The following is a 115,343-nucleotide window of genomic DNA, read 5'->3' as shown; positions in this document are numbered from 1 at the left end:
TCCATACGATCAGCATCGATTTGACTCGATATTAAACTGACGACCTGCTTATTCGGATATGTTTTTTCAATTACCTGTGATACTTTCTCAGGGAAATCAGTCGATACTTTTTTTAATACTGCATTCACTTCTGTATCACCGAGCAGAATTTGTCTTGTATAAAATTCATGATCAAGTTCAAAGACATTTTCAAAAGCATGCGAAAATGGCCCGTGCCCTAAATCGTGTAGTAGGGCTGCACAAAGCACAAGTAGTCGTTCATCTTCATCCCATTCAGGACGCCCAGCAAAAATATCATCTACTATGCGACGTACAATTTCGTAAACGCCAAGTGAGTGACTAAAGCGGCTATGCTCGGCTCCATGGAATACTAAAAACGTTGTACCTAGCTGGCGAATTCGACGTAATCGCTGGAATTCTTTCGTCCCAACTAAATCCCAAATCACTTGATCCCGTACATGCACATAGCGATGCACCGGGTCCTTGAATACTTTTTCCTCTTGCAATTTAGCTTTTGCATAATGTGTCAATTGTACAGCACCCCCGTTTCCTATTTGTTCTATTATATGCGATAAATGCAGGACTAGCATACATATTTCCCTTTAATTATAGAGACTATCAACCTAACTCACTGTATTCTCGTCTTAATTTAGGATTCTATTGACCTAATTCCCTTGCGACGGATGGCTTTCCGTCACCTTGATGGCTTTCCGTCGCTTTGTTGGTTCTATCCGTCGCTTTGACTCTTCTTTCCGTCACCTCGATGGCTTTCCGTCGCTCTGACTCTTCTTTCCGTCACTTCGATGGTTCTATCCGTCGCTTTGGCTCTTCTTTCCGTCCACCTCGATGGCTTTCCGTCGCTTTGACTCTTCTTTCCGTCACTTCGATGGTTCTATCCGTCGCTTTGGCTCTTCTTTCCGTCACCTCGATGGCTTTCCGTCGCTTTGACTCTTCTTTCCGTCACTTCGATGGTTCTATCCGTCGCTTTGGCTCTTCTTTCCGTCACCTCGATGGCTTTCCGTCGCTCTGACTTTTCTTTCCGTCACTCCGATGGTTCTATCCGTCGCTTTGGCCCTTTCTTCCGTCACTTCGATGGCTATCCGTCGCTCTGACTCTTCTTTCCATCACTCCGAGGATTCTATCCGTCGCTCTGACTCTTCTTTCCGTCACTCCGCCGATTCTATCCGTCTCTTTGACTACTCTATCCTTCACTTCGAAAGGTTCTATCCGTCGCTCTGACTCTTCTTTCCATCTCTTTACCTCTTCTATCTTTAATATTAAATACGCACAGAAAACAAAAACTATCTTCAACTAGTGAAGATAGCGTTTTGTTTTACTTATTTCTTTAACTTTGCTAAAACCTTTTCCATTAGTTCTTCTTCCGTTAATGCAGCAACAGGGCGACTATTTACGAAGGTAAATGTTTTTTTACGTCCTGGACCACAATAAGAATGACAGCCAATTTCGATGGTTGCATCAGGATCGATTTCCTTTAATTTTGGAATTAACGTTTTTAAGTTAACGGCCTGACATTCATCGCAAACTTTAAATTCGTTTGCCATTTTGTCAACAACCCTTTCTATATAGTATTTTTTCAATCAAAAAACCGCTCTATTGAACGTATGACCTTCACATATTTAAGTATGTAGCATACGCACAAACCTACATCGGGTATTGTATCGCATTTTTCACCTTGTATTCAAGCATAATTCCTTCCACATAGATGAATAAAAGGTTAAAAGATTGGTCATGCTAGTTATAAATAAATAAGTTCCAAATAAAGGTGGGAGGATTTTACTATGAGTAAAGTAAGACAAGATGCTTGGTTAGAAGAAAATGATGAATTATTAGCAGAGGCGGTTATTCGCCATGTAACGGAAGGAAGTACGCAGTTAAACGCCTTCGAAGAAGCTGGCGATGCTTTGAACCGTACTGCCGCAGCCTGTGGTTTTCGTTGGAATGCTGTTGTTCGCAAAGAGTATGAGGAGCAATTAGCAGATGCGAAAAAAGAAAGAAAAGAGAGAATGCGAGTGTTGGGCGCTCCAGCAAGACGACGTACTACTAGTATGTTTACAGTAAATAATAGTGGCGCAGAGGGTAAATCAATTCCTCTTTCTGCATTATCTCTTGATATTGTCATAGCCTATTTACTACGTTTGCAACACTCTGGTGAGATAGGTAATGAGTCTACAAAATGGAGACAGCTTGTACACGTAACCTCTGAGAAAAATAAAAAACTAGAGAAGACCATTACGCAGCTAGAAGAGGAAAATAGATCTATTCGAAAAGATTACGAGCAATTTGTACAAATTATGAACCGTGCTAGACGACTAGTAACACTAGATGAAGAGGAAGAACGAATTGCACCTGTCTTCAAAATGGAGAAAAACGGAAATCTTGTTGTAAGTAGTTCTGCTTATCAACAAGAAAATGGCGATGCGCTTAGTTAGCAGCATCGCTTTTTTCTTTGGTCGTTGTAATCTATTTTTTCGGTTCGAGCATTCTCGTATTGCGTTCTAAAACACGTTGTAAATAGAATGCGTATGACGTCAGTTCTTCGTCACCAAAAGACTCAAAACGAATTTCTTCAGCCATATTGTGAAGAAGCTGCTGTAAACGAATCACAACATCTTCCACTGTTAATGATACATCAATAAGTTCGGATAGCGACGCCATCACATCAGGGACAATGTTAGGGTACGTAAATTTGGTTTCCTCTCCCTTTAGACTTTCCTCATAAAAGTCACGAATGAGTGCAGCTCGATCTGAACCGCTACCTTCAATACATAAATAAATTTGCACGGCTACTCCTTGGCGTAAACGTCTCTGAGAAATACCAGCAAATTTCTTTCCTTCAATACTTAAATCATAGGAGCCCGGGCAATAGGAACCTACAATCTCATAGGCTTCAATTTGATCCGCTACTTCAGGGAATAATCCCTTTACTAAATCCACCATTACATCATAGCCATCATCAATGCTTAGCGTTTCCGTTTGTTCAGATAAAACAACAGAAATATTCAGTACACCTTCATCAAGGACAACTGCTAATCCGCCTGAATTGCGCACTATAGGATGATAACCACGTGTTTTAAGCAAGTCCATCCCCTCCTGCACATATGGTAAACGGTGATCCTGAATACCAAGCACAACAGATGCATCATGCACCCAAGTACGAATAGTTGGCGGAGAGGCTAATTGTCCAACTAGCTGACATAATGTATCATCTGTTGCAAAGGATTCAAGTGGCGATCTTTGCTTTGCGCTAATGGATTGATCGTAAAAACGCCAAATCGGCTGTTGTAAAATACTTTTCATTATTGGTGCTCCTCTATTTACATCTCTTCTCTTTAGCATACATTATCTATGGAAGGTGTCAAATTCGTGAAATGCAATCATGAACTTAGGGATTTTGTACAAACTATGATAAACTAAAATTCAAATGGTATTCACTTATGAAGGAGTGTTTTAAATAATGAATGAAGCAGCAATTACTTTAGATGGTTGGTACGCTTTACATGATTTCCGCTCAATCGACTGGGCTTCATGGAAACTAGTTTCTGCTGAAGAACGTCAAGCAGCAGTAGAAGAATTCATTGCTTATTTAGAAAAATTAAACGAGGCTGATATCGCTAAAACTGGTGCTCATGCTTTTTACGCAATCGTTGGTCAAAAAGCTGACTTTATGATTATGACATTACGTGAAACAATGGATGAGCTACAAGAGCTTGAAGCTGAATTTAATAAATTAGCAATTGCTGATTTTACTATCCCTACATATTCATATGTATCTGTTGTAGAGCTTTCCAACTATTTAGCTGGCGACTCAGACGAAGACCCATACCAAAATCCACATGTGCGTGCTCGTCTATATCCTGAACTTCCACGTGCTAAGCATGTATGCTTCTATCCAATGGATAAGCGTCGTCAAGGCAATGATAACTGGTATATGCTTTCAATGGACGACCGCAAATCTCTAATGCGTTCTCACGGTATGATTGGTCGTGGCTATGCTGGTAAAGTTAAACAAATTATTACTGGTTCTGTTGGCTTTGACGATCACGAATGGGGCGTAACATTATTTGCCGATGACGTATTACAATTCAAAAAATTAGTATATGAAATGCGTTTCGATGAAGTTTCAGCTCGCTACGGTGAGTTTGGTGCATTCTTCGTTGGTAACCTTCTTGATAACGAAAAACTAGCGAAATTCTTAACTGTTTAATCGAAAACGGTTTTAAATATAAAAAATGCGAGTCCTGACTAACGGGCTCGCATTTTTTATAATTCGTTTTCTTCGCTGTTCTCTGATTCCAATATTAAAATAATTGTATGAATAAAAAAACCAGTTAGAATCATAAGGAAAACTAAATACCAATTATATGGTTGATGATAGTATTCTGCTATACCAACGGCCATAAATGCACTTATGATAATTGCTACAAACATACCAAAAATACGCATTGTAACACTCCTTTTTAAAAGCAAAAAGTAATTTTCTACTTTAGTATGTCACAATTTATTTTCAATATACTTGCAAAACAAAATACTTCAGCTATATAATCATAAAAATTTAACAAAAAGAACGTTAGAAGGCCACCTCTTTCGCCCGAGGTCTAACGCTTTCGTCTAGACGATGATTATGCGCTAGGTTATCCACCGGCAAAAAACCCCATAGTTTCCTTAACAATAAAAAAGCGTCACCCATTACGATGAACTTTCTTATTTTCATATGATTGTCTTGTACTTTAAGACTTTTCATCCTTAACTTTCAAAATTAATATAACGGTATTGATGAAAAAACCCACTACGATTATTAATATAAAGAGATACCAATGGAGTGGCTGTCCGTAAAAATCCCCTACCAAAAATGCCAACACAGCGCTCAACAAAATACCTACCCACACACCAATCTCCATAATTTTTCACCTCACATGTAAAACCTGTCCCTCTTTACAGACTACTCATTATGGCTAATATATGCTTAGCAATTTTAAGATGTGAATTTCTTTCAATCAATTATGCCTCGGCATAATTGCGTCCTGAATCAGCTTTGTGCTCGCACAAAGAACTCCTTTCCGATTCCGTGACATCCGTCGGAGACTTTAGGCCAACACGATGTTGGTCACTCAGTCGTGTGTTGCTGTCGCTTCGCTTTCGCACAGATAAATTGCCACAGGACGTGGCGTTCTTAGACTGAGTTCCACTAGGTGTTTGGACACCCAGTGAAAAGGTAACTTAAACCCGCATTCATCTTACCACCTATAGAAGTGGAAGACTTCTGTACCTGTTGCTACGCTTTCGGTACAAAAGACATCTGTAGCTGACGCTTTGCTTTCGCTACAAAAGACATCTGTAGCTGACGCTTTGCTTTCGCTACCAAAACATGTGCTGAAAAAAGTTAAAATTGAACATGTCTACAATACCATCGTGCATATACTGTCTGCGAGGAGGAATAAAAATCGCCGTTATAAAGAGAAGGATACACAAACAGCCCTGCTCGTGAGGCTTATACGCGCTGAGGCAGAAGGCGACGGAGAATAGGTATGCTGATGGTCGGCACTGTTAGCGTCAATCGTGTACGAGCAGATTGTTTAGATTTTGGTGATATTCGGACGGTTTCGGCATCAAAGGGGGCTGTGAAGAGACAACAAAAGGCTATGGATCAGCGAGCACGTGATTAAGTCATTAGATTAGCAAATAGAGTTATCAAAGGAGAAGAGTTCCATCCAGCAACTCGTTCGCTATGGTTTTTCAGACCTGAAGAAGATTTTCCTGCATAATGGTACGGTCAGTGGAACATGGGAAGATATAAAGTGCATTGCTTTTTCTCGCCTACCGAAGAGGATTGTCCTCAAATCTAAAAGAAAGAAGGTTGATAACTTATGATGCCTTATTATTGGACACCAACAACGCAACAACCAATGACTCCTCCTCCAGCAACACTTCAAAACGGACGACCACCTGGACGTGAGGAATCCTATATTGAAAATATTTTGCGTTTGAATCGCGGAAAACCTGGTACGTTCCATTTTTCTTTCGAGCATGCCATTGAACAAGGTAAAAACACAAAAGTTGTGCGAGGTGTTGTAGAGGCTGCTGGTCGAGATCATGTTATTCTTCGTGAGCTCAAATCAAATCACCGTTTCCTATTCCCGATGATTTACTTTGATTTTGCTGAATATGATGAGGAAATGGTTTATTTTAATCAAAATCCGTAATATATTTCACACCGCTTCCCACGGGTAAGGGAAAAATTGGCATGTTAGGATACGTCCTAGCATGCCAATTTTTATTGTAAGTTCAAGCCATATAGAACGTTCATGGGAGCTTACTATTGATTTTCTTGTAAATACTGCAATGTTGCTTTTCCTAATGTTTTGGCTGCAATCAACATTGCACGTTCATCAAAGTCAAAGCGTGCATGATGATGAGGATATGCCACTTCCCACTCAGGCTTTTTGGCACCTGTGAAGAAAAATGTACCAGGTACATTCTCTAAATAATACGCAAAATCCTCACCGATCATAAATGGTGGACACGTTATTATATTTTCCACTCCTGGTACATCTGCTGCAAGCCGAGCAATAAATTCTGTTTCTTTCATATGATTGTAAACAGGGGGATAGCCTCTTGTATAACGATATTCATAACTTGCGCCAAAAGCTAGACAAGTGGCATTTAGTACAGCCTCAATCTCTTTCTCCATCTGTCTACGTACTTGCTCTTCAAAAGTACGCACTGTTCCCGCTAGCACAACTCGTTCAGCAATAACATTGAAAGGGTTAATCGCCTCAAAATGACCAATTGTTAAAACCGCTGATTTTAATGGATCAATGCGTCTAGATATAAGCTGCTGAGCATTGACAATAAACTGTGAAGCAAGAGCAACAGCATCAATAGAATGATGCGGCTCCGCACCATGGCCACCTTTACCTTGAATCATGATTTCCACTTTATCCGCAGCAGCCATAATTGCCCCATCTCTAACCAAAATATCGCCCAATGGTGTTGGTGCCCATAAATGTGTACCGAAAATAACGTCTACCCCGTCTAGACAGCCATCTTCAATCATCAGCTTTGCTCCGCCTGGTGCAATTTCTTCCGCATGCTGATGGATAAATACTACATTACCTACAAGATCATCCTTCATTGCATTGAGTGCCTTAGCCAGCCCAAGTAAAGTCGCAGTATGACCATCGTGTCCACATGCATGCATTTTACCATCCATTTTTGACTTATAAGGAACATCATTTTCTTCCTGTATCGCTAACGCATCAAAATCAGCTCGCAATGCTACTGTTTTTCCTGGTTTCCCACCATGTAATGTTGCAACCACCCCACGCTTTCCTACATGCTCACGAACTTCATGTCCTAAAGCACGATGAAAAGCAGCTACATAAGCTGGTGTTTCTACTTCCTCAAAGGATAATTCAGGATATTCATGTAGATGACGACGAATCGCAACCATTTCATCATAGTTATTATCTAGTAATGTATATAGCTTCTCCATATCACTAAACCTCTCTTTCTATTTGTCGAACTCTTCTGGTAATAACAGTGTACTATAAATTCTTACAATAACAATAGGAATTAAAACTATTATTCTCTAGAAATTATATTGTGGAGAAGCTGTATAAATTCTTTTTATGTCCGAGCTTTTTTCATATTGGAGCATTGTCCTAGCTGCTGCAATTACCAACAAAAAACTCCCTCACACATTACGGCGAAGGAGTACGTTCAACTAAATTTTATTAGCGAGTATGTTTAATGGCAGACACGATGATTAAAATCCATCCAACTAAAAATAGTACTCCACCAATTGGTGTGACTGCCCCTAAGATTTTAATGCCGCTGATTGCCAGTACATATAAGCTTCCTGAAAAGAAGACAATACCGAGGTTGAAAAAGATTCCAGCTAAATTTAACTTCTTTACCTCTCCAAGTAATTTAGGGCTCATCAATAAGCCAATGACTAGTAAAGCCGTGGCATGAAACATTTGGTACTGAACAGCTGTTTCCCAAACCCCACGCCCATAATCGTCTAGAACTTCTTTTAAAGCATGTGCACCGAATGCACCGAATGCCACTGCCAAAAAGCCGTGGAGTGCACCTGTCACAATAAATTTTTTCATGTCATTTCTCCTACCTTTAATCAATTTCGCCTTGGTGTAATTGCGTCCGGAGGCTTTGGGCCAACGTGATGTTGGTCACTTATTCGTGTGTTGTTGTTGTTGTTGCTGTCGCTTCGCTTTCGCACAGATAAAACCTTGTTGCTGTCGCTTCGCTTTCGCACAGATAAAACCTTGTTGCTGTCGCTTCGCTTTCGCACAGATAAAACCTTGTTGCTGTCGCTTCGCTTTCGCAGATAATACCTTGTTGCTGTCGCTTCGCTTTCGCACAGATAAAACCTTGTTGCTGTCGCTTCGCTTTCGCACAGATAAATTGCAACAAGACGTGGCGTTCTTAGACTGAGTTCCCCTATTTCAGTAGGCGTTGGGCACCTACTGAAAAGGAACCACATCCTCATTCATCTAGCCACCTTCAGAGGTGAAAGTCTTCGCTGAATGAAGATAATTAAAAGTCAAAAATTGAATCGCCATTTGCCCCGTCTTCTTCTTCAATTTTTGCTGTGTATAAACTTGATTGCTTCGGCTCTGATACTAGCATTTGTGGCAAATGTTTTGACTGCGCTTTTGAAATGCCGTCAGGTGAGTCTAATACCACATCACATAATGCTCGGATTGCTGTTAAAGCTTCGCGAATTTGCTGTTCGTTCCCAATATTTTTCACACCCGATAATTGTTTTTCAAGTTGTTGAATAACGGCTTGATAAGGAATCATTGCATTCTCCCACTTTCTGCTTTTGGCACAAATTTTAGACAGTCCGTGCCCGAGGATTGTTTAACAACAACGGATGGTATTTGCTTTGTTTTAAAGCCATATGCTACACAGGCCCGCGGCGTTTGTGGGTCCCATGTTACTTTAAAATATTGACATTTGAAACAATTTACCTTCATTGTTGCCCCTCACTTTCTTCTATTATTAACTGTAACATGAATCTATAAGTGTATAAAGTAAACGATTTGTGCCAATCTATGCTAGAGACCAATCAATTGGCTGCTCTCCCCATTGTACTAGCTGTGCATTTATTTTCGAATACGGTTTACTGCCAAAAAATCCTCGATAGGCACTAAGAGGACTTGGATGAGGTGCTTCTAAAATGACATGAGGTGTTGAATAATTACGGATTATTGATTTTTTCCGCTGTGCTGGTTTGCCCCAAAGTACAAAAATAATCGGTTTTTCTCTTGAGGCTAATTTATCAATAACAGCATCCGTAAATTGCTCCCATCCTTGTTCTTTATGAGAATGAGCCTGACCTGCTCGAACTGTTAATACTGTATTCAATAACATTACACCTTGCTGTGACCATTTTGTTAATGTACCGTTTTGAGGGATTGAACAACCAAGATCCTCCTGTAACTCTTGTAGCATATTTCGCAAGCTTGGTGGATGTTTGATTCCTGGCATGACCGAAAAACTTAATCCATGTGCTTGATTTGGTCCATGATATGGGTCTTGGCCTAAAATTACGACCTTTACATCATGATAAGCTGTTGTATTAAATGCATTCATGATGTCATTCATTGGTGGATAAATAGTTTGTGTTGAATATTCATGTGCTACAAATTGACGCAGCTCTTTATAGTAAGTTTTGTCTAATTCATCTGCAAGTATTGCTTGCCAATCATTCGAGAATACTTGATTCATCGTAATATTAACCCCTTTCTCTTCTTACAACGGTACAAAAAAATAATGTCGAATACAAGCATCAGATCAATTACGCCTCAGCATAATTGCGTTCTGAGGCTTTAGGCCAACACGGTGTTTTTTGTGCGAAAGCGCAGTGCTAACGTAGCGACAGCAAAAGGGTTTTGTCTGTGCGAAAGCGAAGCGTCAGCAGCAACACGTTGTTTTTTGTGCGAAAGCGAAGCGTCAGAGAATGGTTGGACACCTATCGAAGTTAAAACTGACCTTGTAAAAATATCTTATTCTGACTATTTTTACAGAATCAGAATAAGACTATACTAGATGGTAATTTTAAAACTTTTATCTATAAAGGAGATCTATCATCATGGCTCTTAAAAAAACTTTAACAATTGCTGGTTCCGATACATCAGGCGGCGCAGGTATGCAAGCTGATCTTAAAACATTCCAAGAGCACGGCACTTATGGCATGGTGGCGTTAACGGTTGTTGTAACAATGGAGCCAAATGGTTGGGCACATAATGTCACACCATTGCCAACAGAGCTTTTACAAAAGCAAATCAATACTGCTCTTTCAACAGGCATTGACGCAATAAAGACTGGTATGCTGTCAACGGAAGAAATCATTCGTATTGCTGGTGATGCCATCTCAAAATCCGGTACGCCAAATGTTGTCATTGACCCTGTAATGGTATGTAAAGGAGAAGATGAAGTATTGAACCCTGGTAACACAGATGCGATGATTCAACATCTTTTACCATTGGCTGCAGTGACAACACCAAACCTGTTTGAGGCTGGACAATTGGCTGGAACTGGAACTCCAAACACAATTGAAGAGATGAAAACGGCAGCTCGTAAAATTCACGAACTAGGTGCTAAAGCTATTGTGATTAAAGGCGGAAAAGCGTTAGCTACTGAAAAAGCAACCGACTTATTCTTCGACGGTGAAAAATTCTACTTATTAGAGTCTGATAAAGTCGCTTCTACTTATAACCATGGGGCTGGCTGTACATTTGCTGCTTCAGTGACAGCAAACCTTGCTAACGGACTTTCAGTGAAAGAAGCTGTTATCGAAGCGAAAGAATTCGTTTCAGCTGCAATCGCTCACGGTTGGGCATTAAATGACTATGTAGGACCAGTTATGCACGGTGCAAAATCTCGATTTGGCGCACCACAAGTAACAGTGACTGAAATCTAAACATAACAGGCATCTGATTAGCAAAACGATACTAATCAGATGCCTCTATTACATATAAGCGTTCTCCATCATTTCGATGAATAATCCCATGGATCATTCATCGAAATGAATTGAGCCAATGCCTTACTTTCCTTTTTACGCTCTGCACGGACCTTTGCTCGTTCAGATGCAGTTTCATGTAACTTTGTCTCCTCTACTGTTTCAGGAATGACGCGTGGAACTGGGGCTGGTTTATTATTATCATCTAATGCGACAAAGGTTAACAATGCTGTCGCTGCTACCTTGCGTTCCCCCGTTTTCAAATTTTCAGCAATGACCTTTACGAAAACCTCCATTGAAGACGTCCCTGTCCATGTTACATAAGATTCGAAGTATACAGAATCAGTCGGGCGAATTGGATGTAGGAAGTCGACCGAATCCGTTGAAGCTGTCACACAATCTCTACGACTATGCTTAGCAGCTGAGATTGAGGCTACCTGATCGATATCACCCATTAAGCGACCACCAAATAGTGTATTATGGTTATTAACATCATTCGGAAACACTCGACTTGTCCGCATAACCCTCGATTCTTTACAGTATTTAAAGTCCTTTTTCACATCAATTCCCCCTCGTAAAAACAACTGTTTTATTTCTACTATAATGCTCCATCTCCCCACGAAAATCAATTTAATTATTAGAAAATTACAAATAATTAACATAATTTTTCTCCCATTGCTAAAAGTATTGGACAAGATTCGCTACTACTTCATAAACCATATATTAGATTTATATGGGAGGGAGCAAAATGAAAAAGCAAAAACCTGAAGAATTAAAAGAAGAACGAGGATTACTTTCTGGAGAACTAACCGCTTCAAAAGTAGAAGTAATTTCATCAATTGTTTTAACGCTCGGTTATTCATTATCAACCCTCGCCACGATATTAGCATTCCAGGAGGAAGAGGAATTAGCACAAAAAAAATCTTCACAAGCACAGGATCAAAATCTACAATTTAAACAAATGTATAAACAACTACAGAATGTTAACAATCGCTTAGAATCCATAGAACGAAAGCTCAATCGATATTAAAAGCCGCGATTCTCCGTCATAAAAGAGAATCGCGGCTTTTTTACTATACTATGATAATGATCTTTCCGTCTTCTTCCCTTGTCACAGCTACACATCTCAATGTTAAAGGAACGTCATCTATTGTACCAAGATAGAATTCGTTATTACGTAGTTTAAAATTCCCTTTAACATTACATGCTGCCTAACTGTCAGTTTAGGAAGAAATCATGGTCGCAGTATCTTTTCATTTGTGAAACCGTATACAATACAAAATAACACGTTTTGTACAAGTTTGTTTTCACACTCATTATATTGATACATTACAATAATTTTTTCAAGAATATTGCTCGAAAAGTAGTCATTGGTTAAAATTAGGAACCGATTTATGAAAAATTTTAAATGAACAAGCCTTCGAAATTTATTTAGGAAATCTTAGTGATTATGTTGTGCTAAAGAGGCATTCAATTTCCCTTTGTGAATTTTTTTTACTATACTTAAAGGAGAAATAATCGAGAGGAGTGTTAAGGTGCAAGAAGTACAAGTAAAAACGTTGCAGGAATTATTAAATTCTTTCGCCAACAAAGACGTTTATATTCATCTTGAGACGACGAACGGTTCTTATGCAGCACATTTTGATGAGAAATTTTTTAATGCAGGTGCTTTTATTCGCAATGCCAAAATCAACTATGAGCTTGCTAAAGTGGTAGATGATTCACCCCATCGTGTCGGATTAAAAATGGCGCATGGCTGGGTTTATGCTCAAGGCATCACACATTTTGAATTAGATGATTTAGGCCGTTTATTAATGGCTGGACTAGACTACTCTGGTAAATTGGCGATAGCACTAGAAATTAGTGAAACGCCATTTACGTATTAAGGAGGACGACTATTTGAATTTAGAGCCACAACGTCATATTTTGATTGTTTACCCTCACCCAGATGATGAGGCTTTTTCAGTTGCTGGAACGATTGCCTACTATACAAAGAAAATGAATACTCCTGTTACATATGCCTGTTTAACTTTAGGGGAAATGGGCCGTAATTTAGGAAATCCGCCTTTTGCTACGCGTGAATCCTTACCAGAAATTCGACGCAAGGAGCTAATTGCAGCTGCAGAGGCTATGGGAATACAAGATTTACGTATGCTTGGTTTCCGTGATAAAACGATTGAATTTGAAGACGATGAAAAAATGGTAAAGCTTGTTGAAGGTTTAATAGAAGAGTTATCACCTTCTCTTATCATTACATTCTTACCTGGCTTTGCGGTCCATCCAGACCATGAAGCAACAGCACGTGCCGTAGTTGAGGCTGTCCGCCGTATGCCAAAAACTGCACGTCCTCAAGTATATGGATGTGCCTTCGCCAATGATACCATCGAAAAAAATGGAGAGCCCCATATTGTCGTCGATATTCGTGAAATGAAGACGGATAAAATTAAAGCATTACAAGCACATGCATCCCAAACAGCTTGGATGATGCAAGAAACAGAAAAACGCATCGATAACGGTGAACCAATGAGCGAAAGCTGGTTAAATGTTGAAAAGTTTTATATCGTCAACCCTGACCAATATGTAAAATAAGAACAAAAGCGCTGGAGAGATCGAAGCGCTTTAGCCTAGACGACTATGCTTTAGGTTCCTCTGGCAAAAAAACTTATATTTTCCTTAATAAAAATAAAACAGTTCTGTCCTCTTTTTTAGCGAGAACAGAACCGTTTTTATATTAAGCGACTTTTAATTTCTTTAAAATATGAACAAAGAAAGTTATAGAAAATACAATAATTAGCACGACAAAGAACATATAGTGTGGAACGTGAACACCAATGATACTAACTAGCATTTTCAGCGCAATAATGCCGATAATAATAAATGCCGCCGCCTCTAGTTCTGGTATTTTTTCAATTATGATTAAAAATAGGCCGGCAATGGTTCTCATCATTAAAATCCCTAGCATCCCCCCTATTAGTAAGATCCAAATTTGATTAGAAATTGCAAATGCGGCAAAAATCGCGTCAATTGAAAAGGCAATATCCATTAGCTCTACTGAAATGACAGTCGCCCAAAATGTCCCAAAAATTCGAACCATTAACCCTGATTTTTTAACTTCCTTAACACTATCCTCTGCCCCAATTCGCAAGAAATGAGCGATACAAAGCCAACCTAAATACAAAGCTCCTAATAATTTAATAAACCAAAAATCTACTAAATAAACACCTATTCCGATAAACAAAAATCGGAAAAAGTAAGCACCCAACATTCCATACATTAACGCACGTTTACGTTGCTTGTCTGGTAAATGTTTAACCAGTACTGCCAAGACGAGTGCATTATCTGCTGACAGTAAACCTTCAATAATGATGAGTGTTGATATTAACCCCCAAGATACGGGGTCTGTTAAAACTTCTTTCCACATTTCCCAATCGAAAAATTGAATGTATGTAGATAGAATTCCTTGAATGATTTCCAATTACATACCCTCCTACTTGTCCTAAAGTATTCTAGTATATGCTTGGTCATTTTCGTTATGAAGAAATGGGCGTTCCTTTATTTCTATAAAAACCCTTGAATGTTTAGACACCCACTGAAAGAAGTTAAAATAGACACCGAAAATTTAGAATTTACTAAAAATTAATGACAAAAACCTTATAAAATGTGCTATCATAGATAAATGTTTTAACGTAACGGAGGATGTATACTATGGAAGCTGCTGACACTAGAACTGTGCAAGTAGAAAATATCTTAATTGCACATCATTTTTTAAAAGACGTAGTGGTGCACACGCCGCTACAAAAAAATGATTATTTATCTGAGAAATACGGAGCTAGCATTTATTTTAAGCGCGAAGATTTACAGCATGTACGCTCATTTAAACTTCGTGGCGCCTATTATAAGATTAAAAAAATTGAAGAAGAGGCTCGCCAAGCTGGTGTTGTTTGTGCAAGTGCCGGCAACCATGCTCAAGGTGTTGCTTACGCCTGTGCTCAACTGAAAATTCAAGCAAGTATTTTTATGCCCCAAACAACACCTAAGCAAAAAATTGATCAAGTGCGTATGTTTGGTCGCGATTATGTGGAAATTATTTTAGCGGGCGATACGTTTGATGATTCTGCAGAAAGTGCATTCGTTTACTGCGAAGAACACAATAAAATCTTTATCCATCCATTTGACGATTTTGATGTCATTGCTGGCCAAGGAACGGTCGCAGTTGAAATTATGAATGACATGGAGGAACCGATCGACTACCTATTTGGTAGTATCGGTGGCGGTGGCTTAATGTCAGGTGTTTCTGCCTACGTGAAAAACCTTTCCCCTACTAGCAAAATTATCGGTGTAGAGCCTGCTGGGGCGGGTAGTATGAAGGCTGCATTTACAGAAGGTGGTGCAGTGGCACTTAATTGGATTGACAAGTTCGTAGATGGCGCCGCGGTAAAATGCGTCGGCCATCACACATATGATGTTTGTCGTCGCTATTTAGACGACATCGTACTAGTACCAGAAGGAAAAGTATGTACAACGATTTTAGATCTTTATAATAAACATGCCATTATCGCAGAGCCTGCTGGGGCATTATCAGTTGCGGCGCTCGACTATTATAAGGAAGAAATTAAAGGTAAATCAGTCGTTATCATCATTAGCGGTGGTAATAATGACATCGGGCGTATGCAGGAGATTAAAGAAAAATCTTTAATTCATGAAGGCTTACTCTATTACTTCATCGTAAGCTTCCCACAGCGTGCAGGCGCACTTCGCCAATTCCTAACAAGTGTTGTCGGACCAAATGATGACATTACAACTTTCGAATATACAAAGAAAAACAATAAAGAAAGTGGTCCTGCCTTAGTCGGCATTGAACTTGGTAATCGTGACGACTACGAAGGTTTACTAGCACGTATGAATGAATTTGGCTTCAAATACAAAGAAGTAAACAACGACATTCAACTTTTCGGCTTACTAGTCTAAAATAAAGAGTCACACTTCTATGTGAGTGTGGCTTTTTTGCGGGGATGAGAGGTTTATCGGAATAAAATTATGTTTTATCGGAACTATTTTGAGATTTATCGGAACAATTTCAGATTTTATCGGAATGTTTGTTATATTTATCGGAACAATTTAGAAAAATACAGTCTATCTGACCGCAATGATAGACTGTACTATTTTAAAATATACTGTCGATTCTTATTGGCACCAATTTCTTGAAGCTGTAATGACTTCAATATTTTATATACTGTTTTAGTGCAAGAGATACCGAAGAAATCTTGAAATGAACTGTTGGATATAAATCCCCCATACATATAACGGTAATCTTTCAGTGCGTTGTTGAAAGCTAGATTATCGACCTCACCACAATTCTCACAACACCACTTCCCTTGACGATAATGCATAACAAATTGATATTCGCACTTAGAGCATAGTGCACCCTTCTTCAATTCATCCACTTTAATATCTAGCGTCCATTGGGTTGGTGTGTGCATCTTTAGAATATGCGTTGATAGTTCTCTCAAATCATTTTCACTTAGATAGACTTGTTGATGCTGCTTGAACAGTTGCTCTACCCTTTCAGCCAAGCCACTTACATGAATAATTGGCTGCGACAAGAAAGTGGGTGACATAATCATACTCGGATTTGCAGAAACGACTATAGTTTCAATAGGTAGATAATGCCCACTCATTTGAAATAATCGATGCAAAAACCTAGCATGTCGCTTCACCTGATCGAATGGATTACGAAAACCATCTACTCTTCCATCAGAGGTAACTCTAATAAATTGATGGTTATCTTCCATATAATCAACACGCCCAGCAATATTTTTAATTTCTACTATTAAAACAAAATTTTGCGACATGAATAATGTATCCATTTGATGCATTGATCCACCTTCGACTTTAAGCTGAACATCATGCAATAAATAATGCGCATGCTGCAAATAGATCTCTTGCCATTCTTTATCTACTCTTCGCTCACCTGCATACCCTGCCCTTGTTCTCCTTAGCATTTCTTGAAAATAATCATACTTTGCGTGAGATTTCGGTAACCGCCTCTCAATCATTTCTAACACCCGTTTCTTCGATGAGACTTCCCGCTTTTTCAGTAGCATATTTTCACCTCCTTTAGCTAGATTATAATGCACTTTATCGATTTACCACCCAACTTTCAGCAGAAAAAAACGCCCATACCTATGTATGAGCGTTAATCATCATGATCCTAATAACGCACGGTCTGAGTTCATTTTCTCACCGCGGATACGTTCGAACTCTGCCATTAAATCAGGAATAGTCAATTCATGCTTGCGATCCTCGCCAACTTCTAAAATGATTTGACCTTTATCCATCATAATCAATCGGTTACCTAAATCTAATGCCTGTTGCATATTGTGCGTGACCATTAATGTTGTTAAGCTATCTTTCTCAACTAAATATTTCGTAATGCGTGTGATTAACTCTGCACGCGATGGGTCAAGTGCAGCCGTATGCTCATCTAGTAATAAAATCGATGGCTTCGTGAACGTTGCCATTAATAAAGACAGCGCCTGACGTTCCCCACCAGAAAGTAAGCCGACCTTTGCAGATAGGCGATTTTCTAGATTTAGACCCAACATCTCCAACGATTCCTTGAAAAATTCTCGACGCTTTTTATCAACACCAATACGCAAGCCTCTACTCTTATTACGTGAGTAAGCTAACGCTAAGTTTTCCTCAATCGTCATTGTTGGCGCTGTACCAGCCATTGGGTCCTGAAACACACGACCGATATAGTGGGAACGCTTGTATTCTGGTAAAGCCGTTACCTCATTCCCATCAATTAAAACTGAGCCAAAATCTGGCGTTAAGGCACCTGAAATCATATTCATCATGGTCGACTTACCGGCACCATTACTACCAATGATTGTTACAAAATCTCCTGGCTTTAAATGCAAATTAATTTCAGCAAGTGCGACTTTTTCGTCAGGCGTACCTTCATTAAAAACTTTATTAATGCCGTGTAATTTAAGCAAGGCCGTTCCCTCCTTGCTCTACCGCATTTACTTGTGCACGCTCTGCTGCACGCTTCACTTTTCGTTTGCGTTCCTTACTTTTACTAACAAATTGAGGTAAAACCAACGCTAAAATAACAATGATAGCTGTTATTAATTTCATATCTCCCGAATCAAGGAATTCAACACGTAATGCTAATGCTAAAATGATACGGTAAATAATAGCCCCCGCAATGACAGCAAAAGTTGTGCGCATAATCGTTTTTGTACCAAAGATTGCTTCACCAATAATAACAGAAGCAAGACCGATAACGATCATCCCAATCCCCATACTTACATCTGAGAACTTCGAATACTGTGCGATTAAAGCTCCAGAAAATGCGACAAGTGCGTTAGAAAGTCCTAGCCCTAGAATAATAAGTGTATCTGTATTTGCTGAAAAGCTACGAATCATACGCTTATTATCACCAGTTGCTCGAATAGCCAGTCCGACCTCAGTTTTTAAGAACCAGTCTGCTATTACCTTAATTAAAATCGTGATGATTAATACTACAATCAACGTACTCCATGTAGACGGTACTTGCTGAATGCCGATGCTTTTTAATAGGTTATTGATCGCAGCATCGATACCTAAATTACTCCAAAATACTTGAAACTTTGAAAATATAGTCTCTGAGTTCAATAGTGGAATATTCGGACGACCTATCGTATTTTCTGCAGTTAACCCCATGATTCGTAGGTTAATAGAATACAAAGCAATCATCATTAAAATCCCCGATAATAGTGGGTTAATTTTACCTTTTGTGTGAAGAATCCCTGTCATACATCCAGCAATAAATCCAGCAACAATTGCCACTAAAGTCGCTAACATCGGGTGGTAGCCAAGCAGAACCATCGTCGCCGCTGTAGCCGCCCCTGTTACAAAGCTTCCATCAACCGTTAAATCCGGAAAATCTAACACGCGGAATGTTAAATACACACCAAGTGCCATAATTGCATAGATGATTCCTTGCTCCACTGCGCCAAACATTGCTAAAAACATAGTTGAATCATCTCCTAATCATTCTTAAACTAATTTTTATTACCTATGCTCCATTCCTAAATAATGGAGCTCAACATTTAAATTGGGCATCATCATAAAGTAAGGTTGATTTCCGTTCCAACTAGGCGCTTTCCTGGGGGCGTCCGATGAGCCGCTTCACTCGCGTTGCTCGCTCCAGGGTCTCATCTGCGACGCTAATCCCCAAGGAGTGCCCAGTCTCCACTCCAATCAACTAATATACTGGAATACGTTTTAATAAATATTATCCCAACTTTCGATGATGAGCTCATGGATATAGATCAAAGGGTTATCACAGAACGTCGTGCTAAATCCTTAGGTATTTCTATGAATCATACATACTCTTTAAACTTTTCACTCTAAAAAGAAGATAAAGCGGGGGCAGTTTAGTTCTCCCCCGCTTTGCTTGATCAGATGACCATATCCGTCCATTACTTTTCTAAAAGCTCTGCACCCCAAGAATCTTTAACTTCGATTCCTAAATCATCCGCTACTTTTTTATTGATTACTAGTTTTAAGTTTTGTGGGTATTGTGCTGGCATATCAGCAGGTGTTGCTTCTCCTTTTAGAATCTTCACAGCCATTTGACCTGCCTCGTAACCGATGTCAAAATATTCAAAACCATATGCAGCTAAGCCACCACGTTCAACAGAGTCAAGCTCCCCTACAATAAGTGGCAATTTATTAGCATTCGCTACATCAATAACAGATTCTAAAGCAGAAACTACTGTATTATCAGTAATAATATAGAATGCATCTACTTTACCGATTAATGATTCCGTAGCCAGTTTTACTTCCGCAGAAGTTGACGCAGATGCCTCAACAACTGTTAGGCCTTGCTCGCCCATAACTTTTTTCACTTCTTTTACTTGTGCTACTGAGTTTTGCTCACCAGCGTTGTAGACCATACCAACATTTTTGGCACCAAGTTCCTTTAAGAAAGCCACTGTTTTTGAAATAGTATCAGGATGTAAATCGATCGTACCTGTTACATTTTTTCCTGGCTTCTCCATAGATTCAATGAGTTGTGCACCAACAGCATCTGTTACAGAAGTAAAGATAATTGGAATATCGCTAGTTGCTGTCGCTGCCGCTTGCGCAGACGGTGTAGAGTTAGCAAATATTAAATCTACGTTTGCACTTACTAGATTGTTTGCAATCGTTGTGTTAAGACTGTTATCCCCTTGAGCTATCTGTGCCTCGTACTCAACTTTTAAGCCTGATTCTTCAATTGCTTTTTTGAAGCCTTCAGTGGCAGCATTTAAAGATGGATGCTCAACAATTTGAGTAATCCCGATTTTATATGTTTTGTCATCTGCATTACCGCTCTCACTTGCATTATTCGTTTCTTTTCCTTTTGAATCAGATGAACTAGAGCCACCACTACCACAAGCAGCAAGCATTAAGACTAACCCAAATAACAGGAACGAAAGCTTTTTTAAATTGCATTTCACAAATAATCCCCCCGATTATTATCTCTGATATTCATCACACTTCATCCAAACGAAGTGTGAACGTATCGCTATATTATCGTTATTATCGAGGTTCGTCAACAACATTATGAATGTTCTGACTTTTAAAATTGACATAATATTTTAGTTTTTCTTTCAATTCGTCGCTTTAAACCGCTAAACTACGCTGTTTTTACAAATTGATTGCTTTTTCTAACATAATAAAAAATTTTTTGACAATTTTGCGAAGTATTAAGGAGTGAAGGTAAAAATACTCCTAGATGCGGGAAACTTCTGTACCTACCGCTACGCTTTCGGTACAAAAAACCTTTTGTAACTGCCGTTGCACTTACGTTACCAAAAAATTTGCTAAAAAAAGTTAAAATTTTTTCTAATTTTAGCTAACTTTTTATCATTCGAAAGCCGTCTAATCATTAGAAAATTAAATCACTTAAATTAAAGGAGAAATAATTATGAAAAAAACAATAAAAAAATCTTGGATGATTGTATCAGCACTAACAATAGGAATGGCTGTCTTCACGCCACATCAAGCTGAGGCAACAACAGCAAAAACAACAAGCGAAATAACTGTTCAAGCTGAGCAACAAATTAAAGGAACGATTAAAAGTGTTTACGGAGATAGCATCTCAATCAAAGGAAAAGACGGTAAAAATTATTATATCGGAATTCAAAATTTTTCAGATGAGCAATTAGAAAAAATGAAGTTAGTAGAAGGTCAAGAAATCTCTGTAGAAGGTAGCTTAGTACAAGATTATTCAGATTTCTACACGTTTAACGTATATAAAAAAGACTTACCTAAAGAAATCACAAAAGCAGATCTAGCTAAATTAGAAAAATTGTTTAATCAAATGAAAAAGTTAGAAAAAGAAGAGAAATATGAAGAAGTAGAAAAAATTAATCTTGAAATGGATAAAATCACAAAGCCGTATATTTTAGCTAGCTGGGTACCAGTATCCTTCGAAGAATTCATGGAACAGTATGGATTTGGTGAAAAAAATATAGTTATTAAAGAAAAAGATAAAAAGCAGCTAAAAGATATTTATCAACAGTGGATTAAACTAGAGAAATCTGGTAAAGAAGAAGCAGCACAAACAAAATTTGAAGAATTCCAAAAGGTTCTTCAACCTTACCTAGATGCGCTATATCCACCAGTACCATTTGAAGAATACATTTCAGATATAGATGTAGATATTCCTGCTGAAGCTTTACCAAAACTAAAAACTTTATACAAGGATGCTCAAAAAGCAGATCAAGATAAAAATGATCAACTATCTGAAAAGCTATGGGGTGAATTCGATGAAATGATTCATCCTTACATGAAGCCACTTAGCTTTGAAGATTACATGTCTAACTTTGATTTTGAAATCAAAGCAAAAGATAAAGCGCAATTAAAAAAGCTTTATGAAGAAGCAACAGCTCTTGATAAAAAAGGTGACTATGAAAAATCTAGTGAAAAATGGGTTGCTATCGACAACATTTTAAATCCATATTATGAAGCAAATAAAGAAATTCTAATCTCAGCTTCTAAAGTAACAATAAACGGCAAAGTTTACCTTACACAGCATAAATAAGTAAAGGCTTTCGGGCTAATCCTAAACGTCATTAAAAAATGATTTATGGGATTAGCCCCTTTCTTTTACTACGCGGATCCTTAGATTTTTTATTAACACAACTGCTACAGACTTAAGTATTTCAATATAATATATTTCAGAAGTCTTGGTTATGCAGATGTTAGTACAATAATAACAATTTTTGTTTTACACATGACTCTTTACAAACTAGCATAAACATTGATATGATTGCATTTGCTTCACGTGGTTCGTAACCATCCCACGCAAAAAAACTAAGGAGAAATTAATATATGAAAATAAAATTTTTAGCAACGAGTGGCATTATTGCAGCGCTCTACATTGCTGTTACATTGCTGGTCACGCCATTTGGCTTTACTGAGGTGCAGTTCCGCATATCGGAAATGTTCAATCATCTAGTTGCCTTTAATCCCCGCTTTGCCGTCGGGATTATTATTGGTGTATTTATCTCTAATATATTTTCACCTCTGGGCATCTACGATTTAGTTTTCGGTGTAGGGCATTCGATGATTACACTTGGACTGTTCATTCTTATTTGTAAATTTGTCAAAAATATTTGGGCACGTTTAATCATTAATACATTGTTATTTACATGCACAATGTTCATCATTGCTTTTGAATTGAACTTAGCTTTAGAGCTACCATTCTTCTGGACATGGTTAACTGTTGCTGCAGGTGAATTTGTGGTCTTAGCGATCGGTGCACCTATTATGTATCTATTGAATAAACGCTTAAACTTCAAAAATTTGATTTAAAAGACGGATCTTTTTAGATTCGTCTTTTTTAATTCTTGACAATATTCTGAAAATATTTTACAATTCTTTTCAATAAAACATGCGATGAAAAAGAATAGTAGCAAGTAGTAGTACTTGTAGAGAGCTGATGGTTGGTGTAAATCAGTAGTACCTACTTGTGAATGGACTTTGGAGCAGCCTTATCAAATGTGAGGACGAATTTACTCCCCGTTACCGGAGTACGAAAGCGCGCATTTTTTTTGCGAATGAAGGTGGCACCACGGTTACTCGTCCTTTTTACAGAAGGATTGAAGTGGCTTTTTTTTATGGAAAAATTAGAAAAGAGGAGTCGAGAAAAGATGAGTACAGTAGCAGAGAAAAAAGGATATTTTGGTGATTTTGGCGGTAGCTTTGTTCCTGAGGAGCTTCAAAATGTATTAAATATTTTAGATGAAAATTTCCAAAAATTTAAAGACGATGAAGATTTTAATAAAGAGCTAGATTATTATTTCCATGAATATGTTGGGCGAAAATCCCCACTTTATTTTGCTGAAAATTTAACAAAACAATTAGGTGGCGCGAAAATTTATTTAAAACGTGAAGATCTCAACCACACAGGTTCACATAAAATTAATAATGTCCTTGGACAGATCTTATTGGCAAAGCGCATGGGTGCTAATCGTGTTATTGCCGAAACAGGTGCAGGTCAGCATGGTGTAGCCACTGCAACTGCTTGTGCAATGTTCGGGATGGATTGCACAATTTATATGGGCTTAGAAGATACAAAGCGTCAAGCATTGAATGTGTTCCGTATGGAGCTTCTTGGCGCAAAGGTAGTAGCTGTTGATAAAGGGCAAGGACGACTAAAGGATGCTGTAGATGAAGCATTTGCTGATTTAGTAGAAAACTATAAAACGACTTTCTATTTACTAGGTTCTGCTGTTGGACCTCACCCATTCCCTTCAATGGTGAAACATTTTCAATCAGTCATTAGCCGTGAAAGTCGCGAACAAATTTTAGAAAAGGAAGGAAAGCTACCAACAGCAGTACTCGCTTGTGTCGGTGGCGGTAGTAATGCGATCGGTGCGTTTGCAGAATATATTGCAGATGAAAACGTTCGCCTCATCGGGATTGAACCAGATAAGGCTGCATCATTAAATGAAGGAACGCCAGGTGAATTACACGGTTTCAAATGTTTAGTACTACAAGATTCGGAAGGCAATCCCCTACCAACTTATTCGATTGCCGCTGGACTAGATTATCCAGGAGCTGGTCCGGAACATAGCTATTTAAAAACAATTGGTCGTGGAGAATATGTAACGGTGACAAATGAAGAGGTGCTTGAAGCATTCCAAGTGCTTTCAAAAGTCGAGGGAATTATCCCTGCACTTGAAAGCTCTCACGCAGTTGCGCATGCACTAAAGCTTGCTCCAACATTATCTCCTGATGAGAGTATTATTATCAACATCTCGGGCCGCGGAGACAAGGACGTAGAACAAGTATTCCACATGTTAAAGAAATAATGAAATGAAAGAGCGACTTCCGTTTGTGGAAATCGCTCTTTTGACTATACCAATGAACTTAATTTCGGATAAATTTCTGCCACATTATCTCGAAGCTTAGCTTTTAGGAATTTCCCAACCGATGTTTTTGGAATTTCCTCTAAAAATACAACATCATCTGGCACCCACCATTTTGCAAATTGACTTTCTAAAAATGCAAGAAGCTCCTCGTCGGTTGCTGTCTTTCCTTCCTTCAATACAACGCAAGCTAGCGGACGTTCTTGCCATTTAACATGCGGAATTGCAATAACTGCTGCTTCCAAAACAGCATCATGGGTCATTAACGCATTTTCTAAATCAACTGAGGATATCCACTCCCCTCCTGATTTAATTAAATCCTTTGTACGATCTGATATTTTAATAAAGCCATCCTCTGATCGCACCGCAATGTCCCCTGTATATAACCAGCCATCTCGATAGGCATCAGCCGTTCGTTCATCACGATAGTACTCGTGTGAAATCCATGGACCTCGTAAACGTAATTCACCCATTGTCTCTCCATCCCATGGTACTTCTCCATTGTCATTAATAATACTCGATTCAATACCAGCCATCGTCATTCCTTGCATAGCTCGCGATTCAATTTTCTTTTCAATTGGCCAGTCTTCCATCCAAGACATATAATTTGATAATGCTACAATCGGTGTTGTTTCAGTCATACCATATACAACAATATATGGGATGCCATATTGCTCTTCAAATGTACGAATAAGACGGGTTGGTGAAGCAGAGCCACCACAACAAATGGCACGTAGCGAACTTATATCTCGTTCACGCTTCTCTTGTTCTTGCAACGCCCCAATCCAAATTGTCGGCACTCCAGCTGTTAATGTAATCTTCTCCTGCTCCACTAAATCCAAAATTATTGCCGATGTAAATTGTGGACCCGGAAGCACCTGTGTCGCACCTACATTGACACTTGCAAACGGTAGACCCCATGCATTTGCATGAAACATCGGTACAATTGGCATCACAACATCACGCTCGGAAATGCCCATTGAATCAGACATACTCAGCATCATACTGTGTAACACTAGGCCTCGATGTGAATAAACAACCCCCTTTGGATTTCCTGTTGTAGCACTTGTATAGCACATTCCAGCGGGCTCATCTTCCCCTAAATCCTCTAGGAATTGATAGTTTTCATCTGCTGCTGCCAATAAATCCTCATATGATAACGCATTCGGTAATGTCGTTACTGGTAAAGTATCCTCATCCGTCATAATAATATAATGTTTCACTGTTTTAAGCTCAGGCGCAATGTTTTCTATGATTGGTAACAAATCAACATCAATTATTAAAATCTCATCTTCTGCATGATTAATAATATAAGTTAAATGCTCTTCTGATAAACGAATATTCACCATATGCAAAATAGCACCAGAACACGGTACCGCAAAATAGGCCTCTAAGTGGCGATGCTGATTCCAGGCAAAGGAGCCAATCTTTGTTCCCCTTTTCATCCCCAGCTTTGTTAGCGCATCTGCTAAACGACGTGTCCTTTTCGCCCACTCTCCATATGTTAAGCGGTGAATCTTCTGTGGGCTCGTTCGTGAAACAATAGTCTTTCTAGCAAAATAACTTTCTGCTCGGTTAAAAAAGCTTGTTAATACTAACGGCGTCTGCATCATAAAAACCATCCATCCCTTCGTCTTGTGAACTGCCTCTCCATTACCTTTGTGAAATACTAATAAAAATATAATTGAATACTATTAATATTCTGAATATGATTATATTTGAAAATTATAAATTAAGCTATATATTCCAATATTTTTCTTTTTATTGTTAACTTTTTCTAAAAATACTTATTAGCATAACGTGTGATTGATTTCCGTTCCGACTGGGCGCTTTGAGCTGTCGCTTTGCTTTCGCTACAGATAAAACATTTGCCGCTGACGCTTCGCTTTCGCGCAGATAAAACATTTGTTGTTGCTGTCGTTGCACTTTCGCACAGATAAAACATTGTTGCTGTCGTTGCACTTTCGCACAGATAAAACATTTGCCGCTGACGCTTCGCTTTCGCGCAGATAAACATAGTTGTTGCTGTCGTTGCACTTTCGCACAGATAAAACATTGCTGCCGCTACGTTAGCACTACGCTTTCGCACAGAGCAAAGCTTCCTGGGGGCGTCCGATGAGCCGCTTTTGTTGTTGCTGACGCTTCGCTTTCGCACAGATAAAACATTTGCCGCTGACGCTTCGCTTTCGCGCAGATAAACATTGTTGCTGCCGCTACGTTAACACTACGCTTTCGCACAGAAAACATCCGCTTCGCTGCAGGGTCTCGGGCCAAAAGGATGTTGGTCACGAAGGCGTTATCACAGGACGTGATGCTTTTAGCCTTCGTTCCTCTATCGCTAATCCCCAAGGAGTCGCCCAGCCTCCACTCCAATCAATTTATATACACGGTATACATTTAAAAATGTCATCCCAACTTTTAGTATTGCCCGTAAAAATAAAAAAGACGAAGAAAACTAAATTGTTTTCTTCGTCCATTTTTTCAGGAATATTTATGAAATGGCCTTTTTGTGTAGTTTGATTTTTAATTTTTCTAGCATATCAACTGTCATTTTTGCTAAATCATACTGAGCTTTAAAGCCCCATTCTTTCTGTGCCGCTTCTATATTTATAGAATTTGGCCAACTATCTGCTATCGCCTGACGTACTGGATCTACATTATAATCCATACGGAAATGTGGTAAATGCTTTTTAATCTCTGCCGCAATTTCAGATGGCTCAAAGCTCATTGCAGTTATATTAAAGGCATTGCGATGTATTAGTTTGCTACTATCCGCTTCCATTAAATCTACAATAGCCTGCAATGCATCTGGCATGTACATCATGTCCATGTATGTGCCTTCTTGAATATAAGATGTATACTTACCTTGCTCAATCGCCTCATAGAAAATCTCAACTGCATAGTCTGTCGTACCACCTCCAGGAGGCGTTACATATGATATTAACCCTGGGAAACGTACACCACGAGTATCTACACCAAAACGATTGAAATAATAATCACATAATAGCTCTCCAGCTACTTTATTTACCCCATACATTGTTGTTGGGCGTTGTAATGTATCCTGAGGCGTATTATCCTTCGGTGTCGTAGGACCGAACGCGCCTATTGAGCTCGGTGTAAAAAATTGCAAGTTTAACTCACGCGAAACCTCTAGCGCATTCATTAAACCGCCCATATTTAAATTCCATGCTAGCAATGGATTTTTTTCTGCTGTTGCTGATAGTAACGCCGCTAAATGCATCATTGTATCAGCACCAAAATCCTTCGCTAACTCATGCATTCTTTGTCCATCCGTCACGTCCAATACTTCAAATGGACCCTTAATATTTTCAAGCTTCCGAACATCTGTCGCTAACACATTGTCCTCTCCATAAATACCCCGAAGCTTTTCTACAAGCTCAGAACCTATTTGACCAAGTGCTCCTGTAACCATTATCTTTTTCATTTCTCCAAACCTCCACCTGTGAACAATTGTACTTCTGTAAAGTACATTAATATATAAACAAACATTGATTTAATAACACTTTTGATGATTTTTATTATAAAGTGTTCACATTAAAAACACAACCATTATCTTTTTCATTTCGACAATCCGAACACAAAATCCCTTACTATCAGTATATGAGCCCTATATAATATTGTGCTGATAAAACAAACAAAATACATTTGTATACCTGAAATGTACAAATGTCCGTTTTTCGCATAGCAACACTATTAATTTGTTGGTGACATCTGTTAAAACATATGCTCCGCCATGTAGATTAGTTGATTGGAGTGGAAGCTTGGCGACTCCTTGGGGATCAGCGATAGAGGGACGCAAGTGAAGCGGCTCATCGGACGCCCCTAAGGGAAAATCAACCATACGTTATGGTGAGGAGCCAAAAAAAGAACCTTTTTTGTATACATTTACAAAGAAAGGTCCAATTATTCTTATTAAATTGAGAAACGCTTTACCGCTATTTGTAAAACTTTTGATACCCTACGTAACTCTTGAATATAATCATGGAATTGCTGTTGTGCGGTTAATTGAGCAGCTGTTAAAGTAGCTACATGTTTAGTTGATGATGCATTTGTATCTGAAAATGACGTTAACATGACCGCATCCTCATTAACCTTTTTCGTATGATTGGCAATCTCTTGCACGGTTGCAGATACTTCCATTATATACGGCTTAATTGTATGTACTTTTTCTAAAATTTGATCAAAGCTTGTTGCCGTATCCCCAGTTACATGTACACCCTTTTCAGTTGCGGCTAACACGCCCTCCATCATTTGCACAGCATAGTTTGAATCTAAATGAATGTTTTGTACTATCGACGTAATCGTTTGTGTTGACTGAACTGTCTGCTCCGCAAGCTTACGTACTTCATCGGCCACCACCGCAAATCCCTTACCATGCTCCCCTGCTCTAGCAGCCTCAATGGATGCATTTAAAGCTAGGAGGTTTGTTTGTGCAGTAATTTTTTCAATCACCTCGACCATTTGATCGATCGTAGATGCCCTTTCTACAAGATTAAAAATAGCTGTATTCGATTTTTCAACTGCACGCTTAATCGCCTGTATTTGTGTTAAATTTGCTTGTACAATTTCCGTACCACTTTCTGCATCACGTGCCGTTTTATGAGCAAAATTTTCAACAACCTGTACTTTTTCTAAAATTACTTGGACACCATTCAGCACCTCCTCTAGAGAAGCTGTATTGGAAGCTAATTTTGTTGTAGAAGCAGCTGTTGAATCTGAAATGGACTGCACATCCTTTGCAATTTTGACTGTTGTATTAGACGACTGCTCTGAGGATTCCTGCAGCTTTCCAGACATTTCTTCTACCTCATATGCACTATTTGTTACTGTATGAAGTAGTCTTTTCACCTCTGTTGCCATTTGATTGTATGACAATATTACCTCGCCAAGCTCATCCTGTGCCACATAGCTGGCATTCGCTGTGAAATCCCCCTGCTCTGCACGCTTTAATAGTGACTTCAATTGACGTGTTGGTATATTGACAGCTTTCGTTGCTATTAACCCTATAAAAATCACTAACAGAACAACAAATAAACACACTCCACCCAATAGCCAATAACCGAATTCCACATCGTCCTGATATGCCTGTTGCTGTTCCTTAGACCTTTGGACCAAATAGCTTTGAGTTTCTTCTAATAATGTATGACTTTGCTGGCTTACGGATAAATATGACTGAACATAAAACTGTTGTTGTTCATTTTGATCTAATTGTTTATAGCTATCAACCAGTTCTATCTGCTGTGCTAGTAAGGACTTGTATTTCTTCACCTGGTGATCCATCTTTTTATCAACTTCTAGATTTTCTAAATAACCTAAAGGCTGCTCAACCTCTTTAAAAATGGCTGTCATTTCTTGATAAGTCCCAGCTGAATCTACTAAATAATCTAATTGTCGTTGTGATTCCTCTAGTTCATTTAACCATCCAATCGGTACAAGCCCTTCTGAATAGCTTTCACTTGCATGCCATGACATTTTCCGTAAATAATCAACACTAAAAACACCTAGCAATACATTCGATAGTACACAAACAATCATTAGTACTAGTAGCTTGTCTTTCACCATTATGTATCGAAAAAAACGCATGATCCTTGGCTCCTTCTCCAACTCTTACCAATAATCATAGTATGAAGATGTAAAGCTAGTGTTATGTTTTTGTAAAGATTGCACGAAGAGTTTCTAAATTATCTCAACAGAAAATTATTATATTTAACAACACATCCCGTTTCAGGTGTTCATGATTAATCGTTTTTTTCTTTAACACACTTGTATCTCCAAGCACCCCCATTTGACGAGCCCAGAAAAAAACGAAACTTTATGCTGGTAATCCACAAAACTACTCAAATAGAATCAAATATAAAATTAAATAATTAGTAAAATCAGTTTAAGATTTTTATTTTTTGTAATAATCATTTAACTCGCAACCTTCTGTATATTTCTATCGTTTTCTATTAATAGTTTGGTTTTAAAGGGAGGTGTTAGAATTAAATAAATTAGATAAAAGTTTAGTCGTTAGCTTAATGTTACTTTGCATCATTAGTTGTCTCTTTGTTCATTCCAGTAGTACGGTGTTTGAGCAGTATACAAGCTCGTTTATTATAAAGCAGTTTTTTTATTATCTAATCGGGTTTTTAATTATGTATGGAGTAGCGACGCTTGATATTGAGCAACTAAAAAAGATTGGCTGGCCATTTTATTGGGCGATGGTCGTTTTAACATTTGGCTTATTTATTGCACCCGAGAGTATAGCTAGAACTGTAAATGAGGCGAAGCGTTGGTACCAAGTTCCAGTGTTAGGATCATTCCAACCGTCAGAGTTTTTAAAGTTCGCGCTTTTAATCGTTGTGAGTAAGGTCATTGTTGCACATCGAGAGAAATATGTGCGCCCTACCTTTTTAACAGATATGCGGCTTCTCTTCATAATTGCTGTTATCACCCTTCAACCTACGCTTGCTGTTTATAAGCAGCCTGATACGGGCATGGCAATGATTTATATGTCGATGATTATACCGATGATTTTCTTTTCAGGTATACAAAGAAAATTGCTTATAATCTTTACTGCCATTCCAGTTTCAATTCTCAGCGTTGTGGTTATTCTTTATGTAAAATTTAATGAATTTTTTACAGATAAAATATTAAATAAATTATCAGGGCATCAAATTTCTCGCATTTATGGCTGGTTGCAGCCTTATGAGCATCTGGATTCATCTTATCAAACTAGGCAGGGATTTTTAGCAATAGGTTCAGGAGGGTTTACTGGTAAGGGATACATGAACAATAATGTCTATGTCGTAGAAAAGCATACAGATTTCATTTTCGCAAACATCGCTGAAGAGCTCGGGTTCATTGGAGGGGCATTTGTCATTGCTCTTTTATTTTTTGTCATTTACCGTATTGTTCTCATTACAGTAGAAGCAAAAGACCCATTTATGACGTTGATGGGAGCAGGTATCTCTAGTTTATTAGCCTTCCAAATTACACAAAATATCGGTATGACAATTGGACTTTTACCTGTAACAGGTATGACATTACCATTTTTAAGCTATGGCGGAAGTTCACTCATATCAAATTTCATGTTAATGGGCATTGTTATGATTATCTACAATTCTTATAGTGGCTACTTATTTAAAACAACAAAAGAGTAAGTGAAGTTGTGTATGAATGACACTTTTCTAACAGGAGGAGCGTTGTTCAAACTCATACTGCCTCGCCTTTCTTGTGCTATAAGACAATCAAAAAACTGTCTCAAAAGTTTCTACTTGAACTTAAGAGACAGTTTTACTTTTTTTACAGGCAGTAATTTATCTACAAAACACCACTAATTAAGCTTCACTTTATGAATACTATCAATGACAGCTTTTATGATTGTATCAAGATCCTCTTGTACAATATTAAGAGGTGGAGATAATGTTAATACGTTATTGAAGCCTGCAACAGTTGCACCATTTTTACCTAAAATAACACCCTGCTCCTTACATGCAGCAATAACAGCATTTACTTTATCTACTGGTAAAGGCTCCTTCGACGCTTTATCAACAACTAATTCTATGCCAATTAATAAACCTTTTCCCCGAACATTCCCAACGTTCGGGTGATTTCCCAACGCTTCCTGAAGCGCTTGCAGAGTAGCAGCTCCAACCTCGCTAGATCTTTCAAATAATGCTTCTCGCTGAAGAATCTCAATATTTTTTAATGCGACCGCACAAGATACTGGTGATCCACCAAATGTATTGACATGTCGGAAATAACCGTATGCATCAGAGCCAGTGAATGCTTCATAAATTTCACGTTTCACTGCTGTTGCTGATAATGGTAAATAAGCACTTGTAATTCCTTTTGCCATTGTAATAATATCTGGTTTAACACCGTAGTTCATAAATCCAAATGGCTTACCTGTTCGACCAAAGCCACATATTACTTCATCTACAATCATTAAAGCCCCATGTTTTTTACACACTTCCTCAATACCCTTTAAATAATTTTCCGGAGGCATGATGACGCCCCCACCTGTAATAATTGGCTCTAAAATCATAGCGGCTATTGTTTCACTTAGCTCCCATGTCATCGTCTTGTCTACAGCTTTTACGCTTGCTAAATCCATTGGAGCAAGTGTGTCACTTTCATATTCTCGATATTGATCAGGTGGCGCTACATGGATAAAGCCAGGAGATAATGGCTCATACTTATACTTTCGTTCCGCTTGCCCTGTAGCAGCTAAAGCACCAAAAGAATTGCCATGATATGCACGGTAGCGGGAAACAATTTTATAACGCGAGCTCTGTCCTTTTTGTTGATGATATTGGCGCGCAATTTTAAACGCGGTTTCATTAGCCTCTGACCCACTATTAGAGAAGAAAATAACATAATCTCCCCCAAGCATTTCATTAATCTTTTCAGCCAGTTCAACTGCTGGTAAATGTCCTTGCGATAATGGTGCATATGCATTTTTCAGCATCTGCTCATGTGCAACATCTGCTAATTCCTTGCGTCCGTAGCCTACGTTTACACACCATAATCCTGCCATTGCATCGATGTATTCAACTCCCTCTGTATCAACAATTCTCGCGCCATTTGATTTTTCTACTACATATGTTGCTTGTGGATTGTAAGGTTTCATTGAATGCCATACATATTGTTCATCTTTCTTTAAAACATCACTTTTAAGATTTACTTGAACCATATCGATACACCCCCTTATGTTATGTTCACTTATTCACATCGTTATTACTCGGGAACGCGAATGAACTTGTCGTACCCTCTGTTTCGTCTGGCCATCTTTCAGAAATCGTTTTCGCTTTCGTAAAGAACCGAGCTTGGTCAGGTCCGAACATATGCCCTTCACCAAACTTCGATCGCTTCCAACCACCAAAGTTGTGATAGCCAACTGGAATTGGAATCGGAACATTCACGCCTACCATACCTACTTCAATTTCTTCTTGGAATTTACGGGCCGCCGAACCACTACTCGTAAACATCGTGACACCATTCCCAAGTTCGTGATCATTAATTAAATCAATAGCTTCTTGTAAAGTTTCAACGCCCACAATAATACGCGCAGGACCAAAAACCTCTTCTTTAAAAATAGTCATTTTTGGTGTTACATTGTTTAACAATGTTGGTCCAAGATAAAAGCCTTTAGATGTTTCACATATTTTCGGTTTCCGCCCGTCCGTGACAAGATTTGCACCTTCTGTAATAGCTTCGTCTATATATCGAACAATGGTATCTTTTGATTGTTGCGTAATAACTGGACCAAAATCAACTTCGTCATCTGTATATGAACCAACCTTTAATTTCAAAATCTTCTCCTTTAATATCTCTGTAAAGCGTTTTTCAATATCTCCCCCAACAACGATCGCCCCCGAAATGGCCATACAACGCTGGGACGCGGCTCCAAATGCTGCACCTAAAAAGGCATTAGCTGTTTGCTCCAGGTTTGCATCCGGCATAACAATCATAAAGTTTTTCCCACCACCAAATGCAGCGACACGTTTATTATGCTTCGTTCCTGTTTGGTAAATATACTCTGCAACCGGTGTTGATCCAACAAATGAAATTGCTTGTATCTCTTTATTTTCTAGCAGTTCATTTACCGCATCTTTATCGCCATTCATGACTGTCCAAATTCCATCTGGCAGCCCTGCCTCTTTCCATAATCTACTTAAATATAATGCCGAAATTGGCACGCGCTCAGACGGCTTTAAAATGACGGCATTGCCAACCGCTACAGCCATACTTGTAATTGCAAGTGGGACCATGACAGGGAAATTAAACGGCGCAATTGTCGCAACAACCCCAAGTGGTGATTTTGCAGAGAAGGCATTAATATTGCCGCCTACATTAACGGAATATTCCCCCTTCAGCATTTGCGGGGCACTTATTGCCATATCTACAGATTCAATGCCACGAACAATTTCCCCTTTAGCATCTTCCTTTGTTTTCCCACTTTCCTCACAAATCACTTCAATTAGCTCATCCTGTCTTTCTATTAATAACTGACGGAAACGATGTAAAACCTCAACTCGTTTGCCAATCGATGTCCTTTTCCATGCAGGGAAGGCTGACTTTGCTAGTTGGATCGCCTGCTTCACCTCATCTCTTGTTGCTAACGGAACTTGTGCGATGATCTCTCCTGTTGTTGGATTATAAACTTCCGAATAACGACCACTTGTACCAGCTGTTTCAATACCATTGATAAAATGTGATAGCGTTTTTATTTTTTGTTGAACTGTCATAATTTCCCCACTCCTCATTTATTGTTGTTTAAAATCTAATTCTTCCTTTTGGAAAATAGAGCTGCTTCATCTATCGGGTCAGGCGACTTTCTCTTTTGGGTCATCGATTCCACGGCTCTGTTACGTCTTTTATTAAAATTATTGCTTACAAAAATTTTACAAGTTCCATAGAGTCGAAGTAATAGACAAACTGTAAAATTCTATACTTTTGTTTTAAACATAATGTAAAATAGATTTAATATTCACAAAACATATTATTTTTGTCTATTCAAGCTGAAATCGCGCATTAATTAGAAAACTAAGCAAGGATTTGTGTTAAAAGGAAGGAGGATAAAAATGTTTAAGCTTCAAGTGAAAGATGTATTAGAAAATACATATTTTCAAAGTGCGGAGGTCGTAGCTGGTGAGGATGGATTGTTACGGATTGTAAAATGGGCCCATGTCATCGAAATTATCCAAGTAGATAATTTTCTAGCTGGTGAGGAATTGGTCTTAACAACAGGGATAAGTCTTCAGCATCGCCTAGAGGATTTTATCTTTTTTGTAGAGTCCTTAATCAAAAAAAATTGCGCTGCATTGTGCATTGAATATGGAACTTCCATACAAACCATCCCGGAAGTGATCGTAGCTATCGCCAACCGTCACAACTTCCCTATCATCGTTTTTCATGATACGGTTCCTTTTGTCCGCATTACACAGGATTTACATAGCCAAATAATGAATCAACAATATTTAATGATTTCCACTTTAGAATCCTATTCTCAAACGTTAAATAAAAATGCTCTATTAGGGCAAACCGCGGAAGATATTTTACAAAATATATATAATGAATTAAAGACACAAATCATCTTTTCTATTAAAGGTCGAGAGCCTATCTTCTTTCCAAATAAGTCGCACAATAAACGCCAACAACTATTAACGATAAAAAAAACAGCATCAGTATTTAAAAATGAACCAATCTTTATTTTTGATCAGCATTATGCAGATTTATCTCTCTATAGGGAAGATGGTCGATTCTCAGAATTTGAATTACTTATTTTAGACCGAACAGCTACTGCGTTAGCACAGCTATTAATGCGGGAATTTTATATTGAGGAGAAAAGGGACATTGAGGATGCCTCTATTTTAGCGGATTGGATCGATCAAAAACTATCGAAAGAGGAAATTTATAAATTTATCGTAGCACATCATTCTAACTATCATTTTTCTAGCGGAGCTGTCTTTATTTTAGCATCTCCTAATGCCGTCTCTAAGGTACAAGAGGATATTGTCTATAGTAAGCTCTACTATCGAAACCTTTTTGAGCAAAATGGATTTATACCATTTTTATTTGAGAGAAAAAGCTATGTCATTTTTATTTTACTCCATGCGAAGGATAGTAAAGCGAGTCGCGAATTATTAAATACGTTAGTATCTTCTCTCCAACAAACCGACTTTTATAAAAAACAAATGGTTCAGGGTTATCAAGTAGCTATCGGCAAAGTCATTGCAGACGTAAAAGAAATTCCGAAGAGCTATCAAACTGCGCTCGAAACATTGTATATTTGCAGTAAAGTACAAACAACTTCTTATTTTTACGATGATTTACATTTGTATCACTTAATCTATAAATTACAGATGCAAGTAAATTTACAGGAAGTCATACAAGATTATTTGCAACCTGTTATTGAATACGATAAAAAATATAACAGTAAGCTGTTAGAAACACTGCAGGTATACTTACAAACGAATGGCTCCAAACAGCAAACAGCCAATCAATTGTTCATCGTACGCCAAACGCTCTATCATCGTTTAAACAAACTTGAGAGTCTCTTAGGTGAAAATTTCATGAAGGGGCATAATCGGATTACACTTGAATTTATGTTGCTCGCTAACTCTTTAATCGAGGAAAAATCTTAGTTCTCGGGTTTAGCGGCGATGTTCTCGGGTTTAGCGGCGATGTTCTCGGGTTTAGCGGCGATGTTCTCGGGTTTAGCGGCGATGTTCTCGGGTTTAGCGGCGATGGCACGCTCAAGATCACTTTGCTCCTTGAGCGTGCCCATCATGCTAATTTCCAGCAACTACCCCACTATATAATCCAGGTCTGCGGTCGTCGTAAACAGGAATTCTACCTCGTACTTCATCAACAATCGAAAAGTCCACATCAATGACAGCGACCTCTTCATCCTCCGCGCCAACCCAAAGTACTTCGCCCCACGGCTGAATAATCATAGATTGACCATTGAAGTTTTCTACCTTTTTCGAAATACGATTAACCGCGATCACGAAGCATTGATTTTCAATAGCACGTGCTTGTAGCAATGTTTTCCAATGATCAATACGTGGTGTTGGCCATTGTGCTGGGACGAACAATACCTTTGCACCCTCTAAAGCGTGAGCGCGTAGCCATTCAGGGAAGCGAATATCATAGCAAATCACACCCGCAGCCTCGATGTCTCCCAGTGCAAAGCGATTCATTTCATCCCCGGCTTCTAAATATAAATGCTCGTCCATTAAACGGAAAAGATGCGCCTTGCTATATTCACCTACTAGTTCACCATATTTATCAAACGTATACATCGTATTGTAAAATTTATCGCCCTTCTTCGTCGAAACAGAGCCACCAACAATATGTACACCCAGTTCTTTGGCTAGATCTGATAAAAATGCTTTCGAACGCTCTCCATCAACATCTGCAAGCTCCGGTAAACGTTCAAGTGCATAACCTGTATTCCACATTTCTGGTAGTACAATAATTTCTGCACCTTGTTTTGCCGCTTCACGAATCTTGTCCTCAGCGCGAGCAAAATTTTCTTCTACTTTACCGAAGCCTACATTTAATTGGATACACCCTATTTTCATTGTTAGTCCTCCTCTAGACTGTACTTTTCTGTATTTTATACTACAATAAAACAAACTTACTGCCATAGTTTTAGCTCTATGTTTAGATTAATATTTCACCACTTAATACTCGAACTGCCGAGCCCGCAATTGCCACATCTTTTATTTTTGGCGTAACGTATAATAATCCACCACGTTTTGAAAGCTGTTTGCTAACGATGCTTTCTTTTGATAATTTTTCACACCAGTAAGGTCCTAATGCACCATGAGTGGAACCATTTACATGATCTTCATCAATGCCTTGTGCTGGAGAAAAAAATCTTGAAACAATATCAATCCCTTCATCCTTAGAAATACTCGTAATACAAACACCACGTACAGGGAACTGTTTCATCGCATGAAAATTAGCTTTGAAATCTGCAATATATTCTTCGTGACTTAGCTCCACTATATAATCCAATTCTGTTTTCCCTACATATGTTGGCTTCATACCAAGCCATTCTTCAAGCTCCAAAGGACATTCAATCTCTTCTAACCGATACTTTTGAATTGTTATTTCAACTAACTCATTAAACCAAATCGCTTGCAAAGGGCCACTAAAAGTTTGGAATGTAATAGAAGAATTGACGGGTACAATCCCTTTTTTCCAAAGTAAAAAAGCACTAGCAATTGTCCCATGTCCACAAATCGGTATTTCCTTTGCTGGCGTAAACCATCTAAGAAAAAAATCATTATCCTTCTTTTGGACAAAAGCTGTTGTTGGTACGGGGATCTCCTGAGCAATTTTCTGCATGGTCGACTCAGGTATTGCTGTATCAAGTAAACATACTGCAGCGGGGTTTCCCTTGTAAAGCTCTGTAGTAAAAGCATTGACGATAAAATATGAGACTTTGTTCAATTTTCTCACCTCATATACGTATTATTAGGTCACTTTTAATCACCAGTAGTTTTTAATTAACTGAAAAAGCTCTAAACAACTAGTAAAAAAAGTAATAGTATTCTTTAATAATTATTATATTCTGAAAAAGGTGAACATGCATGGAATTCTCAAAAAAACTACAGCAATTCCCAACTCAATTTTTTGCAGCACTTGTGCAAAAAGTAAACGCTGCTCTAGCAGAAGGGCGCGATGTTATCAATCTTGGTCAAGGCAATCCAGATCAGCCTACTCCTCCCCATATTATTCAAGCACTACAGGAGGCAGCTGACAATCCTCAAAATCATAAATACTCTCCATTTCGTGGTATCGCAGAATTACGTCAAGCAGCAGCTGACTTCTACAAACGTGAATACAATGTGGATATTGATCCTGAGACAGAAGTATACATTGGGACAAGATGATGAAGAGATTTTAAAATCATTACATGTGACTGATGAGCGCAACAAACAGCTAAAAGAAGCGAAAGCCATTCACTCGAAATAAAGCTATCAATCCTTTTGGGACGACTTTTTTGTTGCTTTGACGGTGGCTTCCGTCGTTTTGGCGGTGGCTTCCGTCATTTTGGCTTTTCTTTCCGTCACTCTGGCGGGGCTATCCACGATTTTGGCTGTTCTATCCACGACTTTGACGGTTCTATCCACGACTTTGGCTGCTCTATCCACGACTTTGGCTGCTCTATCCACGACTTTGACTATTCTATCCGTCTCTCTGCTTTCTATCCGTCTCTTCGACTCTTCCTTCCGTCGCTCTGACCTTTCTTTCCGTCTCTTCGGCTCTTCTTTCCGTCGCTCTACTTTCTTTCCGTCACTCTGCTTTCTTTCCGTCACTTCGGCCCTTCTTTCCGTCGCTCTGGCGATTCTTTCCTTCACTTCGGCTCTTCTTTCCATCACTCTACTTTCTTTCCGTCTCTTCGACTCTTCCTTCCGTCGCTCTGACCTTTCTTTCCTTCACTTCGGCTCTTCTTTCCGTCGCTCTGGCTCTTCTTTCCGTCTCTTCGACCTTTCTATCCGTCACTCTGGCGGGGCTATCCACGATTTTGGTTGTTCTATCCACAACTTTGACGGTTCTACCCACGACTTTGGCTGCTCTATCCACGACTTTGACTATTCTATCCGTCACTTCGACTCTTCCTTCCGTCACTTTGACCTTTCTATCCGTCGCTTTAGCTCTTCTTTCCGTCGCTCTGCTTTCTTTCCGTCTCTTCGACCTTTCTATCCGTCGCTCTGGTTCTTCTTTCCGTCGCTTCTACTTTCCTATCCGTCTCTCTGCTTTCCTTCGATCGCTTCGACCTTTCTATCCGTCGCTCTGGCTCTTCCTTCCGTCGCTTTGGCTCTTCTTTCCGTCGCTTCTACTTTTCTATCCGTCGCTCTGCTTTCTTTCCGTCACTTCGGCTCTTCTTTCCGTCGCTCTGGCGATTTTTTCCGTCTCTTCGGCTCTTCTTTCCGTCGCTCTGCTTTCTTTCCGTCACTTCGACCCTTCTTTCCGTCGCTCTGGCTCTTCCTTCCGTCGCTTTGACTCTTCTTTCCGTCGCTCTGCTTTCTTTCCGTCTCTTCGACCTTTCTATCCGTCGCTCTAGCTCTTCCTTCCGTCGCTTCAGCTCTTCCTTCCGTCGCTTCAGCTTTTCTTTCCGTCGCTTTAGCTTTTCTTTCCGTCGCTTTAGCCACTCAATTCATCTCAACCTCAAAAAAGGGCTACCTCTATTGAGGCAGCCCTTTTTTATTATTGAATTACGCCTAGCTCACGACCAACCTTTTCATAGATGGCTAGCGCATCATCAAGCATTTCTTTTGTATGCGCCGCTGTAGGCATATTACGAACACGACCTGTGCCTTTTGGAACCGTTGGGAAAACGATTGATTTCGCATAGACACCCTCTTCAAATAAACGACGTGAAAATTCCTGCGTAAGCTTTTCATCGCCAATAATACATGGTGTAATCGGCGTTTCAGATTCACCAATATTAAAGCCTAACTTAGCAAGACCTGCTTTTAAATAGTTGCCATTTTTCCAAAGCTTATCATGTAGCTCTGTCGAGTCAAGCAGCATTTGGACTGCCGCAGTAATCGCTGCTACATCGCCTGGTGGTAATGCTGTTGAGAATAAAAATGGACGTGAACGCACTCGCAACCAGTCAATTAAATTCTTCTTACCAGCTACATATCCACCCACAACGCCAATTGCTTTAGACAGTGTACCAATTTGGAAGTCGATTTCTTTTTCTAAACCGAAATGCTTCACTGTCCCCTTCCCTTTACCAGTTACACCTGAGCCATGTGCATCATCGACATACGTAATTAAATCAAACTCTTTCGCAATCTCAACGATTTCTGGTAATTTTGCAATATCACCATCCATTGAGAATACGCCATCCGTAATGACCATGACTTTATTGTATAAGCCCGATTCTTTTGCTTCCTTTGCCTTTGCACGTAAATCGTCCATATCCGAGTGATTATAGGCGATAATTTTCGCACGTGATAAACGACAGCCATCAATAATAGATGCATGGTTTAATTGGTCTGAAAGAATCGCATCATTTTTATCCATAACAGCTGAAATAGCTGCCATATTACAGTTAAAACCTGATTGGTAAGAGATCGCTGCTTCTGTTCCTTTAAATTCAGCAAGCTTTTCCTCCAATTTCACGTGTAAATCGAGTGTACCGTTAATCGTGCGAACTGCTCCCGCTCCCACACCGTATGTCTCAATTGTTTCTTTGGCAATACGCTTTAATTCTTCATTCGTTGCTAAGCCCAGGTAATTATTTGAAGATAGATTGATTAGATTTTGGCCACGTACCTGAATGATCGGTCCGTTCGCTCCTTCTACTGGGTCAATTTCATTGTATAAGCCTTGATTGTGTAAGGCTTGTAGGTTTTCATCTAAAAATGCATTCAATACTTTTGACAAGCGTATCATCCTTTCCTAGGAAAACTGTTCTAGCTCCTAGTGTAGCACAAGCACACTATTCGAAACATTACTTTGTTAATCTTTCGAATAGTGGGGCAGTTCTTTCTTTCCAAAGAGATGACGATACACAATTATCTAATAATCGACGAACTGTATACTCTGCTTCCGCATAACGCTTCGAATAACCCATTGCATCCTGAATGGCTTCTTTATACTTTGCCTGAATATCTACGATTTTAGCTTCCGCTTCCTGTGAAAGTGCACAATGTTTCCCGATATCAAAAATTTCATCCCCTAATCTTCCGTCCTGTGGGTCAAAGACATGTGGCTCTGTACTATCAAAGATACACAAATTTAATTCCGGGATAATGACCATGTCAACAGAGCCAGCATCTAAGCCACACCAAACAATTTGTGCATCTAGCCCTCTCTCATTTGCTTCATCTGCTATTCCCTTCATTAAAGAAGATTTACCTGTCCCTGGCTTACCTTTAATCATTAATCTTCGAGCTAAATTTTTTGTTATGCTTTCCACTGTATTTTCTGCGCCCCTTGGTGTTAATGTTCCAAGTAAGCGATGAGTGCGCATTCCTGTTTTATTTAATTCGATTGATTGAAAAACATCGGTCTTTAACATTTCAACTTGGTCATTTAATGCCTGCCAGTTCATACAGCTCTGTGTAACGATCTCCCAATCATCATGAATCTTTATAGCTTTATTAAGCATTGAAATACACTTTTCATGCCATAATTCTCGTTCGTTCATTGCATCAGCAAGCTGTTCGCCAATCCTTTCAAGCTGGATTTCTTCTAAACAATCATAAAATGACATCACGCGATGCTTCGTTCCAAGAAAAATTGGCTCAATACCCCATTCCGATGACCATACAAATAGTCGGTTACACCCTTGAACATACACCGCCTCAACAATATTCTCTAGTAAAGCATGTTTAAACCATTCTACTGCGAAGCCCTGCTTGACATAAAAATAACCAAGCTCTTTCAGAAGCTCTGATCCTTTAAACGTCGGCGCCCCCTGCAAAATATAAACTAATTCCGCCTCATCCATCATTTCTTTATATAAATGTTTAATTCCTTGCCCCGTCAGTGCGTGTCCAAAATAATAGGTCACATTTCCGTTCAATATCGCTCCCCCTTTACCTTATGCCTTGCATTATATGAAGCAGCTTTTAAAAAAATGAAAAGCTACTTCTATCTTTCACAGATAAAAGTAGCTTCCTATTTAATAGAACGGCTTCATCTCCTCGACATTGCCAATACACTTCATTAATACCTTCCGACAATAAGGTAAAGAATATTGCACAATATAGCCTGATGTTAAAGCAATGATTACCGTACCGAGGCCAACAGGACCACCAAGTAACCAGCCAAAAATAGTGACAAGCACCTCAATACCCATTCGCGCAGTTTTAATCGTCCCGCCAAACTTTTCAACAAGAATCATCATTAATGTATCCCGTGGTCCTGCTCCCATATTCGGTGCAATATACATACCACAGCCAAAGCTTAAAACAAATAAACCAACTACAAAATACGCTACCTGTAAGCCATAATTATTTGTAGACGGTATTAACCAATTAAAGACATCTATAAATGACCCGATTAGTAGCATATTAAGCCATGTCCCTACCTTTGGCCATTCTCGCAAAACAATTGAGGTAGATACTACAATAAAAAGCCCAGTTAAAATAGACCAAGTACCGATTGATAAACCAAAGTTCTGAAATAAACCTACATGCAACACATCCCAAGGACTTGTTCCTACGATTTTCCCTTTAATGGACATCGTAATACCAAGTGACATAACCATTAATCCACCAATAAAAAACGTCCAACGCCACCCCATAATCTTCCGCACGGCATATCCCTCACTTATGTACACTATTGCTCTAACTGTACCATATTTTCTACAAAAATCGATATATGCGTCTCAGCGCCCCCACTAGAAACATCCAAGAAAATGCGTTTACCAGTGGATAAGTTATACCTTCTCTTGGCGGATTATAAATAGCAGAGCAGTTCCCCTTTAGCCGAGTGGATTGTCGTTTTCCCTCTTAGCCAAACGGATTGTCCCTATTCAATCCAAATAAAAAAACTACCACAAATCATTCCTGGGTAGTTGAAATTGGTGCAAGCTTTGCTTTCGTCACAGCGACTAAATCATCTAATTGTAGATGGACTTGCATGCCGATTTTTCCTGCACTAACAATAATACTTCCTTGTTCTTGAGCCGATGCATCAATAACTGTCGGGTAAAGCTTCTTCATCCCGACTGGAGAGCATCCGCCTCGTACATAGCCTGTATAACCAAGTAATTCTTTAACAGCAAGCATTTCGATTTTTTTCTCACCAACGACTTTGGCCGCTGCTTTTAAATCAAGCTCTTCAGCCACAGGAATAACAAAGACAAAAAGCTTTTGTGCACTTGCCTTTGCTACTAGTGTTTTAAAAACACGAGAAACCGGATGTCCAATTTTTTCCGCAACTGAAATTCCATCAACCTGACCGTCGCTAGTCTCGTATTCAATTACTTCAAATTGTATTTTTTGCTGCTCCAACAATCTGATAGCATTTGTCTTCGCATGCTTTGCCTTCGCCATGTTAACAATCTCCCATCTCTAACACTAGGCTATCATAGAGAACATAGAATCTGTTCCTGGATGATACCCATTTTTCGCCATTTGAATATGAGCGGCATATTTTTCAGAAGCGTTTTTAAAAGTTCGCGCCTTAAATGCCTCCCCATCACTCATACCGAAAATTGTATCTGCAAATGGATCTAATTTCAATTCCTTCGAAAAACGTTCTGGTACCTTGACGTCCATTACTTCCCCCACAAAAGCAGGCTCATGATGACCTAGTTCACTTTCATCTACCTTATGACCATGTAACTGTGCCTGCATACGCTGTATGTGAGCATTTGCATTTATCGCTACTTGTATAGCCTGTGGTGATGGCTGTGCTGGTGCTAACGCTGCATTACGCACTTTCTCTAGAATTAGTAACATGTCACTAGCATTCGTTTCAACTACTGGAGCTCCTTCTTCATCTACATGTTTTAGCTGTAAATTAGAAGATGATTCAAGGGCATCACTATTCACAGCCTTATGCGCTTGTTCATGAGCAAGCACATCCTTTTTCGTTTGCTGCAAATCTTGAATGATTGCTTGCTGTTGAGGGGTAACTTCTTTTGCTTCCTCTTTTTGTTGTTCGTAGAGATCTTGATCTGTGTGCCCTAGCAGTAAATTTTCTAGCTCAAGCAATAACGGATTTTTCTTTGGCTGAAAATACAGTGCGTTTTTCCGATATGCATCACTTGCTTCTTTTCTCTGTAACATCTTTTTACGATTATAGGGTAATGGAATTCTTTCTTGTTCTATTAAACTTGATAGTTTCATATAATTCACCTCGGCTTTTCTAATTTAATATGCAAGATAAATAAAAAATATGATCATATCCTCTATTTACTATACATAGATCATCTAAACAGTTTCTGTACACTCATTATCGGAATTTTCCCAATTAAATTCAAGAGCAAATTGCTACTAACCTCCTAAAGAAATAATTAACTTTCAAACTGGTGAGTATAAAGACCTTAATAATAACCTGTTTTTATCCATTAATTACTTAAATGTGGCTCATCACCATAAATTGAGGCGGCATTTGATTAATGTTTAATTTCAATAAAAGTTATTACTATTATCACTCCCTAAAAAAGTGTTACTGTAGCACACAAAAAAACAGCCCTTGGACAAAGGCTGTTTCTATCTATTATTTTTAGGTTTAATAAGGATACTTTTATAGGCTAAATAGCCAAGCCATGCTCCAAGCGTATTTAAAATCAAATCATCAATATCTGCTGACCCAACTCTAAAAATAAATTGTACGGTTTCTACCGCTAGGCTGGAGAAAAACCCTACACATATAATTGACCAAGCTTTACGGTACTTTTTCGATAATAATGGTAGTAAAAAGCCCATCGGAGTAAATATTAATAAATTGCCGAGTAAATTGATAATAATGATGTCCAGATTAAAATATTGGGAGTAATTTATATAACGAAGAATTGTTTCAAAGGGAACAAAATTTGTTGTTAATCGCCAATCACTATAATCAAAAAGCCCTAATTCTACAAAAGTATATTCGCCCTTGACTAATATAATGAAAACATTCACTAGACGATCAATGACCAATTTATAAAAAGCTATAGTTGAATAGATACTAAAAAATATCCAACCTGCTATCTTTAATGGTAGATAATATGTATCTATCAATGCACGATAAGGTAATGGTAGCTTGGCATCACCTTGCGCATTTGATATGTTATTTTTTTGCATGCCTATACCACCTACTTCCCTTTATCCTCCTCATATTTTAATATGCACTACCTCCCCATGCAATAGCTAACAATATATTTATATTCCGACACGTCCATTTGCATTCTCTATACAGTAAAAAGCTGCCTCACCGAGACAGCTTTTTTATAAATGGCTTTATACTGGATTTACTCCATGCTTGCGCTCTGAGAATAATAGGTACTTCGACATATAAAGCTCTAAACGTGATTCAAGTGCTTTTCTTAAATCATTTGGCTCAATAACATCATCAATGATAAGCTCTGAAGCTAGACGATAGACATCGATTTCCTCTTGATATTCCTTGCGTTTCTCTGCAATAAAGCTTGCCTGCTCCTCTTTTGGAAGTTCAGCAATTTTATTTGCGTAAACTGCATTGACTGCAGCTTCAGGACCCATTACGGCAATTTGTGCGTTGGATAGCGCAATACAGCAGTCTGGCTCAAAAGCAGGACCTGCCATTGCATACAGCCCTGCACCATATGCTTTACGAACAATAACCGTTAGTTTAGGAACAGTCGCCTCGCTCATCGCAAAAATCATTTTCGCACCATGGCGTATAATCCCTGCTTTTTCAACTTGCGTACCGATCATAAAACCTGGTACATCTGCAAGGAAAAGAAGTGGTATATTAAACGCGTCACAAAGTGAAATAAACTTTGCCGCTTTATCGGCTGAATCGTGGAACAAGACGCCTCCCTTTACACGAGGTTGGTTGGCGATAATACCAACAGGTTGCCCGTTAATACGTCCAAGCCCTGTAATTAATTCTGGAGCAAATAATTTTTTTACTTCACAAAACGAATCTTCATCAATAATACGGTCAATTAACTTATACATATCAAATGGAACGTTTTGATTTTTTGGTATTAGTTCTTCAATGGACTTATCAAATGAAGCTGGTGGCTTTGGTGCCTCAACCTTACTGCACTCTGAATAGTTACTCGGAAAATAACCTAAATATTTACGAGCATAAGTAATAGCTTCCTGCTCCGTTTTCGCTAGTACATCTCCGCAGCCAGAAACGGAACAATGCATTTTCGCTCCACCCATTGTTTCCAAATCTACCTTCTCACCGATCACCATCTCCGCCATACGTGGAGATCCTAAATACATGGATGCGTTACCCTCTACCATTACTACGATATCGCAGAATGCAGGGATATATGCACCACCTGCAGCTGATGGTCCAAACAATAAGCATATTTGAGGGATTTTACCTGAAAGCTTTACCTGATTATAGAAAATACGCCCTGCTCCTCTTCGACCAGGGAACATTTCTAATTGATCTGTAATACGTGCACCTGCTGAATCGACTAGATACAATAACGGGCAATTTAGCTTTTCTGCTGTTTCTTGAATACGAATCATTTTTTCTACTGTACGTTTACCCCAAGAGCCAGCTTTAATCGTCGAATCGTTTGCTAAAACACAAACAGTACGACCATGGATTTTACCGATTCCTGTTACTACGCCATCTGCCGGTAAATCGCCAGCTAAGCAGTTTGCATACAGACCATCCTCTGATTGAAGTCCATCATCTAATAATAATTCGAGTCGTTCACGCACAAATAGCTTCCCTTGTTGTGCATTTTTATCGTGATATTTTGGCAGACCACCTGCTAAAATTTGTTCCTTCATTGCTTTAGTCGTATTTTCTGTCGATACATTGCTCATAGTTAATTCCTCCTTTTTGCCCAATCGGTTACGCCTTTGCATAAATAATTAATAATATCGTTTCTTATTTCCCTAAATATTGTGGTGCTCGCTTTTCTTGGAAGGCAAGCAAACCCTCTAAACGATCTTCCGTAGGGATCAGAGCACTATATGCGAGAGATTCGATTTTTAAACCAGTAGCTAAATCTACCTCGCCCCCTTGATTAATAGCAATTTTCGCCTGTACTAAAGATAGTGGTGCATTTTTTGCCATTTCAAGTGCTAGCTGTTGAGCCTTTTCAAATACTTCATGTCCTTCAAAAACATACTCTACAATACCGTAGTCTTTTGCTTCCTGTGCATTTAATCGACGGGCCGTATAAATTAGTTCTTTTGCTTTTCCAATACCAATGAGCCGAGGAAGTCGCTGTGTACCTCCTGCTCCAGGAATAATCCCGAGAGATGTTTCCGTGAGGCCTATCTTTGCACGGGAAGCTGCAATACGTAAATCACAGGCTAACGCTAGTTCGAGTCCACCACCAAAAGCAACGCCATTTAATACGGCAATAACGGGCTGAGCGAGTGCTTCTACTTTTGCCACTGTTGCACCGATTAAATGCACAATTTGCTTAACTTGTCGGTCTGACATTCCTTTCCGTTCTTTTAAATCTGCACCTGCACAAAAAGCTTTTTCCCCTGCTCCTGTTAGCAAGACAACTCGCACTGCCGGATCGCCATTAATTTTGTCGAATGTCGCACTAAGTTCTTGGAGTAATTGTACAGACATTGCATTTGCAGCTTCTGGCCTTGAAAGTGTAATAAGTCCAATGCTGCCGTCTAATAATTCAAAACGAACGAGTTGCGTCATAATTGACTCGCACTCCTTTCATTACGGGCAATCGCCATTTGTTTAGATGTAACTGCCTTCCCTAGTTTCTGTTCAATAAAATGCGTCGCCTCTAGCACTTTATTGAGTTCTACACCTGTTTTAATACCCATTTCATCTAATAAATACAATAAATCTTCCGTAGCTACATTACCTGATGCTCCCTTGGCATATGGACAGCCCCCAAGCCCACCAAGTGCACTATCAAACTTGGTAATCCCCATTTCTAAGGATTTCACAATATTCGCTAGTGCCGTGCCACGTGTATCATGAAAATGCATCGCAAAATTTTCTACAGGATATCTTTTTAGTAATTCTTCTAAAAGCCTTTCCACCTGTGTTGGTACGCCAACACCAATTGTGTCACCAAGTGAAATTTCATCGATGCCCATTTCTAATAATTTTTCTGTTACTCGCAAAACCTTTTCTGGTTGTATGTAGCCTTCATATGGGCATCCAATCACTGTTGAAATATAACCTCGCACTTTTTTATGCGCTGCCTTTGCCCCTATAACTACTTCCTCTACTATCGGAAATGTTTCATTAATCGTTTTATTAATATTGTTTTTATTATGGCTTTCACTCGCCGACATAAAAACGCTCACTTCATCCACATCAGCCTGTAATGCACGTTCTAAGCCACGCATATTCGGTACTAGTGCTGCATACGTTATATCTTTTTGGCGTTTAATGGCTTGTAGTACCTCCACTGCATCTGCTAGCTGTGGAATCCACTTCGGATGCACAAAGGACGTTACCTCGATATAATTCAAGCCAGTTTGACTAAGTAAATTCACTAGCTGTACTTTATCGGTAGTTGCCATATGCGCCTTTTCATTTTGCAAACCGTCACGAGGACCTACTTCCTTTAACGTTACATGCTTTGGTAGCTGCATCAAGAAGCCTCCTTATTCGATTTCTAAAATATCATCATCAACGTTAATGAAATCCCCTTCGCTCGCCATGATTTTTGTTACCACACCATCTTCCTCTGCTGCAATGGGAATCTCCATTTTCATCGACTCTAAAATTGCCACATCTTGTCCTGCTGTCACTTTCTCGCCTTCTGCTACAACGATTTTCCATACTGTTCCTGCCATACTCGCTTTAACTGTTGCCATTGTGACCCCTCCAAATATTTAGTAGCAGGGCTGTCTGAAATACTCTTCCAAATCGAAAGTTATATGGACAGCCCCAGTCTTTATTTTGTCTCTGCTAATTGTGGTAGATAATATTCATCCACAAATTTAGTTGTTGTATAGCCCTTTAAAAATTGTTCATGAGTGACTGTTTTTAAAAGCATCGGAATATTAGTTTGAATTCCTTCTACTTTATATGCTTTAAGTGCTTCAATAAGCCTTTCACACGCAATTGCACGTGTTTCTCCCCAAACGACTAATTTGCTAATCATCGGATCATAAAAAGGCGTTACCGTAGAACCAGCCACTACACCACATTCATGGCGAATCCCGTCACCCGTAGGTAATTCAAGCGTCGTGATTGTGCCCGGAGAAGGGAAAAAGGTTGAAGGATTTTCAGCATATATGCGTACTTCAATCGCATGCCCATTTTTTTGGATGCTATCACGTGTAAATGCTAATGGTTGTTTTGCTGCTATCTTCAATTGTTCTTCTACCAGATCCAGCTTTGTAATTTCCTCAGTCACCGGATGCTCCACCTGTAAGCGTGTATTCATCTCTAAAAAATAAAAATTTTGATGTTCATCTACTAAATACTCAATCGTTCCGGCATTTACATACCCAATATGTTGAACTGCCTTGACTGACGCATCTAGCATACGCGATCTTGTTTCTTCAGAAATGAATGGCGATGGTGCTTCCTCAACTACTTTTTGGTTTCTGCGCTGAATCGAGCACTCACGTTCAAATAGCGGTACGACATTACCATCATGGTCCGCAATAATTTGTACCTCGACGTGGTGAGGGTTAGCAATAAATCGTTCCATATACATCGTGCCATCACCAAAGAATGACTGTGCACGCTTTTGATTCCCTTCAAAGGCTTTTGCTAATTCCTCAGCATTTTCAACTAGCTGCATGCCGATACCCCCACCTCCAGCAGAGGCTTTCAACATAATCGGATAACCTAGACGGGAAGCAATTTCAATAGCTTCTGTTACATCTTTCACTGGTGCCTCTACACCTTCAACAATAGGGACACCCGCTGCCTTCATTGTTTTACGAGCTTCTAATTTACTACCCATTGAAGCAATAACTGCGGCGCTTGGCCCAATAAAAACTAACCCCGCCTCAGTACAACGTTTAGCAAACTCAGCGTTCTCCGATAATAAGCCATAGCCGGGATGAACAGCGTCAGCACCGCTTTCCTTAGCGACTTCAAGAATACGATCAATATTTAAATAGCTTTGTGCAACAGGTGGTTTCCCAATACAAAACGCCTCATCAGCATCTTTAACATGTAAGCTTGCAGCATCTGCCTCGGAATACACCGCAACGGTTTGAACATTTAGTCGTTTGCATGTTCTTATAATACGTCTTGCTATCTCTCCACGATTTGCAATTAAAACCTTCTTGAACATAACACTGGCCCCTTTCTTACTTCACTACGGCAACAAAATTCTCACGCAATCTATATTTTTGAACTTTCCCTGATGCAGTCATCGGGTAGTTATCGATAAAGAAAATATGTCGTGGGATTTTATGTCTTGAAATTTTATCCCGACAATAATCGCGAATCTCTTCCTCCGTTGCTTCCTCGCCTTCCCGCAAAATAATCCAAGCTGCCGCTTCCTCCCCATAGATAGGATCAGGGACACCAGCAACTTGCACATCAGAAATTTTCGGATGTGTGTAAAGGAATTCTTCAATTTCACGAGGATATAAATTTTCACCGCCACGGATGATCATATCTTTTAAACGCCCTGTTACACGAATATAGCCAGCCTCATCCATTGTTGCTAAATCCCCAGTATGCAGCCAGTTGTCTTCATTAATTGCAAGAAGCGTTTCTTCTGGGTTATTATAGTAACCTTTCATGACGTGGTAACCTCTCGTACATAGCTCCCCTTGTTCATTCGGCGCAGCTTCTTCGTTTGTACCAGGAATGACAATTTTCACTTCTAGATTCGGCAATGCACGACCGACTGTTTCCACTTTTAAAGATAGCGGGTCATCTGATCTCGTTTGCGTAATTACAGGTGAAGCTTCCGTTTGCCCATAACAGATCGTAATATCTTTCATACCCATTTTGTCGATAACAGCCTTCATCACCTCTATAGGGCAGTTTGAGCCAGCCATTACACCTGTACGTAATGTCGATAGGTTAAAAGACGAAAAATTCGGTAAATTAAGTTCACTGATAAACATCGTTGGCACGCCATGTAATGCGGTACATTTTTCTTTTTCAACCGTCCGTAACACATCAGCAGGTGAAAATTCCTGCACAGGCACCATCGTTCCGCCACAAGTTGTAATCGCTAATGTTCCAATCACACAGCCAAAACAGTGGAAAAATGGTACAGGTATGCATAAACGATCTTCAGAAGTTAATCGCATACATTCCGCAATATTTATCGCATTATTGACTAAGTTGTAATGCGTTAACATAACCCCTTTCGGAAAACCTGTCGTTCCCGAAGTATATTGAATATTAATAACATCATCATAATGAAGTGCTTGTTGTCTCTGATCTAATTGCTCCTCTGTTACTTGCTCAGCAGCAGATAAAACATCCGACCAATTAAGCACTCCGGGATATTTCGTCTCGCCAATTAAAATAACATTTTTCAATAAAGGTAGTCGCTTTGATTGCAAATTACCTGGTTCACAATGTTCAAGCTCTGGACATAACTCTTGCAGTGTATTCATAAATGAATGGTCGCGATAATTTTCAATTAAAAATATCGTTGTCGTATCGGATTGCTTTAGTAAATATTCCAACTCACTTGCACGGTAATTAGTATTTACGGTAACGATTGGGGCACCCATTTTTCCTGTCCCAAATTGCAGTTGTACCCATTCAGGAACATTCGTCGTCCACACTGCAATATGTTCACCCTTCTCTATTCCAAGAGCCATTAATCCCCTCGCTACTAGGCGACTTTGACGATTTAGCTCCTCATATGTCATACGTAAATCTCTATCTGCATACACTAATGCTTCGCGCTGTGGATACTTTTTCGATTGTTCATCTAGCAATTGACCAATAGTTTGATACACAAGCTCTGCCATGAAAATCCCCCTTAATTATGATTAACAGCCAATTAGACGAGAAATAACGAGACGTTGAATTTCAGATGTTCCCTCACCGATTTCCATTAACTTAATGTCGCGCAGATGACGCTCCACATCGTATTCTTTCATATAACCTGAACCACCGTGAATTTGAATTGCTTGATTACAAGTACGGAAGCCCATTTCAGAAGCAAATAATTTTGCCATTGCTGCTTCCTTCCCAAATGGTTTCTTTTGGTCCTTAAGCCATGCCGCCTTATGTACTAACGTACGCGCAAGCTCTATTTCCGTCGCCATATCGGCTAATTTAAATTGTATAGCCTGTAGCTTGGATATTGGTGCACCAAATTGTTCACGTTCTTTTGCGTATTTTAATGATTTCTCATAAGCAGCTTGAGCAATACCTACGGATAATGCAGCAATGGAAATACGTCCTCCATCTAAAGTGTTTAAAAATTGACTAAATCCGCGTTTCTCATCCCCTAAAAGATTAGCTCTTGGTACACGCACATTTTGCAAAACAATTTCACACGTATTGGAGCCGCGTACGCCCATTTTGTCGTAATTGCAGTTGATCGTTACGCCAGGAGTATTGGTTGGTACTATGATAGATGAGATAATTTTTTTACCATCTTCACGTTTACCTGTCACTGCTGTCACAATAATTTGACGTGCATGGCCAGCATTTGTGATCCAGCATTTTTCACCATTAATGATGTAATCATCACCATCAATTACGGCTGTTGTAAGTGTCCCACCGGCATCTGAACCTGCATTGGGCTCTGTTAAGCCAAATGAACCTAACGTTTCACCCTTCGCTAACGGAACAAGCCATTCCTGCTTTTGCTCCTCTGTCCCAAAGTTATAGATAGGTGAAGCACCTAGGCTAACTGCTGCTGCATAGCTCAAACCTGTGCCCCCACATGCACGACCAATCTCTTCAACAGCTATTGCGTAGGAAACTGTATCCCCACCAGAACCGCCGTATTCTTCAGGGAATGGAATACCTAATAACCCTAGTTCCGCCATTTTTTCAAAGCTCTCTATTCTCATTGTCGATGTCTCGTCAACCTCACGAGCATACGGTTCAATTTCTTTTTCTGCAAAATCACGCACCATGTCTCGAATCATCTCTTGCTCTTTCGTTAGCTCAAAGTTCATCCCTAGTCCCCCTAAGTTCAAATTTGCCATAGCAGATTTCGTTCAGATAACAGTTGCAATAAATCAATTATGCCTCGGCGTAATTGCGTCCGGAATCGGCTTTGTGCCTAGGCCTGCACGAGGGCCGACACGATGTCGGTCATTTCGGTAATACCACAGGACGCGGCGTTCTTAGACTGAGTTCCTTTATTTCAACGGGTGTTTGGACACCCGTTGAAATAGGTTAATACCGACTAGTCGGTTTGTTTGAACGATTAATTAATTTCGCCTTGGCGTAATTGTTGCTGTCGCTTCGCTTTCGCACAGAAAACATTTTGTTGCTGTCGCTTCGCTTTCGCACAGAAAACATTTTGTTGCTGTCGCTTCGTTAGCACTACGCTTTCGCACAGATAAAACATTTTGTTGCTGTCGCTTCGCTTTCGTTACAAAAACATTTTGCTGAATGGAGATAAAACCAGTCATTGTGCTGGCTACCCCTTAACCATAAATTGAACTGCTTCTTTCATTGCTTGTTCAGTGACAATCGCACGCAATACCATATCCGTAAATACAGCTGTAATTTCCTCCATTGTCAATGGACCTGTTTGTTTAAACCATTTGTATGTCCAGTTAATCATCCCAACAATAGCCATCGTTACAATAGTACAAGGTAGTTCTGTACGAAAATCCTTTGTTTGCTGGCCTTCCTCTATGACTTTTTGTAAAATATCCCGATATTGATCTCGCTTTTTATGAATAATTTCACTATATTCTTCTGGCAATGAACGACTTTCCTCGTAAAAAACAGTTATATGCGCTTGATACATATCAAATACTTGTGTCAGCGTTTGTAGCATTGCACATAAACGAGTAATCGGTGTATCGTATTTGTCATATGCCTCCTGTGACTGTTTAATAACATAAGAAATAAATACATCATGAATTTCATATAACAGTTCATCTTTCGATTTAAAATTATGATAAAATCCACCTTTTGATGCACCAATATATTCAACAATGCGATCAACAGTTACATTGTGATAGCCATCCTGCTGAAACAGCACTACAGAAGCGTCAACAATGCGTTGTTTTAACGTTTTCTTTACCATAGGCATCTATCATCCTTCATATTGCTCTTTACTCCATCACTCTTTATAATCAGAAAAAATTTCTACTTTATTTTTGATGATGAATCGTTTATAATCGTCATTTTTCCAAATTATAAAAATACTATGACAATATCAATATAGCATTTACAAAATTTAGTGTCTAGCAATAAAATAGATTTTACGAGAATTTATTTTACATAAAACAGAATTATACTTCACGAAACAAATGAACAAACACACATTTACTGTATGATTTCCACCTTGTTTTTATAACTAAAAATTAAAGAAGAGAAATCGATGATGTTCGATTTCTCTTTCCCATTACTATCAGCTCGTTATGTCCCAGGAGATGTCTGTTTCTCTACCCTAAACCCCTTCACTTTATAAAGCTCGTAAAATGGCTCTCGTGATAATGTTCACACCTGTAATAAGTCGCTCACGATTAAACGTCATTTTCGGATGATGTAATCCCGGTGTTACACCACAACCTAAGCCAAGCATTGTTGCTTTAAGATTAGGACGCCCATACGTATAAAAATGAAAATCCTCTCCTCCTGGAGTGACAACTGGTAAAGCACATGCTTTTTCACCAACAACGTCAATAATAGCCGAATTCATATGCTGTAATGCCTCTTCATTTACTAATGCTGCAACAATATGTGCATCTACATTTAAGGAAATTTTGGCACCATACATTACTTCTATCGATGCTCTTACACGTTCCACACCTTCTGTGATCGTTTGCATTATTTCATTTGTTTGCGCCCGTGCATCAATACTAAATGTTGCTTTCCCCGGAATAATATTCGCGGAGTTACCTCCTGTATTAAATTGCGTCATTTTGACTGACGCGGAGACATTCGGGTCAGTCCAAATTTTTTGTAGACCTTCGACAATCGCTGTCCCTACCTCAATCGCATTAATGCCAAGTTCAGGTCGTGCGCCATGTGCCTCTTCTCCAATAATAGTCCCAGTAAAAAGCTTTGCTGCACCATGATACAATGCCGGGGCGTACGTTCCATCCTGCAATTCTTTTAACGGACGCACATGGACACCAAATAAGTATTCTAAACTATCAATTAACCCCTTCTCGACAAATGCACTCGCCCCTTGCCCCTTTTCTTCAGCGGGCTGAAAAAGTATACGTACCGCTCCAGAAAGTAAGTGCTCCATGTCCTTTAAAAGTAGTGCGGTCCCAATAGCCATCGTCATATGACCGTCATGTCCACAAGAATGATTTGCCTTAAAGACACCATCTACCTCTTGCCAAAGTGCATCTATATCAGTACGAAAGCCAACTTTTGGTGTCCCTTTACCAATATCAACATAAAGTCCTGTCATATCATCGAATAAATGAGGCTCCATTTGTGCCTCTCGCAATATATCAGCAATATATTGTGTGGTTTCATGCTCTTGCCAGCTGATTTCTGGATGCGCATGTAAATGTGTAAATATATTAGCCAATCTTGGCTGTAAATTTTGTAAAACTTGATTCATTTTTTTCAACTCCATCGATTTGCTAAAAAGCTGTTTTGGAAATTATCATATTTTACGCGCTGATTTTCATAATAGTCGTGATTTTGCGCTGTCATACCTGCAATTAGTGTATTTAAAAATGAGATGAGTGCTGGCATTGCGTCAATCGTAGACATTTCTTGTTGTTCATTCACAAAGGTAATCGTCGCATACTGCGTAATTGGTGCAATTTCACAATCTGTAATACCAATAATCTCGCAATTTTTTTCTTGAATTTCAGCGGCAAATTGAATCGATTCTTTAGAATAACGATGGAACGATAAAATAATTACCACACTATCCTGATCAATTTCTTGTAAAGCTCTAATGATTTCACTAGTTTCAAAATCTAAAAGCACAACGTTAGGACGTAACATATTTAACGTAAAATACAGCCATTGTGCAGCTAAATGGGATGAACCATTCCCAACAATATAGATCTTTTTCTTTGTATGTAGTAGCATCGAAGCACGATTAAAATCTTCCTCGCTAATATTCTTAGCCACATTTAAAATGCGCGTGGCGTCCTTCTCCATCGTTTTTCCATAAAATCGCGGCGTTTCGAAAAGTGCTTGCTTTGACTGCAAATAATTTTGCAAGCTTACTCGTATTGCCTTCATTGAAAAGATGCATCGTTATCTATCGCTGCAACTCAGCATAACCCGATAATCCTATTGCATAGCAAAAGCGGATGACCGTCGTTTCACTTACGTCAGATTTTTCCCCAACATATGCAGCTGAATGAACACCAACAGTCTGTAAATTTTTGAGAATAAAGCTCGCTACCTTTTGCTGACTTTTTGAAAGCTCCTGATATTTATGTTGAATGGCTTGTTGAATTGTTTGATTGTCTCCCATTTTTTGAAGTTTAAGCTTCATTCCACATGGTGCATAGCTTAGCATAGTTTTTTCCGCAATCCAATATATTTTCTGAAATTTCAGTTTGCGTTGTTTTTTAAGCTACCATCCTATTCAATAGCCTTTCAATCCAAAACCATATTGGATTGTTTATACCAAATTTGCTATTTCGTATATAATAAAAAGAAAACAAATTACACTATTTATTAAATAAAACGGGTGATTGTAGAATTATGAAAAAGATTATGGTTGTAGGAGCATCTGGCGTTCTTGGTCAATTAGTTTGCCATGAATTACTAAGAATATATAATCATCAAATAAGGTTAATAGTGACAGACTATAAAACTGAAAGAGGAGAAAAATTAGCCAACTCTTTTAACACGGATGCTCAATTCCAATTTTTAAATGCAAATGATGAAGACAATGTAAAACAGGTAATAAAAAATATTGATACGGTAGTTGTTGTATTAAAGCAGAAAAATCCATATATCCAAAAAGCATGTATAGAAAATAAGATATTATGTATAGATGTCACACCATTTTATGACTTTGTAGAGAAAGTTAACGAGCTTAATGAAGATGCAGAAAACCATGATGTAGGTTTAGTTGTAATGTCTGGGTTTTTCCCTGGATTATCAGGATTAATGGTCAAAAAGGCTATTTCCAATTTTTCAGAAGTGACAGAGGTTAATGTCGGATTATTGCAAAATACAAATGCTAAAGCTGGGATTTCTGGAATTTTAGATATGTTACATATAATTGCCCAACCAGTAAAGTTTGAAAACAAAGTAATCTCTGGATTTACTAATAAAAGAAAAATGTATTTCCTTCATCACCTTAAAGAAAAAGAGATGAGATGTATAGACCATTCAGAAAAAGCTATCTTAAAAGACATGTTGGGCATTGGCTCTATAAATTATTGGACTTCTTGGAATGATAATCCTTTCAATAAACTAGTATCTTTTTTAAGACAAGTTGGATTCATAGAAAACGTTCATAAGTACAAGAATGTTCTATCAAAGGTAGTAAAACATAAGCCTCATAAAAATGAACATGCTTTTCTTACGGTTGAGGTAAAAGGAATAATCGATCACAAAGAGAAGGTAAAAACGTTAGCCTTATCAACTTTTTCTGATTATCATACAACAGCCATGGCAACTGCTTCCTTAGCAAAAATTGCTCAACAAAAAAATGTAAAAGGTGTAGTTTCCCCTTTTGAAATAACAAATATAGATGAATTGCTGTCCGAAATAAACTGTCCCGACATCGTCATCGAGGAATTTGAAAAATAAAGAATTACAGTGAAATCAAATTTTTTCCATAGTTAAAATAAAAATGTGCAAATCTAAAATTAGATTTGCACATTTTTTGCCTATTCATCAAACTTCATCCCTTTTAATAAATCCGCAAACGCATTATTAATCGGTTCTGCTTCTTTTTCTTGCTGCTTCATATATTTTTGTACGCTACGTTTATCTACCTTACCGCCGCCTTCTTTTTTACGGCGGGCTTCAAATGCAGATAATTTTTCACGATAGCCACATTTACATACGAAGATTTGGCCATCACCTTCACCACGTAGTTCTAGCTTTTTCTTACATTGAGGGCATCGTGCATTTGTAACACGAGATACGTTTTTACGATGACCACATTCTCGATCTTGGCAGACAAGCATTTTGCCCTTTTTACCATTGACTTCAAGCATTGGCTTGCCACAATCAGGACAGGACTTTGTAGAGACATTGTCATGTTTGTATTTTTTATCACTTGATTTAATTTCAGATACTATTTCTTTCGTATGCTTTTTCATTTCATTAATAAATACTTCTTTTTTAAGCTTGCCTTTAGCGATCAATTCTAGCTTTTGCTCCCACTCAGCTGTTGTCGCAGGGGAACGTAATTCTTCAGGTACTAAATCAAGCAATTGACGACCTTTTGAAGTAATATAGATTTCTTTACCGCCGCGTTTTTCGATTAAGAATGAATTAAAGAGCTTTTCGATAATATCTGCTCGTGTTGCAACTGTCCCTAGTCCACCTGTTGATTTCAACGTATCTACAAGCTTCTTATCATTCGTTTCCATATACTTCGTAGGATTTTCCATAGCTGATAGCAATGTCGCCTCTGTAAAGCGTGCTGGTGGTTTTGTTTGACCAGATGTTTGAGCGATTAGCTTTGTTTTTAATACTTGTCCTTGTTCTAAACGAGGAAGCATTTGCTCTTTCACATCATCCGATGACTCTTCATCGTCAAAACGATTTTGATACACTTCTTTCCACCCAGCATTTATTACGGTTTTCCCTTTGGCAATAAATTTCTCATGACCAATTTGAGCTTGTACTGTTAATTGCTCATATTCTTGTGCTGGGAATAATACAGCTAAAAATCGCTTTACTACTAAATCATAAATTTTACGCTCTTTATCATTGAATGCCGATAAATTCACATAGCCTTCAGTTGGAATGATGGCATGGTGATCGGATACTTTACTATCATCTACAAATGATTTATTCGCTTTAATTGGCTTTGTTAAGATCTTATTTGTTAATGTACGATATTCGCCAATGCCACATGCTTTTAGACGCTCAGGTAATGTACCTACAATATCAGACGATAAATAACGTGAATCCGTACGAGGATATGTCAGTACTTTATGAGATTCATACAGCTTTTGCATGATATTTAATGTTTCTTTTGCAGAATAGCCAAATAATTTATTGGCATCACGTTGTAATTCTGTTAAGTCATAAAGACCTGGGGCAAATGACTTTTTAGGCTTGCGGTCAATTCCAACAATTTTTGCATCTTGGTTGCCTAATGCTTTTACAATACCGTCTGTTTTTTCTTTATTAAAGCTACGTGAATTTCCGTTCGCATCTTGCCATGTCAGCTTTAACGAATCTGTTTGTGCTTCAATGCCATAGTACGTTTGTGGTTTGAAGTTTTTAATTTCATCTTCGCGTGCGGCAATCATTGCAACCGTTGGGGTTTGTACACGACCACAGTTCAGCTGTGCGTTAAATCTTGTTGTTAGCGCACGTGTTGCATTTAAGCCAATGTACCAATCTGCTTCAGAACGAGCGACAGCAGCAGCATATAAATTTTCATAGTTTTTACCCGGCTTTAAATTAGCAAATCCTTCTTTAATAGCTTTATCTGTGACAGACGAAATCCACAAACGTTTAATCGGCTTTTTCACATTTGTTTTTTCTATAATCCATCGAGCAACTAATTCCCCTTCACGTCCAGCATCAGTAGCCACAATGATTTCATTTACATCATTACGTGTTAATTGTGATTTGACCGCATTAAATTGCTTACCTGTTTGCTTCATCACGACTAGCTTCATTCGTTCTGGTAACATCGGAAGGTCTTCTAAATTCCATGTTTTGTATTTATTATCGTAGGCTTCTGGATCGGCTAATGTTACTAAATGCCCTAATGCCCAAGTAACAATATATTTGTCACCCTCTAAAAATCCGTTCCCCTTTTTATTACATTTCAATACATTTGCTATATCACGTGCAACTGAAGGTTTTTCAGCAATAACTACACTTTTAACCATATATTCGTACTCCTTTACTAACTATGTAATGTCTAATATACCATAAGTTCGAGGTGGAAATTGAGTAGAGCCACTACTTAGTCTTTACAATGGTCATTGTGGGAGAACTGATCGGCTTGCTGGAAAACTATCGAGTAAGACGATTAATTTAAAAAGCAAATTCACGATAATTGTGAATTTGCGCTTTTTCTATGCTTCAAATAAAAATATTAAATATCAACTGCATACTCTAACTCTCAAAACATATGTTGAGTTAACAGAATGTTCACAAATTCGAAAGGGGATGGATGAATGGATGCTCGAACTTTCAGACCTCGGAATGTGATTTTTATGACGATTGTTGTTTTTGTATCGGTGTTAATTGGTTACGGTATATATATCAATTTTATTGATGTTCCCTTTCCATGACGGCCTTACTTCTTTAACTGACTTAACAAGTATTTTCGGTTGTCTAGTATGCGCTGATCTTTTGGCTTATATTTCCGTGCTTCCTCATTATGTTGATGGGCATTTTCATAGAGACGCAAACGATTGTATAACAAGCTTAACTGTAAATGTGGAAGCCATGTAGAATAAGCGTGCTTGTGAATAGCCATTGTCTGTTCTATAGGTTGCTGTAACGCTTGTGAATACCAATAAATCGCCTCTTTATTTTTCAATTGCTCCATAAAAAAATGACCAATTCGACAGCATGTTTCGGGTCTTGGTCGATCATACAATAAAGATTGTAAAACAGCTTGGGTTGCTTGTTTTGCATCGTGTAGTTGTTGGTGGCAATCCGCTAAATTTAAGCAAGCCTGAATATTATTATCAGTAGAGCCTAGTGTGGAATCTAGGAAATTATTATAGTGATTAATAGCTTCTAAAAATCGCTGATGATTTTTGAGTTCATTAGCATAATGAAATGTATCTCTAGCTGAAAATGGGTGCCCTTCTTTCTTTAAACGCTCATAAATACGAATATTACGATGAACATCACTTTTTCTTGGCAAATGCATAACCGCTATATCGCTATGATAGAGCTGGCCCGATACATCTAAATACTCATGGACGGCACCCTGCCACTGAAAATTACTTGCTCGTTTGACAAGACGAAATCTTTTTTCACTAGATTCTACACAGCCATCTGCATCTAGCGTTACATAATATTCCATTGAAACAGCATCGACGTTAGGATAGAGAGATTTCTTAAGCTGAAGTAGCTTATGCTGATGTTCTGTTGTCATCACATCATCTGCATCGAGCCATAAAATATAATCTTTCGTTGCTTGCTGGAAAGAAAAGTTACGGGCTTTGGAAAAATCATCACACCATGTAAAGTCAAAAATTCTAGAGGTATAGCTTCGGACGATATCTTTTGTACGATCAGTTGAGCCTGTATCAATAATATTGATTTCATCCACTAAATGTTGAACGGAATCTAGGCATCTTTCAATAATACATTCTTCATTTTTGACAATCATACATAAACTAATCGTTAGCATCTGTCCCCTCCTTTTTTTGTATTAATATATGCAAGCTTGAAAATTTATCGAGGCATTTTTCCATTTTATCGTCTAACTTTTTTATTTATCGCTCAACTTTTTGAATTTATCACTCAACTTTTCCGTTTTATCGACATCCACCTCAAAAAGCACAAAAAAACGAACGCTATACACGTTCGTTTCTTCAACTTATAGGTATTTTTCACGCCATTGTAGCTGTTCTTTTTCTGTGAGCTGTTGTTCTAAATAAGAATCCCATTGGTTTAACAACGCATTCCAGACACGAACAAAGACAATATCCTGTTCTTTATTGTAAAGAACAAATTCAAGACATGGGATATCATTTATTTGTTTAGCGTCTGTTTGAACAATTTTTGAAATGATTTTTTGAGAGGTTCCAGCTTGTTCATCATCCTCTTGCTGCAATGCATCTATTAACATCACTTCTTCAAAATGCTCCTGCTTCTCAGCCTCTTCATCCACATAGCGATATAGCTCTGGTAGATCGTCATATTCTTCCACATTGTCCTCATCGACAGCAAGAAATGCAAGATGGCATGGGCTATAGTAAAGATTGGCCATTTCAACATCTAGCTCCTCTTCAAAGATACCGCGTTCCAGTTGTTGCTGCCCTTTAGATGTTAATCTATAGAAGTTTTCCTTTTGCTCAATAAGACTTGCTCGAGACATTAATGATACTAAATCCTCAATAAATAACGGATCGACTAGCAATAACTCACTTAATTCATGTGTACTTGCAAAATCCGCTTCCTGTATGCTTAATAACAGCATCGTCATTAAGACATCCATAGTGGAACGGCGAACTGGCTCATAGGTCACTTCTACTGTGCGAATCGGAATACACCATTCATCAGTTTTGATAATTTTAATATTTCGATTTTGCTGCAGTTCACGCATTAAGCGCTGCTGTAATTTTGACACTCTACATCACCTGTCCTTCATGATTGCGCAAGCCGTTATAGGATTTCACGGTATCTAACAGATTACTGTACATCTCACGTGTATCTTGATGTTTCGCACGTTTGGCAAACATCTCCGCACTTCCGACAAGTAGTAAGAGCTCTCGGGCACGAGATAAGGCAACGTTTAAGCGGCGATAATCTTTTGCAAAGCCAATGTCTCCCCCTTTAGGTGTATTACGTACCATACTGACTAATATGACGTCCATCTCCATACCTTGGAACTTATCGACTGTCCCTGTTCTAAATTGAAGATGTGGTAACTGTAATTCCTGTTGAAGAAGGCGATTAATTCTCTTTACTTGCTCCCCATAGAAGCTAATAACTCCAACGCTTTTTTGTGCATCTTGTGGCATGCGACCTGCCTCTTTTGCTGCGATAACAGCATCATTTAAGTCTATTAAAATACGACGAATTGTTTGTAATTCACCCTCATTATAACGACTTGTTCCTCCCTTCACCTGCTCCTCTAGAAAAGGTTTTTCGGTAGGAATATCAATCCACATTAAATGATCATCACGGCTCACAAATTGCCCTTCTAGGCTATGGTCTCGCGCTGCATCGGAATCTGGTAAACCACATTGCAGACCATTTTCCTCTTTTGCGTAAAATGGCGTAATACTATGCATAATTTTTTCATGCATACGGTATTGCAATGCCAGCATTTGTTTATGTGTTTGCGGCAAATTATTAAATAAGCGTTCAAATAGTGATTCACGCAATAAATTTTTCAATTCCTGTGCGCCATCAAAGTTTGGATTTTCATCTAACATTGCCTTTAACGTTTCCTCTAACGTGTCATCTCCAAGTAGTGGAGGTAGCTGATGGTGATCGCCCACTAAAATAACTTTCTTACCTTTAAGCATCGGTAATAGTAGCTCTGGTGGTGTTGCCTTTGATACTTCATCAATAATGACAACATCAAATGTCGGGTAGTTCTCCATAAATTCCTTACTTGCTGAAGCAACGCATGTTGTACCGATGACATTAGCGTGGCGCACATATAATTTACGAATTTCATCTAAATCATATTCCGTAGCGTTTTGCAGCTTGTCACGCCATTGCTCTTGTAATTTTTTTCGAAGAGGCAACTGCTGTTCCTTGCGCTGTAATTCCTCTAGCACTGTTTCGGAGGATACAATTGCTTCCTCTACTTCCTCGAAAGTGCGCTCTGGTGTTGATTGCAGGAGATTTGTACATGCTGTGAGCTGCTTTTCCTTCTTCAATCCAGCTATATTAATTTCTTTTATACGTTCTTCTACTTGTGCAAGCTCCTGTTCAATCTCTTGTAAGCTATTCTGCGCTGTTTGAAGGGCCGCTTTCTTTGGTAGGAGCTGTGTATGAGCAAGTTCAACTGCCTCAAGCTGTTGACGTGCTGTTTGAAGAGAAGTCTTTGATTGCGATACGAGTATTTTTAAATGCTCTACAGATTCCTCTGGCTCAGCATCAATTTGGAATGCCTCAGCTAGCTGCTGAAGTCGTTCTGTATGCTGTAAAAATGGCTGCAATTGTCGCTGTAAGCTTTGGACGTCGAAGCTTGTAATTGCACACTCTTGATGTATTAGTCCACCAATATTTTTACGTAAGGACTCAAACTCCTGATCTTTATGCTCTTGTTGTTGTTTAAGAGCTACACCTTTTTGCCAGACAAAGTCACGACGCATATATAATCCGAGCAAGAAGCTCTCAATTTGTTCAACAGGTGGGGTTTGATCATCTTCAAAGGCTTTATTAAGCTTGGCAAAAACACCTGTGAGATTTTGCAACGAAAACGATTGAACTGGCTGTAATCTACTTTTAGCAAGGGCACGTTCCTTTTCTTCATATGCTACTAATGCTTCAAGCTTTGTGATAGCCTTTTGTAGACGTCCATTAATTGTTGACCATGCTTCTAAATCCTTGGCGTCCTCTAAATGCTGTAACCGATTGATTTGTTGTGTCAGCACATAGGAAGGGCGAACTTGATAGTGCTGTAAAAATCGTTGGATTCGCTCATAGGACGTTAAATTGCCGATATATTTTTCCGCTTCCTTCATTAATCGAAGCCGGTTACTTTCCTCTTCATATTTCGATTGAATATCTTTGAACTGCAGGGTCAGATGCTGCTTTTGTTCTTGCAGCTCCTTATATTGAGCAGCCGCTTCAAATTGCTCCATCTTTTGGGAAGTTTCTTCTATAGTAAGCTTTAGCTGCTCTATTGATGGGTTTTCAGCAATGGTCTGCTCCAGTGTCTTTACAGCAGGCTCGATTTGCGCCAGCTGTTTTTCGTAATGCTCTTTTTGCGCCTCGCACTCCTGCTGTTCAGCTTTTGCAGCCTTCAATTCTTTTTTTAACGCTTGGATTTCCTGCTGTAAAATAGGCTCGTCTATTGCAGCCTGTTCTTTTGCAGCTATTTCTTTTGTTAGGTCCTCAAGCCATTCCTTAAGCTTTTCTTGCTCTTCCTTAGCTTTGATTAAACTAGATTTCAGTTCCTGCTCACGTTCAGTAAATGCTGTGATTTCCTCTTCAATCGCTGCAAGAGTTTGCTCACGCCAATAAAGCGCAACATTTTCTTCAATAAATTTTTTACCCTCTTCTTCAATACTTTCCGTTCTACCATAACGTAAAATTCGAATTTCTTGATTGGAAAGAAGTCGTCCCAATGCATTATCCACGGCTAGATTTGATTGAGAAGCTACAAGTGTTTTTAAACCAGCCTTGACATTTTGCTGACAAATTTCAGAAATAACGGTGGTCTTCCCTGTGCCAGGAGGTCCCTGAATCACATACAAATCTTCAACAGACAATGCCCCTAAAACGGCCCGTCGCTGATATTCGTTTAAATTATTGTGAAAATCAATATCGTCTCGTAGCTTTGCTGTTCGAACAGTTGGGCGTTTTTCAAATAGTATTGTCTCTAAATTAGGGTTAACGGCCTCACCTTTTTCTAGCTTTGTAAAACCATTGCGTAATCGTCTAATTTGACTCAATGTCGCAAAATTACTAAAGCTCGCTTGCTTAGAACGAAGGTTAAGTTGATCTTTACGTGCTAAATCCTGCACAAAAGGCTTTAAGTCAATTTCTATTGTCTGCTTCCCTGCATTAGCCTTTAATACTTGTCCAATTTCACCGCGTACCCCTTGAATGTTCACACTTAACCCTTCAAGCTTCTTCCATTCCTTCGATTTTATATAAGGGCAGACAATTGTCAGCCTAGTAAAATCTTCATTAAAATAGCTTTGCTTAAATTCGGTATGAATGTCATCAACAGTCGCATCACGTTCTTGAATTTTTAAATAGCCTTCCCAGCTCCCGATACGCTTTTTTACATATTCCGTGCGCTCCTCGGCTATTGGTAACTCTCTTATTTTTGTATGAAGATCAAGCGGAATCCCTGCTCCATTATTAGGTCTTGTGACAAATTGTAATGCTGCTGGTAGACGTCGGTTTGTATTAATCGGGCCTCGCATATGTACAAAACGAAGATTTGTAGCTAGCAATCCCTCAACCTTTAGCACACAATCCATAATGGCTGTTTTCTCGGCCAAGACATCCGTTAACTTTTCATTCTGCTCCGCATTAAAGTAAATCGATAAAAACGTTTCACCAAGTGTTTTTGCCTTACGTTTTTCGATGTAAACAGTGAAAGTTTTTTGTAACGCAAAAAAGGCATGCTCATTTGCTGAGCATTCCTCTACCGCTTCCTTCGCTTTATTTGTCAAAATGAGATTACAGCGTTGTTTTTCTAGTAAAGCTATGTCCTGCATGAGCAGCCCTCCCTTCCGAATCACTAAAGTTCAATTTTATCACATCGTAAAAGGATACATCAATTATGCGTCGGGATAATTGCGTCGGGAATCGGCCGGAGGCTTTAGGCCAACAAATGTTTTTTTGCGCGAAAGCGTAGTGCTAACGCAGCGTCAGCAGCATAATGTTTTTTGTGCGAAAGCGCAGTGCTAACGTAGCGTCAGCAACATGATGTTTTTTGTGCGAAAGCGCAGTGCTAACGTAGCGTCAGCAACATAATGTTTTTTGTGCGAAAGCGCAGTGCTAACGTAGCGTCAGCAACATAATGTTTTTTGTGCGAAAGCGCAGTGCTAACGTAGCGTCAGCAGCATAATGTTTTTTGTGCGAAAGCGCAGTGCTAACGTAGCGTCAGCAGCATGATGTTTTTTGTACGAAAGCGCAGTGCTAACGTAGCGTCAGCAACATGATGTTGGTCACTCAGTCGTGTGTTGCTGTTGTTGTTGTTGTTGTTGTTGCTGTCGCTTCGCTTTCGCACAGATAAAAACTTGTTGCTGTCGCTTCGCTTTCGCACAGATAAATTGCCACAGGACGTGGCGCTCTTAGACTGAGTTCCTATATTTCAGCAGTGTTTGGACACCCGCTGAAATAAATTAAAAGAAAAATCCCCTGCACAGTGATTTCCTTCCACTGCACAAGGGATGAATTTTATTTTAATGTTGATCAATCGGTTCTTTCGGCAATGTTTTGCTCATTTCACAATACTGCACAAAAACACGAGCCAATTCACGTAAACGATTATGAACGTCTTCGTCGACAATATTATTATCTGCATCAAAGTGAGATGTGTGTGTGTATACATAGTTCGGCGTTACAAGTGCACGGAAGTAGTCTAAAATTGGTTTCAACTGATTTTCTACTACTAAATGGTGCTGATACGTACCACCATTTGCCACGATCGATACTGGCTTATAGCGCATTGTTTTCGGATGCAAGAAATCAAATGCATTTTTTAAAACGCCTGGAATTGATGCTTGGAAAATCGGTGTAGCGATAATATACGCATCCGCTTCCTCGAACTTTTGAATCATTTCCTTCATGTCATCATTTAACGGTGAACCGTCTACAATTTGATGCTTATATTGACTAAAATGCATAATTTCTAACTCGAAACTTGCATCTAATTCTTTAATATATTGCTCCACTTGCTCTAAAATAGCACCAGTTTTACGACCAAACATCGTGCCATCAACGAGTAAAATTTTCATTTTCACTTTGCCTCCACATTCATTTCTACAATAATATTGTAACAAATGAAAAGAGGCACGGAAAGAATTGTAGTGGTTAAAACCATAAATTCAGTCTTTAGGCGGAACGGAGTCTACACAGGAACTATTGCTACAGAAAGTGGACTTCGATACAGCGATTACTTGTTATTAAAATAATATTTGGTTCATATCGTGGAGTTGATTTCCGTTCCGGCTGGGCGCTTTGTTGCTGACGCTTCGCTTTCGCACAGATAAAACATTGTTGCTGACGCTTCGCTTTCGCACAGATAAAACATTGCCGCTGTCGCGCGCTTTCGCACAGAGCAAAGCTACCTGGGGGCGTCCGATGAGCCCCAAGGAGTCGCCCAGCCTCCACTCTCATCACTAATCTGCATAAAGATAATTCCCAATTTCAGCGATGAACCTATTATTTATTCTCACGATGATGAAAATTTACTTCTTTATCTACAACAGTTTCCTCTATTTTATATTTATCTCGATTCATCACGACTTCACGATTTACTTTATCTCCTTCAGCGTTAGCACCCGGTAATTTGCGCTTATCCCAATTAAATAATTGCTCTCTTGAAACATCCTCATCCTGCGTTTCAGGAAAATCTAACTTAGCCAATTCCTGAGATTGATAAACAGTAACAGGCTGTTTAGTACCGTGCTCCTGCAAAGCAATTACGATCATCGCCTTTGCAACCTGGGAGGCTTCTATAGACCTTGAGCGTTTTAGTGGCCCCACTAAAAGCGGCTTTACGAACTTTAAAACTTGCTCTCCTACTTTTTCACCTAAGCGAACTTCCTCTCTCTCCCCAACTAATAACGATGGGCGAATAATAGAAAGTCTCTGTAAGCCTATCTCTATTAAATCATGCTCTAGCTTTCCTTTTACTCGATTATAGTAAAATGGAGAATTTTCATTTGCCCCCATCGCTGTGATGACAAGCATATGTGGAATTCCTCGTTTTTTTGCTAACGAAGCTATCGTTAGCGGATATTCAAAATCAACTTTCTCAAATTCCTCACGCGATCCAGCTTTTTTAATTGTTGTTCCTAAACAACAATAGACCTCTTGCGCCAATTCGATATCTTTTTCTTCTAAAGTATCAAAATTACGAATTTTTACTTCTAGCTTTGGATGCGTAAATGCTAGTTCTCTTCGTGCAATTACTGTAACCGAAACATATTCATCATTCTCACATAATTGTTTGACAAGAGAGGTACCTGTTAATCCAGTAGCCCCTACAACAATTGCTGCGCGCATTCCCATTGGTTGTACCCCTTTCTGTGCTCTGTTCGCTCCAGAAGTCGCACTACTGGAAGAACGTAACATTTTATTTTTGGTAATGAACTAAAACAATCGTATGTATATTCCCGACAGCTCTACTTTATTTATCGGACAATGAAGAAACTCTTACTCTTTTAATTTTAGGAGTTTCGAAAAACCATTTATAAGCAATACTGTTAACGAACCCGGTATACATTATGTCAGAATTTATCTAATCCTAATTTTTTACACATACTTGACCATTATTCACCATAGTTTAAATAGACAGATGAAAGGATGGGATACATTTGCAAAACGAAACTCAAATGGAACTGAAAAAAACGATTGTTTTCATTATTGAAAGCTGTATTGATAAAGGGCTGTATCCTTTTGAACGGGTTGCAACGCTGGCAAAGCTACTTGCTAATGAACAAGTTTTCATATTTGTAAAAACCCCTTCAAATGATGAGATTCAAATTTTAATGAATGAAAATCTCGGCCCAATCTTATTTGAACATTTCGATGAGCTACCGAAGCATATGAAAAGTATTCAACCGGATTTAATTGTAAGAGATGGTCATAACTCCGAAAGCTGGCAAGTACAAAATTTACGACCATTCTGCAAAACAATCATTCATTTTGATGACTTTGGTGAGGGTGGTCAAGCCTGTGACTGTGTTTTGCTAGCACTCTATCAAGAAGTTAAAGATTATTTACCATCTCATTATATTGGGGGTAACTTCAACTTTGCATTACCGAAGGCTTACCAGAATTTCGAAAATAGACCAGATAGTAAAATACCTGAAAACCCACCTCATATTGTTGTTGCTTTCGAGGATGGGGACGAGCATAACTTAACCTACCGTACTCTTCGACACTTAACGCAGCTACAAATTCCACTACAAATTACAGTGATGATTGATGATAGCTATCGACATGCAACGGATGATTTGCAAATGATGGTGCTCAGTCGTCGTAATACTGCCATTCTTCGTGATAAAAACGCACTCCTAAAACTATTACCAAAAGCAGATGTTATCATTTGTAATTCTAATTATACACCTTATAAAATCGCCGCTTATGGTGTACCTTGTATTACACTTGCACAAACAGAGGCTGAACTATTACACGCCTTCCCTCGTGAACAGAACGGCTTTATTCACCTTGGATTAGGTCGCAAAATGAAGCAATCACAAATTCAAAACGCTGTCATGGAATTTTTATTACATGAGGCCCGAAGCGAACGAGCTGTAAAAAAACAACGACAGCTCAATTTAGTAAGCAACAATGAAGCATTACAGTCATTGCTTTTAGATTTCGCTTACGATCGACACAATATCGCTTCTACTTAGTGATTCTTTGAAGGTGGATATGATACAATATAGAAGAATTTTTCACTTTCACTTATCTTTCATTATAAGAAGTGAATTCAAGCAACATAAGTACCCGATTGATATTAACTAATGAGCGGTGGGGGATCAAAAAACCTCCATCGCTTTTACCTTCTTTCAGCAGGTGTTTGGACACCTGTACCTGTCGCTACGCTTTCGGTACAAAAGACACTTGCTGAAATAGGGGAACTCAGTCTAAGAACGCCACGTCCTGTGGCAACTACTGAGTGACCAACTTCGTGTTGGCCTAAAGCCTCCGGCGGATGTCATGGAATCGAAAAGGAGTTCTTTGTGTAAACACAAAGCCGATTCCAGACGCAATTATGCCGAGGCATAATTGATATACGCATTCGTTATAAAATAAACACATAAAAGGAGCAATTATCATGCCATCAAAAAGTGATATTGAATATCAAATTAGAGAGCTAAAAATGGATTATATGAATTTACAAGGCGACATCGAAAAACTTGAATCTACAGGCCATAATGATCAAGTGGCAAAGGCAGAACAACGCCTTGCAAATATGGAAGCAACGCTAGCGGAGTTAAATAAACAATTAGCAGAACTATAATAATGAAAAAGCCTAGCGAAATAAAAACACTTCACAAACAGTTGTCTCTTTAGAAAGACGGCTACTATTTCACATAAATGTATGAATTGAATTTGGAGGAACATATATGGCAGTATTAACAGTTGAAAATTTAGGTCATTCATTCGGTGACCGCACACTTTTTAAAGATGTATCCTTTCGTTTAGTTGAAGGTGATCATATTGGTCTTGTAGGTGCAAACGGTGTTGGTAAGTCCACATTAATGAGCATTATTACAGGCCAAGCAATCCACGATACTGGGAAGGTTGAATGGCTTCCAGGAACACATTACGGCTATTTAGATCAGCATACTGTATTAACAGCTGGCCGAACGATGCGAGATGCATTACGTGATGCCTTTCTTCCTTTATATAAAAAAGAAGAAGAACTCAATGAAATTACTGGTAAAATGGCTGAAGCAACACCTGAAGAATTAGAAGTTTTACTAGATCAAATGGCCGAGGTGCAGGATGCTCTGGATGCAGGGGATTTCTATTCTCTGGATATGAAAATTGAAGAGGTTGCACGAGGTCTTGGTCTTGATGCAATCGGCTTGGAACGTGATGTCGCTGCTCTTTCTGGTGGTCAACGTACAAAGGTTTTACTAGCAAAACTATTACTTGAAAAACCAAAAGTACTATTACTCGATGAGCCAACGAACTATCTGGATGAAGAGCATATTACATGGTTGAAAAACTATTTAAAGAACTATCCACATGCTTTCTTATTAATTTCGCATGATACGGAGTTTATGAATGAAACGGTGGACGTTATTTTCCAACTAGAGTTTTCAAAATTAACTCGCTATACAGCAACATATGAAAAGTTTTTAGAGCTTGCTGAAATCAATAAACGTCAGCATATTGATGCCTATGAAAAACAACAGGAATTCATAAAAAAACAAGAGGATTTTATCGCGAAAAATAAAGCTCGCTACTCTACTACTGGTCGTGCAAAATCTCGCGCCAAGCAGCTTGACCGTTTAGAGCGTATCGATCGTCCTGAAACAGCTGGAAAACCTGAATTTGGCTTTAAAGAGGCACGTTCTTCAAGCCGTTATGTAGTAGAGGCTGAAAACTTAGTCATTGGATATGATAAGGACAAGCCGTTACTTCCACCACTTACTTTTGAGATTGAACGTGGGGAAAAGATTGCTCTAGTCGGTATGAATGGTGTCGGTAAATCAACATTATTAAAAACGATGCTAGGCAAAATAAACCCACTGGATGGAAAAGTTATTCGTGGGGACTACCTTTACCCATCTTACTTCGAACAAGAAGTAAAGGCAGACAAAATTACACCAATCGATGATGTATGGAATGCCTTCCCTTCTATGGAGCAAGCACAAGTACGTGCAGCATTAGCACGTGCAGGACTAAAAACGGAGCATATTACTCGCCCACTTAATTCTTTATCTGGTGGTGAGCAAGCAAAGGTTCGTTTATGTAAGTTAATGATGGAAGAGGCAAACTGGCTCATATTTGACGAACCAACAAATCACTTAGATGTCGATGCAAAAGATGAGCTAAAGCGTGCCATGAAAGAATTTAAAGGCACAATCGTGTTAGTAAGCCATGAACCTGATTTCTATGAAGGTTTAGCAACAAAAGTTTGGAATGTCCAAGACTGGTTTACTTCTGGGCAACAAAGCTAGGAATATTATTAATGTGGGCAGTTACCGAAGTGATTCTTGGATCACTCGGTACTGCCCTCTTTTTAGTAGCTGGAAATTGAGCGTGGGGATCGTGGGACCTGAGCGGTTCTCCAAGCTACCCGAGCTTTTGAAAACCACTTCTCTCCTTAGCCTCAAATAAAAAATTTTTCATCTATGCATAAAACCCAACATTTAATCATAATAATAATCAGTGGATTAACAAATATATCTACCGCTATTAAATCAAACTATTTCTCCCTATTTTAGGACAACTCTCAAATTCTTTAAGCATCTATTATTAATATTGAGTAAACTTACATCATTGTAAGCTGAATTTACGGAACTTTTTGCTCTTTTGAACGTATATTTTAGTATAAAAAAAAACATTATTTCTATTTAATTTTTTTTCAAATAGCTATTGATTTACATATAACTTACTAGTAAGATATATGTATAACCTACTTAACTTACTAATAAGATATCTATAAAATATAATCCTAAAAAAGAAAGCGGGGAATGAAGAATGACAGTTATTATTTATTCACAAGCGAGCTGTTCTTCATCCAGAAAAGCATTAAAATGGTTAAAAGATCACAACATCGAATATAAAGAAAAACGTATTACTTCACACCCACTTACACTTGCAGAATTTAAAGAAATATTAAGCATGACAGAAGATGGAACAGATGAAATTATTGCGACAAACTCAAACGATTTTAAAAATTTAAATGTTGATATTGATCAGCTCTCTATTCAAGAATTGTTTGCAATCATCCAGGCTCATCCGAGAATGCTACGCAGCCCTATCTTAATTGATGAAAAACGTATTCAAGTTGGGTACAATGAGATGGACATTCGTCGTTTTATTCCACGTAAAGTTCGTGCTTTTGAATTAAATGCGATGACAAGATTGGCACAAGAAAGTTAAAACAGTTTTGGAGATGACCTTATATGGATCAAGAAAAACAAATAACCCTTACCTCGTTGTTTGAAGTAGTTTCTTCTATTGAGCGTAAGTGGGCAAACGAGTGGAATAATCAAAATGTACTCGGCTTTTCAAAATCCCATATTTTAATTTTAGACTACCTATCGCAGGAGGGACCAAAACGCCCTTCTGCCATTGCTGATCGGTTAAAGGTTACAACAGGTGGCGTCACTGTTTTAACAAGTAAGCTCATTAATGCTGGCTTTATTGAAAAAACACAACATGCCACAGATCGAAGAGCATTTCAATTGATCATTACACCTGATGGCAAAGACATTTTGGAAAAATCCCGTCAACAAGTTAGCGAAATTCTCAACAATATGTTTGGTATGCTCTCAGCTGAGGAAATACAAACATTACGTGAGATTTTTGCAAAATTACTTAACAATGAATCTACTCGGTAAGAGTAACACCTTTAAAAGTTAGACATATATCTAACTTTTAAAGGTGTTTTTCATTTGGCCAAATTATGGGTGACTACCCTCCACCCCAACTATTTCTAGACGCTTAGTTTTAAACCAGAATTTGCTTTTACTTATTCCGGAATACCACATTCATACTGTTTCCCAGCTCTTAAATTCATAAATTCTTCTTTCGCTTTTTGAATAACAGCAGGATTTAGTAAGGAATCAAGCGCAGCTCCTGCCATTGCTTTTGCAGCATAATGCATCCCCTTCATGCCAATTGAAGATCCAAAAGCAGCAGTCGCTTGCCAAGTATGCACTTGGACCCCATGAGGAGCACAGGTTGTAAATACCTGACCAAGGGGCGCAATCCACGAAACGTCCCCTAAATCGCTAGAACCTTGCATGGATTGGCGAAACGTTTGTGGAAAATGAAATACCTGCTCCACCAATACCTCTTTACTTATTTCATTTGGTACAAAAGATTGTTGGGCAGCACCTGCAAGAACAGAAGGATCTAATGAAGCCTGTAACGACTTTGCAAAAGCAAGCTCATCCTCTGTAAAAGATAATGGCTGTAGTTCGTTCCACTGTGCCAACATTTGCTCATTTAAAGTGAGATTTGGTAAAGTATCATAACACCCTGCCTTAATCCCCCAATGCACTTCTGTTTCTGTCATCATCGCTGCCCCTTTTGCCACCTTAATGAGTCTGCGCTCTAAATCTTTAACAGCATCACGATTTGCTCCGCGTAGGAAATAATAGACACTTGCTTTATCTGGAACAATATTCGGTGCTAAGCCTCCATTTGTAATTTGATAATGAATACGAGAACCGTCTGGCACGTGCTCCCGTAAATAATTGGCTCCGACATTCGTCAATTCAACAGCATCAAGTGCACTTCTCCCTAGATGTGGTGCACCAGCAGCATGTGCAGTCCTACCTGAAAAATAAAATTCAATGGCAGTGAGTGCTTGCATAGAGAAATTCGCTGTCATGTTAAACGTGAATGGATGCCACGTATAGACTACATCTAAATCATCAAAAACACCTGCCCGTGCCATATACGATTTTCCTGATAACAATTCCTCTGCTGGGCATCCGTAATAGCGAATCGTTCCTTGTAAATTGTTAAGCTTCATCACTTCTTTTAAGGCAACTACAACTTCTACTCCAGCCGTTCCTAATAAATTGTGACCACAGCCATGCCCTGGTGCCCCTTCCTCCACAGGCGAATATAATGAACTGACTTGCTGCGATAATCCTGGAAGCGCATCAAACTCTCCTAAAATTCCAATAATTGGACTACCTGATCCCCACTGTGCATAAAAGGCTGTTTCTACATCACCAATCGGAGTAACAATATCAAATCCTTCTTTTCTCAAAAAATCTTGTTGCAGTACAGAAGCAAATGTTTCTTCATAGCCTAGCTGAGGATTGTCCCAAATTTGCTTTGCCATATGACTGAAAGTTTCTTCATGTTGTTGCATCCAATCAAATAAATGCCGTTTCATAGTTAGTATCCCTCCACAGATTTTATTTTTGTTTGTTGCTGATGATTAACTGGTAAAGTAACAGCAATTACAGCAGCAATTACACACATAATGGCTAAAAATATAAATGATGTTTTAAAAGAACCACCTGATACATTAATTAAATAACCCATAATTATTGGCGAAATAATGCCGGCTGCTTGACCACCAAAATTTACTACGCCAAAAGCTGTCCCAACATTTTGTTGATTGACGACACGATGTGGTGTTGTAAATATAAACGAGGACATAAAAGATACGAATATAAAGGCGATTGATTGATACGTAATAGCTAGTGCTGCAGAAGCGGCTGTAGACATGAGATACAAACAAACAGCTAGCACAACCGCTCCGAAAATCACGCCATATTTCGAGCGCCCTCCTATCTTTGAGATGATACGCCCACTTATAATCATTCCAATAGCTGCGAAAATGGCTGGTATAGCGGCGATGAATCCGACATTTTTTAAATCAAGACCATGCACTTTCATTAAATACGTTGGCATCCATGAGCTCAATCCCCAGTTTGCTATATTAATAAAGAAGAAAATAAGAAGTACACGCATTAAATAAGTATTTTTTAATACTTTGCCAAAAGAGCCCTTCTCTTCGCTCTCCTTTCGCTCCTCTGATATAGATGTTTGTGCATTTTTCGTACTCCACAAAAGAGCGATTACAAAAAGAAGTCCTAAACCAGAAATTAAGAAAAATACATTGCGCCAATCCATTACCAATAATAGAGGTGCACAAATAATAGGAGCGATAGCACTACCTATCATATTGGATGACATCATTGTCGCTTGAGCCTTTGTACGTTGTTCTTTCTGAAAATATATAGAGATTGCTTTTGTACTTGCAGCAGGATATCCGCCTTCTCCAATACCAAATAAAAACCGAATTAAGAGTAGTGAAGTGAGTGACCAAGCCAATCCCGTAAATGCAGTGAAAACTGACCAAAAAATAACGGCACCAATTAATAATTTAATCGCTCCGTACTTATCCGTTAGCCATCCACCAGGAATTTGCATCACAGCATATCCAAAGAAGAACGCACTTAAAACAAATCCTAGTTCAGTGGCTGTTAAGGATAGGTCATTACCAATATTAATTAAAGCTAAGCTGATAGCAGTTCTGTCAATATATGAAACCATCCATCCAAAGAATAAAACGCCTAAAATTAAATTACTGCGGTTTTTTAGTTCGACATTCATAACTCCACTCCTTTCATTAAATTATCTAAATATTAAGATAAATAAAGGACGATATCATTAGAATATCTTACAATGTTTATAAAAGATCATTAGAATATATTCCGAAATTTAGTGAAAGGAGTCGAAATAACGATGTCTCTAGGGGAACATGAAGAAATTGTATTGAACGATGAAAATTGTAGCTTTTATATTTATAGCGCAACAAAGGAATGGTCTTTATTTTATGGTCGACCTTGTGATATTAACCCCAATCTAAAAGGAGTACATTGGGATAAACAACAGCAACGCTTTAGTGCAACGATATACATACCAGAGCCAAATGAGTACATTGTACAAGGTATCATCTTTGGGGACTTTACTGGTTATGATGAGCAATTTTTAGTTTTGCAGCTAGAAAAGACCTTTTATCAGAAAATTCTCATACAGCAGCGTGAGCAGAAATTAGCCATTATGCAGCTTATAGGAGTAATGAATTCAACTTTGAAAATAAAAACGCTGTTGCAGACCATCATGGATTTTTCCATTCTAGCTATTCCAGTAATTGATCGTGGATTTTTAATGTTATTCAACCCTGAAATGGAGCGTTTATATACAGTAGCAAGTGCGGGTGTGACAGAGCGCATCTTTGATTACGCTCCCCAATTAGGCGAGGGAATGGCAGGTTATACATTCCACACAGGCGTATCAGCCATTTACAACTATCAAGAAACATTAGAGATTATGAGCAATGTTACAAAATTCAATCTAGACGCATTAATGGAAGCTGTACATTTAGGAAGAATCGAGAATAATACATCGATGGCTGTTCCTATTACCTTTCACGAAAGAAAACTCGGTGTGATGATTGTTCATCAATATACAAATAAACGTGCTTTTCAACAAAGTGATCTAAGACTTCTAGAAAGCTTCGCATCGCAGGCGGCCGTTGCTATAAGAAATGCGGAGGCATATGAAGAAATAGAACGGTTAAATGCTTATTTTATAAAGCAACATGAAATTCACCAAATCTTTATTAAACTATCTTTGCAAAATGTACAAGAAATGAAAATCATTCAAACGACGAAGGAATTATTACAATTAGACATACAATTTGTAAATTTAGCCGATCGTAAAACATTTTTACAGTTAGAAAAAATGAACAAGCTAGCAACAATTCAAGAGGAACAATTAATGGATATAGGCTATATTTTCCCAATCCGAAATGAAAGAGAAATTTTCGGTTACTTAATTATTCAGCAGTTGGAGAAATTGACGAGCCAACAACGTATGATTATTGAAAACGCCGCGATGAGCTTAACTTTAAAATCACTACAAATACAAGCGACAGGACAAACGAATTTTAAAGAACGTTTCGAGCTTTTTCAACAGCTTATCTCTGGACGTGCCCCTCTAGTTGATTCTCGTTATGATGAATTAGGACTCGATATTAAGAAACCAACATTCGTCGTAAAATTTGGACTGAAACAATTTTCTCATAAAAATAGTATGCAATTTATTCAACATGTACAGCAATATTTTAAAGGGCAGCATTTTATATTTACACTACGCGAAACAATCGTTTGGGTATTACAAGGAGATACGGCATTTCGTCACAAAATAAAACAACAATTAACGCAGGCTATTATTAGTTGGGTTCAGTTTTATCATCAACAGGTGGCAATAGGCATAGGAGCTATACAGGATCATTTGTTAAATGTTGCTCAGAGCGCCGAAGAAAGTCAGCAAGCACTTCAACAAGCTACGCGCCAAGCAAACAAAGAAGACGAGGTAACCATTATTTGTTATGAAGAGCTAGGTATTAATCGATTATTCAACAAGCAAGGCGAAGAAGAGCTTGGACAATTCGTTCATGATATATTAGCTCCGTTATACAAGCAAAAGGATGAAACTTTACTTAAAACACTTCGTTGTTATATTCATCAAAATCGTTCTATTTCAAAAACGGCTTCTACCTTACACATTCATCAAAATACGCTATACCACCGACTTGAGAAAATTAAACAATTGTTAAATCGTGATTTACACAATCCAGCACATTATTTAGAGATTCATTTAGCCCTGCATTTAAGTGAGTGAAAGTTTGAGGTTCCACCGGCGATGTTCGGTGGTTTATCAGCGATTTCGGCACTTTTATCAGCGATGTTCGGTAGTTTATCAGCGATTTCGGCACTTTTATCAGCGATGTACCCCGTTTTACTGGTAATAAAATTCAAAAAAAGATGCATTGCAACATAATTTTGCAATGCATCTTTTATCGGATTGGTCGAACATATACTTCCGTCTAAGTAATTAGTTTAGTGCGACCAATGCATGTTATCATGCTGGTAGCACAGACTCTACAATTGAAACATCAGCCATAAGCATTTCTTTCAAACGAGCTTTAGCACGGAATAAACGAGATTTCACAGTACCAATTGAAACTTTCATTATAGATGAGATTTCAGCAAGTGAGTATTGGTCTATGTAAAAATACCATAATGTTTTACGATAGATCCCATCTAATTGCTCCATTTTATCCTGTACTAATTTAGTAACAACATCTTTTTCAATTTTTTCTTCAGTCGAAATATCATTATTGGGAACCAAATCTAAAATCGGTACGTCTAATGTTTCAGGTTGGTTCATCATGTATTTACTACGTCGTACTTTTTTACGATAGCGATCTCTAAATGTATTCATTGTAATTGTTGTTAGCCAAGCTTTAATATGCTCCACCTCGGCAACGCTATCCTCATAGCGCACAACTTTTACCCATACTTCTTGCATTAAATCTTCAGCTTCAATATTATTGCGAGTAAGTTTTAAACATAAATGATATATATAACGATTGTATTCCTCATATACGCCTTCTAATTTTTCATTCATTGTGTATTCCTCCGCTTCTTGTTCTTGCTTCTATACACATTCTCGCAAAATAATGTATTACACTCTATCGTATTGGCTTTCAATTACATTACAATCGTGTAAGCTTAAATCCTTTCACTTGTAATATTCGTAAAAATTGTTTTACTACTATATTACTTTCTCAAAGAAAAGCTACTCAGCACGCCTCCTCTGCTACTTTTTTATTGTATTCCCAATAGTATTTACTTAAATTACCTAACTAAAAATTCAGATATTTATGGAAATAAATGAAGGATTATCGTTTGATTCCTCCCATCATTTAAATCGGGTTGCTCTGATGATGCTGCCCTAAATCCGCTCACTAGTGTCCGTTCATATTAAACTGGTGGTCCCGAAACAGTATTCACAAATAAGAACTTTTTCGACATAACAAACCCCCTGTTCGTTCAAAACAGGGGGTTTATATTTTAAATTTCTTTTCTGCTACGTCGTAATAACAAGCATGCTAAAGCTACTAAGATTAAACCAAGTACTTGATATAAAGTTGTGTTACTTTCCCCTGTTTGAGGTAAGCGTTCAGCTTTATTTGGAGTTTGTTGCTCCTCTTGGTCAACTTTTTGATTTTGAACAACATTGTTGACATGCTCTTCTACTGATGGCTTTTCTACTTCCTTAGCCGTATTTCCTGAGTCTTTCGGTTTTTTACTCTGTTCCACCGATTGTTCTGGTTTCTCTGGAGTTATTTGTTCCTCTTCTACCTTACCTGCATCTTCAGAGTCTTTCGTTTTTTCACTTTGTTCCACAGGTTTTTCACTCGGCTCTACCGGTTTTTCACCCGGAGCCATCGGTTTTTCACTTGGCTCTACCACTTTTTCACTTGGGGCCACTGGTTTTTCACTTGGAACTACTGGTTTTTCACTCGGCTCCACTGGTTTTTCACTCGGCTCCACCGGTTTTTCACTCGGCTCCACCGGTTTTTCACTTGGAGCTACTGGTTTTTCACTCGGCTCCACTGGTTTTTCACTTGGAACTACTGGTTTTTCACTCGGCTCCACTGGTTTTTCACTTGGAACTACTGGTTTTTCACTTGGATCTACTGGTTTTTCACTTGGATCTACTGGTTTTTCACTCGGCTCTACCGGTTTTTCACTTGGGTCCACTGGTTTTTCACTCGGCTCTACCGGTTTTTCACTTGGATCCACTGGTTTTTCACTTGGTTCCACTGGTTTTTCACTCGGCTCTACCGGTTTTTCACTTGGGTCCACTGGTTTTTCACTTGGGTCCACTGGTTTTTCACTCGGCTCTACCGGTTTTTCACTTGGATCCACTGGTTTTTCACTTGGTTCCACTGGTTTTTCACTTGGGTCCACTGGTTTTTCACTTGGGTCCACTGGTTTTTCACTTGAATCCACTGGTTTTTCACTTGGGTCCACTGGTTTTTCACTTGGGTCCACCGGTTTTTCACTTGGGTCCACTGGTTTTTCACTTGGATCCACTGGTTTTTCACTTGGATCCACCGGTTTTTCACTTGGATCCACTGGTTTTTCACTTGGATCCACTGGTTTTTCTATTTTTGTATTTAAAATATCATAACCATTAACTTTAGACTCATATCCCTCTACAGATTGCTCTTTTACAGCATATTGGATTTCTTTACCTTCTACTGTGTATTGGTCTAATTGATCGAATTGATATTTCCAACCATTGTCTGCTGTTACGGTTTTTGTAACAATAACCTCTCCATCTTTGAGTAAATCTACTTTGATTTCTGAAGGGCGATCTTGTTCACGATCGTTGCTCCAAGTTTTCGTTCCCTCAATCGAAGTTTTTTTCAAACTATTAGAAATCGGTAATTCAATACCTTTTGCAGCATCCTCGTCTATTGTAAATGGAATTTTCTTACTCGCGTCAAATGTTACATATTCAGGAGCTGATACTTCTTGTACATAGTACTCACCAGCTTTCAAGTTTGGTACTTCTACAATTCCTTTGTCATTGGTTGTAAAATCGCCAATTTGTTGACCACCTGATGTGAAAACTTTAAATTGAACACCTGGAATGACTTGTTCTTTATGATCATCTATATATTTCAGTATTCTTAATGTACCTTTAGCTGGTAAATCTCCTACAGCCCCACCATTAGCTGAAATGTTTTTTACTTGAGCCTCTTTTTGCTCGTGTACTGGCTGTTGATTGTTAACTTTGTAATTCAAATCATATCCATTCTTCAAATATTCTTCATTTAACCCTTGAGCTGTAATAGTTGTTTTATAACCTACAGTGAACGAAGAACCACTTGCATACCCACGATAAATTACTACATTAAATGAATTATCACTCGTAATACTCACATATCCAAGCCCATTCCTATAAAACTCATCAGGTGTGAATTGACGATCACCTAAATGACCACTTGTTTGGATATAGAAACTATCTTTCTGAATTTGTTGACCACCTTTTGAAGTATCTTGTAACACGATATCACTATCAAGATATTCCTTCTTTAAGTTGAAGTTTAGGAACCAACGAACTTCATCTGAATTATTTGGCTGAATATCTCCTGTTTTATAGAAGAAGATTCCTGGCGAAGAACCGCTACTAGCTGGATGCGTAATTTTGACAGCTTGCTTACTTAAACTTGTACCAAAGTTCGTATTAATCGTTTTTGAACTTCCAGATTCTACGTTTGTTGCTTGAATAGTAAATTCAAAGAAACCTTTAATATTTTTACGTTCATCTACTTTACTATTGAACGTACACACAACTTGTTCGCCAGTCACATTACACGAACCGTAATCATCTAGTTTAATATTCGCATTAAAACCTCTTAATTCAGGTGGTAATGTCATCGTAATTGTATCGCCTGATTTTAATTTCAGATTAGGCTTTTCACTAAAGGTTACACGGACTCCTGTTTGTTCTCCGTATGTTAAATCTGTTTTTGTAATTTGCGCACTATCAATAAGCATTGTATTGTTTAGTTCATCTGCTTTTCCTACATTGGGTACTATTGTTTGAAATAGTACGACTACAAAACATAATAATAATGGAAATAATTTCTTGGCATGCATGTTTATAAACCTCCTGTTTGAATTTCAGAGTATCGTATGTAGATTCCCTATTATCGCTAAACTTTATATGATTCATATTATTTCAGTAAAAATTTCTTGCTTTGGATTTTAGTGAAAGGATAACTTTACAGACCTTTTTACTATCGATATAGAACCTAACAAAATCTCGTAGGTGAGTAAACTCTCAATAACATAAACCAAAAAGCACCTAAAGTAATATAACATAAGACTAAAGAATTGAAAAATATTTTAAGGATTCCCAAAACATTACTATAGTACCATTTTATAAAAAATATTTAGAAACTAGTATTTTTATTAATTTCGCAAACCTTAATAAAATCCATTTTAAGGAATTAAAAAATGTTAATAGAACCATATTTTTCTTTTACAATAAATACAAACTGTGCCAAAAGTTTTTTTACATTAAATTATATTTTTCGACAGATTTTTTTCTTATAAATAAAACAACGCCCACACTCCCTTCACAATGTTAATTACAACAATTTACAAAAGTGTCCTCTAGGTGTATTCTCACTACCATTCCTTTAATACATGTAGTAATTCACACCCTCCGTTCTTTTGGATTTAATCTTCTCAATGGAATCCATTAGCTAAAATAAAAAGAACACCCTATTAAAGGTGTTCTTGGATTTGCGCTTGTAGGCCATTCATTGACTTTTGAAGTTATTATCAGCATAAACTCTTCTTACTTTAATTCATTGACTTCATTCTTATTTAACAAAAACATAGGTGTCGTCCGTAATTATTGTGTCTGTTGTTCCCTTAATCCGCACAAAACATAAAATGCTGTATAAATGGAAGGAATGGTCACCCCATGATAAAAAAAGCTCAACATACCTAAACGATTATTTACAATTGACGCTGGTTGTTCATGATCTTCTCCCCCATCTCTCATCACGAATCTATTACTCAATAAACAATTTAATGTTACAGATATACCCCTTGCACAAAACAGTCTTTTCAATTAAAAAAGCGCGCTAATAAGGGACTATTATAAATATCACAAAGACTACCCAGGACTTATTTCCTTTAATTTTCCATAACAAAATATGTATGTTTTCTATACTACTTCTTATAAATGACAATTTACTAACTTCAAACATAGCACTTTATGTTCACTACTTAAAAACTACTATCAGGGTTTTTTTTCAAATAATTAATACTTATTTTATATTTTTTAAATTTTTTCTTCTCTTATTAATAGCTTAGATGTAGTATATTATTACATAATCTAAATTACTCAATATATCCAAAGTTATTAGTATATACCACAATAATAATAAGGAATTTGGAAGATAGTTGAGACAAGGGAGGTAATACATATGAAAAACTTTTCAATTAAACAGAAAATCCTAACACTTATTACGTCTGCTGTTATTTTTTTGCTAATTATTTCGGGTGGAGGTTTTTATTATATTAACGATATGGCAAAAAGAACTAAGGATATGTACGAAGAGTCACTTTTGCCAATCCAATATCTCGGTCAAATTCGAACTGACATTCGTGCGATGGATTCTTTCGTTTTAGAGCTTATGATTACTATGGATACTAAACGTAATACCGAGCTACAAGCGAACGTCACAGAAAGATCTCAAAATATTGAAGAATCAATTGTACAATTCAAAGACTCTTACAGCGGAAATGAAGATGAACGAAAACTGTTAGAATCTATTCAATCTAATCTTGACGGTTATTTTAGTACTATGACAGAGGTCGTTGATTTGGCTAGTAAAAACCGAAACGAGGAAGCTTATTCTTTATACACTACATCTATACAGGATTTTCGTGAGAAAGTGGCAAATGATGCACGTGAACTAATGATTATATGTTCTGATGATGCTGAACAGTTGAATAAAGCAAATGAACAAAGTCTATACACTACTATGCTCATTTCTGCCATTCTCACTGTTATAGCCATTATTTTCTTTATTGCATTGGCAACATGGATTAGCCGTTTAATTGTAAATCCGGTTAAAGAGTTGCAGGCTAACATGTTAAAAGCAGGCGATGGAGATTTGACTGTACAAGGTACCTATTCATCCAAAGATGAAATTGGTCAATTAACCCTTTCATTTAATTCGATGCTTAATAATATTCGTACTACCGTAACAAAAGTGACTGAAACTGCTAATCATGTAGCCGCAGCATCTGAAGAATTGAATGCTAATGCAGCTGAAACTACGAAAGCAACAGAGATGGTTGCAAATACGATGGAAACGATCGCTCATGGTTCAGTAGAGCAACTAAACAATGTCTCTAACACCGTCAATACCGTTAATGAGCTTTCAACAGGTGTACAACAAGTAGCTGGGAATGCTCAAGCTGTAACCGAACTTTCAGGTGATTCTTTATCTCTAGTAATACATGGTATAGATGCCGCGAATCAAATGAATCAACAAATGATGGACATCACAGAACGAGTAAATGGCTTATCAGAAGTTGTCGACGTGTTAGGAAAACGTTCAAATGAAATCGGTCAAATTATTGATTCAATTACAGCAATTGCTGAACAAACAAATCTCCTTGCCTTGAACGCCGCAATTGAAGCCGCACGTGCTGGCGAGCATGGGAAGGGCTTCGCTGTCGTTGCAGATGAGGTTAGAAAATTAGCAGAACAGTCCGCTATTTCTTCAAACCAAATTGAAGTGTTGATTTCAGAGACGCAGAAAGATACTCAAAAGGCCGTTGAATCAATGAAGTTAGTAACAACGGGAGTTAATGAAGGGATTAAAACAACAGAAAATACACGTACAACTTTTGCTTCCATTCAAGATGCCATTCAAAATGTTACGATGCAGGTAGAAGAAGTATCTGCAGCGGTTGAGCAAATGGCCGCAGGAACTGAAGAAATTGTTGGTAGTATGAATGCAATCCACTCTATAACTAGATCTACTACTGCTGGCACTGAGAGTATTTCTGCTTCGTCCGAAGAACAAATGGCAGCAATGGAGGAAATTTCATCATCTGCTTATTCACTAGCAAGCTTGGCTGAAGAGCTAAGAGACTTGGCAGCTCAATTCCGTGTTTAATATGATTTCTAAATGCAGTACCTCTTTGTACAATTTGTCACTAACGATTAGGGATCACTTCATTTTGAAGTGATCCCCTATCTTTTAAAAAAATCTGTAAGGATTAAGTTCGGTGTTGAACCGGACTTAATCCTTTTTCGTTTTGTATAGGATGTTTTTTATGTAAAAGCTGAGGCGCCAATACGCCCTTATTAATTTCCTTCATCACCTTGTTCTTTCCTGAATCTATGAAAAAAATTTTTTCCATCCATTTCAAATGGTTACACAAAACATTACGAGTTGACGCTATGTAGAAGAGAGTCTACGAAAATCGTAGACTCTCTCTATTAATACTCAGAACTAACGCATGAGTTAAAGTCACCTTTTTACCACAATTGTATAAGCTTAAAAAGCTGATTCTAAAGAACCGTTGATTTACAAATTAAAGTGGCTATTTCTCTCAACTATTAAAAAAATTATCTTCGATTAATAACGAATAAATTGTAATGTTAGAACAATTTTCTCGGATAATCCTCTATTAAATTTAGGTCATCTATTCCACAGTGTTAATAAAAGAGCCACGTTACCCAATAATATAAAATAACTAATGTAAAGATGACTGTAGGTGGAATCACAATAATCGTAACTTTAATATATTCCCACCATGTGATTTTCACCTTACCTTTCCTTAAGATGTGCATCCACATTAGTGTTGCAAGGGTACCCATAGGAAGTAACAGCGCACCTATGTCACTTCCAATAATGTTTGCTAAATATGCAACTTTCAAGGAAATAGGGTCTAGCCCCATATTAGTTAACGTAATCGTTCCAACCATAAGTGCCGGATGGTTATTAAAGATATTAGAAAGTACTGAAAGTAGTACGCCCATTAAGACGCTTGTGTTGAGTAGGTTTTCTGAAACCAGTGGGTGCATAAATTGAATTAACCATTCCGTTAAGCCAATATTATTGAGACCATAGATGATGACATACATACCAAATGCGAAAACGATAATATACCAAGGTGTTTTTTTCAGCATATCACCTGGAGGTATTTTTAAATAAGCCCATCTCCACCCTAAAAGAACGAGGGATCCAATCACCGCCATAATAGAAATTGGAATTCCTAAAAACGAGGCGAAGAACAGACTTAACCGAACACAAAATACAAATAGAAGTACGTTTAGCATAAACCTAGTACGCTTTTGCCTCGATTGTCCTAAAGCAATTTGTTTGAGTGGATGATAAGAAGGAAGTGACATCCCTGCTACATTTATAGGAACAGTTTTAGGTATGTTCTTTTTGAAGTATAAAAACAGTAAGCCAACTAGTAGCAATAAACCGATTGTTGCAGGGACAAACATCATTGCTGTATGTGAATACAAAGTCATATCGACAATTTTTAATGCAATTAGATTTACGATATTACTTACCCCGATTGGAGCACTGGATGCTGTTGCAATTAAACCTCCAGAAAGTAAATATGGAATCTTTTGATGATTTTCTAATCCCATATTGTTTAATAACATTATTAATATTGGTATTGCGATTAAAATACTACCGTCATTATTAACGAATAGTGTCATGAGAAAGCATAAGAGATTGACATACCAGAATAATCGAATGCCAGACCCATTTGCTTTTTCAGCAAGAAGCTCTGCAACCCAGTTAAAGAACCCAAAGCTTTCTAATACAATCGCCATGACAATTGTAGCCATGATGGTAATCGCAGCATCACTGATGGTTTGTAAAATTGTGACGAGATCTGTCATGGTCACACTACCGCAAAGTATTACAATAATCGCGCCAACCAATGCAGGAATCGCTTCATTCATATTTCTAGGTCTCCAAAAAATGAAACCAAGAGTAACTAAAAATGTAAGTATTGTTATTACCTCAAATATTTGCATAGTATTTTCACCTTCAAGCAGTTTTTTGATTCTAAAAAATAACTTATTTTTAGACTAAAATAATAGGCTCTCCCTCTCATACATTAGGTTAGTGATGCTGTCTTAGTATAAATATGTAAAAAGTTAAAACTCCCTTAGTTTTATACCTACTTTCTCCAATATTCATACTAAATTACCTAAATATTAAAATAGTAGGTCGTAAAGAATTACATTAATTTAAAGCAAACATAAAAAGGCATGTGTTCAAGCAAATTCTGAACTCATGCCATGTATTTCTTTAAGTTTAGGATAAAGAGACGTCTAAAATTGTGTTAGATCCTTAATCTCAACCAAATAAAAATAGGTCGTTTAATCATCAGAGGTGTTCCTCCTAATAGGATGAACTCTCTTTTTATTGTTAAAGAATCTATAAAGTAATCACCATCTTGAAATTGAAATAATTAATTCAATCGCAAACATTTAGTTTATGGGCGTTTGGAAAAGCATTTATACTAACTTCGTGATGTGCTTTAGCACCGTAAAACCATAAAAAATATTGACATAAAAGCAATTTCAAATGAATAAGTTGTGATGATTGGTACATTGCGATTATGGATTAGGAATTAGACCTTACTTTTTCAAGTTACAAGTCTGGCAAGTGTACCTGAGGAGCATCAGTGCCATATTGACATCTATTGATAGCCAAGCAACACTAATATGGATATTTATTAGAAAAAACATAGACTATTAATCTAACGGAGGGATAGCTTAATGTAGCATTTTAGTCATCCCTATTAGCTTATTGATTAATTTATTCAGTTAGGATTTGTGGGTAGTTTGAGTAGTTATATAGAAAGGGAGGTAAATTTGATTTTGTTATTGCAAAATTTAAATAAAGAAATTGTTGTCATTGAACTCACGGGTGGAAAGGTATTAAAAGGTTCAGTGATTGATTCGAGTAGTGACATTATCGTGATTTATAATGGAATTATGTTTGTCTATTTACCAATCGATCATATTCAAACTTTAGAAATAGATTATAACAATGAAGATAATGTTCAACAACCTTCAGAAAGACCGGCATTTGATTCTCAAGTGTCGTCTAATAAGGACCTAACCCTTACAAATATACTTTCATATGCAAAAGGAATACACGTGGAGATTTTTGTAACAAAAAACCAAGCACTACATGGAGTTATAACGTCTGTTAAGAATGATTATTTTGTATTTGAATCTCCTATTTACAAAACCATGCTCATTTCAACAAAACATTTAAAATGGCTCATTCCATATTCTAAGGATCAGTTTCCTTACGGACTAAGTGAAAATGAATTTTTAAGCCTGTCGTCTATTAACAATCAGTCACTAAACGATACATTCGAGTCTCAAATTGACCAACTTAGAAATCAATTTGTTGTATTAAATCTTGGAAAAGAATTTTCCCATATAGGTAGAGTAGTAACTGTAAAAGGTCAGATTATTGAGATACAAAACGGGAAATCTAATTCAACGTATTTTAACCTTTCACATATTCAAACTGTTCATCAAGTGTAAGGTGCGTCTATTTTGTTATGTAGGTTATTTTTTTGTTTCCTTTTATCAAAGTAACTAGGGGTTATGTTTTAAGAAAGTTTGTCACTTTTTTGTTGCAGTTTTTGCACTAAACTAGCGAATAGTTTATCGATATTTTGATATCAATTTTCGCCTTGGCGTATCATTATGATACCTTAATTTCATTGACATACTAGTTTTTCAACAACTTGAAGAGGCTAGGACAAAAAGAAAAAATGTCAGACCGATTGCAATTGGTCTAACATTTTTTTAATTTAGGAAGGAACACTCTACTCATTGAAGCGAAAAAGTTATTATCTGTTTTCGCTATTTTTCAAAATAATCGAGTTCTATCCCAGCCTCTTCAAATCACATTATATAAGAAAATTTGTTGAATGGATGTTTATAGTTGAATAGACATGCCTCGGTTCAATCAATAAAATTTAGTATACAAGAGGACGTGTCCGAAAAGAGTCTAAGAAAGTACAATTAAGAAATCACAAATTTTAGTCGAGCTTTATCGCTCGAGACAACGGTCAATCAACTAAGCTAGCGTATATGGTATGAGGTTGAACTCATTTTAGAAACATTTGATAACGCAGTAGCAGCGCAAAATCCACTACTAGGGATAAGTATACATACGGATTTAGGATTTAGGATCTACGATATACAAGTGAAGCTTTTGACGAGCTTATAGAAATACGAAATGATTCCGCTATTCAGCTGAAAAGGATATTCAACTGACAATGCGTGACTCGAATTATTTCGTAATACAAAATCATTACCTTCTTCTATTTCTCGCATTTCTTCCCCTATCATTCACTGCGTTTTCATTTTTTTGTTTATTGCTGTTTTCTGTCTTATTATTAGGGCTTTCATTGCTATCTTTTGCTTCACTATTGTTTTTTTCATTCGTTTTTTCTTTTGTTCCTAAACTAATATTTCGTACATGATACATTGCTAGACGGATAACCTCTTCTTTAGAAAAAATAGTAATATAATCGTCCGAAACCTCATCCATTATTCCTTCTAACATTTCTGGACCCCCACGATTCACTTTAACCCAATGATGTCGTAGGCTGCTTACTACTGCTTTAAAATCAGGTGCAAGTAGGTACGAACCTGCTGCTGGATCTTCAGCACTAAATTCCATCCCATCTCTTGAGTTAAGAGAAATGCTTTTAATGTGCTGCGTTCTGTAGTAAACAATCCCATCTTTTTCAGTTAATAATACAAAATGATCGTCTTCAGCAGCCATTAACTTCCCTATACGTGATTCAGGACCTCCTCGATCCACTCTTATAACTTTATTCATTAACGTAAGCAGAAGATCTTTATTCATTCCTTTAGCCTCCTAATAGTATTGTCTTGTTATCTATATGTATATTTGAGTAATCGACCTATGCAAAATGCCCATTTAGGTAAAAATATAAGACTAGAAATCGGTTCGTCCAGCTTTAAATTACTCTTTTCGCAAACGTTCTTCGTGACCAATTCAACAAACGTTTCTCTCCCAAAGTGATTGTGCAGTCTTATCGAAAACGAGGCACGATGGAAAATTTCATAAAAGAAGCGAAAAATGGTTTTGCCTTCGATCACCTCTTGTTTCATATATGAACGATTCTTTTAGGCAGAATACCTCAAACCTTTATAACAAATTCAAACGTGACAACTTAAAAGAACTTATAGAAATAGCTGAGGTACTGAGTTAATAACAGCACAAAAAACATCTACTCTCTTAGAGCAGATGCTTTTTTGATTGGAGATTATCCTATAGATTATATGTTCAAGTTTCAAATTTTCAACATATGATGTAACTATAGGTGCTCCTGTTCTAACCTCTCTTACAGCAAGAATCGAGAGGAAAAATCTATTATTATTAGTGATGCTTGTCCTGTAGCCTTATAAAATTATGGAAGCTCGATAAAAGGAATTGCAAAGTGAATAAACACAAAAAGACCTGAATCACAAGTCCCGGTCTTTTGCTAAATATATTAACTTAATCGGTTGGTAGCTTTCTAGATTACCCGAACAATAAATAAGCAACTCCTAAAATTACACAAACAATTCCGCCTAAAAATTGACCAATCCCAGACGCCTCTCCCATTAAAAACAGATTAAAAATATTTTTGCTTTTTTGAGTCTTTCCAAAAAGACCATCATCTGTTTTCATACGATAAATTCCCCAAACAGTTAAAACAATACCAAAAACGATAGCAATTAAACCTAACATATTAAAAAATCTCCTTATTTGTCATTTTCATCAAAAATAAAAACTTCCTCTATCGATTGATTAAAAATCGATGCAATTTTATAGGCAAGTAATACAGAAGGATTATACTTCTGATTCTCAAGCGAAATAATCGTCCTTGAAGATACACTTACACGATCAGCCAATTCTTGTTGTGTTAAATTATGCTGTTTTCTTAAATCTCGCACTCTATTTTCCATATTCGTCCTCCTTCAGAATTAAAGGACTCGTTCATAGAAAAACTTAGTTACAGTATATAGGATGAAAAGAGCGAGTATTAATAGTAAAAGAACCGCTTTTACAGATAATACAATAAAATTACTCAAAAATAGCAACAGTATTATTAATGACGTTATACATTGCATTGTTATATTTGAAGCTTGTCCTTCAATAAGAGCATCTCTTTCATCATATTCTTTCGATAAATCATCCTCTTTTTCTGATTTTCTTAAATACATTGTAATCGAGAAAATCAAAATAATGCTACCAACAATTAAAAGATAAATTGCTGACATTTTGTCTGCTGGATCCATCAAAAGACTAATAACACCTAACATTATTGCAAGGAAAGACATTAATAATCTTTGAAATAACTTTCGTTTCAATACCAATACCCCTTCCGAAATATGAAGTTTACTTCACATGAAGTTTATTTCATATTACATACTTTCATAAACGGCGTCAAGTTAAATATTTGATAAACAATGAAAATATCATCAAAACCTTAAAGAAAATTACCAAATTTTATGTGCATTATATTTAACATTGAACATCATAAGGAGAAAACGATGCTGAGTTCCCCCTTCGTTTTCGAATAAAAATCTAAGTATGCACTAAGCAAAAAAATACCAAAATTAATACAATACTAAACATTTACTAGATTCATCATTTTATCAACAAAGTGAAATGTTATTTAAAGTAATAGCTCTCAAATAGATATCTGTTTGAGGCACAGATTTGAAGGATAGAATGCAATAAAAAAATCAATTATTTTATTGTTGGAAGTAGAGGTGTTTTTTGATGAAAACATGGACAAAGACTATTAACATAAATGCTCCCATAGAAAATTTGGACATTACGTGATGGTTCTTTAGCTGATTTGCAAAAGAGTATGCCACAAGTAGTTGAAAACAAACCTATGAAAATAACGGAAGAAGTGGTTGGCAGTGTTTATCGCCAAAAATATAAAGAAGGAAAACCTATCGAAGAGTACGATGTAGAAACATTTGAATATACGAATATACCTGATAAAAAAATATTGAAAGTAGGCTTTACACTCGCTAATATGTTTGAAATTACGGCTTACTATGAATTAAATAAACTAAATGAAACAGAGACTTCTTTTACTTATACTGTAACAAAATAACCCGTTAAAATGGTTCGTAAAATTATTTTTATTGTTGGCTTCGGACAAAGTAGTCGTTGAATTTTTAGAACGTGTCAAAAAAGTGGCAGAAGCACAAAATTAGCCACTTATAAACAACACAAAAAGCATCCACGAGAGTGATGTATACGGTCATGTTCTAATTATTTTTATGATGCGCAGTAGTGCATAGAATCCCGAAACTCTTTTGATGTAGCAGTTGCTGTTCATCTGTTGTTCATATTGCTTTTTTATAATAAAGCCGAGCAATAGGTGTATATATTCTTTTAGCGTATAAAGTATTACTTTTAAGGGAAAAAGACATTTAAATAGTGCTATGAATCGGGTGATTGAAATGCTAATAATTGCTACTATATTTATTACAGCAGCACTAATTTTTTATTCAGTAGGAGTATGGGCAGAAAAATTCCAAAAAACATTAAAGTTATGGCATGTGATTATTTTTTGGATAGGCTTACTTTGCGATACACTCGGAACTACCATGATGGAAAAAATGTCCTCACAAGGGTCTCTATTTAGTTTTCATGGCATAACAGGTTTATTAGCAATCTTGTTAATGTTATTTCATGCAATTTGGGCTTCTATTGTATTGGTAAAAAAAGACTCAAATATGATGGTAAAATTCCATACGTTTAGTATATTAGTATGGTTCATTTGGTTGATTCCTTATATATCTGGAATGATATATGGAATGACCAACAAATTTTAATAACATAAAGGATGGATTTAAGCTGTAGCGCCTGCCAACGTTACGGCTTTTTTCTTTGCCCTCGAAACTTCTTTCAATGCCAATAATCTTCACTTGATGTCTCTCGCGGTCCTTGTATAAAACTGGGGTTAATCATTAATAAAAAAATCTCAGAGACCATTGCTATAGCAGGATTCCCCAACCACATTATGCTATACTATTTCTATTATTTTCAGGGTGCAAGGTAGTATATTCATCAGTTAGAAAACCTTATGTATCAACGGTTTAACGGTAATCTAGTATCAACAGTAATTGCAAGATAATGCATGTAATAGCTTTGCTTTGGGGCTAAGTGGGGCTAGAATGGGGCTAATAAAATACGGCGAGCGTGTGTACAGGAATGTGTGAGTGAGAAGCGGGGCTAATGCAGCACCCGTTTTTTTATTGTAACCAGATTTAATATAGGTCTCTGCCACATTACCCAACTAAATATAAAAATCGACAAACGTCTGCTTTTTTGGATTAAATTTTCGTTCAATCAATTGCATCTCCACACTTATGCTAGTTGCTTTGTAAAATAAAAAAAGCATCTATATTAGATTAGCGGGTACTGTTTTGGGATGCGCAACCCTAAAAATCTTTTTAATTTTATAGGGTTTTAACACCCTAAATAGCTTGGGGATTTTATAGTTAAATAAACACTAAAATGCGAGGTTTTTATATTCGTTTTTTCGCAAGAAAACATATCAAAAGAGAAATCGCTCATCTACAATATGAGCGACTTCTTGTTGTTTTATATGAATTGGGTAAAATTCAGTTTAATTGACACATTCTATTTGTTAAATAATCTTTTTAGCATACTTTTAGGTTTTACAGGATTTGAACTTTCAAGGATAAGAGTGGACAACTTCCCGAGCATTTCAGTTAATTCTCCTTCAAATTCTACGGTGTTATCATCGGTATTGGTATAAGCGTGAACCAACTCGTGTACAAGTGTACCGGCGAACGATTGTATATTTTTAAGTTGGCTACGTTTAATGATAATTCGTTTCGTGGAGGGCTCCCATAATCCAAGTGCATCAGAACCCGTATAATTGTCTGGCCGCATTGTATCTGAAATCACAATATCCTTGACGAGATTACTCTTCTTTGGGAACCAGCTTACTATGGTGTCCTTGTAATTGAAAATTTCTCTTTCTTTAACTGTTAATTGGTTTACGTTTACGATATCAAATTCGAATTGTTCATTCCATTCTAACGCATAGGTTTCCAAGTTTCTGAAATTATTACCATTCAGATCCTTACTAGTTTCCAGTTTATTTGCTAGTGAATCAGGAACAGTAATGATACGCATTTCTTCTTCTTTTGCGTAACTTAGGTATTTACCACCACCCATTAGATCATAAGCAGTTAAAAACATCACTTTTTCCTGGCTACTTAATATTTTACAAGCGTGGAGCTGAACATCGATCCATTGTAATTCATCGTGATAATTTCCTGTTTGAATCTTTTGCAAATCATCCACCAGTTTTTCAGCAAACTTTGGACTGTTACATTCTAAGAGAATAGACTTTACCCTGTCGGTGTAAGCACTTCTTCCCACATTAGTCCGCTCCCGATTTAAAGATTGACGAAGTTTCTTAGTGGTGGAAGTGATGTTATAAGAAAAGAGTAAATTGTCTTCCTCTGCTACACAAATTCCGTTCACGTAAATTCTTGAACGTTTTTTTTTGTTTTCAATGAGTTCCCCATACTTCGTTTTTTCAATCGCATTTTCTCCCGAATATAGTAAGAAGAAATCTTTGGCTTTTTCGATATCATCATCTTTGAGACCAGTAAACATAAAGTCTGTGCCTAACATATTAGGATTAGTTGGATCATTGACAATGGCGTGCAAAGTTACCACATCATCAAAGTCACCCTTAGATAACTTCTTTATTGTAATGTCACTATATTTTGATTGAATGAGGATTCCGACGTTTCTTCGATCGAATGTCGCCATTGCATCTTTTAAACCTACTCCGAATTTGCCAATGACTTTATCTGGGTCCTTTGTCTTTTCCATATTCTCGTTTTGGGTTAGATGTTCATATTTAAGACCTCTTCCAAAATCTTTGATATGCCATTTATTGTCTTCATCTTTAAAAATAAGTGGTTCCTTGGTATTTGTTAAATTCGATTCATCCAATGCGTTTGCAATGATTTCTCTTAAAGCGTGGGGGATGGTCCAGTGCTCTAATACTTTCTCGATATTCAAATCGAACTTTTTCATTATGTACACCTCTCCTTAGCAATAGTATTTTTTGTTTATATTAAAATTATATCTCATCCGTAAGATGTTAAGAAGATTGTTCTAGCTTTCTTTGGAGTCTATTGAACTATTGATTCCTTTAATGAAAAAAGACTCAAAATGGGTACCTTTTATAATGATTTTTATTATGAATCTGTGTGATTAGCTAATTGTTTCAATTTACTAATCTCAATCAAACGCCTAAAAACAACCAAATAAGAAGCCGTTTTATCATAGGAAATATTAATGGTACATAAGTTTCTGTACCTCAAAAAATGTATGTCTAAATCATCGTCTAAAATGAGGGAGAATATAACACAAACGTTGATATTACAACAAAAATAAAAAGTCTGATTCCGTGTTGAAACCAGACTCTAATTGTTATATTTGTTGTTTTACACCTCAAAACAGAACCTGTTAATATTAGATGCTAATTTTCTCCTTCTTTAAGATTATTTTGTATCTTCCACTGAAGAAATCGCTTATTTTAAACTTTGTAACTAAGTCAGATATATCTCCAATATCTAAAATATCTAATAGCCCTAAATAATTATTGTCATTCGATATTTCTAATTTAAATTCGCGCATTACACATACTCCCCTTTTTCGAGTGTTTTCCAATAAAATTCCTTCAATGTCATTGATGGTACCCAACGCGCCATTATCATAGGCAACTTCTTCATAAACTTCTATTAGTGCATTGTGTGCTTCCCGGTATGCTATCACTTTGCTAATTTCCTCTTCTAACCCATTAGTAACTAATACTTCGGTTATAGCGTTATAAGCTGCTGCTTTCGCATCCCACAATTCATTGAAACGTGGATGATCAGTTACAGAATACATATCGTTTCCTCCTTCTTTTTCAACTCTGCTGACTTTTGTTTTATCAATTCAGTAACTTCGATTAAACCTTTCCCCTTATAGTCTATTTCAAAAAGATTAGCTGCATATTTCACCGTATATACCAGAGCACCGTTCTCTTCAAACATAAAGCGTTTATAGGCCTCTAAAGATATAGTGGCTTCACGTTCACTCTTAACTTCTTCTTTCCATACATGTAGTACAATATCTTCCGTTTTGTATATAAGTTGCAAAGTTAAAATACCTGCTGTGTAATCACTATAAATCAAGAAACTATCACCATAATATTTACTTTCCATGCCTCTCACCTAATCTCTTTGTTTATTTTTCAGAGCAACCTTTTCGTAAGTTCAAATTTACTAAAGTTAAAATCTATCATTTTCAACATTATGACCAAAAAACTAAAAATCTATTACATGAGATTAAAATACATATCTTTTATATGTCTCCCTTGATTTTCATAGGTGACTTCTTTTTGAGATCCGACATAACAAGCCATTCTTTTTCCATCCAATTTTACTTTCCAACGTGCTTTTTATACGCAATCGGTAATTACAGTAATACGCTGGTCATACAAATAAACCTCAATCGCATTGATAGCCGCTACTAACGCATTCAACTCTGTCAGCAACTCACTATCCTTCGTCTCTTTCCATTCGGCTCCAGCTGTATAGAATTGTTCTTTGAGATAATCAAGTGTGTTTTGTAAACGCATATCGCTTCTCCTCTCTTCTTAGTCACTTTTAATTTGCTGTGCGAGCAACTTCATATAGCCTTTTAGCATGGCTCGTGTTATTTTCTGGCGTTCTTGTGATGATAGTACCTTCATACATTCACCTACCTTTATGTTGCATGTCGGCTATTTCTAGTCCATTCACCGACTGACTGTTGATAGTCAACTTGTAAAAGTTTATATTTCCACTGTAAATCATAAGATTGTCTAAATCAAGCATTTTGTAAAAATAAATATTGCTTATGACAATGTTTTAGTTGTCAAAAGCAATATGATAAATGATATAATAATATGGTAGGAGGTGTTAGAATGTCTTTAACGATGGGAGAAAAAATTAAAGTTCTTTTGAATCGAAAAGATATGTCTGTTCAAGATTTAGCCGAACTACTGGGGCAATCAAGACAGAATATTAATACGAAATTGAAGAAGGATAATTTCAGCGAACATGACTTACGAAAAATTGCTAACGTGTTAGAGGTTGAATTTGAAGGCTTTTTCTTCTTAAAAAACGGTGACAAAATCTAATAGCAGCACAAAAAAGCATCTACTCTTTGGAGCGGATGCTTTTTGTGTTTACGGGGACTATAAGTTGTCGCGTCCTATAGAAATGATCCATAGAAGCGGTATTTCAAATACCAACCTTGATATTGGAAAACAACTTGTATCAACAGCAGCACTTTTTTGATAAGCCAATACGCAAATTGCAGAGTCGCCAATTTTAGCGAAACCTTAAAGTACTGGTGAAATATTACTCATCCTTTCAAGGAGTTGCACATTAGTAAAGTCCTTTAAAGAGGGGCGAATTTCGTCCTCCCTTTAATTTAGCTTTTTGATAAAGTTTGATTAAATTATCCTTGATATGAGAACAAATATAAAAGCATGTTTTGATCAATCTTTGTTCAAAACATGCTCATATATCCTTATTTCACTAAAGCCCCCGTTACCATCCATGTAGCGCAAAACGTTTTGTTTATTGCTAGATCCTTCTCGTGTGGCTTTTGTGTTTCCACAAACTTATGGCTTCACGACAAACTGCATGCTTACAAGTTTATTGAGTTGGTGGGAACGGATTCTCACTAGAAGTATATTCATCAGGAAGTTGTTTTCCTTTAAAAAATGCATCTCCATTACGCACTGTAATTTCTTTGCCTAGTGGTGTCTTATAAACGCTATGGCCAGCACCCGGAACCGCCACAAACTGAATATTTTTAAAGAATTCCTTGTATTGATAGTGAACTTGCCACGGAACTATGCCATATTCAGGATGTACAACCAATATTGGAGGCGTATCCTTCTGTTTCAAGTCTTTCGTATAATCAGGAGATTGAGCTAATGACGCATTAATCAGAGAATTAGCCACGATGTTTAAACGTGTATCTACTTTACCATCCTTCGGCATATCCCCCTTTGCTAAGCTCATCAATACAGACATAAAATAATCATATTCTGCATAACTGCCATAAGGAATGTCATCTTTTCCCAATAACTGCATCAAAGACATTCCGTATCCTATGCGAGCCAATTGATTGATCGAGAAGTATCTTAAGTAATCTTGTAGAGATGAATTTGTTTTTTTGCTAGACTTGTCTTCACGGGTAGGCTGTACTGTTTTCATAAATGATTTATCTTGATCTTGATTCGGATAATTCATATTCAAGGTATAAAGTGGAGAAGTGTCCAAAGCCATGTAAGCATTTACTTTCTCCAGATGCTGTTCGATAAATCTTGAAGCAACAGCACCTCCGTATGATTGTGCAGACAAGTTTACTTTATTAATCTTATAATGTTTCAGAATGTCATTGACGACTTCTACTTCATTAGCAATTGAATAAGCTGAGGTATCCTTCGGCAAAGGAGATTCTCTTGATCCAATGGGATCGTAAGTATATACGGTATAACCGAGATTCACATACTCATCAAAGAATAGTTTGGATTCAGAGGAAGGGTACCCGCCTGGACCGCCGCTAATAAAGAGAATTGGATCTTGTCCATTTGGAGTTGATGGTTTTTGCACATAAACTGCAACCTTATCTCCTGTGTGGATCGTTATAAGCTCGGGATTTACCCCATATTTCTCAATAACAGATCCTGTGCTTTCAAATGTTTTTGATGGAATCCAAAAAACAAGAATCATCGCTACTCCAAGAAGCAATGTTGTGAGGATAGCATTTAATGGTTTATGAATACTCTCCAACTTAAATACTTTTCTACGCAGCTTATTCATGTAGAAAGTAAAGACAAATACTAATACAAGTGAAATGATGACACTCACATATTCATTTGTTGGATAAACCAGTAAACTGAAACTTAATAACGCTAGTAAAAATGCGATTACGGTAATAATTACGACGACTAAAAAATTCGAGATATTTTTCAAAACCCTCAAAAAATTATCTATAACTACCTCATCCTTTCGTTGTGCACTTGGCTTTATTTACAAAGATAATTGATACTGTTAACGATCCTATATCTTTCTGTTACTATTCGACAATTTCTGCAACCGTGTCAGACCACATCTCCCTTGAGTGCCTTCAGTTCTTTTCTCTCATCGTCGCGACTATTGGAGTGAGTGGCAACCGAGTTACTAATTACACTAATGGAGAGCTTAAGTTGTTAAATAACCTATAAAAAGACCACTTCAACATTGGTGATTTTACTTATCTAGTCATCCAATTGCATGTAGATTTAATTCATCCTCCGTGGAGAACAAAGCACACAGAGAGCATCCTTTGCAAGTTCTATAAGGAGATTAGAAAGGGGGTTAATCCCTATTCTTTTGGGATTAACCCGAAATCCTATATTTATTAATGATTTGGAAGATAAACTTTACCGTTTATCTTTACTTTAGAAGCTGAGTTAAGATTTTCTTTATTTACTTCATAATATGGATCTAAAATTTTTTCGATAGCAATCCATTTTTTATTAGATTTTGATGTTAGTCTAAATAATGGACACTGAGAATTGGGAGTTTATAAAGTATAATAATCTTAACAATTTACTAGGAGTGTCTAAGATGACAAAACGAAAAAGTTATGACAAAGAATTTAAATTAGAGGCAGTACAATTAGTTGAAAGTGGCAAGAGGGTTGCCGAGGTTGCACGTGAGCTGGATCTTGCAGAACAGACATTACACAATTGGGTAAAGAAATTTAGTAAAGATGGCGAAGCTGCATTTGTTGGTAGTGGGAATTTAAAGCCTGAGGATAAGGAAAATAAAGAATTAGAAAAAAGAATACGTGACCTAGAAGAGGAAAATGCCATCTTAAAAAAGGCTATGGGCATCTTTGCAAAAGACCGGAAGTAGTTTACAACTTTATTCAACAACACCGACATGAATTCCGTGTGGCAAAGATGTGCGAAGTATTAGGTGTTTCAAGAAGTGGTTACTACGAGTGGTTGAACCGACCAAAGAGTAATCAAAAAGAACGGAAAGAAAAGTTAACGAGTCAAATAAAACGAGTGTATTTGGACTCAAGAAGAAATTATGGTAGTCCGAAAATCACAAAACAATAGAATTCAGAAGGAGTCTCTGTATCGCAAAAAACAGTATCGCGAATTATGAAAGAAGAAGGCATTCGCTCAAAAACAGTGAAAAAATACAAAGCGACGACGAATTCAAAACATAATCTACCGGTATATCCAAATCTATTAGACCAACAATTTAAAGTAGAACGCCCTGGACAAGCGTGGGTAGCTGACATTACGTATATATGGACCAGTGAAGGTTGGCTCTATCTAGCAACGATTATGGAGTTGTTTTCAAGACGAATCATCGGTTGGGCAATGGATGAGAGAATGACAAAGGAATTAGTGATCCTCGCCTTAAAACGAGCAATCAGAACTCAGACTCCAACGCCTGTGCTCATTCATCATTCAGATCGTGGGAGCCAGTATGCGTCGAAGGAATACCAACAAGTATTACGAACTAACAAAATGATTACAAGTATGAGCAGAAAAGGAAACTGTTACGATAATGCATGTATCGAGTCATTTCATAGCGTCATCAAAAGAGAGTTAGTTTTTCATGAAAAGTATAAAACGAGAGATCAAGCCAAGAAAAGTATCATTGAATACATCGTTAGTTTTTATAACTACAAACGTATCCATTCTTTTACAAATTATATGTCGCCCATTGCATACGAAAAGCAATATTTCAAAACTTCACAGAAAACTAAGGTCATATAATTAAACCCCTTTAACCTTACAAATAATTTAAGGGTTACGCCCCTTAAATTGTTTGTGAGGCGAGCAAGCGATAGCGCGCTTAGATTTAAAGCAAAATCTCAATTTTCCCTGTCCATTTTCTTGACATAGTATCATTTTTATACTCACCTTTTTATCAAGGGCTGTTGCTTCTATCGGATAAAAGATAATAATATCCTACCAAATCAATGGGTAAGGGGGTATTAAAGTTATTTAAAAATCTAACTGATATTATTCAAAATAGACAGCCGTCCCATACCCAATTAATTCAGAAGTACCTTGTCCTGCTGCAAGTTCAAACCTTAATCCAACAATAGCGTTTGCTCCTAGCTCCTCAGCCTGTTTTATTAAGCGTTCTTTTACCATTTTCTTTGAATCTTCTAACATTTCTGTATAATTTTTTAATTCTCCGCCAACAATTGACTTTAAACCAGCAACAATATCTTTTCCAATGTTACGCGATTGTACTACACTACTTGTTACTAGTCCTTTTGCCTCTACAATACTTTTATTTACAATAGTTTCTGTTGTTACGATCAACATGTTAAATCCTCCTTATTAATGTTAAATAAACCTTGCATCCAATTTTAGTATTTTCTATATCCAACAAACTCCTTAGCTGGATTCATACTTTCACTCCATTCTTTAATTTTTCAATTTAATATAGCATCACCTTAAACTTTTTTCATTATTTTTTTATGTTAATCATTAAAAAATGAAAAAATTTAATTTATTTTGTCACAGGCGGTAGCAATATACCCAAAGCTATTAAAAAAATACCCTAAAACGAGAAAATTAAAACCTTTTAATTAAAATATGTTGTGTGGCGAAACTAGAAAGACCACTCGGTAGCTTAATTGTACTTAATGGCTTTTTACCAAATAACTTAATTAAGTTTCAACTTTAATATACAATTCATAACTTTTTTCTACAATATTGAACATATTATTAAAGTCAGACAATCATCAATTTAATGAATCCCTTTTTCAACTACTGTTGATTTGTCCGTAGTTGAACTTTCATCCTGTCCCACAAACTTATGGTCTCCCCATTTCTGAGAATACAGCTAAACAACTTCGAAAATTTCGAAGTGGTGTCTCAGATATACGTTCAGACTTCAATTCCTCCATACGGTCATCTATATAAGCTTTCAGGTTAACATTAGTTAACATTATGCTTGCAGCTGCCTTCGCCGTACTCTCCTTCTTCACGTTTGGGCATGCCTTTAAATAAGCTTGTGTAGCATTCCCTAACTCGATATAGAAATCAGCAAAGTTCTGTTGTTTAATTGTCAGTTTATGTTCAATCAATGGCATCACCCCATTATGCTAGTTGCTTATTTTAATCAAAATAAAAAACCACATACAAAAATGTGGTTTACGTTATTTTCAAAATATTTTTTTCTTTATTAACTGATATATCTAGATCCGATACAATATCATTTAACTCCGTTTGAACCATGATTACATCTTCTATAGATTGTATGTTTCTATCCCGATAGATCTTTTCAAATGTATCATTTGCATCAAAACCTTTATTCATCAATTCATCACTAGATAACGTGATATATGATAAATCACTTGCTTTAGGCTTATATTCAACAACCGTGAGAGTCGGATCGTTAGAAAATGTGTAAAGCACAATTTCGTTTAGATGGCTTCTGCCTCCTAACACTACTTGGCATTTCGCAATTTTTAAATCTATTTTTTTAACAAGTTCATCACGAATTAACTCAGCGTTATTTTTTAAATCATAAAATAAATCGCCTGAAAACTTACTAAAAAGGGCTTCGGCAACCCCTACATTGCCAGTACAAGCGATAAATTGTTTATCGTTAATTCCTCTTACTTTTAAGAAATCTTCACTTATTACTTCTTTCGTTTCTGAATTAATTTGTCTACTATCAGCCACTACCGTAACAAAATTCTCCATAGCAACCACTGAAATAAAACTCATATTATCATCTCCTTCATTTTAATAATAAACCAATAAATGAAATATATGTAATGACTTTTTGCTCTCAAAAACACACTAAACTCAGCCCTCTATTTGCATTTTGCACATTCTCCAATTGGCTGTTTGATGCAGTTTTCAAAGAAAAAAGCACCAAAATAGGTGCTTTAAATTATTAGTTCCAACCAATTGCAAACTCAAATGGTTGAGTAGATGTTTTTCCTGGAGCCGTTTGGATAATTTCTACATAGTTCCATCCATAAGTTAAATTAGAAGCAGATGTATCATAACTATTATTAACTTTTATTAAGTTACCATTTAAAACGTTTAATTTTTGATTCCCATCCGGATGGAATAAAATAGCTGCATATCCATCACTTCCATCATAGTAAAATTTGTAACGTTGAACAGGGTATGTATTACTTGTTTGACTCTTTACATGTTTTCCGTTTTCAATCGTAGGAGCATTCTCATAAACACTACTAGCAGAAATCGCTTGATCAAGCACATCAACACCTGGAGATTCAAGATCTACTTCTTGAGCTGATGCTTCATTGGATACTCCAGCAAAAATACCAAATGCTACAGCAGGGACTAAAAATAAACTTTTTTTCATAAAAAATTCCTCCTTTAATATACTACAAACATATTTTACCACACAAAATTGTATAGTTATACCTATAAAACAAATATATGTATTTTATACCATGTAACAGTAGAATTCCCTTTAATTCCGAACCAATTATTGTATATATAGCAATAACTTCAATAATATTTTGATATAAAAAAGCCTTACCGTGCTAGGGATAAGGCTCGTCTACTGCAGTAATATTTAATTTTCGAGAGCTCATTTGTGACTCGTGGTAGAGCCTTTGTTAGTTTGTTTAAGTAAAAAAGTGAACAAATTCCGTCCTCCTTCACAGCCCCCACTGTTCTTTTAATTTTGTTAAGAATTTCATCTTACTACCGTCATCACCGCATACATCAGGATGAAACTTCTTGGATACCATTCTATAGATTTCATGTAGCATCTTCTTTTCATCTTCGTTGTAGTTACTAGATGAAGCGGCTGAGTAACTACTACCACCACCGCTTCCGCTATAATACTTTTCGTAGTTACGCTCGAATGCTTCCTCACTACGTCTTTTATATTCTTCTTGTACCTTTTTCTTAACCTTTAGCTCCTCTAAGTAAGCTGGATTTTGCAATGTACCAAATATGTCATAGCAATACCTGTATTCGCCCTGACCATATACTCTTTCAAATGCTGCCTCTGCTTCTCTATGTGCCCTAAGAATCGCTTCTTGTTCTTTCTTAACCCTATACTCTTCTGTCTGTTGAAACTCCAATTCAATTTGTTCTACTAGTGGTTCCAACTTAGCGTTAATCATTTCATGAAAGGTATCTTCATCAATACCCATTTCATTTAATTTCTCCTCTAAAGCACGACTAATATAATGATCGCCATACCAGAAATCTATGAAATCATAGTAGCCCATTGTGCAGATAACCCATTGTTTCTTTTTCACTTTGCCATTCTCTCGGTAGCTGTGATGTATACTAATTTTATAGGCATCTAATACAGGCCTTTCAAATCGTTCATCGCTGTATGTGTAACCGTATGACGTCTTAGGTTCTTCGCCAGCAAAGCCAAATGTTGTCTCACTAACAATAATTTCTTTACGTGTGCCATACGGATCCTGCTTCTTCTTTTGTATTTTCTGAATGACACAAAACATGTATCTTCTCCTTTCTATGTAGTTACTTTCAAAATGTATAGAGTACCTACACAACTAATAACACGCTGCTGCCTTTTGGAAGCGGTCTTTGATCGTAAACTTATCAGCAAAGTTTTGTAACGCTCTTTCAGATAAATCGACTCGGCCATACTGTTTTTCTTTTTCTCGCCGCTTCTTAATCTCCTCGTCAAATAAACCATCACGATCCCAGTAATCTGAAAGCAACTCATCTTCTTTCATTTTTTCTACCTGAGCATCCCATTCAGTAACCGACAATTCATGAGCCTCTTCTTTTATTTGGTCACGTTCTAAAACAAAGCTCACACACTCTCTAAGCGTTTTTAATACATCAGGGTATAATTCAACAGGATTTGCTTTCCAAGTCTCATATTGTGCTCGCTCGTCATCATAGAGAAGGGAAACCGCTTCTTCTAATACTTCCACACGCTTTTTCACTTTTTCCATGCGTTGATTTCGTTTTTCATAAAGCTCCACCAGATAAATAGTATACTCTTCAACATGACACGCCAATTTGTAAATGCGCCCGCTACCATAATCGAAACCTGTTATCGTTGGAGCAATACCTCCATAAGCTTCCTGTCGCTCCACTTGATATACTCGTTCGATTTCTTCTAATTCTTGTTGTGCATGTAAGTACGCCCAAAATTGGCTGTCTGTAAGCATGCTATCACCCTTTCATTCGTTGTTCTCTTGCTTTTAAGCGGTCAACCATACTTTGTTGTGTAGTGTTTGATAAATCTTCTGAACGGACTTCCTGAGAGTTTAGAAGCTTATGCAGTTTCTTGTATGCTAAATCCTCTAATGCTTTTAAGTTATTGATAGCCCTTGTAGGCTCGGTTTGAACGTAGTCGTAGAAAACCATAGCTGTACGCTCTCTTGGCACATTATCAAGTCTATGGGCTAAAATAAGCTCGTCCTTAAATTTCAATTCATCCCAGCAACTTGCCAGTAAATCTTGTGCCTTTTCAATCACCTCGATAGCAGCCGATATTTTATAACGCTTCACCTCACCTTCTGGCATTGTTTCTGCTTCTTTTAGCGATTCATAAGCAGCTGGTATTTGCTTTTTGAAAAGTCGTTTTAGTTCGTCTAGGGTCAATATCTTTCACCATCCCGTATATACAGTACACCTACATTTTCCAACATTTTAGTGGGTTGCCAACAAAAGCCAACATCTTCGAAGCGGTTATTAGCCTTCTACAAGCGATATACCTTAGCATTTTTCAGCATCCTTAATACGAAAAAAACGTTAGCAAAAGTTAGCATGGTTGCATTCTAGATACACACTATTTTTGTTTGAATTCATGTATTTGTTTGTTTTTAATCACATATTAATAAGCTTTGCTGCTTGTTAATGAACATACTTTTCATACACTTTCTTACTAACTGACAAATCAAGTCGGAATTTCTCTTTTGCGATCATTAAATCAACTGTATCAGCTAAGATCGGCTCTCGTTCAATTAACATCTCAGGTGTCATCTGATTTTTCTTTAGAGATTTCGCGTGTCCATGGCGACTAGAAACAGCTTTGTTAGCAATTGTGTTTGCTTTTATAAAGCTCACCGTTGTTGGTTCTAGCAATGATTGTTGCAACTTAGCCATCGTTTCCTTTTGATGCACTTTGTCTAGCATCCTAAAGATTTGAAAACCTTCTAACCCTGACGACTGGCGAAGTGTTTTAACTACTTCAAATAGCCAATCTTCAAATGCTTCTGCTTCAGGTCTTTGTGATCGAGTTATCGCTTTGTAAATCCCTTGTTCGGATATTGCTGTAAACTTCTGATTCATACCAGTCAATTTGACATGTGTAAGAAATTTACTTTTTAAGTGTCTTGTCATAGCAGCTGTACTACTGTAACAAAGGGCATCGGCTATATCTTTAGCAATTCCCCACCACTCACCTTCAATTTCCACAAAACGAATTTCATAATCGAGCCATTTCTCTGTTTTGATGTCCACTATGTTTTCCTCCTCTCATTTTTCAAACATTGCAACCATCGCACGAAAAGGTTGCATCCTTTTTTCTTGGATATGCACACTTTTGGATGCATACTTTTTGTTCTAATTCATGGGTTTTCTTGGGGTTTGTTTGTTTTGGAAAAGTATTTGTGTTTTGTTTTGGAACGTTCCAATCAACTCTCAAAATAACGCTATGAAGTAGCTGTTTTTCTATGGTTATACAATTTTGTACTACAACGAAATGTTTGGAGTACTGCAATGGAGTACTCCGTAAAATATTAGGTTTTGCAAGGCTCAAACATCACAAATACCTTTACGTTTCCTTACTGTCGTGTTCCGTTTGGTAAGTGAATTGAGTTCCGTTTTGGAATCGTTGCAACCTTAACATTTCTCAACATGTCCAATGCATCGAAAACGTAATTTATCTGAGCTTTTGTAGCTTTCAAAAGGAACGCTATTTAGTAACGTTACCAATCAATACCTCATCATTTGTAGCTTTCAAAACCAATCATCGAATCGTTGCATTTCTTCCAATTTCTCATAATTTCGATGTGCAAGCGGTATCGCCAATTTCAAATATTGTTCCTGGTATTCAGTATCGTGAAAATACTTGATCAATTCAGCGCATCGACATACTGCTACATCGCCTATCCAGTTTTCTTTCGCTGCTATTCTCCTAACAGTTTGATAAGGTACACCAAAGAGCTCAGAAACGTCCTTTAACGATGGACGGCTATTTATCTGAGAGCGTGCATAATATTCCCTCATCCAATCCCAATCGTATTTAAGATTCAAAGTACAACCCCCTTCGCCGAATACGAATAAAAACCATGTCCTGACTTTTTACGTGCCGATTGAAACCGTAATAATCGCAACGTTTTGCAATACTTCGCAAACTTTTATTGAAGTAATGCAGCGAAATTATGTTGTACTACAATAAAACTATAAATTTTTTCTACCAAAGGAGAGATACAATTATGAACTCAATAATTACTGTTTCTATAGACAAAGCTGAAATGGAACGTCTTGTACAAAAAGAAATCAAAGCGCATATTCAAGAAATCAATTCAGAGTTAGTGTTCTGGGATTTAAAGGAGTTATGCCGTCGAACATGTATGAGTAGACCATTCGTTCTCAAGCAATTCTTTTATCATCCGGATTTCCCTAAATTTAAAGTTGGAACTAAGTGGCTTATGCCATCTAAAGAAACAGAAGAATTTCTAAGAAATTGGTTGAAACAACATCCACACTCTTAGTAGTTTCTTCTTTTTATGGCCTCCGAATGGTTCTTTTAAGGGCTCCTAAAGTACGATTTATCTTTTATGATGTCCGATTTGTCCGATTACTACTTTTTAGGAAGGCCAAATTTGACACACCTTCGGGAAAGCACTAATTTTCTACCCTTTCAATGCTGCTCGAACATGATAATAAAGATGGTTGTATATCCAGTTACCACTTAATTGCCTATCATTCAAAAAGGTTGTGGAGAAGCGGTAACGTGCCTCAAATGTTTTGATTCGTGCGAGTAATGCTTTCGGATTGTATTGGCTTCTGTAGTTACCATTCACTAAGTCCGAGTAACTACCTTCAACTAAAAGCGTAAAGTGTGATTTTTGCGAGCGAATCAATTCATGTTCAAACCGCTCCTCTTTTATGCTACTAGCCAATTCATCAATGCTGTTCTTACGTTCCACAGTGAATGGAAAGTAGGTGTCTCGGTATATACCCAGCTCGAAATTTTGCGGAATCATAGCACTATAATCCCCTGTATCTAGCTTTATAGCTGTATATGGGATATTATTGACTTGGAAAAAGTTTATAATATGCTGATTCACTTGCTCCCTCGTATCAATGAGTATCACTATTGACGAGAGGAGCTTTTTTAGTTCCGTGTCTGTGTATTTGAATTTAGTGATCATTTATAGATCACCTTCATTCCCTTGATATTCGCTAAATTCATGGCCCATACTAAAACCTTGTAAAAATGCTCCTGTTTCCGCTTCTTTCACATGTTTCACCATTAACTCCACTAGTTTATCGTTATCAACGTTGTTCAAAGGTAAGGCTTTTAAGAATGTGCTTAATTCATTTGCAGTCTGTATAAAAGCCTCTGTACGTTCAATTTGAATACATACGTTTTCTAAATCAGGAAAATTTATTACGTCTCCCATGTTCCTATCACCCTTTCTAGCATCGTTTAATAGCCCTAGAAGCAGTTTTAACTTTCATCTTTATCACTTATCAAATTTAAAGCTAAAACACTTCTACGAGTTTGCTATACACCTTTTATACCTACTTTACCCAATCATTGCTGTAGAACCTTGCTTTTTCCTCTCATTCAACATGTTCAATATATGACTACTTAGCTTCTTAGGGATTTCTTCAAGCTGCGCAGTTTCTTGCAATACTGTCATGATTGAATCGTAATCAGAATATACAAGCCATCCAGGTATTTCTTTATAAACTTGCTCGTCAACATTATCGAATGTGAATTGTATTGCTTTTTCAATACTTACAATTTGCTCATTTCGAAAAAGAGACTGACCGACGACTGTTTTTTTATTTTTCTTTTCTTCTCTATCTACGCTATTAGTAATACTAGGGGCGTGAAAAGATTGTCTGTCTGTCTTTTCTGTTCTAAAATTTTTTGACGTAATCTCTGTAGTATTATCTGAAGTAATATCTTGTAGTAATCTATGGTTATTGGTGTGCTCAATTTGAACAGTCTGATTGCTCATTGTTAGCAACTCGTCTGCTCGTTCTGACCAACTGGTTTGCTCATCTTGAATACATGGATTGCTCATTTTGAGCAATCATGATATTTGTTAGATTTTCGTAATTAATCCGATACCATTTTGTTTTATCGATACCCATCTTGTTATATTCACTCGTACTGACCAATAAATCTTGTTTTTCCAAACTACTAATTACTCTGCGAATAGTAGCATTAGACCAAAATGGCAACTCATGTTGCCACTCTAAATACGTCTTATACACCCATACAAAACCGTCACGCTCATTCTTCGATCTTTGCTTCCAATAGTGAAGTTGATTCAAAAAGACGGCTTCATTCAAACCGATTATTTTAGCTAAAACAGGTGAAAAACCTAAAAATGCTCCTTCTACTAGCCGTCCTTCAATTTCCAAAACTATTCACCCCGATTCTTAGAAGCTGTCATAAAACACACCTCCTACCTTTGTTATTATTGAGGTTAAAAAATCGTTTCTGCAGCTCCCCTCATGGCTTCAATGATTTTCTTATGCGTAGCTATATAAAGCTCTTTATCCTGCAAATAAGATGCAAGCTCAACTTTTGTCCGTGCTATACGATAGCCCGAGTGATAACGATTCTTTTTACTTACCACAGGCATACCTTTTGACCGTAAATCAAAAATAATTTGGTGAAAATAGCGGCGATCCTTAATCATTAGTCGCTCCATAATTTGTGTCCCAGTTAAACTCTCTGAATCTCCTAACCCCTCTAAAATGCGATAGACTCGTAATTCATCATTAGTTAGATTTTCATACATTTCCTTTGACCTCCATTCTTCCTTTAACTATTCCTGTACACACGTCCGCCAAGACTTTTTATATTTTTTTCACCATTCAGATACCACAGTTTCTATAGCTTCGAGTACCGGTTTATAAAACCACCATCTCTTGCGATTTTTCCGAACTTCACAAACTTTCACACGCGGATCATGAAGCAACTCCTCAGTAATGTGTCTCTCTGACATACATAGTAATTCCGACATCTTTTTCAAATCGATAAGTAGAAAGGCCTCTCGTACTTCTTCATCTAGTCGTTTCTCGATATATTTCCGTACTTCAACCTTATCAATATTCACCTCAATGTTTGCTGGAATTATTGCCATCTCCCCCTTTCATTATGTTGTTGGTGTAGCTAACCATTTTTCAATTGTTTCACGGTGAAAAACAATTTTGCCACGTAGTTTTTTATAAGGAATTTCATTATTGCGGACCATCACATAAACGGTTGCGGTACTTAAATCAAGTACTTTCGCTACTTCAGGAACTGTTAAAACGAGTTTATCCATGTAAACACCTCCAAAATATTCATATCAGGAATATTCCTGATATGAATATTATAATACATTATAACTAAATGCAATCATTCATATTCATTTTAGGAATATTAGTGTATATTAGATATAAAATAATTAATGGGGTGTAAAAGTGGCAAGTCTAGGGGAAACGATTCGTGAAGCAAGGAAAAAATTAAACATGACCATGATTGAATTAGCGGAAAAAACAGAATTAACACAAGGTTATCTTTCTAAGATAGAAAACAATGTAAAAATACCTACTCACGAAGTTTTAAAAAAACTTTCCGAAACATTAGAAATTCCATATATGCATTTGATGGAAAAGGCTGGATATATCGATGAGAAAACAATAATAGATAAAGCTATAGATGCTCAAGCATGGTTAATAAAAGAAATTAGAAATATTAAAACTCAAATTTCTATGAATGAATTGGAATTAAGTTGGTTGGATGAAAATCGAGAAACAAATTCCGAAGAAACTGACCCCAATAAAAAATTAGATCCAGCTATTGAAGAAGTTGTTAAAAAGAGAGTTGTTGAATTAAATCAATCTTTAATTTATCGAAAAAAAATGTTGGGTGATTTAAACAATCAAATAGAAGATTATTCAAATCCCCAAAATGACCACAATGTAATTATTAAGAAGTTAGAGGCTATTATAAGATCAGTAGAAGGTAGAAATAGTTATGAAAAGGTCTCAAATCTTTTGATGATAAGTAATCAATCAACTCATGCACTAAGTTCAGAAGAAAGAATCAAACTGGATAATTTTTTATTTGAATATGTTAACTCACCAAATTTTATAAATGAAGCTGGTGATTCACTAGAGAATTTAGAATTGTACAGTCTCCAAAAAGGTTTTAATTTATATAGGAAACTTAATAAAGAGCAGATAAAGGATGTACTGAACTATCACATAGAATATACAAAAGGAAAGCAAGATAAAGATTTATTTATGGATGGCTTTAGGGATTATCTATCAGAAGAAAACATAAGTGTTTCAGAATTTTTTGCCCCGATGCGCGCACTTTTAAAAGAAAAAGAAGCTAAAAAAGAGAATCATGAATTTACTTTTACATTCACTACACCTGCAACGAAGGAAATTGCTATTAACACAAATAAACGTCTGGTACCAATACCTAGAGAAGAAGCGGAAAAATCATTTTATGATGTTAGTAATTTGCTTAATTTAGATGGGGTAAACTACAAAGGGCGTAAACTCTCACCAAATGATATAAAAAAAATACTCTTAGTAATCGAAGAAATGGAAGATAAATTTGATTATGAAGATTAAAAAATAACTTACTCACCTATTCCTGTACACACGCTCGCCAAGCATGAAAGGAATGGACAAGGTGAAGTTATATAAATCAGCAAAAGAACCTGAAATATATCACTATTTTAATGCGAATAAAGAAAAGTTATGGATGTTTCGGCATAAGTATTATGATGCTACTGGAAAACGTCGTGAGAAGAAGAAAAGTGGTTTTAAAACAGAAAAAGCAGCATTGAAAGCCCTGTTGGAAGTGAAGGCTGCAACGCTGCGTGGTGAAAAAAGGTATGTAGAAAATGACCAAATGACTGTTGGTGAATGGCTAGACACTTGGTATGAAACGAATAAAGGTAAATGGAAAAAAGGGACACAGGTTCAACGAGAAATCATTGTACGTGTTCACTTAAAGCCTCTACTCGGCCATTACAAGCTACAAAAATTAGACAAGCAAACATATCAAAGAATGTTTATCAATGCACTTGTTGGTGAATACCAGGCTAGTACAATACGGGCATGGCATACCATTTTTAAAATTGCTGTTAATGCTGCAGTTGAAGAAGAAATACTCAATCGTAACCGCTTCACGAAAGTAACAATTCCGACAGAGAGCCAAAAGAAAAAGGAAGCTGCTAACTTCCTTACTCCTACTGAGTTGGTCACTTTTTTAGAGAATGCCAAACAGCATGAAAATATTACCCACTACACTTTTTTCCTAACGATCGCTTATACAGGTATCCGCCGCGGCGAAGCATTAGGATTGCAGTGGAAAAATATCGACTTTCAAAACAACACTATTACTATTGAACGTACTAGGGATGTTATTGGCATCCACACACCAAAAACAACGAATAGCTATAGAACTATTTTAGTTGATGAAGCGATTATGAAGCAACTCGAAACTTATTTAAAGTGGTGTAAAATAGCGTTATTTAAAAATGGCCGTAAATTACAAGAGGACTTATCAAAAGATGATTCATTTGTCTTCATATTTGAACATGCTGCGGATCCGATTGCTCCGACAAGTCCTATTTATGCATTCAAAAAAATTTTAGATCGGACTGGATTACCAAAAACTACGATACATGGTTTAAGGCATACACATTGCACCATCTTGTTAAATCGTGGGCTCAATGTGAAAGTTATTGCTGAGAGATTAGGCAATACACCTAAAATGATTATGGATGTATACGGTCATGTTCTAAAGGAATTAGAAGCAGAATCTGTTTCGTTATTTAGCCAAACTTTACAGGCTAGTGGGGCTAAAACTGGGGCTAATCAATAACGAATGTGACTGAAATCATTGCTATAGCAGGATTCCCCAACCACATTATGCTATACTATTTCTATTATCGAAATATTTGAAACGAGGGATGCTAGATGACAAATTTACAGCAATTAGATGCGTATTTCACAGAACATCGCGAGACACACTTAAATGAATTAAACGAATTTTTACGTATTCCAAGTATTAGTTCTTTATCTGAGCATAAAGGAGATATACAAAACGCTGCCGAGTGGCTTGCCAATGCCTTTAAGAAACTCAATCTAGAAAACATCTCCATTACTCAAACTGCAGGTCACCCTGTTGTTTATGCGGATTGGTTACATGCAGAGGACAAACCAACTATTCTGTTTTACGGTCATTATGATGTACAGCCTGTTGATCCATTAAATTTATGGGATAGCGAGCCATTTAACCCTACAATTCGTGATAACAAATTGTTTGCTCGTGGTGCTAGTGATGATAAAGGACAAGTGTTTATGCACTTAAAAATGATTGAAGCATTATTTGCGACAACTGGCACATTACCAGTGAACGTGAAATTCATCTATGAAGGTGAAGAAGAGATTGGCAGTCCAAACCTTCCTGCCTATGTTGAAGAACATAAACAGAAATTAGCTGCAGACTTAATTTTGATTTCTGATACAGGTCTATACGGTCCTGGTAAGCCTGCTGTATGCTATGGGTTACGAGGCTTAACAGGGATTCAAATTGATGTTCGCGGTGCAAAAGGTGATCTTCACTCAGGTCTTTACGGTGGCGGTGTACAAAACGCTATTCATGCATTGGCTGACATTTTAGCATCTTTCCGTGATGAGCATGGCACAATTCAAGTGGAAGGCTTCTACGACAAAGTTTTACCGTTAACTGAAGAAGAACGTGAAGCTTACCGTGCGCTTGGCTTCGATGAAGAATCAGTGAAAGAAGAAGTTGGCGTGAAGGAATTATTCGGTGAAGCTGGCTATTCCTATTTAGAACGTACTTGGGCACGCCCAACATTAGAGATCAATGGTGTGTTTGGTGGCTTCTCTGGCGAAGGCATTAAAACAGTGCTTCCTGCTGAGGCTGGCGCAAAAATTACTTGCCGTCTT

The 115,343-nt window shown here is 37.4% G+C and carries 116 protein-coding genes, 5 pseudogenes, 1 riboswitch and 1 other annotated feature (2 of these 123 cut by a window edge); of the genes and pseudogenes, 37 read left to right on the top strand and 84 right to left on the bottom strand.

Annotated elements, in window-relative coordinates; translation table 11 throughout:
* On the bottom strand, positions 1 to 590 hold the beginning of the coding sequence (locus BFJ97_RS13890; RefSeq protein ID WP_254660171.1) for an HD domain-containing protein. It extends 784 nt beyond the left edge of the window; only the first 590 of its 1,374 coding nucleotides appear in the window; its start codon is at positions 588 to 590; its stop codon lies off the left edge, out of view.
* A gap of 128 nt (positions 591 to 718) precedes the next feature.
* Between BFJ97_RS13890 and BFJ97_RS24225 the strand changes: the two genes are divergently transcribed.
* Positions 719 to 1,030, top strand: coding sequence for a hypothetical protein (locus BFJ97_RS24225; protein ID WP_139114443.1), 312 nt, complete (start codon positions 719 to 721; stop codon positions 1,028 to 1,030).
* A gap of 26 nt (positions 1,031 to 1,056) precedes the next feature.
* Here BFJ97_RS24225 and BFJ97_RS13885 read toward each other — a convergent pair whose 3' ends face one another.
* Both BFJ97_RS13885 and BFJ97_RS13880 read right to left on the bottom strand, forming a co-directional pair.
* Positions 1,057 to 1,311: a hypothetical protein gene (locus BFJ97_RS13885; protein ID WP_068985242.1), complete on the bottom strand. Its 255-nt coding sequence runs from the start codon at positions 1,309 to 1,311 to the stop codon at positions 1,057 to 1,059.
* 26 nt (positions 1,312 to 1,337) lie between these two features.
* On the bottom strand, positions 1,338 to 1,562 hold the full coding sequence (locus BFJ97_RS13880) for a DUF1450 domain-containing protein (protein WP_049667962.1): 225 nt from the start codon (positions 1,560 to 1,562) through the stop codon (positions 1,338 to 1,340).
* A gap of 237 nt (positions 1,563 to 1,799) precedes the next feature.
* Here BFJ97_RS13880 and BFJ97_RS13875 point away from each other — a divergent pair, with 237 nt between their 5' ends.
* Positions 1,800 to 2,450 carry an RsfA family transcriptional regulator gene (locus BFJ97_RS13875; RefSeq protein ID WP_068985241.1) on the top strand — a complete coding sequence of 217 codons (651 nt, stop codon included), beginning with the start codon at positions 1,800 to 1,802 and terminating at the stop codon, positions 2,448 to 2,450.
* A gap of 31 nt (positions 2,451 to 2,481) precedes the next feature.
* On the opposite strand, the gene BFJ97_RS13870 is transcribed toward BFJ97_RS13875, so the two are convergent.
* A complete protein-coding gene (locus BFJ97_RS13870) occupies positions 2,482 to 3,318 on the bottom strand; it encodes a lipoate--protein ligase family protein (protein WP_068985240.1) in 837 nt (278 codons plus the stop codon).
* A 157-nt stretch (positions 3,319 to 3,475) separates the two neighbouring features.
* Between BFJ97_RS13870 and hemQ the strand changes: the two genes are divergently transcribed.
* Complete coding sequence (gene hemQ / locus BFJ97_RS13865; RefSeq protein ID WP_068985239.1) at positions 3,476 to 4,225, top strand: hydrogen peroxide-dependent heme synthase; 750 nt, start codon at positions 3,476 to 3,478, stop codon at positions 4,223 to 4,225.
* A gap of 56 nt (positions 4,226 to 4,281) precedes the next feature.
* Here the strand turns inward: hemQ and BFJ97_RS13860 are convergent, their stop codons facing one another.
* Positions 4,282 to 4,464: a hypothetical protein gene (locus BFJ97_RS13860; protein WP_068985238.1), complete on the bottom strand. Its 183-nt coding sequence runs from the start codon at positions 4,462 to 4,464 to the stop codon at positions 4,282 to 4,284.
* Positions 4,465 to 5,455: 991 nt separating this feature from the next.
* On the opposite strand from BFJ97_RS13860, the pseudogene BFJ97_RS13855 reads away from it, so the two are divergent.
* Both BFJ97_RS13855 and gerQ read left to right on the top strand, forming a co-directional pair.
* A pseudogene (locus tag BFJ97_RS13855) lies at positions 5,456 to 5,864 on the top strand (cell wall hydrolase).
* Between the two features lie 21 nt (positions 5,865 to 5,885).
* Positions 5,886 to 6,221, top strand: a complete 336-nt coding sequence (gene gerQ / locus BFJ97_RS13850) for a spore coat protein GerQ (RefSeq protein ID WP_083227044.1) — start codon at positions 5,886 to 5,888, stop codon at positions 6,219 to 6,221.
* A gap of 113 nt (positions 6,222 to 6,334) precedes the next feature.
* Here the strand turns inward: gerQ and BFJ97_RS13845 are convergent, their stop codons facing one another.
* The 6 genes from BFJ97_RS13845 to BFJ97_RS13820 all read right to left on the bottom strand — a co-directional run bounded on the left by BFJ97_RS13845 (position 6,335) and on the right by BFJ97_RS13820 (position 9,774).
* Entirely contained in the window at positions 6,335 to 7,513 is a 1,179-nt protein-coding gene (locus BFJ97_RS13845) for a M20 family metallopeptidase (RefSeq protein ID WP_068985237.1), read from the bottom strand.
* Between the two features lie 241 nt (positions 7,514 to 7,754).
* The gene (locus tag BFJ97_RS13840) at positions 7,755 to 8,135 is read right to left on the bottom strand and encodes a DUF423 domain-containing protein (RefSeq protein WP_068985236.1); all 381 of its coding nucleotides are present in this window, start codon (positions 8,133 to 8,135) and stop codon (positions 7,755 to 7,757) included.
* Between the two features lie 79 nt (positions 8,136 to 8,214).
* The gene (locus BFJ97_RS13835; protein ID WP_139114442.1) at positions 8,215 to 8,454 is read right to left on the bottom strand and encodes a hypothetical protein; all 240 of its coding nucleotides are present in this window, start codon (positions 8,452 to 8,454) and stop codon (positions 8,215 to 8,217) included.
* Positions 8,455 to 8,577: 123 nt separating this feature from the next.
* Positions 8,578 to 8,844, bottom strand: coding sequence for a YwdI family protein (locus tag BFJ97_RS13830; RefSeq protein WP_068985234.1), 267 nt, complete (start codon positions 8,842 to 8,844; stop codon positions 8,578 to 8,580).
* Positions 8,841 to 9,020, bottom strand: a complete 180-nt coding sequence (locus tag BFJ97_RS25230; RefSeq protein WP_068985233.1) for a uracil-DNA glycosylase — start codon at positions 9,018 to 9,020, stop codon at positions 8,841 to 8,843. The genes BFJ97_RS13830 and BFJ97_RS25230 overlap by 4 nt, the downstream gene beginning before the upstream one ends.
* 76 nt (positions 9,021 to 9,096) lie before the next feature.
* Positions 9,097 to 9,774, bottom strand: coding sequence for a uracil-DNA glycosylase (locus tag BFJ97_RS13820; protein WP_068985232.1), 678 nt, complete (start codon positions 9,772 to 9,774; stop codon positions 9,097 to 9,099).
* Positions 9,775 to 9,897: 123 nt separating this feature from the next.
* On the opposite strand from BFJ97_RS13820, the gene BFJ97_RS24220 reads away from it, so the two are divergent.
* The gene (locus BFJ97_RS24220; RefSeq protein ID WP_139114441.1) at positions 9,898 to 10,095 is read left to right on the top strand and encodes a hypothetical protein; all 198 of its coding nucleotides are present in this window, start codon (positions 9,898 to 9,900) and stop codon (positions 10,093 to 10,095) included.
* A 43-nt stretch (positions 10,096 to 10,138) separates the two neighbouring features.
* Complete coding sequence (thiD, locus tag BFJ97_RS13815) at positions 10,139 to 10,969, top strand: bifunctional hydroxymethylpyrimidine kinase/phosphomethylpyrimidine kinase (RefSeq protein ID WP_068985231.1); 831 nt, start codon at positions 10,139 to 10,141, stop codon at positions 10,967 to 10,969.
* 68 nt (positions 10,970 to 11,037) lie between these two features.
* Here the strand turns inward: thiD and BFJ97_RS13810 are convergent, their stop codons facing one another.
* Entirely contained in the window at positions 11,038 to 11,529 is a 492-nt protein-coding gene (locus BFJ97_RS13810) for an acyl-CoA thioesterase (RefSeq protein ID WP_223554542.1), read from the bottom strand.
* Positions 11,530 to 11,756: 227 nt separating this feature from the next.
* On the opposite strand from BFJ97_RS13810, the gene BFJ97_RS13805 reads away from it, so the two are divergent.
* The 3 genes from BFJ97_RS13805 (at position 11,757) to bshB2 (ending at position 13,597) form a co-directional block, all read left to right on the top strand.
* The gene (locus tag BFJ97_RS13805) at positions 11,757 to 12,038 is read left to right on the top strand and encodes a hypothetical protein (RefSeq protein WP_068985229.1); all 282 of its coding nucleotides are present in this window, start codon (positions 11,757 to 11,759) and stop codon (positions 12,036 to 12,038) included.
* 505 nt (positions 12,039 to 12,543) lie between these two features.
* Positions 12,544 to 12,894: a YojF family protein gene (locus tag BFJ97_RS13800; RefSeq protein ID WP_053484519.1), complete on the top strand. Its 351-nt coding sequence runs from the start codon at positions 12,544 to 12,546 to the stop codon at positions 12,892 to 12,894.
* A gap of 13 nt (positions 12,895 to 12,907) precedes the next feature.
* Positions 12,908 to 13,597 carry a bacillithiol biosynthesis deacetylase BshB2 gene (bshB2, locus tag BFJ97_RS13795; RefSeq protein ID WP_068985228.1) on the top strand — a complete coding sequence of 230 codons (690 nt, stop codon included), beginning with the start codon at positions 12,908 to 12,910 and terminating at the stop codon, positions 13,595 to 13,597.
* Positions 13,598 to 13,739: 142 nt separating this feature from the next.
* On the opposite strand, the gene BFJ97_RS13790 is transcribed toward bshB2, so the two are convergent.
* Positions 13,740 to 14,483, bottom strand: a complete 744-nt coding sequence (locus tag BFJ97_RS13790; RefSeq protein ID WP_068985227.1) for a TerC family protein — start codon at positions 14,481 to 14,483, stop codon at positions 13,740 to 13,742.
* A 230-nt stretch (positions 14,484 to 14,713) separates the two neighbouring features.
* Here BFJ97_RS13790 and ilvA point away from each other — a divergent pair, with 230 nt between their 5' ends.
* Positions 14,714 to 15,976, top strand: a complete 1,263-nt coding sequence (gene ilvA / locus BFJ97_RS13785; protein ID WP_068985226.1) for a threonine ammonia-lyase IlvA — start codon at positions 14,714 to 14,716, stop codon at positions 15,974 to 15,976.
* A 191-nt stretch (positions 15,977 to 16,167) separates the two neighbouring features.
* Here ilvA and BFJ97_RS13780 read toward each other — a convergent pair whose 3' ends face one another.
* From BFJ97_RS13780 to BFJ97_RS13765, 4 genes are all read right to left on the bottom strand, one after another.
* Complete coding sequence (locus BFJ97_RS13780; RefSeq protein ID WP_068985225.1) at positions 16,168 to 17,112, bottom strand: nuclease-related domain-containing protein; 945 nt, start codon at positions 17,110 to 17,112, stop codon at positions 16,168 to 16,170.
* 99 nt (positions 17,113 to 17,211) lie between these two features.
* The gene (locus BFJ97_RS13775) at positions 17,212 to 18,009 is read right to left on the bottom strand and encodes an ABC transporter ATP-binding protein (protein ID WP_068985224.1); all 798 of its coding nucleotides are present in this window, start codon (positions 18,007 to 18,009) and stop codon (positions 17,212 to 17,214) included.
* Positions 18,002 to 19,030 (bottom strand): ABC transporter permease, encoded by a 1,029-nt coding sequence (locus tag BFJ97_RS13770; protein ID WP_068985223.1) that lies wholly within the window; start codon positions 19,028 to 19,030, stop codon positions 18,002 to 18,004. The genes BFJ97_RS13775 and BFJ97_RS13770 overlap by 8 nt, the downstream gene beginning before the upstream one ends.
* 449 nt (positions 19,031 to 19,479) lie before the next feature.
* Positions 19,480 to 20,502: an ABC transporter substrate-binding protein gene (locus BFJ97_RS13765; RefSeq protein ID WP_068985222.1), complete on the bottom strand. Its 1,023-nt coding sequence runs from the start codon at positions 20,500 to 20,502 to the stop codon at positions 19,480 to 19,482.
* 470 nt (positions 20,503 to 20,972) lie between these two features.
* Here BFJ97_RS13765 and BFJ97_RS13760 point away from each other — a divergent pair, with 470 nt between their 5' ends.
* The 3 genes from BFJ97_RS13760 (at position 20,973) to trpB (ending at position 24,366) form a co-directional block, all read left to right on the top strand.
* On the top strand, positions 20,973 to 22,091 hold the full coding sequence (locus tag BFJ97_RS13760) for a hypothetical protein (protein ID WP_068985221.1): 1,119 nt from the start codon (positions 20,973 to 20,975) through the stop codon (positions 22,089 to 22,091).
* 237 nt (positions 22,092 to 22,328) lie between these two features.
* A riboswitch (PreQ1 riboswitch) is annotated at positions 22,329 to 22,373 on the top strand.
* An 8-nt stretch (positions 22,374 to 22,381) separates the two neighbouring features.
* Positions 22,382 to 22,864, top strand: a complete 483-nt coding sequence (locus BFJ97_RS13755; RefSeq protein ID WP_068985220.1) for a QueT transporter family protein — start codon at positions 22,382 to 22,384, stop codon at positions 22,862 to 22,864.
* 75 nt (positions 22,865 to 22,939) lie between these two features.
* Positions 22,940 to 23,142 (top strand) — a binding site (T-box leader).
* Positions 23,143 to 23,202: 60 nt separating this feature from the next.
* Complete coding sequence (trpB, locus tag BFJ97_RS13750; RefSeq protein WP_068985219.1) at positions 23,203 to 24,366, top strand: tryptophan synthase subunit beta; 1,164 nt, start codon at positions 23,203 to 23,205, stop codon at positions 24,364 to 24,366.
* Positions 24,367 to 24,410: 44 nt separating this feature from the next.
* Here the strand turns inward: trpB and BFJ97_RS13745 are convergent, their stop codons facing one another.
* The 5 genes from BFJ97_RS13745 to BFJ97_RS13725 all read right to left on the bottom strand — a co-directional run bounded on the left by BFJ97_RS13745 (position 24,411) and on the right by BFJ97_RS13725 (position 30,027).
* Complete coding sequence (locus BFJ97_RS13745) at positions 24,411 to 26,036, bottom strand: long-chain fatty acid--CoA ligase (RefSeq protein ID WP_068985272.1); 1,626 nt, start codon at positions 26,034 to 26,036, stop codon at positions 24,411 to 24,413.
* Between the two features lie 164 nt (positions 26,037 to 26,200).
* Complete coding sequence (locus BFJ97_RS13740) at positions 26,201 to 26,512, bottom strand: hypothetical protein (protein ID WP_068985218.1); 312 nt, start codon at positions 26,510 to 26,512, stop codon at positions 26,201 to 26,203.
* Positions 26,488 to 26,772, bottom strand: a complete 285-nt coding sequence (locus BFJ97_RS13735; RefSeq protein WP_068985217.1) for a hypothetical protein — start codon at positions 26,770 to 26,772, stop codon at positions 26,488 to 26,490. The genes BFJ97_RS13740 and BFJ97_RS13735 overlap by 25 nt, the downstream gene beginning before the upstream one ends.
* A gap of 142 nt (positions 26,773 to 26,914) precedes the next feature.
* Positions 26,915 to 27,868 carry an L-threonine 3-dehydrogenase gene (locus BFJ97_RS13730; RefSeq protein ID WP_068985216.1) on the bottom strand — a complete coding sequence of 318 codons (954 nt, stop codon included), beginning with the start codon at positions 27,866 to 27,868 and terminating at the stop codon, positions 26,915 to 26,917.
* A 488-nt stretch (positions 27,869 to 28,356) separates the two neighbouring features.
* Complete coding sequence (locus BFJ97_RS13725) at positions 28,357 to 30,027, bottom strand: methyl-accepting chemotaxis protein (protein WP_068985215.1); 1,671 nt, start codon at positions 30,025 to 30,027, stop codon at positions 28,357 to 28,359.
* Positions 30,028 to 30,416: 389 nt separating this feature from the next.
* Here BFJ97_RS13725 and BFJ97_RS13720 point away from each other — a divergent pair, with 389 nt between their 5' ends.
* On the top strand, positions 30,417 to 31,586 hold the full coding sequence (locus tag BFJ97_RS13720; RefSeq protein WP_083227043.1) for an FtsW/RodA/SpoVE family cell cycle protein: 1,170 nt from the start codon (positions 30,417 to 30,419) through the stop codon (positions 31,584 to 31,586).
* A gap of 173 nt (positions 31,587 to 31,759) precedes the next feature.
* Here BFJ97_RS13720 and BFJ97_RS13715 read toward each other — a convergent pair whose 3' ends face one another.
* Positions 31,760 to 33,121 (bottom strand): aspartate aminotransferase family protein, encoded by a 1,362-nt coding sequence (locus tag BFJ97_RS13715; RefSeq protein WP_068985214.1) that lies wholly within the window; start codon positions 33,119 to 33,121, stop codon positions 31,760 to 31,762.
* A 25-nt stretch (positions 33,122 to 33,146) separates the two neighbouring features.
* On the bottom strand, positions 33,147 to 34,676 hold the full coding sequence (locus tag BFJ97_RS13710; RefSeq protein WP_068985213.1) for a CoA-acylating methylmalonate-semialdehyde dehydrogenase: 1,530 nt from the start codon (positions 34,674 to 34,676) through the stop codon (positions 33,147 to 33,149).
* 336 nt (positions 34,677 to 35,012) lie between these two features.
* On the opposite strand from BFJ97_RS13710, the gene BFJ97_RS13705 reads away from it, so the two are divergent.
* Positions 35,013 to 36,575, top strand: a complete 1,563-nt coding sequence (locus tag BFJ97_RS13705) for a PucR family transcriptional regulator (RefSeq protein WP_068985212.1) — start codon at positions 35,013 to 35,015, stop codon at positions 36,573 to 36,575.
* On the opposite strand, the gene BFJ97_RS24735 is transcribed toward BFJ97_RS13705, so the two are convergent.
* From BFJ97_RS24735 to BFJ97_RS13695, 3 genes are all read right to left on the bottom strand, one after another.
* Complete coding sequence (locus tag BFJ97_RS24735; protein WP_175401752.1) at positions 36,572 to 36,736, bottom strand: hypothetical protein; 165 nt, start codon at positions 36,734 to 36,736, stop codon at positions 36,572 to 36,574. The genes BFJ97_RS13705 and BFJ97_RS24735 overlap by 4 nt on opposite strands.
* A complete protein-coding gene (locus BFJ97_RS13700; protein WP_068985211.1) occupies positions 36,723 to 37,517 on the bottom strand; it encodes a carbon-nitrogen family hydrolase in 795 nt (264 codons plus the stop codon). Before BFJ97_RS13700 ends, BFJ97_RS24735 begins: the two co-directional genes overlap by 14 nt.
* An 82-nt stretch (positions 37,518 to 37,599) precedes the next feature.
* A complete protein-coding gene (locus BFJ97_RS13695; RefSeq protein ID WP_068985210.1) occupies positions 37,600 to 38,394 on the bottom strand; it encodes a PhzF family phenazine biosynthesis protein in 795 nt (264 codons plus the stop codon).
* A gap of 140 nt (positions 38,395 to 38,534) precedes the next feature.
* Here BFJ97_RS13695 and BFJ97_RS13690 point away from each other — a divergent pair.
* Positions 38,535 to 38,825 (top strand): annotated as a pseudogene (locus BFJ97_RS13690) (aminotransferase class I/II-fold pyridoxal phosphate-dependent enzyme); the annotation flags it as partial.
* 108 nt (positions 38,826 to 38,933) lie between these two features.
* Positions 38,934 to 39,188, top strand: coding sequence for a hypothetical protein (locus tag BFJ97_RS24730; protein ID WP_175401751.1), 255 nt, complete (start codon positions 38,934 to 38,936; stop codon positions 39,186 to 39,188).
* A 139-nt stretch (positions 39,189 to 39,327) separates the two neighbouring features.
* Here the strand turns inward: BFJ97_RS24730 and BFJ97_RS24725 are convergent, their stop codons facing one another.
* From BFJ97_RS24725 to BFJ97_RS25225, 20 genes are all read right to left on the bottom strand, one after another.
* The gene (locus tag BFJ97_RS24725) at positions 39,328 to 39,510 is read right to left on the bottom strand and encodes a hypothetical protein (RefSeq protein ID WP_175401750.1); all 183 of its coding nucleotides are present in this window, start codon (positions 39,508 to 39,510) and stop codon (positions 39,328 to 39,330) included.
* 308 nt (positions 39,511 to 39,818) lie between these two features.
* On the bottom strand, positions 39,819 to 40,100 hold the full coding sequence (locus BFJ97_RS13675) for a hypothetical protein (RefSeq protein ID WP_068985206.1): 282 nt from the start codon (positions 40,098 to 40,100) through the stop codon (positions 39,819 to 39,821).
* 55 nt (positions 40,101 to 40,155) lie between these two features.
* A complete protein-coding gene (locus BFJ97_RS13670) occupies positions 40,156 to 41,355 on the bottom strand; it encodes a glycine C-acetyltransferase (RefSeq protein ID WP_175401749.1) in 1,200 nt (399 codons plus the stop codon).
* A 58-nt stretch (positions 41,356 to 41,413) separates the two neighbouring features.
* A complete protein-coding gene (locus tag BFJ97_RS13665) occupies positions 41,414 to 42,490 on the bottom strand; it encodes a nucleotide kinase (protein ID WP_068985204.1) in 1,077 nt (358 codons plus the stop codon).
* Positions 42,491 to 42,589: 99 nt separating this feature from the next.
* On the bottom strand, positions 42,590 to 43,225 hold the full coding sequence (locus BFJ97_RS13660; protein ID WP_083227042.1) for a YczE/YyaS/YitT family protein: 636 nt from the start codon (positions 43,223 to 43,225) through the stop codon (positions 42,590 to 42,592).
* A 247-nt stretch (positions 43,226 to 43,472) separates the two neighbouring features.
* Positions 43,473 to 43,967 (bottom strand): Cys-tRNA(Pro) deacylase, encoded by a 495-nt coding sequence (ybaK, locus tag BFJ97_RS13655; RefSeq protein WP_068985202.1) that lies wholly within the window; start codon positions 43,965 to 43,967, stop codon positions 43,473 to 43,475.
* 24 nt (positions 43,968 to 43,991) lie between these two features.
* Positions 43,992 to 44,765, bottom strand: a complete 774-nt coding sequence (locus BFJ97_RS13650) for a hypothetical protein (protein ID WP_068985201.1) — start codon at positions 44,763 to 44,765, stop codon at positions 43,992 to 43,994.
* 366 nt (positions 44,766 to 45,131) lie between these two features.
* Positions 45,132 to 45,704: a VanZ family protein gene (locus BFJ97_RS13645; RefSeq protein ID WP_068985200.1), complete on the bottom strand. Its 573-nt coding sequence runs from the start codon at positions 45,702 to 45,704 to the stop codon at positions 45,132 to 45,134.
* Positions 45,705 to 45,860: 156 nt separating this feature from the next.
* Entirely contained in the window at positions 45,861 to 47,399 is a 1,539-nt protein-coding gene (locus BFJ97_RS13640; protein ID WP_068985199.1) for an acyl-CoA carboxylase subunit beta, read from the bottom strand.
* A 64-nt stretch (positions 47,400 to 47,463) separates the two neighbouring features.
* Entirely contained in the window at positions 47,464 to 48,246 is a 783-nt protein-coding gene (locus BFJ97_RS13635; RefSeq protein WP_068985198.1) for an enoyl-CoA hydratase, read from the bottom strand.
* Positions 48,243 to 49,160 (bottom strand): hydroxymethylglutaryl-CoA lyase, encoded by a 918-nt coding sequence (locus BFJ97_RS13630; protein ID WP_068985197.1) that lies wholly within the window; start codon positions 49,158 to 49,160, stop codon positions 48,243 to 48,245. The genes BFJ97_RS13635 and BFJ97_RS13630 overlap by 4 nt, the downstream gene beginning before the upstream one ends.
* 12 nt (positions 49,161 to 49,172) lie before the next feature.
* Positions 49,173 to 49,385 (bottom strand): acetyl-CoA carboxylase biotin carboxyl carrier protein subunit, encoded by a 213-nt coding sequence (locus BFJ97_RS13625; RefSeq protein WP_068985196.1) that lies wholly within the window; start codon positions 49,383 to 49,385, stop codon positions 49,173 to 49,175.
* Between the two features lie 80 nt (positions 49,386 to 49,465).
* Positions 49,466 to 50,824 carry an acetyl-CoA carboxylase biotin carboxylase subunit gene (locus BFJ97_RS13620; RefSeq protein ID WP_068985195.1) on the bottom strand — a complete coding sequence of 453 codons (1,359 nt, stop codon included), beginning with the start codon at positions 50,822 to 50,824 and terminating at the stop codon, positions 49,466 to 49,468.
* A 16-nt stretch (positions 50,825 to 50,840) separates the two neighbouring features.
* Positions 50,841 to 52,475: an AMP-binding protein gene (locus BFJ97_RS13615; RefSeq protein ID WP_068985194.1), complete on the bottom strand. Its 1,635-nt coding sequence runs from the start codon at positions 52,473 to 52,475 to the stop codon at positions 50,841 to 50,843.
* Between the two features lie 21 nt (positions 52,476 to 52,496).
* Entirely contained in the window at positions 52,497 to 53,639 is a 1,143-nt protein-coding gene (locus BFJ97_RS13610) for an acyl-CoA dehydrogenase (protein WP_068985193.1), read from the bottom strand.
* A gap of 258 nt (positions 53,640 to 53,897) precedes the next feature.
* Positions 53,898 to 54,101, bottom strand: a complete 204-nt coding sequence (locus tag BFJ97_RS13605) for a hypothetical protein (RefSeq protein WP_068985192.1) — start codon at positions 54,099 to 54,101, stop codon at positions 53,898 to 53,900.
* 8 nt (positions 54,102 to 54,109) lie between these two features.
* The gene (locus BFJ97_RS13600; protein ID WP_068985270.1) at positions 54,110 to 54,727 is read right to left on the bottom strand and encodes a TetR/AcrR family transcriptional regulator; all 618 of its coding nucleotides are present in this window, start codon (positions 54,725 to 54,727) and stop codon (positions 54,110 to 54,112) included.
* A gap of 381 nt (positions 54,728 to 55,108) precedes the next feature.
* On the bottom strand, positions 55,109 to 56,224 hold the full coding sequence (locus BFJ97_RS13595; protein WP_068985191.1) for a M20 peptidase aminoacylase family protein: 1,116 nt from the start codon (positions 56,222 to 56,224) through the stop codon (positions 55,109 to 55,111).
* A gap of 5 nt (positions 56,225 to 56,229) precedes the next feature.
* Positions 56,230 to 56,862 (bottom strand): MurR/RpiR family transcriptional regulator, encoded by a 633-nt coding sequence (locus BFJ97_RS13590; protein WP_254660169.1) that lies wholly within the window; start codon positions 56,860 to 56,862, stop codon positions 56,230 to 56,232.
* 19 nt (positions 56,863 to 56,881) lie between these two features.
* Complete coding sequence (locus BFJ97_RS25225; protein WP_223554474.1) at positions 56,882 to 57,121, bottom strand: MurR/RpiR family transcriptional regulator; 240 nt, start codon at positions 57,119 to 57,121, stop codon at positions 56,882 to 56,884.
* A gap of 212 nt (positions 57,122 to 57,333) precedes the next feature.
* On the opposite strand from BFJ97_RS25225, the gene BFJ97_RS13585 reads away from it, so the two are divergent.
* The gene (locus BFJ97_RS13585; protein ID WP_068985190.1) at positions 57,334 to 58,392 is read left to right on the top strand and encodes a saccharopine dehydrogenase NADP-binding domain-containing protein; all 1,059 of its coding nucleotides are present in this window, start codon (positions 57,334 to 57,336) and stop codon (positions 58,390 to 58,392) included.
* An 80-nt stretch (positions 58,393 to 58,472) separates the two neighbouring features.
* Here the strand turns inward: BFJ97_RS13585 and BFJ97_RS13580 are convergent, their stop codons facing one another.
* From BFJ97_RS13580 to BFJ97_RS13555, 7 genes are all read right to left on the bottom strand, one after another.
* Entirely contained in the window at positions 58,473 to 60,665 is a 2,193-nt protein-coding gene (locus BFJ97_RS13580; protein WP_068985189.1) for a DNA topoisomerase III, read from the bottom strand.
* A 413-nt stretch (positions 60,666 to 61,078) separates the two neighbouring features.
* On the bottom strand, positions 61,079 to 62,149 hold the full coding sequence (locus BFJ97_RS13575; protein WP_068985188.1) for a glycosyltransferase: 1,071 nt from the start codon (positions 62,147 to 62,149) through the stop codon (positions 61,079 to 61,081).
* 189 nt (positions 62,150 to 62,338) lie between these two features.
* The gene (locus BFJ97_RS13570; protein WP_068985187.1) at positions 62,339 to 63,091 is read right to left on the bottom strand and encodes a hypothetical protein; all 753 of its coding nucleotides are present in this window, start codon (positions 63,089 to 63,091) and stop codon (positions 62,339 to 62,341) included.
* Between the two features lies 1 nt (position 63,092).
* Positions 63,093 to 66,875 (bottom strand): DEAD/DEAH box helicase, encoded by a 3,783-nt coding sequence (locus BFJ97_RS13565; RefSeq protein WP_068985186.1) that lies wholly within the window; start codon positions 66,873 to 66,875, stop codon positions 63,093 to 63,095.
* A gap of 690 nt (positions 66,876 to 67,565) precedes the next feature.
* Complete coding sequence (locus BFJ97_RS13560; RefSeq protein WP_049667893.1) at positions 67,566 to 68,120, bottom strand: NADPH-dependent FMN reductase; 555 nt, start codon at positions 68,118 to 68,120, stop codon at positions 67,566 to 67,568.
* A 185-nt stretch (positions 68,121 to 68,305) separates the two neighbouring features.
* Complete coding sequence (locus tag BFJ97_RS25465; RefSeq protein ID WP_302621798.1) at positions 68,306 to 68,440, bottom strand: hypothetical protein; 135 nt, start codon at positions 68,438 to 68,440, stop codon at positions 68,306 to 68,308.
* 107 nt (positions 68,441 to 68,547) lie between these two features.
* A complete protein-coding gene (locus BFJ97_RS13555; RefSeq protein ID WP_068985185.1) occupies positions 68,548 to 69,399 on the bottom strand; it encodes an oxidoreductase in 852 nt (283 codons plus the stop codon).
* Between the two features lie 305 nt (positions 69,400 to 69,704).
* Between BFJ97_RS13555 and BFJ97_RS13550 the strand changes: the two genes are divergently transcribed.
* From BFJ97_RS13550 to BFJ97_RS13530, 5 genes are all read left to right on the top strand, one after another.
* On the top strand, positions 69,705 to 70,748 hold the full coding sequence (locus BFJ97_RS13550) for a PseG/SpsG family protein (protein ID WP_068985184.1): 1,044 nt from the start codon (positions 69,705 to 69,707) through the stop codon (positions 70,746 to 70,748).
* A gap of 425 nt (positions 70,749 to 71,173) precedes the next feature.
* Entirely contained in the window at positions 71,174 to 71,359 is a 186-nt protein-coding gene (locus BFJ97_RS13545; protein ID WP_049667890.1) for an SE1832 family protein, read from the top strand.
* 106 nt (positions 71,360 to 71,465) lie between these two features.
* Positions 71,466 to 73,031, top strand: a complete 1,566-nt coding sequence (gene abc-f / locus BFJ97_RS13540; protein ID WP_068985183.1) for a ribosomal protection-like ABC-F family protein — start codon at positions 71,466 to 71,468, stop codon at positions 73,029 to 73,031.
* A gap of 523 nt (positions 73,032 to 73,554) precedes the next feature.
* Entirely contained in the window at positions 73,555 to 73,959 is a 405-nt protein-coding gene (gene spx, locus BFJ97_RS13535; RefSeq protein ID WP_068985182.1) for a transcriptional regulator Spx, read from the top strand.
* Between the two features lie 23 nt (positions 73,960 to 73,982).
* Entirely contained in the window at positions 73,983 to 74,420 is a 438-nt protein-coding gene (locus BFJ97_RS13530; protein ID WP_068985181.1) for a MarR family winged helix-turn-helix transcriptional regulator, read from the top strand.
* A gap of 131 nt (positions 74,421 to 74,551) precedes the next feature.
* Here the strand turns inward: BFJ97_RS13530 and BFJ97_RS13525 are convergent, their stop codons facing one another.
* Together BFJ97_RS13525 and BFJ97_RS13520 are read right to left on the bottom strand one after the other, a co-directional pair.
* Positions 74,552 to 75,934 (bottom strand): amidohydrolase, encoded by a 1,383-nt coding sequence (locus tag BFJ97_RS13525; protein WP_068985180.1) that lies wholly within the window; start codon positions 75,932 to 75,934, stop codon positions 74,552 to 74,554.
* Between the two features lie 2 nt (positions 75,935 to 75,936).
* Positions 75,937 to 77,163, bottom strand: coding sequence for an MFS transporter (locus tag BFJ97_RS13520; protein WP_068985179.1), 1,227 nt, complete (start codon positions 77,161 to 77,163; stop codon positions 75,937 to 75,939).
* A gap of 132 nt (positions 77,164 to 77,295) precedes the next feature.
* On the opposite strand from BFJ97_RS13520, the gene BFJ97_RS13515 reads away from it, so the two are divergent.
* The gene (locus BFJ97_RS13515; RefSeq protein ID WP_068985178.1) at positions 77,296 to 79,239 is read left to right on the top strand and encodes a helix-turn-helix domain-containing protein; all 1,944 of its coding nucleotides are present in this window, start codon (positions 77,296 to 77,298) and stop codon (positions 79,237 to 79,239) included.
* A 240-nt stretch (positions 79,240 to 79,479) separates the two neighbouring features.
* Here the strand turns inward: BFJ97_RS13515 and BFJ97_RS13510 are convergent, their stop codons facing one another.
* Together BFJ97_RS13510 and BFJ97_RS13505 are read right to left on the bottom strand one after the other, a co-directional pair.
* Positions 79,480 to 80,028, bottom strand: coding sequence for an RNA polymerase sigma factor (locus BFJ97_RS13510; RefSeq protein WP_068985177.1), 549 nt, complete (start codon positions 80,026 to 80,028; stop codon positions 79,480 to 79,482).
* A gap of 446 nt (positions 80,029 to 80,474) precedes the next feature.
* Positions 80,475 to 83,078: a Cna B-type domain-containing protein gene (locus BFJ97_RS13505; protein ID WP_083227041.1), complete on the bottom strand. Its 2,604-nt coding sequence runs from the start codon at positions 83,076 to 83,078 to the stop codon at positions 80,475 to 80,477.
* 1,343 nt (positions 83,079 to 84,421) lie between these two features.
* Between BFJ97_RS13505 and BFJ97_RS13500 the strand changes: the two genes are divergently transcribed.
* Positions 84,422 to 86,128 carry a methyl-accepting chemotaxis protein gene (locus BFJ97_RS13500; protein WP_068985175.1) on the top strand — a complete coding sequence of 569 codons (1,707 nt, stop codon included), beginning with the start codon at positions 84,422 to 84,424 and terminating at the stop codon, positions 86,126 to 86,128.
* Positions 86,129 to 86,673: 545 nt separating this feature from the next.
* Here BFJ97_RS13500 and BFJ97_RS13495 read toward each other — a convergent pair.
* Positions 86,674 to 88,017, bottom strand: coding sequence for an arsenic transporter (locus BFJ97_RS13495; RefSeq protein ID WP_068985174.1), 1,344 nt, complete (start codon positions 88,015 to 88,017; stop codon positions 86,674 to 86,676).
* An 846-nt stretch (positions 88,018 to 88,863) separates the two neighbouring features.
* Here BFJ97_RS13495 and BFJ97_RS13490 point away from each other — a divergent pair.
* Complete coding sequence (locus tag BFJ97_RS13490) at positions 88,864 to 89,550, top strand: hypothetical protein (RefSeq protein WP_083227040.1); 687 nt, start codon at positions 88,864 to 88,866, stop codon at positions 89,548 to 89,550.
* Between the two features lie 778 nt (positions 89,551 to 90,328).
* On the opposite strand, the gene BFJ97_RS13485 is transcribed toward BFJ97_RS13490, so the two are convergent.
* Positions 90,329 to 90,889 (bottom strand): hypothetical protein, encoded by a 561-nt coding sequence (locus BFJ97_RS13485; protein WP_068985173.1) that lies wholly within the window; start codon positions 90,887 to 90,889, stop codon positions 90,329 to 90,331.
* A gap of 97 nt (positions 90,890 to 90,986) precedes the next feature.
* On the opposite strand from BFJ97_RS13485, the pseudogene BFJ97_RS24210 reads away from it, so the two are divergent.
* Together BFJ97_RS24210 and BFJ97_RS25220 are read left to right on the top strand one after the other, a co-directional pair.
* Positions 90,987 to 91,158, top strand: a pseudogene (locus tag BFJ97_RS24210) (transposase); the annotation flags it as partial.
* Positions 91,159 to 91,360: 202 nt separating this feature from the next.
* Positions 91,361 to 91,441 (top strand): annotated as a pseudogene (locus BFJ97_RS25220) (hypothetical protein); the annotation flags it as partial.
* A 129-nt stretch (positions 91,442 to 91,570) separates the two neighbouring features.
* On the opposite strand, the gene BFJ97_RS13480 reads toward BFJ97_RS25220, so the two are convergent.
* Genes BFJ97_RS13480 through BFJ97_RS13470 form a run of 3 tightly spaced genes read right to left on the bottom strand, consistent with a single transcriptional unit; the run spans position 91,571 to position 92,403 of the window.
* Positions 91,571 to 91,780, bottom strand: coding sequence for a hypothetical protein (locus BFJ97_RS13480; protein WP_068985172.1), 210 nt, complete (start codon positions 91,778 to 91,780; stop codon positions 91,571 to 91,573).
* A 14-nt stretch (positions 91,781 to 91,794) separates the two neighbouring features.
* On the bottom strand, positions 91,795 to 91,998 hold the full coding sequence (locus BFJ97_RS13475; protein ID WP_068985171.1) for a helix-turn-helix transcriptional regulator: 204 nt from the start codon (positions 91,996 to 91,998) through the stop codon (positions 91,795 to 91,797).
* 18 nt (positions 91,999 to 92,016) lie between these two features.
* A complete protein-coding gene (locus tag BFJ97_RS13470) occupies positions 92,017 to 92,403 on the bottom strand; it encodes a hypothetical protein (RefSeq protein ID WP_068985170.1) in 387 nt (128 codons plus the stop codon).
* 506 nt (positions 92,404 to 92,909) lie between these two features.
* Here BFJ97_RS13470 and BFJ97_RS25215 point away from each other — a divergent pair.
* Both BFJ97_RS25215 and BFJ97_RS13460 read left to right on the top strand, forming a co-directional pair.
* On the top strand, positions 92,910 to 93,164 hold the full coding sequence (locus BFJ97_RS25215) for a hypothetical protein (RefSeq protein ID WP_223554499.1): 255 nt from the start codon (positions 92,910 to 92,912) through the stop codon (positions 93,162 to 93,164).
* Positions 93,165 to 93,516: 352 nt separating this feature from the next.
* A complete protein-coding gene (locus tag BFJ97_RS13460; protein WP_083227039.1) occupies positions 93,517 to 93,891 on the top strand; it encodes an HsmA family protein in 375 nt (124 codons plus the stop codon).
* Positions 93,892 to 94,702: 811 nt separating this feature from the next.
* Here BFJ97_RS13460 and BFJ97_RS13455 read toward each other — a convergent pair.
* The 4 genes from BFJ97_RS13455 to BFJ97_RS13440 form a co-directional block, all read right to left on the bottom strand.
* Positions 94,703 to 96,142: a D-tyrosyl-tRNA deacylase gene (locus tag BFJ97_RS13455; protein ID WP_068985168.1), complete on the bottom strand. Its 1,440-nt coding sequence runs from the start codon at positions 96,140 to 96,142 to the stop codon at positions 94,703 to 94,705.
* Between the two features lie 441 nt (positions 96,143 to 96,583).
* Positions 96,584 to 97,003 carry a hypothetical protein gene (locus BFJ97_RS13450; RefSeq protein WP_068985167.1) on the bottom strand — a complete coding sequence of 140 codons (420 nt, stop codon included), beginning with the start codon at positions 97,001 to 97,003 and terminating at the stop codon, positions 96,584 to 96,586.
* Positions 96,991 to 97,320 carry a hypothetical protein gene (locus tag BFJ97_RS13445; RefSeq protein WP_068985166.1) on the bottom strand — a complete coding sequence of 110 codons (330 nt, stop codon included), beginning with the start codon at positions 97,318 to 97,320 and terminating at the stop codon, positions 96,991 to 96,993. Before BFJ97_RS13445 ends, BFJ97_RS13450 begins: the two co-directional genes overlap by 13 nt.
* 236 nt (positions 97,321 to 97,556) lie before the next feature.
* Positions 97,557 to 97,736 (bottom strand): hypothetical protein, encoded by a 180-nt coding sequence (locus BFJ97_RS13440; protein ID WP_068985165.1) that lies wholly within the window; start codon positions 97,734 to 97,736, stop codon positions 97,557 to 97,559.
* A gap of 327 nt (positions 97,737 to 98,063) precedes the next feature.
* Here BFJ97_RS13440 and BFJ97_RS13435 point away from each other — a divergent pair, with 327 nt between their 5' ends.
* On the top strand, positions 98,064 to 98,279 hold the full coding sequence (locus tag BFJ97_RS13435; RefSeq protein ID WP_068985164.1) for a helix-turn-helix transcriptional regulator: 216 nt from the start codon (positions 98,064 to 98,066) through the stop codon (positions 98,277 to 98,279).
* A gap of 523 nt (positions 98,280 to 98,802) precedes the next feature.
* Here the strand turns inward: BFJ97_RS13435 and BFJ97_RS13430 are convergent.
* Positions 98,803 to 99,948 (bottom strand): alpha/beta fold hydrolase, encoded by a 1,146-nt coding sequence (locus BFJ97_RS13430; RefSeq protein ID WP_175401748.1) that lies wholly within the window; start codon positions 99,946 to 99,948, stop codon positions 98,803 to 98,805.
* Between the two features lie 819 nt (positions 99,949 to 100,767).
* On the opposite strand from BFJ97_RS13430, the pseudogene BFJ97_RS13420 reads away from it, so the two are divergent.
* Positions 100,768 to 101,939: pseudogene (locus BFJ97_RS13420) on the top strand (IS3 family transposase).
* A 249-nt stretch (positions 101,940 to 102,188) separates the two neighbouring features.
* On the opposite strand, the gene BFJ97_RS13415 reads toward BFJ97_RS13420, so the two are convergent.
* The 9 genes from BFJ97_RS13415 to BFJ97_RS13370 form a co-directional block, all read right to left on the bottom strand.
* Complete coding sequence (locus BFJ97_RS13415; RefSeq protein ID WP_068985161.1) at positions 102,189 to 102,500, bottom strand: YbjQ family protein; 312 nt, start codon at positions 102,498 to 102,500, stop codon at positions 102,189 to 102,191.
* 494 nt (positions 102,501 to 102,994) lie between these two features.
* Positions 102,995 to 103,267 (bottom strand): terminase small subunit, encoded by a 273-nt coding sequence (locus tag BFJ97_RS13410; protein WP_068985160.1) that lies wholly within the window; start codon positions 103,265 to 103,267, stop codon positions 102,995 to 102,997.
* 67 nt (positions 103,268 to 103,334) lie between these two features.
* Positions 103,335 to 103,913, bottom strand: coding sequence for a hypothetical protein (locus BFJ97_RS13405; RefSeq protein ID WP_068985159.1), 579 nt, complete (start codon positions 103,911 to 103,913; stop codon positions 103,335 to 103,337).
* Between the two features lie 172 nt (positions 103,914 to 104,085).
* On the bottom strand, positions 104,086 to 104,526 hold the full coding sequence (locus BFJ97_RS13400) for a hypothetical protein (protein ID WP_068985158.1): 441 nt from the start codon (positions 104,524 to 104,526) through the stop codon (positions 104,086 to 104,088).
* A gap of 301 nt (positions 104,527 to 104,827) precedes the next feature.
* A complete protein-coding gene (locus tag BFJ97_RS13395) occupies positions 104,828 to 105,649 on the bottom strand; it encodes a hypothetical protein (RefSeq protein ID WP_068985157.1) in 822 nt (273 codons plus the stop codon).
* 54 nt (positions 105,650 to 105,703) lie between these two features.
* Positions 105,704 to 106,333, bottom strand: a complete 630-nt coding sequence (locus BFJ97_RS13390) for a hypothetical protein (protein ID WP_068985156.1) — start codon at positions 106,331 to 106,333, stop codon at positions 105,704 to 105,706.
* A gap of 4 nt (positions 106,334 to 106,337) precedes the next feature.
* Positions 106,338 to 106,769: a hypothetical protein gene (locus BFJ97_RS13385; protein WP_068985155.1), complete on the bottom strand. Its 432-nt coding sequence runs from the start codon at positions 106,767 to 106,769 to the stop codon at positions 106,338 to 106,340.
* A 252-nt stretch (positions 106,770 to 107,021) separates the two neighbouring features.
* Entirely contained in the window at positions 107,022 to 107,630 is a 609-nt protein-coding gene (locus BFJ97_RS13380) for a BRO-N domain-containing protein (protein ID WP_083227037.1), read from the bottom strand.
* Positions 107,631 to 108,128: 498 nt separating this feature from the next.
* Complete coding sequence (locus BFJ97_RS13370) at positions 108,129 to 108,425, bottom strand: hypothetical protein (protein WP_068985153.1); 297 nt, start codon at positions 108,423 to 108,425, stop codon at positions 108,129 to 108,131.
* Between the two features lie 182 nt (positions 108,426 to 108,607).
* On the opposite strand from BFJ97_RS13370, the gene BFJ97_RS13365 reads away from it, so the two are divergent.
* The gene (locus BFJ97_RS13365) at positions 108,608 to 108,886 is read left to right on the top strand and encodes a group-specific protein (RefSeq protein WP_083227036.1); all 279 of its coding nucleotides are present in this window, start codon (positions 108,608 to 108,610) and stop codon (positions 108,884 to 108,886) included.
* Positions 108,887 to 109,027: 141 nt separating this feature from the next.
* On the opposite strand, the gene BFJ97_RS13360 is transcribed toward BFJ97_RS13365, so the two are convergent.
* The 7 genes from BFJ97_RS13360 to BFJ97_RS13330 all read right to left on the bottom strand — a co-directional run bounded on the left by BFJ97_RS13360 (position 109,028) and on the right by BFJ97_RS13330 (position 111,688).
* The gene (locus BFJ97_RS13360) at positions 109,028 to 109,549 is read right to left on the bottom strand and encodes an ERCC4 domain-containing protein (RefSeq protein ID WP_068985152.1); all 522 of its coding nucleotides are present in this window, start codon (positions 109,547 to 109,549) and stop codon (positions 109,028 to 109,030) included.
* On the bottom strand, positions 109,550 to 109,801 hold the full coding sequence (locus BFJ97_RS13355; RefSeq protein ID WP_068985151.1) for a hypothetical protein: 252 nt from the start codon (positions 109,799 to 109,801) through the stop codon (positions 109,550 to 109,552).
* Positions 109,802 to 109,927: 126 nt separating this feature from the next.
* Complete coding sequence (locus tag BFJ97_RS13350; protein ID WP_139114440.1) at positions 109,928 to 110,434, bottom strand: hypothetical protein; 507 nt, start codon at positions 110,432 to 110,434, stop codon at positions 109,928 to 109,930.
* The gene (locus tag BFJ97_RS13345; RefSeq protein ID WP_068985149.1) at positions 110,409 to 110,777 is read right to left on the bottom strand and encodes a hypothetical protein; all 369 of its coding nucleotides are present in this window, start codon (positions 110,775 to 110,777) and stop codon (positions 110,409 to 110,411) included. The genes BFJ97_RS13350 and BFJ97_RS13345 overlap by 26 nt, the downstream gene beginning before the upstream one ends.
* A 65-nt stretch (positions 110,778 to 110,842) precedes the next feature.
* Entirely contained in the window at positions 110,843 to 111,160 is a 318-nt protein-coding gene (locus BFJ97_RS13340; RefSeq protein WP_068985148.1) for an HTH domain-containing protein, read from the bottom strand.
* 69 nt (positions 111,161 to 111,229) lie between these two features.
* Complete coding sequence (locus BFJ97_RS13335; RefSeq protein ID WP_254660168.1) at positions 111,230 to 111,505, bottom strand: hypothetical protein; 276 nt, start codon at positions 111,503 to 111,505, stop codon at positions 111,230 to 111,232.
* Between the two features lie 12 nt (positions 111,506 to 111,517).
* Positions 111,518 to 111,688, bottom strand: a complete 171-nt coding sequence (locus BFJ97_RS13330; RefSeq protein ID WP_068985147.1) for a helix-turn-helix domain-containing protein — start codon at positions 111,686 to 111,688, stop codon at positions 111,518 to 111,520.
* Between the two features lie 139 nt (positions 111,689 to 111,827).
* Between BFJ97_RS13330 and BFJ97_RS13325 the strand changes: the two genes are divergently transcribed.
* From BFJ97_RS13325 to BFJ97_RS13315, 3 genes are all read left to right on the top strand, one after another.
* Positions 111,828 to 112,991 carry a helix-turn-helix domain-containing protein gene (locus BFJ97_RS13325; RefSeq protein ID WP_068985146.1) on the top strand — a complete coding sequence of 388 codons (1,164 nt, stop codon included), beginning with the start codon at positions 111,828 to 111,830 and terminating at the stop codon, positions 112,989 to 112,991.
* A gap of 22 nt (positions 112,992 to 113,013) precedes the next feature.
* The gene (locus BFJ97_RS13320; protein WP_068985145.1) at positions 113,014 to 114,252 is read left to right on the top strand and encodes a tyrosine-type recombinase/integrase; all 1,239 of its coding nucleotides are present in this window, start codon (positions 113,014 to 113,016) and stop codon (positions 114,250 to 114,252) included.
* Between the two features lie 95 nt (positions 114,253 to 114,347).
* Positions 114,348 to 115,343, top strand: the 5' portion of a protein-coding gene (locus tag BFJ97_RS13315) for a dipeptidase (protein ID WP_068985144.1). It continues 387 nt past the right edge of the window; 996 of the gene's 1,383 nt are visible here — the first part of the coding sequence; its start codon is at positions 114,348 to 114,350; its stop codon lies beyond the right edge, outside the window.

The organism is Lysinibacillus xylanilyticus (assembly GCF_001708185.1).
Classification (GTDB): Bacteria; Bacillota; Bacilli; order Bacillales_A; family Planococcaceae; genus Lysinibacillus; species Lysinibacillus xylanilyticus_A.
Note: the sequence above shows the minus strand (reverse complement) of the source record. Positions and strands in the feature narration are given on the sequence as shown.

What these genes read in the sequence shown, in the direction of transcription:
- BFJ97_RS13880 (WP_049667962.1), bottom strand. Translation starts at nt 1,562, where the DNA reads ATGGCAAACGAATTTAAAGTTTGCGATGAATGTCAGGCCGTTAACTTA.
- BFJ97_RS13875 (WP_068985241.1), top strand. Translation starts at nt 1,800, where the DNA reads ATGAGTAAAGTAAGACAAGATGCTTGGTTAGAAGAAAATGATGAATTA.
- BFJ97_RS13870 (WP_068985240.1), bottom strand. Translation starts at nt 3,318, where the DNA reads ATGAAAAGTATTTTACAACAGCCGATTTGGCGTTTTTACGATCAATCC.
- hemQ (WP_068985239.1), top strand. Translation starts at nt 3,476, where the DNA reads ATGAATGAAGCAGCAATTACTTTAGATGGTTGGTACGCTTTACATGAT.
- BFJ97_RS13860 (WP_068985238.1), bottom strand. Translation starts at nt 4,464, where the DNA reads ATGCGTATTTTTGGTATGTTTGTAGCAATTATCATAAGTGCATTTATG.
- gerQ (WP_083227044.1), top strand. Translation starts at nt 5,886, where the DNA reads ATGATGCCTTATTATTGGACACCAACAACGCAACAACCAATGACTCCT.
- BFJ97_RS13845 (WP_068985237.1), bottom strand. Translation starts at nt 7,513, where the DNA reads ATGGAGAAGCTATATACATTACTAGATAATAACTATGATGAAATGGTT.
- BFJ97_RS13840 (WP_068985236.1), bottom strand. Translation starts at nt 8,135, where the DNA reads ATGAAAAAATTTATTGTGACAGGTGCACTCCACGGCTTTTTGGCAGTG.
- BFJ97_RS13830 (WP_068985234.1), bottom strand. Translation starts at nt 8,844, where the DNA reads ATGATTCCTTATCAAGCCGTTATTCAACAACTTGAAAAACAATTATCG.
- BFJ97_RS25230 (WP_068985233.1), bottom strand. Translation starts at nt 9,020, where the DNA reads ATGAAGGTAAATTGTTTCAAATGTCAATATTTTAAAGTAACATGGGAC.
- BFJ97_RS13820 (WP_068985232.1), bottom strand. Translation starts at nt 9,774, where the DNA reads ATGAATCAAGTATTCTCGAATGATTGGCAAGCAATACTTGCAGATGAA.
- thiD (WP_068985231.1), top strand. Translation starts at nt 10,139, where the DNA reads ATGGCTCTTAAAAAAACTTTAACAATTGCTGGTTCCGATACATCAGGC.
- BFJ97_RS13810 (WP_223554542.1), bottom strand. Translation starts at nt 11,529, where the DNA reads ATGCGGACAAGTCGAGTGTTTCCGAATGATGTTAATAACCATAATACA.
- BFJ97_RS13805 (WP_068985229.1), top strand. Translation starts at nt 11,757, where the DNA reads ATGAAAAAGCAAAAACCTGAAGAATTAAAAGAAGAACGAGGATTACTT.
- ilvA (WP_068985226.1), top strand. Translation starts at nt 14,714, where the DNA reads ATGGAAGCTGCTGACACTAGAACTGTGCAAGTAGAAAATATCTTAATT.
- BFJ97_RS13780 (WP_068985225.1), bottom strand. Translation starts at nt 17,112, where the DNA reads ATGCTACTGAAAAAGCGGGAAGTCTCATCGAAGAAACGGGTGTTAGAA.
- BFJ97_RS13770 (WP_068985223.1), bottom strand. Translation starts at nt 19,030, where the DNA reads ATGTTTTTAGCAATGTTTGGCGCAGTGGAGCAAGGAATCATCTATGCA.
- BFJ97_RS13760 (WP_068985221.1), top strand. Translation starts at nt 20,973, where the DNA reads ATGAAAAAAACAATAAAAAAATCTTGGATGATTGTATCAGCACTAACA.
- BFJ97_RS13755 (WP_068985220.1), top strand. Translation starts at nt 22,382, where the DNA reads ATGAAAATAAAATTTTTAGCAACGAGTGGCATTATTGCAGCGCTCTAC.
- trpB (WP_068985219.1), top strand. Translation starts at nt 23,203, where the DNA reads ATGAGTACAGTAGCAGAGAAAAAAGGATATTTTGGTGATTTTGGCGGT.
- BFJ97_RS13745 (WP_068985272.1), bottom strand. Translation starts at nt 26,036, where the DNA reads ATGATGCAGACGCCGTTAGTATTAACAAGCTTTTTTAACCGAGCAGAA.
- BFJ97_RS13730 (WP_068985216.1), bottom strand. Translation starts at nt 27,868, where the DNA reads ATGAAAAAGATAATGGTTACAGGAGCACTTGGTCAAATAGGTTCTGAG.
- BFJ97_RS13725 (WP_068985215.1), bottom strand. Translation starts at nt 30,027, where the DNA reads ATGCGTTTTTTTCGATACATAATGGTGAAAGACAAGCTACTAGTACTA.
- BFJ97_RS13715 (WP_068985214.1), bottom strand. Translation starts at nt 33,121, where the DNA reads ATGGTTCAAGTAAATCTTAAAAGTGATGTTTTAAAGAAAGATGAACAA.
- BFJ97_RS13710 (WP_068985213.1), bottom strand. Translation starts at nt 34,676, where the DNA reads ATGACAGTTCAACAAAAAATAAAAACGCTATCACATTTTATCAATGGT.
- BFJ97_RS13705 (WP_068985212.1), top strand. Translation starts at nt 35,013, where the DNA reads ATGTTTAAGCTTCAAGTGAAAGATGTATTAGAAAATACATATTTTCAA.
- BFJ97_RS13700 (WP_068985211.1), bottom strand. Translation starts at nt 37,517, where the DNA reads ATGAAAATAGGGTGTATCCAATTAAATGTAGGCTTCGGTAAAGTAGAA.
- BFJ97_RS13670 (WP_175401749.1), bottom strand. Translation starts at nt 41,355, where the DNA reads ATGATACGCTTGTCAAAAGTATTGAATGCATTTTTAGATGAAAACCTA.
- ybaK (WP_068985202.1), bottom strand. Translation starts at nt 43,967, where the DNA reads ATGGCGAAGGCAAAGCATGCGAAGACAAATGCTATCAGATTGTTGGAG.
- BFJ97_RS13650 (WP_068985201.1), bottom strand. Translation starts at nt 44,765, where the DNA reads ATGAAACTATCAAGTTTAATAGAACAAGAAAGAATTCCATTACCCTAT.
- BFJ97_RS13645 (WP_068985200.1), bottom strand. Translation starts at nt 45,704, where the DNA reads ATGCAAAAAAATAACATATCAAATGCGCAAGGTGATGCCAAGCTACCA.
- BFJ97_RS13640 (WP_068985199.1), bottom strand. Translation starts at nt 47,399, where the DNA reads ATGAGCAATGTATCGACAGAAAATACGACTAAAGCAATGAAGGAACAA.
- BFJ97_RS13635 (WP_068985198.1), bottom strand. Translation starts at nt 48,246, where the DNA reads ATGACGCAACTCGTTCGTTTTGAATTATTAGACGGCAGCATTGGACTT.
- BFJ97_RS13630 (WP_068985197.1), bottom strand. Translation starts at nt 49,160, where the DNA reads ATGCAGCTACCAAAGCATGTAACGTTAAAGGAAGTAGGTCCTCGTGAC.
- BFJ97_RS13625 (WP_068985196.1), bottom strand. Translation starts at nt 49,385, where the DNA reads ATGGCAACAGTTAAAGCGAGTATGGCAGGAACAGTATGGAAAATCGTT.
- BFJ97_RS13620 (WP_068985195.1), bottom strand. Translation starts at nt 50,824, where the DNA reads ATGTTCAAGAAGGTTTTAATTGCAAATCGTGGAGAGATAGCAAGACGT.
- BFJ97_RS13615 (WP_068985194.1), bottom strand. Translation starts at nt 52,475, where the DNA reads ATGGCAGAGCTTGTGTATCAAACTATTGGTCAATTGCTAGATGAACAA.
- BFJ97_RS13610 (WP_068985193.1), bottom strand. Translation starts at nt 53,639, where the DNA reads ATGAACTTTGAGCTAACGAAAGAGCAAGAGATGATTCGAGACATGGTG.
- BFJ97_RS13605 (WP_068985192.1), bottom strand. Translation starts at nt 54,101, where the DNA reads ATGACTGGTTTTATCTCCATTCAGCAAAATGTTTTTGTAACGAAAGCG.
- BFJ97_RS13600 (WP_068985270.1), bottom strand. Translation starts at nt 54,727, where the DNA reads ATGGTAAAGAAAACGTTAAAACAACGCATTGTTGACGCTTCTGTAGTG.
- BFJ97_RS13595 (WP_068985191.1), bottom strand. Translation starts at nt 56,224, where the DNA reads ATGAATCAAGTTTTACAAAATTTACAGCCAAGATTGGCTAATATATTT.
- BFJ97_RS13590 (WP_254660169.1), bottom strand. Translation starts at nt 56,862, where the DNA reads ATGAAGGCAATACGAGTAAGCTTGCAAAATTATTTGCAGTCAAAGCAA.
- BFJ97_RS25225 (WP_223554474.1), bottom strand. Translation starts at nt 57,121, where the DNA reads ATGAAGCTTAAACTTCAAAAAATGGGAGACAATCAAACAATTCAACAA.
- BFJ97_RS13585 (WP_068985190.1), top strand. Translation starts at nt 57,334, where the DNA reads ATGAAAAAGATTATGGTTGTAGGAGCATCTGGCGTTCTTGGTCAATTA.
- BFJ97_RS13580 (WP_068985189.1), bottom strand. Translation starts at nt 60,665, where the DNA reads ATGGTTAAAAGTGTAGTTATTGCTGAAAAACCTTCAGTTGCACGTGAT.
- BFJ97_RS13575 (WP_068985188.1), bottom strand. Translation starts at nt 62,149, where the DNA reads ATGCTAACGATTAGTTTATGTATGATTGTCAAAAATGAAGAATGTATT.
- BFJ97_RS13565 (WP_068985186.1), bottom strand. Translation starts at nt 66,875, where the DNA reads ATGCAGGACATAGCTTTACTAGAAAAACAACGCTGTAATCTCATTTTG.
- BFJ97_RS13560 (WP_049667893.1), bottom strand. Translation starts at nt 68,120, where the DNA reads ATGAAAATTTTACTCGTTGATGGCACGATGTTTGGTCGTAAAACTGGT.
- BFJ97_RS13555 (WP_068985185.1), bottom strand. Translation starts at nt 69,399, where the DNA reads ATGGGAATGCGCGCAGCAATTGTTGTAGGGGCTACTGGATTAACAGGT.
- BFJ97_RS13545 (WP_049667890.1), top strand. Translation starts at nt 71,174, where the DNA reads ATGCCATCAAAAAGTGATATTGAATATCAAATTAGAGAGCTAAAAATG.
- abc-f (WP_068985183.1), top strand. Translation starts at nt 71,466, where the DNA reads ATGGCAGTATTAACAGTTGAAAATTTAGGTCATTCATTCGGTGACCGC.
- spx (WP_068985182.1), top strand. Translation starts at nt 73,555, where the DNA reads ATGACAGTTATTATTTATTCACAAGCGAGCTGTTCTTCATCCAGAAAA.
- BFJ97_RS13530 (WP_068985181.1), top strand. Translation starts at nt 73,983, where the DNA reads ATGGATCAAGAAAAACAAATAACCCTTACCTCGTTGTTTGAAGTAGTT.
- BFJ97_RS13525 (WP_068985180.1), bottom strand. Translation starts at nt 75,934, where the DNA reads ATGAAACGGCATTTATTTGATTGGATGCAACAACATGAAGAAACTTTC.
- BFJ97_RS13520 (WP_068985179.1), bottom strand. Translation starts at nt 77,163, where the DNA reads ATGAATGTCGAACTAAAAAACCGCAGTAATTTAATTTTAGGCGTTTTA.
- BFJ97_RS13515 (WP_068985178.1), top strand. Translation starts at nt 77,296, where the DNA reads ATGTCTCTAGGGGAACATGAAGAAATTGTATTGAACGATGAAAATTGT.
- BFJ97_RS13510 (WP_068985177.1), bottom strand. Translation starts at nt 80,028, where the DNA reads ATGAATGAAAAATTAGAAGGCGTATATGAGGAATACAATCGTTATATA.
- BFJ97_RS13505 (WP_083227041.1), bottom strand. Translation starts at nt 83,078, where the DNA reads ATGCATGCCAAGAAATTATTTCCATTATTATTATGTTTTGTAGTCGTA.
- BFJ97_RS13500 (WP_068985175.1), top strand. Translation starts at nt 84,422, where the DNA reads ATGAAAAACTTTTCAATTAAACAGAAAATCCTAACACTTATTACGTCT.
- BFJ97_RS13495 (WP_068985174.1), bottom strand. Translation starts at nt 88,017, where the DNA reads ATGCAAATATTTGAGGTAATAACAATACTTACATTTTTAGTTACTCTT.
- BFJ97_RS13485 (WP_068985173.1), bottom strand. Translation starts at nt 90,889, where the DNA reads ATGAATAAAGATCTTCTGCTTACGTTAATGAATAAAGTTATAAGAGTG.
- BFJ97_RS13480 (WP_068985172.1), bottom strand. Translation starts at nt 91,780, where the DNA reads ATGTTAGGTTTAATTGCTATCGTTTTTGGTATTGTTTTAACTGTTTGG.
- BFJ97_RS13475 (WP_068985171.1), bottom strand. Translation starts at nt 91,998, where the DNA reads ATGGAAAATAGAGTGCGAGATTTAAGAAAACAGCATAATTTAACACAA.
- BFJ97_RS25215 (WP_223554499.1), top strand. Translation starts at nt 92,910, where the DNA reads ATGCCACAAGTAGTTGAAAACAAACCTATGAAAATAACGGAAGAAGTG.
- BFJ97_RS13460 (WP_083227039.1), top strand. Translation starts at nt 93,517, where the DNA reads ATGCTAATAATTGCTACTATATTTATTACAGCAGCACTAATTTTTTAT.
- BFJ97_RS13455 (WP_068985168.1), bottom strand. Translation starts at nt 96,142, where the DNA reads ATGAAAAAGTTCGATTTGAATATCGAGAAAGTATTAGAGCACTGGACC.
- BFJ97_RS13450 (WP_068985167.1), bottom strand. Translation starts at nt 97,003, where the DNA reads ATGTATTCTGTAACTGATCATCCACGTTTCAATGAATTGTGGGATGCG.
- BFJ97_RS13445 (WP_068985166.1), bottom strand. Translation starts at nt 97,320, where the DNA reads ATGGAAAGTAAATATTATGGTGATAGTTTCTTGATTTATAGTGATTAC.
- BFJ97_RS13440 (WP_068985165.1), bottom strand. Translation starts at nt 97,736, where the DNA reads ATGCGTTTACAAAACACACTTGATTATCTCAAAGAACAATTCTATACA.
- BFJ97_RS13435 (WP_068985164.1), top strand. Translation starts at nt 98,064, where the DNA reads ATGTCTTTAACGATGGGAGAAAAAATTAAAGTTCTTTTGAATCGAAAA.
- BFJ97_RS13415 (WP_068985161.1), bottom strand. Translation starts at nt 102,500, where the DNA reads ATGTTGATCGTAACAACAGAAACTATTGTAAATAAAAGTATTGTAGAG.
- BFJ97_RS13405 (WP_068985159.1), bottom strand. Translation starts at nt 103,913, where the DNA reads ATGAGTTTTATTTCAGTGGTTGCTATGGAGAATTTTGTTACGGTAGTG.
- BFJ97_RS13400 (WP_068985158.1), bottom strand. Translation starts at nt 104,526, where the DNA reads ATGAAAAAAAGTTTATTTTTAGTCCCTGCTGTAGCATTTGGTATTTTT.
- BFJ97_RS13395 (WP_068985157.1), bottom strand. Translation starts at nt 105,649, where the DNA reads ATGTTTTGTGTCATTCAGAAAATACAAAAGAAGAAGCAGGATCCGTAT.
- BFJ97_RS13390 (WP_068985156.1), bottom strand. Translation starts at nt 106,333, where the DNA reads ATGCTTACAGACAGCCAATTTTGGGCGTACTTACATGCACAACAAGAA.
- BFJ97_RS13365 (WP_083227036.1), top strand. Translation starts at nt 108,608, where the DNA reads ATGAACTCAATAATTACTGTTTCTATAGACAAAGCTGAAATGGAACGT.
- BFJ97_RS13360 (WP_068985152.1), bottom strand. Translation starts at nt 109,549, where the DNA reads ATGATCACTAAATTCAAATACACAGACACGGAACTAAAAAAGCTCCTC.
- BFJ97_RS13355 (WP_068985151.1), bottom strand. Translation starts at nt 109,801, where the DNA reads ATGGGAGACGTAATAAATTTTCCTGATTTAGAAAACGTATGTATTCAA.
- BFJ97_RS13350 (WP_139114440.1), bottom strand. Translation starts at nt 110,434, where the DNA reads ATGAGCAATCCATGTATTCAAGATGAGCAAACCAGTTGGTCAGAACGA.
- BFJ97_RS13340 (WP_068985148.1), bottom strand. Translation starts at nt 111,160, where the DNA reads ATGTATGAAAATCTAACTAATGATGAATTACGAGTCTATCGCATTTTA.
- BFJ97_RS13335 (WP_254660168.1), bottom strand. Translation starts at nt 111,505, where the DNA reads ATGGCAATAATTCCAGCAAACATTGAGGTGAATATTGATAAGGTTGAA.
- BFJ97_RS13330 (WP_068985147.1), bottom strand. Translation starts at nt 111,688, where the DNA reads ATGGATAAACTCGTTTTAACAGTTCCTGAAGTAGCGAAAGTACTTGAT.